95 protein-coding genes and 1 riboswitch (2 of these 96 cut by a window edge) are annotated in these 115343 nt (G+C 46.3%); of the genes, 79 read left to right on the plus strand and 16 right to left on the minus strand.

What is annotated here, in order from left to right; all coding sequences use genetic code 11:
• The 5 genes from OB236_RS20460 to OB236_RS20480 all read left to right on the plus strand — a co-directional run.
• Nucleotides 1–23, plus strand: partial view of a peptidylprolyl isomerase gene (locus tag OB236_RS20460; RefSeq protein ID WP_262685661.1) — the 3' end only. The gene continues 871 nt to the left of window position 1, outside the view; 23 of the gene's 894 nt are visible here — the last part of the coding sequence; the start codon falls outside the window, past its left edge; its stop codon occupies nt 21–23.
• A gap of 254 nt (nt 24–277) precedes the next feature.
• Nucleotides 278–481 (plus strand): hypothetical protein, encoded by a 204-nt coding sequence (locus OB236_RS20465; protein WP_076228970.1) that lies wholly within the window; start codon nt 278–280, stop codon nt 479–481.
• Nucleotides 482–657: 176 nt separating this feature from the next.
• The gene (locus tag OB236_RS39940; protein WP_332843758.1) at nt 658–939 is read left to right on the plus strand and encodes a YkgJ family cysteine cluster protein; all 282 of its coding nucleotides are present in this window, start codon (nt 658–660) and stop codon (nt 937–939) included.
• 50 nt (nt 940–989) lie between these two features.
• On the plus strand, nt 990–2612 hold the full coding sequence (locus tag OB236_RS20475) for an ankyrin repeat domain-containing protein (protein WP_262685663.1): 1623 nt from the start codon (nt 990–992) through the stop codon (nt 2610–2612).
• 26 nt (nt 2613–2638) lie between these two features.
• Nucleotides 2639–3790, plus strand: a complete 1152-nt coding sequence (locus OB236_RS20480) for a serine hydrolase domain-containing protein (protein WP_262685664.1) — start codon at nt 2639–2641, stop codon at nt 3788–3790.
• 15 nt (nt 3791–3805) lie between these two features.
• Here the strand turns inward: OB236_RS20480 and OB236_RS20485 are convergent, their stop codons facing one another.
• On the minus strand, nt 3806–5563 hold the full coding sequence (locus OB236_RS20485; RefSeq protein WP_408638498.1) for a sulfatase-like hydrolase/transferase: 1758 nt from the start codon (nt 5561–5563) through the stop codon (nt 3806–3808).
• Between the two features lie 115 nt (nt 5564–5678).
• Here OB236_RS20485 and OB236_RS20490 point away from each other — a divergent pair, with 115 nt between their 5' ends.
• The 18 genes from OB236_RS20490 (at nt 5679) to OB236_RS20575 (ending at nt 30182) form a co-directional block, all read left to right on the plus strand.
• Nucleotides 5679–7220, plus strand: coding sequence for a response regulator (locus OB236_RS20490; protein WP_262685666.1), 1542 nt, complete (start codon nt 5679–5681; stop codon nt 7218–7220).
• Nucleotides 7217–8935: a sensor histidine kinase gene (locus OB236_RS20495; protein ID WP_262685667.1), complete on the plus strand. Its 1719-nt coding sequence runs from the start codon at nt 7217–7219 to the stop codon at nt 8933–8935. The genes OB236_RS20490 and OB236_RS20495 overlap by 4 nt, the downstream gene beginning before the upstream one ends.
• Before the next feature lie 214 nt (nt 8936–9149).
• Entirely contained in the window at nt 9150–10010 is an 861-nt protein-coding gene (locus OB236_RS20500) for an ABC transporter permease (RefSeq protein WP_083689074.1), read from the plus strand.
• A gap of 30 nt (nt 10011–10040) precedes the next feature.
• The gene (locus tag OB236_RS20505; RefSeq protein ID WP_076228977.1) at nt 10041–10928 is read left to right on the plus strand and encodes a carbohydrate ABC transporter permease; all 888 of its coding nucleotides are present in this window, start codon (nt 10041–10043) and stop codon (nt 10926–10928) included.
• Nucleotides 10929–10967: 39 nt separating this feature from the next.
• Nucleotides 10968–12551: a type 2 periplasmic-binding domain-containing protein gene (locus OB236_RS20510; protein ID WP_262685668.1), complete on the plus strand. Its 1584-nt coding sequence runs from the start codon at nt 10968–10970 to the stop codon at nt 12549–12551.
• A gap of 126 nt (nt 12552–12677) precedes the next feature.
• On the plus strand, nt 12678–13598 hold the full coding sequence (locus OB236_RS20515; protein ID WP_262685669.1) for a Gfo/Idh/MocA family protein: 921 nt from the start codon (nt 12678–12680) through the stop codon (nt 13596–13598).
• A gap of 19 nt (nt 13599–13617) precedes the next feature.
• Nucleotides 13618–15453, plus strand: a complete 1836-nt coding sequence (locus tag OB236_RS20520) for a glycoside hydrolase family 97 protein (protein ID WP_262685670.1) — start codon at nt 13618–13620, stop codon at nt 15451–15453.
• Nucleotides 15454–15520: 67 nt separating this feature from the next.
• Nucleotides 15521–18088, plus strand: a complete 2568-nt coding sequence (locus tag OB236_RS20525; RefSeq protein WP_262685671.1) for a glycosyl hydrolase family 95 catalytic domain-containing protein — start codon at nt 15521–15523, stop codon at nt 18086–18088.
• A gap of 166 nt (nt 18089–18254) precedes the next feature.
• Nucleotides 18255–19250: an ABC transporter substrate-binding protein gene (locus OB236_RS20530; RefSeq protein ID WP_262685672.1), complete on the plus strand. Its 996-nt coding sequence runs from the start codon at nt 18255–18257 to the stop codon at nt 19248–19250.
• Nucleotides 19251–19286: 36 nt separating this feature from the next.
• Entirely contained in the window at nt 19287–20294 is a 1008-nt protein-coding gene (locus tag OB236_RS20535; protein ID WP_262685673.1) for a helix-turn-helix transcriptional regulator, read from the plus strand.
• 207 nt (nt 20295–20501) lie between these two features.
• Complete coding sequence (locus OB236_RS20540) at nt 20502–21488, plus strand: ABC transporter substrate-binding protein (protein ID WP_262685674.1); 987 nt, start codon at nt 20502–20504, stop codon at nt 21486–21488.
• A 34-nt stretch (nt 21489–21522) separates the two neighbouring features.
• On the plus strand, nt 21523–22722 hold the full coding sequence (locus tag OB236_RS20545) for an MFS transporter (protein WP_262685675.1): 1200 nt from the start codon (nt 21523–21525) through the stop codon (nt 22720–22722).
• Between the two features lie 295 nt (nt 22723–23017).
• A complete protein-coding gene (locus OB236_RS20550) occupies nt 23018–23275 on the plus strand; it encodes a hypothetical protein (protein ID WP_262685923.1) in 258 nt (85 codons plus the stop codon).
• A 219-nt stretch (nt 23276–23494) separates the two neighbouring features.
• The gene (locus OB236_RS20555; protein WP_262685676.1) at nt 23495–24457 is read left to right on the plus strand and encodes an ABC transporter permease; all 963 of its coding nucleotides are present in this window, start codon (nt 23495–23497) and stop codon (nt 24455–24457) included.
• Between the two features lie 153 nt (nt 24458–24610).
• The gene (locus OB236_RS20560) at nt 24611–25486 is read left to right on the plus strand and encodes a carbohydrate ABC transporter permease (RefSeq protein WP_076228984.1); all 876 of its coding nucleotides are present in this window, start codon (nt 24611–24613) and stop codon (nt 25484–25486) included.
• A 71-nt stretch (nt 25487–25557) separates the two neighbouring features.
• The gene (locus OB236_RS20565) at nt 25558–27129 is read left to right on the plus strand and encodes an extracellular solute-binding protein (protein ID WP_262685677.1); all 1572 of its coding nucleotides are present in this window, start codon (nt 25558–25560) and stop codon (nt 27127–27129) included.
• 162 nt (nt 27130–27291) lie between these two features.
• Nucleotides 27292–29070 carry a cache domain-containing sensor histidine kinase gene (locus tag OB236_RS20570; RefSeq protein ID WP_262685678.1) on the plus strand — a complete coding sequence of 593 codons (1779 nt, stop codon included), beginning with the start codon at nt 27292–27294 and terminating at the stop codon, nt 29068–29070.
• A 20-nt stretch (nt 29071–29090) separates the two neighbouring features.
• Nucleotides 29091–30182 (plus strand): response regulator, encoded by a 1092-nt coding sequence (locus OB236_RS20575; protein WP_262685679.1) that lies wholly within the window; start codon nt 29091–29093, stop codon nt 30180–30182.
• A gap of 103 nt (nt 30183–30285) precedes the next feature.
• Here OB236_RS20575 and OB236_RS20580 read toward each other — a convergent pair whose 3' ends face one another.
• Both OB236_RS20580 and OB236_RS20585 read right to left on the minus strand, forming a co-directional pair.
• Complete coding sequence (locus OB236_RS20580) at nt 30286–31665, minus strand: ADP-ribosylglycohydrolase family protein (protein ID WP_262685680.1); 1380 nt, start codon at nt 31663–31665, stop codon at nt 30286–30288.
• Between the two features lie 61 nt (nt 31666–31726).
• Nucleotides 31727–32650, minus strand: coding sequence for an AraC family transcriptional regulator (locus OB236_RS20585; protein WP_262685681.1), 924 nt, complete (start codon nt 32648–32650; stop codon nt 31727–31729).
• A gap of 44 nt (nt 32651–32694) precedes the next feature.
• Here OB236_RS20585 and OB236_RS20590 point away from each other — a divergent pair, with 44 nt between their 5' ends.
• Nucleotides 32695–33696, plus strand: coding sequence for an S-layer homology domain-containing protein (locus OB236_RS20590; protein WP_262685682.1), 1002 nt, complete (start codon nt 32695–32697; stop codon nt 33694–33696).
• Between the two features lie 162 nt (nt 33697–33858).
• Here the strand turns inward: OB236_RS20590 and OB236_RS20595 are convergent, their stop codons facing one another.
• Entirely contained in the window at nt 33859–34935 is a 1077-nt protein-coding gene (locus OB236_RS20595) for a DUF418 domain-containing protein (protein WP_262685683.1), read from the minus strand.
• Nucleotides 34935–35519, minus strand: coding sequence for a TetR/AcrR family transcriptional regulator (locus OB236_RS20600; RefSeq protein ID WP_262685684.1), 585 nt, complete (start codon nt 35517–35519; stop codon nt 34935–34937). The genes OB236_RS20595 and OB236_RS20600 overlap by 1 nt, the downstream gene beginning before the upstream one ends.
• A gap of 210 nt (nt 35520–35729) precedes the next feature.
• Here OB236_RS20600 and OB236_RS20605 point away from each other — a divergent pair, with 210 nt between their 5' ends.
• The 7 genes from OB236_RS20605 (at nt 35730) to rbsK (ending at nt 44293) form a co-directional block, all read left to right on the plus strand.
• Nucleotides 35730–37484: a sensor histidine kinase gene (locus OB236_RS20605; RefSeq protein ID WP_262685685.1), complete on the plus strand. Its 1755-nt coding sequence runs from the start codon at nt 35730–35732 to the stop codon at nt 37482–37484.
• A complete protein-coding gene (locus OB236_RS20610) occupies nt 37462–39084 on the plus strand; it encodes a response regulator (protein WP_262685686.1) in 1623 nt (540 codons plus the stop codon). Before OB236_RS20605 ends, OB236_RS20610 begins: the two co-directional genes overlap by 23 nt.
• A gap of 121 nt (nt 39085–39205) precedes the next feature.
• Complete coding sequence (locus tag OB236_RS20615) at nt 39206–40102, plus strand: nucleoside hydrolase (protein WP_262685687.1); 897 nt, start codon at nt 39206–39208, stop codon at nt 40100–40102.
• 166 nt (nt 40103–40268) lie between these two features.
• On the plus strand, nt 40269–41465 hold the full coding sequence (locus OB236_RS20620; RefSeq protein ID WP_262685688.1) for an extracellular solute-binding protein: 1197 nt from the start codon (nt 40269–40271) through the stop codon (nt 41463–41465).
• 75 nt (nt 41466–41540) lie between these two features.
• Nucleotides 41541–42410 (plus strand): carbohydrate ABC transporter permease, encoded by an 870-nt coding sequence (locus tag OB236_RS20625; RefSeq protein ID WP_240418838.1) that lies wholly within the window; start codon nt 41541–41543, stop codon nt 42408–42410.
• A 15-nt stretch (nt 42411–42425) separates the two neighbouring features.
• Nucleotides 42426–43265 carry a carbohydrate ABC transporter permease gene (locus tag OB236_RS20630; RefSeq protein WP_262685689.1) on the plus strand — a complete coding sequence of 280 codons (840 nt, stop codon included), beginning with the start codon at nt 42426–42428 and terminating at the stop codon, nt 43263–43265.
• A gap of 83 nt (nt 43266–43348) precedes the next feature.
• Entirely contained in the window at nt 43349–44293 is a 945-nt protein-coding gene (gene rbsK / locus OB236_RS20635; RefSeq protein ID WP_262685690.1) for a ribokinase, read from the plus strand.
• A 43-nt stretch (nt 44294–44336) separates the two neighbouring features.
• Here the strand turns inward: rbsK and OB236_RS20640 are convergent, their stop codons facing one another.
• A complete protein-coding gene (locus OB236_RS20640) occupies nt 44337–45227 on the minus strand; it encodes a helix-turn-helix transcriptional regulator (protein WP_262685691.1) in 891 nt (296 codons plus the stop codon).
• 136 nt (nt 45228–45363) lie between these two features.
• Between OB236_RS20640 and OB236_RS20645 the strand changes: the two genes are divergently transcribed.
• From OB236_RS20645 to OB236_RS20665, 5 genes are all read left to right on the plus strand, one after another.
• Complete coding sequence (locus OB236_RS20645) at nt 45364–47337, plus strand: glycoside hydrolase family 127 protein (protein WP_262685692.1); 1974 nt, start codon at nt 45364–45366, stop codon at nt 47335–47337.
• A 30-nt stretch (nt 47338–47367) separates the two neighbouring features.
• On the plus strand, nt 47368–50784 hold the full coding sequence (locus OB236_RS20650; RefSeq protein ID WP_262685693.1) for a DUF5695 domain-containing protein: 3417 nt from the start codon (nt 47368–47370) through the stop codon (nt 50782–50784).
• Between the two features lie 34 nt (nt 50785–50818).
• Entirely contained in the window at nt 50819–52219 is a 1401-nt protein-coding gene (locus OB236_RS20655; RefSeq protein WP_262685694.1) for an ABC transporter substrate-binding protein, read from the plus strand.
• Nucleotides 52220–52329: 110 nt separating this feature from the next.
• On the plus strand, nt 52330–53289 hold the full coding sequence (locus tag OB236_RS20660) for a carbohydrate ABC transporter permease (protein WP_083689080.1): 960 nt from the start codon (nt 52330–52332) through the stop codon (nt 53287–53289).
• On the plus strand, nt 53289–54119 hold the full coding sequence (locus OB236_RS20665; protein ID WP_262685695.1) for a carbohydrate ABC transporter permease: 831 nt from the start codon (nt 53289–53291) through the stop codon (nt 54117–54119). Before OB236_RS20660 ends, OB236_RS20665 begins: the two co-directional genes overlap by 1 nt.
• Nucleotides 54120–54232: 113 nt before the next feature.
• Here the strand turns inward: OB236_RS20665 and OB236_RS20670 are convergent, their stop codons facing one another.
• Entirely contained in the window at nt 54233–56083 is a 1851-nt protein-coding gene (locus OB236_RS20670; protein ID WP_262685696.1) for a sensor histidine kinase, read from the minus strand.
• Nucleotides 56080–57690 (minus strand): response regulator, encoded by a 1611-nt coding sequence (locus tag OB236_RS20675; RefSeq protein WP_262685697.1) that lies wholly within the window; start codon nt 57688–57690, stop codon nt 56080–56082. The genes OB236_RS20670 and OB236_RS20675 overlap by 4 nt, the downstream gene beginning before the upstream one ends.
• Nucleotides 57691–57876: 186 nt before the next feature.
• Between OB236_RS20675 and OB236_RS20680 the strand changes: the two genes are divergently transcribed.
• The 13 genes from OB236_RS20680 (at nt 57877) to OB236_RS20740 (ending at nt 72356) form a co-directional block, all read left to right on the plus strand.
• Nucleotides 57877–58866 (plus strand): ABC transporter permease, encoded by a 990-nt coding sequence (locus OB236_RS20680; protein ID WP_262685698.1) that lies wholly within the window; start codon nt 57877–57879, stop codon nt 58864–58866.
• Between the two features lie 13 nt (nt 58867–58879).
• Complete coding sequence (locus tag OB236_RS20685) at nt 58880–59752, plus strand: carbohydrate ABC transporter permease (RefSeq protein WP_262685699.1); 873 nt, start codon at nt 58880–58882, stop codon at nt 59750–59752.
• Between the two features lie 86 nt (nt 59753–59838).
• A complete protein-coding gene (locus OB236_RS20690; protein ID WP_262685700.1) occupies nt 59839–61356 on the plus strand; it encodes an extracellular solute-binding protein in 1518 nt (505 codons plus the stop codon).
• Nucleotides 61357–61399: 43 nt separating this feature from the next.
• A complete protein-coding gene (locus OB236_RS20695; protein ID WP_262685701.1) occupies nt 61400–62905 on the plus strand; it encodes an FAD-dependent oxidoreductase in 1506 nt (501 codons plus the stop codon).
• 71 nt (nt 62906–62976) lie between these two features.
• A complete protein-coding gene (locus tag OB236_RS20700) occupies nt 62977–64536 on the plus strand; it encodes an alpha-L-arabinofuranosidase C-terminal domain-containing protein (protein WP_262685702.1) in 1560 nt (519 codons plus the stop codon).
• Between the two features lie 223 nt (nt 64537–64759).
• The gene (locus tag OB236_RS20705; RefSeq protein ID WP_262685703.1) at nt 64760–65719 is read left to right on the plus strand and encodes a helix-turn-helix transcriptional regulator; all 960 of its coding nucleotides are present in this window, start codon (nt 64760–64762) and stop codon (nt 65717–65719) included.
• Nucleotides 65720–65968: 249 nt separating this feature from the next.
• Entirely contained in the window at nt 65969–66511 is a 543-nt protein-coding gene (locus OB236_RS20710) for an FmdE family protein (protein ID WP_262685706.1), read from the plus strand.
• A 204-nt stretch (nt 66512–66715) separates the two neighbouring features.
• Entirely contained in the window at nt 66716–67402 is a 687-nt protein-coding gene (locus OB236_RS20715) for a FadR/GntR family transcriptional regulator (RefSeq protein WP_262685707.1), read from the plus strand.
• Between the two features lie 90 nt (nt 67403–67492).
• Nucleotides 67493–69679 carry a dihydroxy-acid dehydratase gene (locus OB236_RS20720; RefSeq protein ID WP_262685708.1) on the plus strand — a complete coding sequence of 729 codons (2187 nt, stop codon included), beginning with the start codon at nt 67493–67495 and terminating at the stop codon, nt 69677–69679.
• A 54-nt stretch (nt 69680–69733) separates the two neighbouring features.
• Nucleotides 69734–70672 carry a U32 family peptidase gene (locus OB236_RS20725; RefSeq protein WP_262685709.1) on the plus strand — a complete coding sequence of 313 codons (939 nt, stop codon included), beginning with the start codon at nt 69734–69736 and terminating at the stop codon, nt 70670–70672.
• Between the two features lie 108 nt (nt 70673–70780).
• Nucleotides 70781–71335, plus strand: coding sequence for a DUF1273 domain-containing protein (locus tag OB236_RS20730; protein ID WP_076229012.1), 555 nt, complete (start codon nt 70781–70783; stop codon nt 71333–71335).
• Between the two features lie 116 nt (nt 71336–71451).
• On the plus strand, nt 71452–71874 hold the full coding sequence (locus OB236_RS20735; RefSeq protein ID WP_262685710.1) for an amidoligase family protein: 423 nt from the start codon (nt 71452–71454) through the stop codon (nt 71872–71874).
• The gene (locus tag OB236_RS20740; RefSeq protein ID WP_262685711.1) at nt 71853–72356 is read left to right on the plus strand and encodes a hypothetical protein; all 504 of its coding nucleotides are present in this window, start codon (nt 71853–71855) and stop codon (nt 72354–72356) included. Before OB236_RS20735 ends, OB236_RS20740 begins: the two co-directional genes overlap by 22 nt.
• Nucleotides 72357–72437: 81 nt before the next feature.
• Here OB236_RS20740 and OB236_RS20745 read toward each other — a convergent pair whose 3' ends face one another.
• Both OB236_RS20745 and OB236_RS20750 read right to left on the minus strand, forming a co-directional pair.
• Complete coding sequence (locus tag OB236_RS20745) at nt 72438–73718, minus strand: MFS transporter (protein WP_262685924.1); 1281 nt, start codon at nt 73716–73718, stop codon at nt 72438–72440.
• 21 nt (nt 73719–73739) lie between these two features.
• Nucleotides 73740–74588 (minus strand): polysaccharide deacetylase family protein, encoded by an 849-nt coding sequence (locus OB236_RS20750; protein WP_262685712.1) that lies wholly within the window; start codon nt 74586–74588, stop codon nt 73740–73742.
• 179 nt (nt 74589–74767) lie between these two features.
• Here OB236_RS20750 and OB236_RS20755 point away from each other — a divergent pair, with 179 nt between their 5' ends.
• The 16 genes from OB236_RS20755 (at nt 74768) to OB236_RS20830 (ending at nt 93503) form a co-directional block, all read left to right on the plus strand.
• Entirely contained in the window at nt 74768–75967 is a 1200-nt protein-coding gene (locus OB236_RS20755) for an MFS transporter (protein WP_262685713.1), read from the plus strand.
• A 130-nt stretch (nt 75968–76097) separates the two neighbouring features.
• Entirely contained in the window at nt 76098–77090 is a 993-nt protein-coding gene (locus OB236_RS20760; protein ID WP_262685714.1) for a metallophosphoesterase family protein, read from the plus strand.
• Nucleotides 77091–77304: 214 nt separating this feature from the next.
• Entirely contained in the window at nt 77305–78666 is a 1362-nt protein-coding gene (locus OB236_RS20765; RefSeq protein ID WP_262685715.1) for a sulfatase family protein, read from the plus strand.
• Nucleotides 78667–78792: 126 nt separating this feature from the next.
• Entirely contained in the window at nt 78793–79812 is a 1020-nt protein-coding gene (locus OB236_RS20770; protein WP_262685716.1) for a LacI family DNA-binding transcriptional regulator, read from the plus strand.
• Between the two features lie 103 nt (nt 79813–79915).
• Nucleotides 79916–80797: a protein-tyrosine phosphatase family protein gene (locus OB236_RS20775; RefSeq protein ID WP_262685717.1), complete on the plus strand. Its 882-nt coding sequence runs from the start codon at nt 79916–79918 to the stop codon at nt 80795–80797.
• A 69-nt stretch (nt 80798–80866) separates the two neighbouring features.
• Nucleotides 80867–82093, plus strand: coding sequence for an ABC transporter substrate-binding protein (locus tag OB236_RS20780; RefSeq protein ID WP_262685718.1), 1227 nt, complete (start codon nt 80867–80869; stop codon nt 82091–82093).
• A 34-nt stretch (nt 82094–82127) separates the two neighbouring features.
• Nucleotides 82128–83345, plus strand: a complete 1218-nt coding sequence (locus tag OB236_RS20785; protein WP_262685719.1) for an ABC transporter substrate-binding protein — start codon at nt 82128–82130, stop codon at nt 83343–83345.
• A gap of 37 nt (nt 83346–83382) precedes the next feature.
• Entirely contained in the window at nt 83383–84609 is a 1227-nt protein-coding gene (locus OB236_RS20790) for an ABC transporter substrate-binding protein (protein ID WP_262685720.1), read from the plus strand.
• 36 nt (nt 84610–84645) lie between these two features.
• The gene (locus tag OB236_RS20795; RefSeq protein WP_262685721.1) at nt 84646–85530 is read left to right on the plus strand and encodes a sugar phosphate isomerase/epimerase family protein; all 885 of its coding nucleotides are present in this window, start codon (nt 84646–84648) and stop codon (nt 85528–85530) included.
• 44 nt (nt 85531–85574) lie between these two features.
• The gene (locus OB236_RS20800; RefSeq protein ID WP_218638997.1) at nt 85575–87410 is read left to right on the plus strand and encodes an ABC transporter permease; all 1836 of its coding nucleotides are present in this window, start codon (nt 85575–85577) and stop codon (nt 87408–87410) included.
• 4 nt (nt 87411–87414) lie between these two features.
• Complete coding sequence (locus OB236_RS20805) at nt 87415–88554, plus strand: ABC transporter ATP-binding protein (RefSeq protein WP_262685722.1); 1140 nt, start codon at nt 87415–87417, stop codon at nt 88552–88554.
• A gap of 29 nt (nt 88555–88583) precedes the next feature.
• Nucleotides 88584–89351: an MgtC/SapB family protein gene (locus OB236_RS20810; RefSeq protein ID WP_262685723.1), complete on the plus strand. Its 768-nt coding sequence runs from the start codon at nt 88584–88586 to the stop codon at nt 89349–89351.
• A gap of 27 nt (nt 89352–89378) precedes the next feature.
• Nucleotides 89379–90188 carry an HAD family hydrolase gene (locus OB236_RS20815; protein WP_262685724.1) on the plus strand — a complete coding sequence of 270 codons (810 nt, stop codon included), beginning with the start codon at nt 89379–89381 and terminating at the stop codon, nt 90186–90188.
• Nucleotides 90185–90994 (plus strand): inositol monophosphatase family protein, encoded by an 810-nt coding sequence (locus tag OB236_RS20820; protein WP_262685725.1) that lies wholly within the window; start codon nt 90185–90187, stop codon nt 90992–90994. The genes OB236_RS20815 and OB236_RS20820 overlap by 4 nt, the downstream gene beginning before the upstream one ends.
• A gap of 187 nt (nt 90995–91181) precedes the next feature.
• Nucleotides 91182–92354: an asparaginase gene (locus OB236_RS20825; protein WP_262685726.1), complete on the plus strand. Its 1173-nt coding sequence runs from the start codon at nt 91182–91184 to the stop codon at nt 92352–92354.
• Between the two features lie 243 nt (nt 92355–92597).
• A complete protein-coding gene (locus tag OB236_RS20830) occupies nt 92598–93503 on the plus strand; it encodes an aldo/keto reductase (protein WP_262685727.1) in 906 nt (301 codons plus the stop codon).
• A gap of 76 nt (nt 93504–93579) precedes the next feature.
• Here the strand turns inward: OB236_RS20830 and OB236_RS20835 are convergent, their stop codons facing one another.
• Nucleotides 93580–94323: a DUF3153 domain-containing protein gene (locus OB236_RS20835; protein ID WP_262685728.1), complete on the minus strand. Its 744-nt coding sequence runs from the start codon at nt 94321–94323 to the stop codon at nt 93580–93582.
• A 291-nt stretch (nt 94324–94614) separates the two neighbouring features.
• On the opposite strand from OB236_RS20835, the gene OB236_RS20840 reads away from it, so the two are divergent.
• Nucleotides 94615–96687, plus strand: a complete 2073-nt coding sequence (locus OB236_RS20840) for a discoidin domain-containing protein (protein WP_262685729.1) — start codon at nt 94615–94617, stop codon at nt 96685–96687.
• 125 nt (nt 96688–96812) lie between these two features.
• Here the strand turns inward: OB236_RS20840 and OB236_RS20845 are convergent, their stop codons facing one another.
• Nucleotides 96813–96932 (minus strand): sporulation protein YjcZ, encoded by a 120-nt coding sequence (locus OB236_RS20845; protein ID WP_262685730.1) that lies wholly within the window; start codon nt 96930–96932, stop codon nt 96813–96815.
• 254 nt (nt 96933–97186) lie between these two features.
• Nucleotides 97187–97273: riboswitch (cyclic di-GMP riboswitch) on the plus strand.
• Nucleotides 97274–97308: 35 nt separating this feature from the next.
• Between OB236_RS20845 and OB236_RS20850 the strand changes: the two genes are divergently transcribed.
• A complete protein-coding gene (locus OB236_RS20850) occupies nt 97309–97497 on the plus strand; it encodes a Spo0E family sporulation regulatory protein-aspartic acid phosphatase (RefSeq protein WP_076229029.1) in 189 nt (62 codons plus the stop codon).
• A gap of 83 nt (nt 97498–97580) precedes the next feature.
• Here the strand turns inward: OB236_RS20850 and OB236_RS20855 are convergent, their stop codons facing one another.
• Nucleotides 97581–97994, minus strand: coding sequence for a hypothetical protein (locus tag OB236_RS20855; RefSeq protein WP_262685731.1), 414 nt, complete (start codon nt 97992–97994; stop codon nt 97581–97583).
• A 193-nt stretch (nt 97995–98187) separates the two neighbouring features.
• Here OB236_RS20855 and OB236_RS20860 point away from each other — a divergent pair, with 193 nt between their 5' ends.
• A complete protein-coding gene (locus OB236_RS20860) occupies nt 98188–99504 on the plus strand; it encodes a voltage-gated chloride channel family protein (protein WP_262685732.1) in 1317 nt (438 codons plus the stop codon).
• A 74-nt stretch (nt 99505–99578) separates the two neighbouring features.
• Here the strand turns inward: OB236_RS20860 and OB236_RS20865 are convergent, their stop codons facing one another.
• Complete coding sequence (locus tag OB236_RS20865) at nt 99579–101603, minus strand: methyl-accepting chemotaxis protein (RefSeq protein ID WP_262685733.1); 2025 nt, start codon at nt 101601–101603, stop codon at nt 99579–99581.
• 249 nt (nt 101604–101852) lie between these two features.
• Here OB236_RS20865 and OB236_RS20870 point away from each other — a divergent pair, with 249 nt between their 5' ends.
• The 6 genes from OB236_RS20870 to OB236_RS20895 all read left to right on the plus strand — a co-directional run bounded on the left by OB236_RS20870 (nt 101853) and on the right by OB236_RS20895 (nt 108458).
• Nucleotides 101853–102773, plus strand: coding sequence for a phosphate ABC transporter substrate-binding protein (locus OB236_RS20870; RefSeq protein WP_076229032.1), 921 nt, complete (start codon nt 101853–101855; stop codon nt 102771–102773).
• Between the two features lie 445 nt (nt 102774–103218).
• On the plus strand, nt 103219–104151 hold the full coding sequence (pstC, locus tag OB236_RS20875) for a phosphate ABC transporter permease subunit PstC (protein ID WP_076229033.1): 933 nt from the start codon (nt 103219–103221) through the stop codon (nt 104149–104151).
• A complete protein-coding gene (pstA, locus tag OB236_RS20880; RefSeq protein WP_076229034.1) occupies nt 104148–105005 on the plus strand; it encodes a phosphate ABC transporter permease PstA in 858 nt (285 codons plus the stop codon). Before pstC ends, pstA begins: the two co-directional genes overlap by 4 nt.
• Nucleotides 105006–105007: 2 nt before the next feature.
• Complete coding sequence (gene pstB, locus OB236_RS20885) at nt 105008–105769, plus strand: phosphate ABC transporter ATP-binding protein PstB (protein WP_372237345.1); 762 nt, start codon at nt 105008–105010, stop codon at nt 105767–105769.
• Nucleotides 105770–105787: 18 nt separating this feature from the next.
• Entirely contained in the window at nt 105788–106447 is a 660-nt protein-coding gene (gene phoU / locus OB236_RS20890) for a phosphate signaling complex protein PhoU (RefSeq protein WP_262685734.1), read from the plus strand.
• A 175-nt stretch (nt 106448–106622) separates the two neighbouring features.
• Nucleotides 106623–108458, plus strand: a complete 1836-nt coding sequence (locus tag OB236_RS20895) for a GGDEF domain-containing protein (RefSeq protein ID WP_262685735.1) — start codon at nt 106623–106625, stop codon at nt 108456–108458.
• Here OB236_RS20895 and OB236_RS20900 read toward each other — a convergent pair.
• Nucleotides 108447–109202: an HAD family hydrolase gene (locus OB236_RS20900; RefSeq protein WP_076229038.1), complete on the minus strand. Its 756-nt coding sequence runs from the start codon at nt 109200–109202 to the stop codon at nt 108447–108449. The genes OB236_RS20895 and OB236_RS20900 overlap by 12 nt on opposite strands.
• A 158-nt stretch (nt 109203–109360) precedes the next feature.
• On the opposite strand from OB236_RS20900, the gene polA reads away from it, so the two are divergent.
• From polA to OB236_RS20925, 5 genes are all read left to right on the plus strand, one after another.
• Entirely contained in the window at nt 109361–112027 is a 2667-nt protein-coding gene (polA, locus tag OB236_RS20905; protein WP_262685736.1) for a DNA polymerase I, read from the plus strand.
• A gap of 24 nt (nt 112028–112051) precedes the next feature.
• Complete coding sequence (mutM, locus tag OB236_RS20910) at nt 112052–112912, plus strand: DNA-formamidopyrimidine glycosylase (protein WP_076229040.1); 861 nt, start codon at nt 112052–112054, stop codon at nt 112910–112912.
• A gap of 61 nt (nt 112913–112973) precedes the next feature.
• Nucleotides 112974–113798 carry an MntP/YtaF family protein gene (locus tag OB236_RS20915; protein ID WP_262685737.1) on the plus strand — a complete coding sequence of 275 codons (825 nt, stop codon included), beginning with the start codon at nt 112974–112976 and terminating at the stop codon, nt 113796–113798.
• Nucleotides 113799–113900: 102 nt separating this feature from the next.
• Entirely contained in the window at nt 113901–114497 is a 597-nt protein-coding gene (coaE, locus tag OB236_RS20920; protein ID WP_262685738.1) for a dephospho-CoA kinase, read from the plus strand.
• Entirely contained in the window at nt 114494–115111 is a 618-nt protein-coding gene (locus OB236_RS20925; RefSeq protein WP_262685739.1) for a lytic transglycosylase domain-containing protein, read from the plus strand. Before coaE ends, OB236_RS20925 begins: the two co-directional genes overlap by 4 nt.
• A 41-nt stretch (nt 115112–115152) precedes the next feature.
• Here OB236_RS20925 and OB236_RS20930 read toward each other — a convergent pair whose 3' ends face one another.
• Nucleotides 115153–115343 carry the 3' portion of an alpha/beta-type small acid-soluble spore protein gene (locus tag OB236_RS20930; protein WP_076229044.1) on the minus strand. The gene runs 34 nt beyond the window's last position, so only the last 191 of its 225 coding nucleotides appear in the window; the start codon falls outside the window, past its right edge; the stop codon is at nt 115153–115155.

Raw genomic sequence — 115343 nt, forward strand, 5'->3', positions numbered from 1 at the left:
TCGAGAACTATTTGACCAGTTAACCATCAGTAAAAGTTAGCACGATCAAGTATTCCTTAGGCGGTAACCAGGCTCCTTTTACAAGGAAACCTCGGTTGCCGTCTTTTTGGGTTTGAGTCCAAGCAGCAGGCTTGCTACATTTGAAAGGACAACCCGTGCAGAGCTATAATGTGGAGACATCAAATTTGGATAAAAGGATTAATTACATGAGAGCCCACTTAAACAGACCATTAAAGGAGAACTATATATATGTGGTTCATTTCGAGGAGGAGGACATATGATAACCAACACGAGCACCTTGACAGAGATGAAACTCAACAATGAACAAGAAGCTTTGATGATTCAGACAATGAAAGTAGAACATACGAAGCTATGTAACCAAATGGCTCAACTGGATGAACTGCTGCTGCGACTAGAGAATAAAATTAATAGACTTGACGATTGTATGAATTTCACGCCCAGTATTCAAGCATCAGCATAAAAAGGCCCTCAACTCCATGATCTTTTCGGCATCGAATAACCAGTTTCGAGAGAAGAGAGGATATGGAATGAGGGTCTTTTTGTCTATCATACGGTCTTGTTCAGAAATAATAGTTGGCTTTATCGTGGGGTTCTCTATGGGTTGCGATATGTTATAATAAGTAAAAATGGAAAAGAGTGGGGGCTAGGTTTTTGGAATGCCGATTGGGTTGTGCGGCCTGCTGCATAGTCATTTCAATTTCTTCCTCAATCCCTGGAATGCCTAATGGAAAGCCGGCAGGAGTCCGATGTATACAGCTTTCCGATCAAAATACATGCAAATTATTCGGTTCATCCGAACGCCCGGCTGTGTGCAGCAGTCTACAACCTTCCGTAGATATGTGTGGGTTATCCAACATAGAGGCTTTCCATATTTTATCGGAACTCGAGCAAGCAACTACTCCAGCATCAATAAAATAGACATAGATCAGATATTGCTGGTAGCATACTGTGAATGAGGGGGATTTCTGTTGTTAGGTCAGTCTGTCAAACGGTTTGTGGCAGCCTTCGTATTTGTATTTTTGCTTGCTGCTTGTGAGGCGAAGCCGATTGATAGCAACGAAATTGGTAAGGAGACTCCAAATCTAGTCAATACACAAAGCACAACTGCGGATGTTGGAATCACATCTGCTGCCACATTCAATCCAAGCACAACTGAAGATCCATCTGGTAACCATTACAAAGTCACGCTTGATGGTAAAACATTTGATGCCGTGGCGGTTGTTCATGGAACTGAAGGTTATAAACGTAACTATTCCATAACACTCTCTAACGGTGAGAGGCTTGAAGAAGCTGTTGATGGTATAGATGGTTCATTTGTACAGCTTACGTCACAAGGGAAGCATGCATTGCTTCTGCACAATATAAGTGGCGGCTCTGGAGGGGACTCTTTTCTATCTACGCTTGTTCGAATCGATGGGAAACTGTCAATGAAGCACGTAGATTTTAGCACAATAACCCCCAAATCGCTCACTCATCAAAATGCGCCTTCTGGATTGCTGGTAACTATATCCGATCATAAGTTGGAAGATATTGATTTGAATCCATTCAGCGGAGCAGATATTTCGGGAAGCTCGCTTATTAGGAATTATAAGTCAATTTATCACTCGGGACTTTTTGGAGAGGCACAGTATGAATATAATTTTACTAGCAATACCTTTCAATTTGTAAAAATCATCTCTTACACCTATGAAGATCCATTAGATAGACCAGTCTGTAAAGGTATCCAGTTAACAGATCAAGGCTACAGCATAACGGATCGTAATGTGGCCTACAACATTTTGATGGCTGTTGGAAATGATCGTAAGGATATTGTTAACAAGTTTACCCAATGCGGACAATCGCCCGATTTTGCAGCTACGGCTGGCGATCTTACCCCGCTGATCACGGCAATCCGGTCTGGTAATTTATCCATGGTGAAAGAATTGATACTGATCGGCGCGAACCCTTTGTTACGAAAAAATGAGTATACCCCATACATTGTCGCAGTCTACTTGAATGCTAATGATGATCGTAAACGGTTTACGGATATTGCAAACTTTATGAGAAAATATGCAACCTCTTATGATATGGCTGCTTTACAATTATTTTCTCTGCCTAAAGTCGAGGAAGTGTCTCGGTTAGTTAAAGCAGCTAACGTGAACATAAATTTATCTGCTTTTGATGGTTTTAATGGAACGCCTCTTGGATTTGCATTAGCAAAAGGTACGACAGAACTGGTAAGAGCCTTGCTCGAGAATGGTGCTGATCCCAAACTCAGATTTGGTTCAGAGGCAGGAGGATATACACCGATTGTCTACGCTATACAAAATAAAAAATTTGATGCAGCCCAGTATCTAATCCGCTCCGGTGTTGACATTAATGGTTTATACAGTTACTCGTATGTTACACATAGTTTATTGGGAAAAACACTTATAGAATGCGATGCTGCAGGCACTTCATTTTTAGCTGCCAACGGTGCGAAATTGGTTTCTTATTATGCCTCCATAGATGGGGACAAGCTTCCAGTTACGGATGCTGTCAAGTTGGTGAACAGATGTGAGAATAGTGCGGATTTACTAAAGATTCTGGGAAATAATTACACTACTAATTGAATGCCAATTCGAAAGGGGCTAATGAAATGGAACGTTTACAACGCTTGACGCCTTTGCTGAAGAGCTTTATGGAAAAAGGACCTGCAGGTTGCGCCATTACAGTTGTCAGAAGTGGAGAGGTATTGTATCAGGAAAGCTTTGGCTATGCAGATTTGGACAAGAACAAGAAGCTCGATTCAGATACGATCTATCGAATTTACTCGATGACCAAAGTGCTGACCTGCGCCGCGGCTCTCATGCTTTACGAAAAAGGAATCTATATGTTAAATGATCCACTGGAGGATTACTTGCCGGAATTTAAAAATATCTCGGTGCACCGCTATAATGATTTCGGGATCAGATCGATATCTCCCGCTTCAGGACCGATACGGATCAAGGATTTGTTCACCATGTCCTCGGGGCTTACCTACGGCGGGGATGGTACGGAAACCGAACGGCTAACGCGCGCCATCATGGAACAAGCCATTGCTACGATGGATATGAGAGCGCTGTCCAAAGCGTTAGCGACGGTTCCTCTGGCTTTTGATCCGGGAACCCATTGGAAGTATGGTACAAGCCACGATGTGCTGGCTGCCTTGATTGAAGTATGGTCCGGTGTTTCTTTCGGAGAGTTTCTACAGAAGGAAATTTTCGAGCCGCTGCAGATGAAGGATACTTCATTTCGGATTCCAGATGACAAAAGAGACCGTCTCAGCATGATGTATAACCGGGCAGAAGACGGTACGCTAACCCCTAATACGGAGCGAGACACCCCCTATCAGCAGGGATGTATTCACGAAAGCGGCGGAAGCGGGCTGCTGTCAACGATAGGTGATTACAGCCGATTTGCGCAGGCATTGGCAAGGGGCGGGGAATTGGATGGGGCGCGGATTCTTGGACGGAAAACCGTACAATTGATGGCAACCAATCATTTGGGACCCCAGCAGCTTAAAGATTTCAATTGGCTGCAGATGAAGGGCTTTGGTTATGGTTTGGGGGTTCGAGTCTTGATCGACCCGGCAGAGGGCGGACTTAACGGTTCGATCGGTGAATTTGGCTGGGCAGGTCTTGCTGGTTCTTGGGTGTTAATCGATCCTAAGGAACAATTATCTGTCGTTTACATGCAGCAGATGCTGCCGAGTCTGGAGCCTTACATTCATAATCGTCTGCGGGCCGTCATTTATGGAGCGTTGGAGTAGAGAAATAGTTTGCAATTACGACTTGGTTTGACTCGGTACCAGTCGCTTTTGTTTCCGCTGCTCATTCAGAAGTTGTGTCATAAACTCCTGAATAGATTTCGTTTCCTCTGTCGCAAAAGTGATATGGGCGAGATTGCGAGTTTCGAGAGGGTCCTCGGATAAATTATACATTTCGTATTCATCTGCGACTGGTTCTGTTTTGATAGAGATGCTGTAAGTCTGGTAGCCACCCTCGGGATGCGGATAGACACTCCCAACAGGAATGAAAGACTCATCCCGGATACCGGGATGGCTCCAAAATTGATCGTTGTCAAAGTAACGGGAAAATTTCCACAATTGCTGCTTATCATTTCTTGTGATACAGGCAATCACGGTTTCGATATGGTTGGGCTGGATAACGGAAGTATAGGGGATACCCAGTGGATTTACTTGATGTGGACCGCGCGTCACATCGTCATCGGTCATAAAGTAAATCGGTTCATCTACACGTTCACACTCAACGCCGAACAGGCAGGACGACAGATCACGCCCGACAAAGGGGTGAACTTCGCTGAATTTTTGGCGCAATCTATTTTGAATGCCTTCCAAATCAACGTCGGCCAATCCAAGCATGGTTGGAATGATATCTAGATGACTTGTCAGTTTATCGAAATGTTCTTCTTGGGCAAATAATTGTTTGTTATGAATGATCAAAGGCACGTGAACAAATTCTTCGTAAGCACAATACCATTTCTGATGAAGATAGCCGTGAGAGCCAAGCAAATCTCCGTGATCCGAAGTGAATATCACAATCGTTTCGTCATAAAATGAGGATTTGGTAAGGGATTCGAAAACCTTGAGCATTTGCTGATCGGCATTCTTTTGCAGCTGGTAGTACAGCTTACTGTAATGAGGCTGGTTGAATATGGGCTGCAACGCCCGTGGATATACATCACGATAGCTTGCCTGGCATTGGGGTTTTGTATGTAAAGACTCGTGAATGGTTGGCGGAGGGCCAGGCTGCGGCATCGGTTCCACTGCGAAATTAAACATAGGATTATGGGCTGTCAATGCTCCATACAACACAATATCGTGAGGGTTCACAAAGGAGGCAACAAGCAGCCAAGGCTCTAGATGCCCGTCGTTGCGTTTTTTGTGATCCAGTGCTTCGATAAGCTCAACCACTTCTGCAGCATAGAACTCATCTCTGCCGCTGACTCCAATTCCAGCTGAAGAAGCGGAATTTCGGGGATTTTTCCCGTGCGGCTCCGGTCCAATCCAACTGGAGAATCCGAAGTCATCTAAAGGATCGGCATGAAGATATAAATCTTCTTTTTGCTTATTGGGTATGCCGGTTATGGGATCATAGCTTAATAGGCCATTGTGAGTGCCAGGAATGATAATATCTTCGTAGGAAACATGCCATTTCCCTTTATAATAGGTTTGGTAGCCTGCCTCTCGGAAATAATGGCCCATTGTTGGGACCGTGTTTCTGTTAAGCCAGAACATATCCGGATCGGAGGCTTCCTTGGCGATTCCATTAGTCTGACTGACACCATGAAGGGACGGATAATGTCCAGTAAATAATGTCGCTCGACTAGGACAGCAGGCAGCACTTCCGATATAATGCCGATTGAACTCAAGTCCGTTCATTCTTAGCAGCTCCTGCGTAACGAGATTGTTTGCACGCCATTCTCTGATGTCACGGTTCTCATATACAGGGGGATACCTCTGCTCATCAACGAGTATAACAAGAAAATTAGGCTTCTGAATGTTCCTGATACGTGTCATCATACACCCCGCCATTATGTCATGTCTAAGTAATATGCGGCAGGCTTTTGTCCTATGAAGATAGATGAATGGAACCTGCACAGAACTATAGTACAAACTGGAAGTAGAAGGTGATTCGATGTATAAGGCTTTGATCGTAGATGATGAAAAAATCGAGCGGGAGGGTGTCAAGTTTTTAATCGAAAAACTAGAGCTGACCCTACAAACTGACGAAGCGGAAAACGGTGTCAAAGCGCTGGAATATTTGCAAACGCATGAGGTAGACATATTGTTCACCGATATCCGTATGCCGTTCATGGACGGGTTAGCGTTGGCCACGAAGGCAAAGATGCTTTATCCCAAGCTTAAGGTCATTATTGTAAGCGCATACGGTGATTTTGAATATGCTAAGCAAGCCATCCACATTCAGGTGGTCCACTATTTGTTGAAGCCTGTAGAAGTATCCGAGTTTCTTGAGGTGGTTACGGAGGTTGTCCGTTTATGTGATGAGGATCGTGAGCAGAGGGCAAGATCGCAGCAGTTGCAGCAAGTGTACGAAATCGGGAATCGATATGTGCAGGAGCAAATGCTGTTTGATTTACTTTATGGAACCCAGTCTGCAGACAAGGTTGGAACTGCACTGAATCATCAAGGCTGGCTAAAGGAGGGTACGACATTTCGGCTCCTTCTTTTGGATACACGGAAGAAATTATTCGATACAGTCGGGGAAGGGTTACAATTGCAATTGACAAGTGCACTCCCATGGGATTGTATGTATTTGAACCTGAATGAGTATCAAAGCGTGCTTTTCGTGCGGTTAGAGGGGACTTGGGACAAGACGCAGCTAGAGCCATACGGAAAGAAGCTTCAGGAGTTTCTCATAGCACATTACGAAGCCGATAGTGTGATCGTATTCAGTGGCTTACTGAACGATCTTCAACTGGTTCCTGCCGAATATCAGGAGATGGAGAAGATATTGGAATGCAAATTTTTCTTGCCTGCATCGGCTGTATTGTTTTCGGAGGTTATGTGTACATCCCTACAGGATGTGCCAGCGGACCTCAACAATATGCTTGAGGAAATATCACGGTATATCAGCTACAGTGAGTCTCATTTGATACTGGACGCGATTGAGAGACTGTTTACAGAGCTGCACTTCAACAACCAATTATCTACCATTTATGTAAAATACATATGTGCCGAAGTTGCCAAAAAATATGTCGATAGCTTCAATCGTGACACGAACATGTCATTTCAATGGTTTGCCGAACAAATATTTAAGTCAGGCAGCCTGATGCAGCTCAAGGATTTAATGATCCAACTGGTTGAAGAGAGGTCGAAGCCAGCAGTCGAGCCTTCCAGAAAGGTGATCGGTGAGGTGCTTAAATGGATTCACCGTGATTATCAAAAGGATATCGGCCTGGATTCCCTGGCGGACAAAGCAGGCTTGTCTCCGAGCTACTTAAGCCATCTGTTCAAGAAAGAAACCGGCTCCAGTCTCATCAAGTACATAACCAGCTATCGGTTGGAAAAAGCAGGTGAGCTGCTTCGGACCACCAATATGAAAATTGCCGATATTACCAATGAGGTGGGTTATACGAGCTTCGCTTACTTTTGTTCCATATTCAAAAATTATTACGGCAAAACCCCCGCCAAATACAGGGAAGGGGATTCCGTATGAGTCGTCCACTGCACATGTTCAGAAATATGCGTTTCAAGCAAAAGCTCATTCTATCTTATCTGATCGTAAGCTTAATTCCGATAGCGCTATTGGGGACTTATTCTTATAACCAGTCCAAGCTGTTTCTTCGTAAGCAGGCCGTCCAAGGCTTACAGGATACGGTAGGTACGATGGCAAGAGGCATGAACGAAAAGACGGTGCAATATGAGCGAACGGTCGACTCCGTTGTAATGAATACAGGACTTCAGCGTATTTTTGGTACCCAATATAAAAGTCTCACGCTGCTTTCCGAAGATTTAAGAAAGTATGTGGACCCTTATTTCAGCATGATCAAGAGCTTGAATAAAGACATGCTGCAGCTCACCGTATATATGCCCGATACGATGCCAGAATATGGCGATTCTATCCTTTCCCTGAACAGACTAAAGGGTAATAGTCTATGGTATAACGCTGCCATGCAGCAAAAGCAGACAGGTTGGTATCATAATAATGACGAACTCGTTGTGTATCGACAATTTCCGACAATACTTTATAACAATATGGAAGGTATTTTGTATTTGAAATTGAACAAGGAACTTTTTTTTGAGTCGCTTTCGTCGGTCTCTTCGGTTGATTCGGCTCGTGACGGACTTTTTATTTCCGATGGACAGCACAATGTCGTCTATTCCAATCACCGTGACGCTGCCATATTTCAACAACAAATCATACAGCTGCCAACACAGCCTGAGAATACAGCCGATATCGAGGGCATTCGATATATTGTAATTAATGTTCCTCTTCATCATTCTGATTGGACGCTTCATTATTATATACCGGAGCAGGACATATCGATGGATGCTACCAGCATTGTCAAGGCAACGGTCATACTCCTTATTGCCTGTATCGCCATATTGTTCGCGCTCATTTGGATATTTTCACACACCATGATCAAACGGATTTATCATTTGAACAAACTGATGAAACAAGTTCAGTACGGAAATATGCAATTGGACATACGCAGCGAGAACAGGGACGAAATCGGTGAATTAACGAATCGCTTCGGCAGCATGCTGTTTCGTATTAATGAACTGGTGACAGAAGTATATCAAAACAAAATTATTCAAAAGGAAGCAGAGTTTAAAGCGCTGCAGGCCCAAATTAATCCTCACTTTTTGTACAATACGTTATCTATCATCAACTGGAAGTCGCTGAAGATTGGCGCAACCGATATTAGCCATGTCGTGACCACGCTATCCCGATTTTACAGAACCTCTCTAAACCGGGGAGAAAGCATGACAACCGTCAGGGATGAGCTGCAGAACACCCAGTCGTTTGTGGAAATCCAATCCGTAATGCACGATCATAGCTTTGATGTGAGCTATCATATCGATGATGAGGTTTATCAATACGATACGGTGAATTTATCGATACAGCCGCTTGTTGAAAATGCGATCATGCATGGGATCGATCAGAAACAAAATGGCAAAGGGCAGCTGATAATCACCGTTCGAGCCCATAAGGAATGGATCGAGTTTGTGGTGGAAGACAATGGACCCGGCATCCCAAAGGAAATACAGGACGATATTTTGATTAAACAATCGAAGGGCTATGGGTTAAAAAATGTGAATGAGCGGATCAAGCTCGTGTTCGGTGAAGAGTATGGCATTACGGTATTCAGTGAATATGGACAAGGGACTGCAATGATCATGACCATTCCCAAATATAGAAAGCAATAAAACGATAATTTTCAAAAAAATCTGATAATTAAAATAAAACGGCGCTGTGCTATATTAATAAACAAGAATGAATGCGCATTCATAACTTATATAACTGGAAAGGAGAGAGATTATTATTGCACGAGTTATAGCAGCCAATCAGAAGTCTGAAACCGTCTCCAGGACGAAAAGTGAGTTCAGAAAGAAATTAAAAAATTATCAGGTTCTCTACTTCATGCTGCTGCCGGGTCTGCTGTACTTTATTATTTTTCATTATGTTCCGATGTACGGTGTTGTCCTCGCTTTCAAAAATTTTAAAATTATGCAGGGCATTATGGCTAGTCCTTGGGTCGGACTTGAGCATTTTTACAAAGTATTCGCCGATCCGAATTTTTATCGAGTCTTGAACAATACCCTTATCATCAGCCTTTATAAAATCGTTTTCGCCTTCCCCATTCCAATTGTTTTCGCCCTTCTGCTAAGCGAAATTACAAGTGAGCGGTTTAAAAAGCTGGTCCAGACGATTTCGTATTTGCCGCATTTTATGTCCTGGGTCATTATGGCAGGTATTTTTATCAGCATTTTTTCATTGAATGGTCCTGTCAATGCCATAATCAAGCTGTTTGGCGCTGATCCGGTATTGTTTATGGCAGATGACCGTTATTTCCGTACGATTCTGATCCTCACGGACATTTACCAAGGTTTCGGCTGGGGCTCGATCGTTTATTTTGCCGCCATCGCCGGGATCGACCCGCAGCTTCAGGAAGCAGCTATCATGGACGGAGCCAACCGGTTTAAAAGAATGATCTATATTACGATACCGATGCTGTTACCCGTTATATCCATCATGCTCATTCTACGGATGGCGCACGTACTGGATGCCGGATTCGATCAAATTTTCAACATGTATAATCCTAAAGTATATGGAGTATCGGACATACTGGATACTTTCGTTTATAGAAAAGGATTGGTGGAAACGAACTACAGCTACGCGACGGCGGTTGGCCTTTTTAAATCTGTTGTTGCTCTTGTGCTCATCGTACTCGTCAATAAAGCAGTGCATATGATGGGAGGAAAGGATCATACCATTTGGTAATTCAGCGTATCTGATGGAGGCATGCAGACTATGATAAAAACGAAAAAAACGTCCGCAGAGAAGATAGGCGAATTCTCGTTGTATTTGCTCATGATCGTGATCACAGTCATCACCTTGTATCCTTTTTGGAACCAAGTGATTACGTCGATCAGTGCGGAAAGCACCTTATACACAACTGGTATGCTTCTTCTCCCAAGCAAGCTTTCCTTTGAAAGCTATCATGTGATTTTTCAATATAAAGCCATATGGACCGGCTATGGAAATACGATATTGCGTACGATCCTCGGCGTTGGTCTCAGTCTGTTCTTCACTGCTCTGTTCGCTTATCCCTTATCCAAAAAGGACCTGCCGTACAATCGTACGATCACCTCGTTCGTCTTGTTCACCATGCTGTTCAGCGGAGGTTTGATTCCCAATTATTTGCTCGTTAAGCAGCTGGGTATCTTTAATTCGGTCTGGGCACTCGTGCTGCCAAGTATGATCAGTGCCTTTAATACATTAATAATGAGAAATTTTTTCAGGTCTATACCGGACAGCCTTGAGGAATCTGCACGTGTGGACGGCGCCGGGTACTTCTTTATTTTTCGTAAAATTATCGTACCACTCTCCAAACCGGTGCTGGCTACCGTGGCCTTGTGGATTGCGGTTAACCATTGGAATGCCTGGTTCGATGCTATGATTTATATTACCGATTCGAAAAAGCAGGTACTGCAGGTTGTGCTCAGAAAAATCATCGTGGACAATAATATGGACCAGCTGAACACGATGCTGTATCAGTTCGATCAGAAGGATATGTTTTCCACGCGCCAGCTGCAGGCTACAGTCATCATGTTCTCGGTCCTGCCCATGCTCGTGATCTATCCTTTTGTGCAAAAGTATTTTGTCAAAGGGATCATGATCGGCGCGGTTAAAGGGTGAATAAGATTCCAGAATACGACTAAAGAAAGGGTGGTTTTTATGAAAATAATAATGCCGTTGACGTTGAGTGCAGTCTTAATGGGGGCAGTTCTTGCAGGCTGCAGTTCGGGAACAAGCACAGGCGGGGAAAAAACCGAAGCACCCCAGGCAGACAAAAAATACAAGCTGACCTATCTGAATCAAAATTTTGATAAAACGGTCAAGGATTCATATGCCGTTAAATATGTACAGCAAAAATTCAACGTCGAAGTGGAGCAGCTTCCAAGATCTAAGGATAATTTCAAGGATGAGCTCCTGCTGAAGGTGGCTTCCGGGGAAATTCCGGATGTATGGGTGGACCTGGGCTTTCCCGAATACGAAAAGCTTGTCAATCAGGGCGCAGTAGCGGAGATTCCCCAGGAGCTTATCGAGAAAAACGCCCCGCGTTATTGGGCCTGGCTGAAGAAGCACCTCGGTGATGATCCGTTGAAGTTGTACCGAAGAGACGGCAAAAACTATTCGATGCCGATCATCCAGACGCTGGGTCCCGACCGTACTGTCGTAAGTCTCCGTAAGGACTGGCTTGACAATGTAGGTATTACGAAAAATCCCGAGACATTGGAAGAATTTGAAGATGCCATGCGCAAATTCCGCAACAATGATCCCGACAAGAACGGTAAAAAGGATACGTACGGATGGACAGGTCAAGCTGCAGGGGTTAAAGATATATTCAGTCCTGTATTTGGTGCATTCGGAGTGTTCCCCGGTACGTTCACCGATAAGAACGGTAAGATTATTCGGGGTGAAATTGAGCCAGGTGCCAAGCAGGCTCTTACGCTGCTCAATAAATGGTACAAGGAGGAGCTGATCGATCCCGAATTCGTGTTGAATAAAGGCCCGAATGTGGACGATAAGGTCATTTCCAGCAAAGTCGGAATTGTTACTGGTTCCTGGTATCAGTTTATACAGCGGGCGGCTTTTTTTGATGGCAAGTATTATGAGAAGCTTCGTGCCAATGTGCCGAATGCCAGCTGGCTATTGACAGCGGGGCCTAAGGGACCGGACGGTCAGCAGGGCACCGTGCAGTTAAATCCCATTGCAAGCTCCGGTGGACAATTCGGCAAGCATATGGAAAAAGATAAAGGAAAGATGGCCAAATATTTGCAGGTTGCCGATGCAACTGCCTTCGATGCGGAGACATTTGAAAATATCGTTTACGGAGAAAAAGGAAAAACCTACAAAAAGGGTGATAAAGGCGATTATATTTACCTGCCTCCTTATGATAAAGAAGAGGAGCAGATCAAGTTCGGGATTGGACAGCAGTATACGTTCGTAGGTAAATCATTCAACGATTATGAATTTCAGACTCCGTACATGACCCTTAATGAGATGATGCCTATCCGCAGAGCAAATGAACACATAGGTAAAGGTAAATATGATATTTTACAGCCGATTCAAATACCAGCATATAACGAAAATATCGATACGCTGGATCAAATGACGCTAAAATATTTTATCGATATGATTACCGGACAGCGACCTGTCAGTGATTTTGATAAGTATGTTGAAGAGTGGAAAAAAGCGGGCGGTTCCAAGGTAATGGAAGAGGCCCAGAAGAAGTACGAGGAGAACTTCAAGAAGTAATATGCTGATGGGGGAGGGTGGACGGCTTTGGAACCATTAAAAGTGATTCAAATCGGCGTTGGGGGATTCGGCAGATCCTGGCTGAAAACTGTACTTTAGGAACCGGATGTCGATCTGGTAGCTATCGTGGATGTTGCCGATGAAAATTTGAAATATGCGGGAGAGCTTCTCCAAGACAAGGCCATACCGATGTTCCACGATCATAATGAGGCATTGAGCAGCGTACAGGCGGATGCAGTCATGATCATTACGCCACCGCAGACGCACATGACAATTGCCTTCGATGTGATGAAAGCAGGCCTTCATATATTTCTGGAGAAACCTCTTACTTATTCCTTCGAGGACGCAGTGGAGTTTGTTCGCAAGTATGAGCGTTATGACAAGAAAGTGATGATTAATCAGAACTATCGCTGGACCCCCGAGATTCAGGCGATGAAGCAGGCAATTGCGAATGGCTCCATCGGAGACATCGGATATATCGACTATAACTTCAGAAGACTGCACAATTCGAATGTCGATACTTGGCGCGTACATTCCGGGGAATTTTTGTTCACTGATGTCAGCATTCACCACTTCGATCTGATCCGATATTTACTGGAATGTGAGCCAGAGTATGTCACCGCACAAGGCATTCGTCCATCCTGGAGCTGGTGTGAAGGCATTACAGTGGGCGGTGCCATCTTCGAATTTCCTAAGGGCGTACTGATGAATTACTTTGGAAGCTTGTCCGATTTCGGATCTTCGACTACCTGGAACGGTGAAATCCGCATAACGGGAAGTGAAGGCGCAGTCGAGCTATGTAATGATATTCCGTATTTGTGCGGGAAGGGTGGAGAGAGGCAGGAGCTGCCTTTACCCCAAATGTTGTACAGCAGCCAAGGCTATTCGCTGCACCAGTTCATCTATTCGATACGGCATGATATGAGACCCGATACCGATCTGATGGACAATATTAAGAGCCATCTTATGGTGCATACGGTCATCCAATCCATTCACCGCAATGAACGGGTGGCATATGACGACTACCTTCAAGCGCTGAATCCATAAAAATTGGGAAGGTGTTACCATGAATCAGGCTATAGAAGCTATTTCAAAACAAAGCTGGCAGCTTTCATCCCCGGATAGCCGATTGCAAATCAACGTGCTGCTGGATTCTCAAGGAAGACTGACCTACGATATTACCAAAAATGCAGTTGCCATGCTGCAGGCTTCTCCGCTGGGCATCGTGACAGATCGAATTGCTTGTACAGACGGATTATCCTTTGTGAACACATCCACGGTTGAGATTAATGAAACCTATATGTTGCCGCATGGGAAAACGAAAAACTATATCAATCAAGCCAATGAATTGACCCTTAATTTCAGCAAGGAAGGCCACATGCTGCAGTTGATCTGTAGAGCTTATAACGAGGCCGTTGCGTTCCGCTTCCAATTTCCCGGAGAGGGCCAATTGCAGATAAGCTCAGAGCCAACGGGATTCGCTTTGCCTCAGGATCGGCTTGTTAATGTATGGGCGCAGAAGTTCATGGAGTGTTATGAACGGACTTATGACCACAGCATGCTTGAACTGATGGATGAGGACGATTATGGGTTGCCTATGCTGTTCCAGATTGGGAACGACGGTTGGATGCTGCTCAGTGAAGCGTCCGTGTTCGGAAGCTATTGCGCATCGCATGTGAAAGTGAGCAAGGAGCATTCACATATGCTTGAGCTTGCCTATGCGCCCGATCAATCGGGACCGAATGTAGCGGAAGGCCCTTTCGCTACCCCATGGAGGGTCGCCATTATCGGCGACGAGCTATCAACGATTGTCGAATCAACGGTGGTTTTTCATTTGAACCCGCCGTCCGAAGTGGAGGATACGTCATGGATCCGGCCGGGTCGCTCTGCTTGGTCATGGCATTCGGACAGCGCCTCCAGCAGGGACCATGAGCAGCAGGTTAGATTTGTTGATTTCGCTGCGGATATGGGCTGGGAATATTCCCTTGTCGACGGCGGCTGGGACCGGGAGGAAAGTACGGTTAACGTGCCTGAATTGATCCGACATGCTGAAGCCAAGGGTGTTGGCATCTGGGTATGGACTCATTTCAAAGGGCTTCAAGAGGAAGAGACGTGCCGAAGCAAGATGGCTCTATGGTCGGGCTGGGGTGTGAAGGGAGTCAAGGTCGATTTTTTCGACAGTGATGCCCAGGAGCGAATCCAGGTGTACGACATGATCGCCGAGATAGCTCTGGAGCATAAGCTGATGATTAATTACCACGGCTCCTCCAAGCCGTCTGGTGAACAGCGCCGCTGGCCGCATGTGATGACCCGAGAGGGCATATTTGGAGCGGAATATTGGAAAAACCAGCTGAATGAAGGACCGAATGCGGTGCATAACTGTACCGTGCCGTTTACCCGCAATGTAGTGGGATCAATGGACTATACACCGGTTACCTTGTCAAAGCTGACTCGTACCGGTCACTGCCATCAGCTCGCATTGGCGGTACTGTTCGAATCGGCGGTTCAATGCTTTGCCGACTCTATTGAAGCTTACGAGGAGAGCGCTGGCAAGCCATTCCTTCAGCAGGTACCTGCTGCTTGGGATCAAACGCTTATGCTTGAAGGCTACCCGGGACGGTTCGTTACGATGGCTAGACGTAGTGGAGAGGACTGGTTTGTAGGTGCGATCTGTGCGGCGAGCGGAAGAACGGCTCACGTGAGCCTCGACTTCTTGGAGGAGGGCGTTACATACGTGGCTGATATTTACGAAGAAGTGTTTGGCCCCCTGGATCATTACCGGTTTAAGCACTCAACGGAAATTACGGTTCGACAAGAGACGGTCACGAAGCTAGATGCACTTTATCTGAAGCTGAAAGTAAACGGCGGCAGCGTGATCCGATTAAGGAAGGCTGCAAAGTAACGACACTGGCTAACGCAATCCTGCGTTAGCCTTCACTTTTATTATTAATCGGGAGCGTGAAGCATGAATGGGAAAGGTAGAAAATACTTTATTTAATCCGCATTTGGATTATCGTAAGCTTATATCGCGGGGAGATCTGCATTATGAGCATACGGTGAAACGAAGCGAGGGGGGATTGCCCATTGGTAACGGACGGATGGGCAGTCTGGTATGGACCTCTCCCTCTGCGATCAAGCTCCAAATTAACCGGGTGGATGTATATGCTAATGATAGCTCTAGCCAAAGCTTTAATCAGAGACACGCAGATTATGCTTACGGCTGCGGATTCGTGGATATCGATTTCGTCGATTATGGGCAGGATGTTTTTCATGATGAAGGGATTCGTCAACATCTCAGCCTTTACGATGCGTTGGCAAGCATTGAAGGCGACGGCGTGAATGCACAGCTGTTCGCAAGTGCACACGATGATGTATTTGCTATCAGAGCTGAGGATCATAGAGAGGCACCACAGGTGATTAATATCAAATTGAAAATGCTCAGACCCGCTGAGGTAGTGACCAAACATCATTCGGCAATATCAAGCTTGAGCATTCACCATGATATGATTGTTTTGAAGCAGGAATTTAGTGAAGGTAGCTATTACTGCAGCTCTGCCCTTGTGGTAGGAATATCCGGTCGAGACGCAGCAGCCAGAATGAATGACGAATTCGGTGGCAGGGAGCCTGTGGGTGCATTTCGTGAAACCAAAGTTCTTGGGCAGCCAAATGAAACTGAAATACGTTTATGCGTTAAACCGGAAAGGGGAAGGTTCGAGCTGTTCATCGGTACCGCTGCGTCATTTGACCGGCATACGGACGTCGTCGCTGAAGCTGTAAATCAGGTTGAACGGGCTCGAACAGCGGGGTTTGATAAGATGCTTGCTGAGCATACAGCATGGTGGAACAAGTATTGGAGCCAATCCTATATTCAACTGCGCAGTCCGGACGGGACCGCTGAATTTGTGGAAATGCACTATACGTATTACCTTTATCTGATGGCATCCAACTCAAGAGAAGGTCGATATCCGCCGAATTTCGGAGGGATGCTGCTCAGTCCACGGGGGGATCTGCGGCACTGGGGAGCCATGCATTGGTGGAATAACTTGAACCTGTATTATAATGCCGTTCTTCCATCCGGTCATTATGAGCTGTTTCAGCCTTACTTTACTATGTATACGGCCATGTACGATTCATGTGCGAGGGCTGCAGAACAGCAGTGGGGCAGTACGGGAATATTTATTCCTGAGGTTGTCTCATTTAGCGGATTGGAGGAGCTGCCAGACGATATTGCCGCTGAGATGCGGGACCTTTACCTACTGCGAAAGCCATGGGATCAGATGTCCATCCGCTTTAAGGAATATGCGCATGTCAAGCCTCCGCATGAGAGCAGATGGAACTGGAAGATGGCGGAACGGTTCGTAGACGGCAAGCTGGTATATCCGGACAGAGGCTATGGGCCGTTTGGTTTTACCACGCATATGTTTGCCAGCCAGGTGGGGATTGCTTACCATTACTGGCAGTATTATGAGTACACCTTGGATCAGACATGGCTCCATGACAGAGCTTACCCGCTGATCAAAGGGACCGCGGAGTTTTTCCGTAACTTCCCGAATTTGAAGAAGGAGGCAGATGGGAAATATCATATTTATCACACAATCAGCGACGAGAAGTATATAGACGGTAAAGACAATATGGACTCTATGGCGGCGATGCATGGGATTATGCCCGTACTGCTAAGGGCATCGGAGATTTTGGGAGTTGACGAGGAAATGAGGCCCATATGGAGAGAGTTTTACGACAACCTGGCTCCTCTCCCTACAAGCGATCATCCCGATGCCGTGCTGCGGACAGCAGATAACGAACATGCTGTATGGGCAGGCTCGCTGGGCCCAGTCCTTGATCAGCGGAGCGGGACTGATTTGCGGCCGGGGCGATTCTGCAGTCTATGTACATTGGAGACCGCCGATGATAACCCGGATAGGTTCGAAACAACGATGGCCACTATTAAATACGATGAAGTAAACAAATATGGCGGCGACTGGAGTCGTTCTGCATCGGAGATGTCAGCTGCTGCACGGGTTCTTGCGGGAATGGGCTTGGCAGAGGAATTTAAACAAGCAGTGTTAGGACAACTGAATTGCGTCAATGCTGACAAAGAATACTGCTATTATACAGACACGGGCAAGGTCAAATTTTTCGAGAACCGTTTAACAGTGAGAGAAGGTGTCAACTGCATAAGTGCGCAGCGTTTAGGTAATGCAGCTGCCGCATTGCAGTCTGCGCTGTGTCAAAGCCAGCCTGACGGGCCAGGGAAGGATTCCGTGATCCGTATCTTTCCTGCTTGTCCTGCAGGATGGGAGGGTGAGTTTTCTCTATGGTGCCACGGGGGCTTCCAGGTGACGTCACAGCTTCGCGATGGGGTTATTCCCTTTGTACAAATCAACTCGACCCTTGGTGGGCTCTGCAGAATCCGCAACCCTTGGGGTGATGCACTCGTTTCTTTGCATAAATTCGCACACAAGATAAAGACAATTAATGGAACGCTGCTTGAGTTCGAAACAGAGCCAGGCGATCAGCTTGAATTGTTATCGGAATAACGGAAGCTCTGGGCCCGCTTACTGGCGGGCGTGATCTTCAAAAAATATAATCCGCCAAACCGCTAAACGATCCGTCTACAGGTGGTTTGGATCTTTGTGATGAATTATAATCAACTGTATTACATTGAGAATGGTTATCACTGAGAGAATGGAAAGGGTTGTGAATATGCTAGGCGTTAAGAGAATACCGCTTGCTGGTATCGCTGTGTTGATGGTGTTTTTGTTGTACGGATGTGGCAGTCCGAACCATGACATAGGTGAAGCTTCGTCTGGATCCGTGAATTCCCCATCAGCTTCCAATGGAGCAGCGACGCCGCAGACGCGTACCGTTAAGGACGCAAAGGGAAATGTAGTCATTCCGGCCAACCCTGTGAGAATCGCAGATATTTCCGGTTCCACAGAAGAGCTGCTGCTGCTTGGATTTCAACCTGTGCTGACGGGCAATACCGATATGGGGAACCCCGGAAAGGTTACGCCGCTTCTCTCCAGCAAATTGCAGACAAACGTTAGTATCGCAGGCTGGTTTCAAACTGAAATCAACATAGAGGCTGTCATGGCCGCGAACCCCGATCTGATCCTGGCAGGACCTACACAAGAGAAGATTTATGATCAACTGGTCAAGATTGCTCCAACGGTGAGAGTGCCATATGGTTTTAACGCTTATCGGGAACGATTTGCATTTGTAGCGGAGGTGCTCGATAAAAAGGGTGAGATGGAGGCATGGCTGAAGGCGTATGATCAACGCGCCAAACAATTGCATGATCAAATTACCGATGTCACCAAGCAGGAAACGTTTGCTGTGATCGAATCCACGCAGAAGGAAATTCGGATTTATGCCCGCACAGGATTGGCCGATATCGTTTTTAATGATCTTGGACTGCCCAAAGCGCCGGGGACGCCGGAACCCGATCCGTGGGGTGGGAAGGTGATGAGCCTTGAGGGACTTTCCACGTATGATCCGGATCATTTGATTTTACTCACAGACGGAGAGCAAAATGTGCTGGAACAAAGCAAAATCTGGAGCAGCCTCAAAGCTGTCAAATCCGGACATGTATACCGGATGACAAGCAGACAAAATTATAACGAAGCATTTTTTGCAATGGGGAAGAAGGCAGTCATGGAGCAGATTGCGGGCGATATAACGAAACCAAGCAAAAGGTAAGGCCGATGACATCAAAGCAATAAGAAAGAGGATGATATGACAAAAGCAGGATATAGGAATAGGTCAGACTTTCATCAAAACTTTAACCTTTTTTTCGACGGGTTCGAGCTGCAGAGGAACAATGTAAATCATACGGAACAGATGACGCTCCATTCACAAATGGGGGAAGGGGTTATTCGTCGCTTTGTCCCTCGTACCGATATCGAAGTGGTTATTTCTGACTACACCTTGTATCGCAATCACGCCTTGAAGCTTTTCACCGAAACCGCCATGGTGGAGCTTAATTATTGCTTACAAGGGGCAAGAGAAGTGAGTGTTGCAGGAATACGCCATGAGTTTGTTCCGGGAAATTGTACCCTGCAATTTATGAATCATGCGGATGTACACTTCGAATTCGATGGCAATCAGCCTTTTCTAATGCTCGGTATCGGGATTCCGGTTTCGACCTTTCATCATTTTATGGAGGAAGCTGGCGGGGAGAGATCGGTCGATTTTTCTCAGCTTCTTGGCAATCGGCCCTATCGTATCTTTCAAGAAACGACTCATCCAGCCGCTAGCGTTGTTGTGAAACGAATGATGCAAGCTGCTACAGGGCAACACACCCGAAATTTTGAGATGGAGTGCAGTGTACTGGAACTTCTATCTTTGGCCTTTCGATCTTTTTTGGTTGATTGCAATCCGGAATTCCCTAAGTTGTCCAAGAGTGATATGCACAAAATCCAGAGTGCGAGGGATATTATATTGGACCGTATGGTAGACCCGCCCACGCTGCTCGAATTATCACGGATGATTGGTCTGAATGATTTTAAATTAAAGAGCGGTTTTAAAGAAATGTATGGAACGACCGTATTCGGTTATTTGCGGGAGCAACGGCTGGAAAAGGCCTTTCTTTTGCTGGAGCAGGGTAAGATGAACGTGAGCGAAACGTCATTTGCGGTCGGTTATTCCAATTCCAGTTACTTTTCGGAAGTATTCCGAGAGAAGTATGGGGTCAATCCCGGAGTTTTTGTTCGAAGCTCTTCCGCTTTGCGTGAGTCCTATTAATAGGTGAATAGATTGCACTTGAAACTGCTCCTTCGAGTAGTTTTTTTGTTATGTGTCGGTTCCCATTAACCAGCAAAGTAATCCGGCTGCAGGTAGAAGCTTGCTATACAAGCATAGTATCATTAGCTTATTGATAATGAATCTCATTTACAATATATCAAATTAAAGTTGAAGCCTTCCAGGCTTATAACGGCAAGGAGCAAGCAAATGGAGAACTGGAAAAAGATGTGGGGTCAAAGAACGTATTCGTTTTTACTCATCCTTATTATGATTTGGCTGACAGCAGGTTGTACCGGGACGAACTCGGATTATGCCGACAAGGAAGTGAATAAGCAGTCGGATTCAACAAACAAGGGTGACACGGCTGTCTCTTCGTTTCCAAGAACGATCAGCCATTTGAAGGGGGAGACCATGATCCTGGCAAAACCGGTTAAAATTGCCGCACCCTATATTGCTTTTGTCGATTACCTTGCTGTTTTGGACGAATATCCGATTGCTGCGCAAGGGGTTGAAACGATCAAACGGAATTTTCCGAGTTTGAGCAAACGTGTGGCGGGGAAAAACATCATGGATCTTGGTATGGAGGTCGATCTGGAGAAACTGCTGGTCGCACAGCCGGATTTGATTATTGCCGCAGATGACATGAAGGATCAGTATGAGAAGCTAAGTCAAATTGTACGAACCGTTATACTTCCCCAAGCAGGGGACTGGCGTGAGACACTTCAGCAAATTGCCGAGGTGATCGGCAAAGAGGATAAAGCTACAAGCGTACTCGCCGAATTTGACCGCAAATCTAAAGATTATAAAGAAAAATTGGCATTTCGAAGTGAAGAGTCCATAATGTTCGCAATGTATAGAGGCAAGGAGCAGTTCGTAACCTGGAATGACGGGCGATTCGATCCTTTTTATAAGGGGCTTGGACTGAAGCCGATAGCTGGTGTGCAAACAGACGGACAATTGTCCTTGGAAAGTTTGGCTGCATTAAATCCTGATCATCTCTTCATTATAAACAATTGGCAGAACCCGATTCAGGGAGGTGTCAAGAAAGCGTTGGAAGGCAGTAAGGTATGGGGCAGCTTGAATTCGGTGAAAAACAATCGCGTTTATGAACTGAAAGATCCTTCACTTCCCGGACCGATGGCACTCGCCAAAATCGACGGTATTGAAGAAATCATGGAGGCGCTGGCGAAATAAAGAGCGCAATATAGGGAAGAGGAGTGGATGGGTTGTGAAATACAGATTTATGATTATGTTCCTTATTGTATTGTGTGGAATGATCTCAATCGCCGCCTTCAACCCGATTATCGGTCCGCTTTCCCGTAATTTGGGATTAAGTGAAATCCAATCGGGATGTTTGGTGTCGGTGACAGGACTTTGCTGGCTCCTGGGTGGATATTTTTGGGAAAAAATGGCGTTTATGAGCAGGAAAAAGATGTTGGTGTTGATTATGCTAGTCTATTTGGTGACACTCATCGTGTTTGCCCTGCTTGCCGATTATGCAGAAACTCATTTATTGCACACGTCGGGTCTGTTTTGGATTTTCATAGTGCTGCGAGCCATTGCAGGATTTTTCTTCGGGGGTATTCCTGCGAAAGCACAAGCCTACGTGATGGGATGGACGACACAGGAAACACGTACGCGGGGAATGGCGCTATTCGGCGCTGCCAATGGACTCGGATTCGTATTGGGACCAGCGATGAGTGGGGGGATGGCGGCAGCAGGTCTGACTGCGCCGATGTATGCGGCTGCGATATTACTTTTCGCGATGGCAATCCTGTTTCTGGCGTTCATCCCAAACGAGCCGAACCAGGAAATTCATCGGCAAGCTTCATCGCTATCACCGAATGATGCGCGAATACGCCTCTATTTATGGATCGGGCTTGCGCTATCGTTTGTCCTGAACATTGTTCAGGTGACCATCGGATTTTATGTACAGGATACGCTTGGTTACGATGCCCGGGAAGCGACTCAACTGATCGGACTCGGTTTGGCCATTTCCGGCGTTATGGTCGTCGCCTCGCAAATTGTAATCAGTAAATACTTGAAGTGGCAGCCCAGGAAGGTGCTGCGCGTCGGGTTGTTATTTGTCGCATTGGGGCTGCTGGGACTGTTAACATTCATTCGTTTCGCCTATATAGATTTTGCATTATTGGGAATTGGTATCGGCTTTACGCTGCTTGGATACAGCTCGAGCGCGTCTCTGGCGGTGCAAGACCATGAGCAGAGAGGAGTTGCTTCCTTTATTGCGGCTGTGCAAGGTGGCGGATCATTCCTTGGACCTGTTGTAGGTACGTCATTGTATACCGCTCATATAGTTTTTCCGTATTCGTTCGGTGCGCTTATCATCTGCCTGTCTGGTGTTTTGGTTCTCGGGAAAAGGAGCGTACAGTCAGGTTCTATGGGGGAAGCAGCCAAAATACGCAATTAAGCTGTAACGGCCGCAAGTCAACCCTGTTTCCCGCCCTTCGACTCCTCTGTAAGCGGTGTTGCATCCGCTCCTGGATGCTAACAACAAGAACTATTGACTCGTTGGAAACCGTTAATTACAATATGAATGCTGCAGACAGCCAAATGGCGAACAATTTTAACAGGCAGCGGGAGTCGCGGCACCGATGAGCCTGAAGTAAGGCTCACAATTGGCAGGATAGCTGCAGAAGCGAGCAACTGTTGGGATAGTATGAATAAAGACAAAAACCGGAATTATCTGTGGAGTGATGTGAGTGATGCAAGCGGCACTGCTGCCGTTTCCTCGGAGCTTACAGTACTATAGCAGGCTTCGTCAGATGGCAGTCGCCTTCACCACACCAGGTTCCCCTCACAGAGGCTGCCCTCGACTGGTGCAGGACATCAGGGTTGTCGGTCTTCAATGGATGCTTGCGAATCGGTATAGCCCCGGGCAAGCCGTATATGGGAATTGGTGGCCTTGGGAGATTGGTGCTCCCTTGGCCTTGACTGATACGATGCTTCTAACATTTGGATAGGCACGATCCCTGTCGTTCAATTGACAGTTGGCGCTCTCTGTCTCCACTCCGAGCCAGACTGCGGCTACAGTCTGGCTCGCTTCCTTTCGCTCTCTCCACGTCCCCACATTTCCATAACATTAGACAATAAACCATAATCCTGCCTGATTGTTCATCTCCCTGACAAAGCTTACACTAACTACAGCAAGATATTCATCAAGTCAAAAAGGGGGGATGAACATGACGCAAAACATGACACGTGCCATACAGAACAATCGTCCGGCAGCCAGACCGGCGAAGCCCCATTGGTTCAGGCACATAAGAAACAATCCGGGATTGTATTTGATGGTCGTGCCGGGAATCATCTACTTTGTCGTATTCCGCTATGTGCCTTTGCTCGGGAGCGTCATCGCATTTCAGGATTACAATATTTTCAAAGGTATAACGGACAGCAATTGGGTAGGCTTCAAGTGGTTCGAGCAAATGTATGCGTTTCCAAACTTCAAGCGTCTGCTCGTAAATACATTGATCATCAGCTTTTACCAATTGATCTTTGCCTTTCCGGCTCCGATCATATTGGCTTGCATGATGAATGAGCTTAGCCGTACCCGAATGAAGCAATGGATGCAGACGATCCTGTATTTGCCACATTTCCTGTCGTGGACTATCATCTTCGCTCTCGTCTACTCGCTGCTGTCCTCGCAGTCGGGGCTGCTCAACCATTACTTGACGCAATGGGGAGGAACAGAAATCCATTTTCTGCAGGAGCCGGGATATTTCCGCACAATCGTCATCTCGACAGGCATGTGGAAGGAGATGGGCTGGGGAACCATTATTTATCTGGCGGCGTTGGCTGGAGTTAACCCGTCGCTGTATGAGGCGGCTACTGTAGATGGAGCAGGGCGATGGAAGCAATTCCTTCATATTACGGCTCCCGAGCTTGTACCGGCTACGATGATCCTGCTGCTGCTGAAGATCGGTCATATCCTGGATATCGGCTTTGAGCAAATCTATGTATTTCTCACCCCTGCTACCTACTCGGTTGGCGATGTCATAGACACCTATGCCTATCGGGCCGGACTGCTGAATGGCCAGTACAGCTTCGCAACCGCCATCGGATTGTTCAAATCGATTGTCGGGTTTCTGATGCTTGTGATTGCCAACCGGATAAGCAAAGCTACTACCGGCCAAGGGCTGTATTGAGCGCAGCGGCGTTGACCATACCTGGCTATTAGCAGAAAACTTGTCTTCCGTTATACAATCCTGGGCAAAGTGTAACCATTCACCGAAAGTAACACAGCAGATGATGCTGGGATGGAACACTTACTGCTCTTAGCATATAAGGAGGAACCGGCAATGTATTCAAAATCATTCGGGGAACGCAGCTTTGACACGCTTAACGTTACGCTGCTGATTGGCGCCTGCCTGCTAATCATTATTCCCTTTGCCCATTTACTGGCGGCTTCCTTCAGTTCGAGGGAAGCGCTTATCCACAATCTTGTCACCTTCTTACCAGTTGACTCAACGTTAGATAATTACTTGTTGGTATGGCACAATAAAGTGTTCTGGAATTCATTCCGCATTTCGTTGATCGTTACCATAGTGGGAACCGTAATTAACATGTACTTTACGCTGCTAACGGCTTATCCGTTGTCGAGACCTACGTTTAAAGGGAAGAAGTGGATTCTGCTGGGGATCGTTTTCACCATGATATTCTCCGCTCCGCTTATTCCTATGTACCTTGTAGTGAAAAGCCTGGGCATGATGAACACGCTCTGGGCGATTATGATTCCCAATGCGATCGGCGCCTTTAATCTGATTCTGTGCATCACCTTCTTTCGCGGTTTGCCCGAAGAACTGACCGAAGCAGCCAAGATGGATGGAATGGGTGACAACGGGATATTGTGGCGCATCTTCATGCCGCTCTCGCTGCCGATCGTTATGACACTTACGCTCTTCTATGCCGTTGGCCATTGGAACAATTACATGGGACCGCTGTTCTTCATCACGGACTCTGGAATCAAGCCGCTCCAACTCTATCTATACAGTCTACTTAGCCAGTTCAACACTCAGGATTCCTTCCTGAATATACCGGAATCCATTAGCGAATACTCTCCGCTCGGTATTCAGATGGCCACTGTAGGAGTTGCTACGCTGCCTGTATTGATGATTTATCCATTCATTCAAAAGCACTTCATCCGAGGGGCTCTTCTTGGTTCAGTGAAGGAGTAAGCTGCCGGACAGATTATACCGTAAATTGTCTTTTTAAGCAGATTAACTATCTTATATGGGGGGATACGAAATTGAACAATTATGTTAACAGAAAATGGATGGGGGCACTTTCCATTATTGTATTAGGGTCAACACTCGCGGCCTGCACAGGCGGGATAAGCGGGGAGACGGGCAAAAACCCGGAGCCGGGAAAAGGCGAAGCTCCATCAGCCAGCTCTAAACCGGTTACGTTAAAAGCATTCGAGACGGACATTAATAATCCGATTCCTCCAGGCAATTCCATGAGCATTCCCACGATTGCATATCTCGGCAACAAAACGAACACCATTCTTGATGTAACTTTCCTGTCTCACGGCAAATACAACGAGCAATTGCGCCTGAAAATGGCCGCAGGGGAGTATCCCGACTTCTATTGGACTGGAGGGTTCGCCAATGAGGAGACACTGGCCAACGGAATGGTGCTGCCGCTCAACGAATTGATCGACAAACATGGGCCGAATCTGAAGAAAGTTATACCTCAATCCGCCTGGGATGCCGTTACACTCAAGGGCCAGATTATGGCGATCCCGAGATTCTCAGGCGGGGGGACGGATACGGATCGGCTTATCTATGTGCGGAAGGATTATTTAGATAAGGTAGGAGCAAAAATTCCTTCGACCTCCGATGAATTCCTCGACATGCTGAGACTGTTGAGGGACAAAGATCCAGATGGCAATGGCAAGGATGATACCATTCCATTCAGTGGAAGGCAAAGCTTTGGCTGGATGGAGAATATATTCGGGATGTGGGGCGTCGACCCTTCGGCTAATATACTCTACAATAACGAGATTATACCCGGCTATCTGCACCCTAACATGAAGCCTGCGCTTGAGTTCATCAGGACCATGTACAAGGAAAAGCTGTTGGATCAGGAGTTCCTATCCAATACGGGCAGCATATTTACTCAGAAGCTGAACTCGGGACAGGCAGCCTCTTATAACCACACGGTCGAGCAGATTGCCGACTTCCAGAAGGCGATACAGGATGCCAACAAGAATCACAAGGTGGATGTCGTGGCGATCCCTACCCCGAAGGGTAAAGGGTATACGGGACCGGTTGGCAACCGAAAATATCCGTTCGGAGTCTCAACCATCGTTATGAAAACCACGAAGCATCCTGTCGAGGTGATCAAGCTGTTCGACTGGATTGCTTCCGAGGAAGGGCAAGTGTATGTTGATATCGGCACCGAAGGAGATACATACCGCAAGGAAGGTGACAAATACATTTATGATTCGGCAAACGACAAAAACAAGGCGAACTTGCGCTCCGTCTTCGCGGTGACTCCCCTTTATTTCAACAAACAGACCATTCAGGCGCGGTATTCCCCCGAAGCGATGAAGCGCATTGATCAGGCCTACGAAATCGCCCGCAAGGAAGGGCTGCCCAATCCTACGGTAGCGATGCCCAAGCCTAAGGCACTATCCGAAAACCCGGAGCTAAGCTGGTATTCGAGCAGTATGATCCAGGAGACGATGACGAAGATTGTATATGGAGAATTGCCAGTTGATTACTTTGATACCTTTGTACAGGACATCAGGAAACAAGGCGGAAATCAATTGATCAAGGAAATGACCGAATGGTATAACAATAACAAAACCAAATAGGTTTGCACCTGCCTGCATACAGTCCCGGGAAATTCGGGGCTGTATGTTCCATGTGGGAGGAGCAAGCTGTTGTAAGAGGGATGCCTGGATTTGCCACTGCTGCAGAATAACTGTAGACTTATTTCATAAAAAGACAGCTTTGAGCAGAAAGAAGTGGACACCATGAAGGTGCTGCAATTCATCAGAGAATCGATCAAGAGGAAGATTATCCTTCTTTTTGTAACCGTGATTCTCTTTATCGCTTCTACGGTAGGTATTGTTCAATATGTGCTCACTTCGTCAATGCTTCAGCTGGATCTTGAGAAATATAGCAGACAGATGCTGGAGCAAGCCAATTTGAATATTAATCGTTACTTCAAGGAGTATGAACAAGCGTTCCTGTTCATCGAAGGAAGCGATGAATTTTACCAGTGGACAAGGCAGCAGGACAGGTTCACTTCAACCTACTTGCGGCTGTACAATCTGGTCTACCAAAACTCTGTGCAGCCCTTCGTGATGCAGCACCCCGAGGTGGTTTCCATATCCTTGCTTAATTCTTACGGGAATGAGCTTCGCTATAATCCGGTTCTTCCCTTCAAGCTCGGGTACTCCCTGGCGGAGCGAATGAAGGAGCAGCCTGCGACAGATGCCCGCTCGACCACCTTCATAGTCAAGCGGTCTACCGATTACGAAGGCAAACCGATTGTTGTATTAACACTGTTCAAAAAATTGGACTACTATGGAAATCATTCATACATTCAAATGGATATAAGCGTAAAACCTATACTGAACATTCTGGAACGGATGAACGATGGCAGCCATAACTCGCGCTATATAATGGATTCGGAGGGAACCATTGTGGCGCATCCTGTTGAAGAGGCTATATTCACATCTGTCCCATCCCCCTTGCTCACAAGAATATCAGGCATGGAATCCGGCGCTTTTCTGGACCCTGACTCCAGACAGTTCGTGGTATTCGCCTCCATTCCTGATACTCCCGGCTGGAAATCCGTAATTGAAGTTCCTTACAAGGAAGCCGCACGCACGATCTACCTCGTGCGTGATGTAACGTTGACGGTAACGGGTATCGGTATCGGGGTTACGGTACTGATGCTCTTCATTATGACCTCTTCCATGACCCGGAGAATTGTTTTATTAAAAAAGCAGTTGCTGAACACCAAGATCGGCCATTTTTCCCCGGGCCCCGAAGTGGGCGGAATAGATGAAATCGCCCACCTGGGGTATGCATTCAATGATATGCTGGCTCGCATGGATGCCTCTATCGACGAATTGGCCCATACCCGGGCGCGGGAGCAGATCGCTCTGTTCACCGCAGTACAGTCGCAAATTCATTCACACTTTCTATATAATTCTTTAGAGACGATCAATGCTATGGCAAGCCTGTCCGGCATGAAGCCGATCGAAGATGCCGTTGTGTCGCTATCTTCTATGATTCGTTACTCCTCCCGTATTCGCGATATTACTGTCACGCTCAGAGATGAGATTGAGCACACGAAGCATTACCTCAATATGGCCTGCATCCGGTTCGAATCGATTACGTACAACTATAAGACGGAAGCGGCCGTGCTTTCTGCGCATTGTCCGAAACTGATTCTTCAGCCTGTTCTGGAAAATGCCATCAAGCACAATCTAGAGAAATACGGACGTTCCATCCACATCGACATATCCATGAGAAGCTGGTTTGGCCGGTATGTCCGGATTTGCATTCGCGATAATGGCGCAGGCATCCCACAGGCTGAGTTGTTCGAATTGCGGGAACGCATTTCACGTGGAAGCCTTGATATTCCAGAGGGTGACCAGAGCATAGGATTACCGAATATTGCTTACCGCATTAAGCAGTTCTATAAAGGTTATGGTCTGCAGGCCAAAATAGTTGTCAGCAATTGCCGCTCTGGCAACGGCGTTAAGGTTCACCTTATACTGCCGATTCTACCGGCATAAAAGCGAAGGGAGGGGTAGCAATGTTATTCTGTCTAATCGTGGATGATGAGAAGTGGATACGCAACGGGCTGGTGAATCGGGTGAACGAGCACGCTGACTTTTCCGCTGTCAGTACTGCTCATAATGGACAGGTGGCGCTGGAATGGCTGCAGGGCAACTACGCAGATATTCTCATCACCGATGTGCGAATGCCGAACATGGACGGTCTGGAGCTAGTACGGCGCATCAACGGACAATTTCCCTGGATGAGATCGATTCTTATATCCAGCTACGATGATTTTGAATATGCCAAACGGGGCATCTTGCTCGGCACAATCGACTATATCGTAAAGCCGGTCAAACAATCGGACCTTGAGCAGGCGCTGCAGGCTGCAGCAGGACAACTGCGCTCGATACGAACGAACGAGGCGCGGTCGCTTATGCTGAAGAATTACAATTCAGCCGGGATACTGCTGGCCAGATGGCAGGAATACCCGGGTAATCAGCAAGCCTTGTCACTGCCTCTGCTGGTAATCGATACGTTCCATTTATTAGAATCATGGGTAGGTGAACGAGTGGAACTGCTGCTGGCTCTCGCCGATGAATGGATCGCCGGGGTAGTCGCCGTCCGGAAAACTGAGGGGGTATTCGAGTGGATGGCCGAGGAGCATGACCGCTCTCCCGTCCCTATCTTGGATGACCGGAGATTGTACTTCAGGCTTGTCGGTGTGTACCGGCTAGAACTGGCTATAGCCTGGTTCAACAGCCATGATGGAATGGCAGGCATCAACTCAGGCAGGCGCTCCATCGTAGATGTGAAGCGATATATTGAACGCAATTATCCCCACAAGCTAAGCCTGCAGCAGATCGCGGATGCCGTCAATATCAGCAAACCTTATTTGGCCAACGTATTCCGGCAGGAGACGGGAATGACGATATGGAACTATTTGACTGAGGTGAGAATGCGCGAAGCCAAAGAGCTGCTGCTTACTACTGACAAGAGGCTAAGCGATGTGGCGGAAGCAGTTGGTTATAGTGACAGCGCGCATTTTGCCAAAGTATTCAAGTCTTATTACGGAATGAACTCCACTGAGCTGAAAAATCGCTTCTCCAGATGCGGCGCAGAACCATAATAAAGGCTATATATGGACCGGACATACCCTGGCCGGCCCGTATATAGCCTTCTTTTATTGGCCTGGATGAGCTCTATTCCTGTCAGTCCTCGAGCTTGTCTTGTCAGCCGCGTATTTTGTTGAACACCTCATAGGTCCGTTTCGCGCATTCGGAGATGGAAATTGGATGGAAGCCTGACACTTCGGCATACAGTGTATCGTTCAACGGCTGTGTCCACTTTGTCGGCAGCCTTTCTGCTCCGAGCGACGCGCCCATAATGGAACCGACGGTAGCTCCGTTGCAATCGGTGTCCCAACCGCCCAGCACCGATGTTGCAATCGCCAACTCGAAATCTCCCTTGGCAAAAATGATTGATGCCGCCACAAGCGCAGCATTATTGTTCGTATGAACTGGATGATAGTGCTTGAATGCCTCCCATATGCGATCAACCAGTTGGAGCTGGTCCGTTGCCTCTCGTGCAATAGAAACCGCCAGCTCAATGTCATGCGCAAGCCGGCAATTGCGCGGGATTTCGCTTAGTCCGATCCTAACGATACGCTCGGGGTCGCTTTCGACGAAAGCTGCTGCAATCATCGCTGCACAAAACATTTCTCCATAAATGCCATTCTTCACATGCGAGAACGAGGCATCGCGCCAAGCGAGATCGGCGGCAAGCTCGGGATTGCCAGCCGCTCCATAAGCGAAGCCATCGGCCCGAATTTGAGCTCCGATCCATTCGCGATAAGGATTCAAATACGTGCGGACCCAATCCTTGCGTTCTTCCCAATTATCCGGTCTTTCTGCCTTCTGGTGGGAGGTTGCCTGCGTAAAGTTCAGATAGGCTTGCGTTTCAGCTGTGCATACCTGCCTATAGGTAAGCCGGCTATGCCACAGCTTCCCGATGTCGTAGGAATCGAAATCAATTCCGCGCTCTTCGAGCATAATCAGCCCGAGTACGGTATACCGAATATCATCGTCCGTCTCCATGAAGCGGATATGTTCTCTGGTGCTCTTCAGGCTGGCGGATGCAAGGGACAGGCCGTGTTCCTTCTCCGCGCGGGATTCAAGCGGCGTGTAGCCGCGTATCGGCCAGGCATCGGCACCCTCGAACCAGAGCTGCACGTTGCGCCAGCCAGGATTGCCGCCAGTACCACCCATATAATGCCATGCCTCCAGAGGCTTACCCAGAGCGCAGCCGGCACTCCGACCCAGCCATGCCCCATAGAACTTGTCCTGCCACTGCGCTTCATCGAGCGTATCACTTATCTGGCGAGGTCCCTCCGGACGCAGTAAGCGAATCTCGTTTAACTCCGACGGCTCCTCATAAGGATAATCACTGCGGATCGGCAACGCCATGAGTTCATTGTAGATTGCCATCAGCTTCTCCTGATCTGTGCCTGCTGCCTCTACTCTCTCCGCATACCCTTCGACATCGCAGCCTTCCTCACTTCTCTGCACTACTTCGTTCTGTACCAGTGTATCAAGCAATGTCCAACCCGCCATATGGTTTCCCTCCAAATATAATGATTCGTTACTGCTTCAGTATACCTGCGGCCGGATCGACTCATCTACTCAACGGTTCAGTCGTATTCTCAAAAATTGCGTGAACGGAATATTGCTTGCGATAATCCAGGGGAGCAAGACCAACGGAGCGCACGAACAGACGGTAGAAAGAGGGCACGCTTTGGAACCCGCTTTCGAAGCAGACATCCACTGCGCTGTGATTTGTACTGATGAGCAGCCGCTTCGCTTCGTTGATGCGCAGTTGCAGCAGGTGCTCCTTGAAGCTGCGACCGAGCTCCTGCTGGAACAGGTGGCTGGCTCGCGAGGGGCTGATGCGGAGGACTTTGGCAACATCACCCAGCTCAATAGGCTCCCGGAAGCGTTGGTCGATCAGGACAAGAGCCGGACGTATGCGCCGGAACGAATCTGTGAGCCGATTCCACTCGTTCATCGACAAGCCTGCCGCATAGTGGCGCAGGAAGAGAACGCATAGATCCAGCAAGGCACTCTTGGCCATGCTCCGGTATCCTTCCTGCCTGTCGGTAAGCTCTCTGGATATCTTCTCGATCAGCGCTCCTATCGGCGCAGCCAAAGGGGAAGCTGCAGGTATGCGATTGTCGAAGTGGTCGGAGCGGTAGGCAAACGGCAGCAGCAGCGCTTCCTCCTCATCCAGCAGCAGTATCGGATCGAAATTGATGAAGATGTACGTACTCGGATCGCTCTCATTCGATCTGGCGATATGGAGCTCCAGATTATTCACGATGAATATATCGCCCGGAACGACCTTATAGCTCTTCTCACCGAAGTAAAAAATGCCTCTGCCGGAAACGCAGAGGCCGATCTCTAAACTAGAATGATAATGCAATGGCTTTGCCGTTACGCTCGGTGTCCAACGGAAAGCATTGATCGGGATGCTATGCTCGTAAGTAATTGTCAGCTTCATTAATGAACCAACCTCAAGGAATAGAATGGTATCAGCGAACAACAGTTTGACCGCTGCATTCTCATTCTATCACGTGGCCAGGAACAGTGCTAGGATGTGTTGTCAAACTGCAAAAAATTGCTCGGCACCGACTTGGCACCATCAACCTAAGTGTAGGCAGTAACCCGATCACCGTAATAGTGACGGCTGAGAACGGTACAACCAAAACCTACACCGTTGCTGTAAACCGCGCGTCTAGAAATAGTAACGGTGAAGGCGGAGGAAGCAGTAACCATTCTACACCTCCAACGGCCCCAAGCGACGGCACGGTGATTTCCACAGAAGATAAATTAACACTGCACGCAGGTAAAACAGGCAAAGTTAGTTTGGGAGAGGAAGTCACGGTTTCTGTTCCGCCCGATGCTACGGATAAAGAATTAATAGTAACAATAGAAAAAGTACTGGACACACAAAAGCTCCTAGCGGATAAAGATGGTTTAGCCAGCTCAATCTTTGAGATATTGAAAAACTTCCCGGAGAATTTCAGAAAACCGGTAACGCTGACCCTATCATTCGATCCGACGATCTTGAAGAACAACCAAAGTGCAGCTGTATTCTACTATGACGAAGTGAAAAATGAATGGGTGGAAATCGGCGGCAAGATGAGTGGCCATTATATTACCGTAGAGGTAGATCACTTTACGAAATTTGCGGTCATGCTGATAAATGCGTTGAAGCCCAAAGAAGCGGGAGTGGCACTAGATACAGCAAAGATCGGAGATTGGGCGAAAAAAGCAGTAGCGCAAGCTGTGCAGACAGGCATTATAAAAGGCTATGAGGATGGCAGCTTCCGACCCGATATGGCCGTTACCCGTGCGGTGATGGCAATGATGGCCGCAAATGCCCTCGCTCTTCCGAATGAACCGGATACCGCAACCGGCTTCGCTGATGACACGGACATTCCGTTGTGGGCAAAAGGTGCAGTGGCAGAACTAAGAAAATTTGGTCTTGTAGAAGGCGAAGATACAAACAAATTTGTCCCCCATGCCAGGACAACCAGGGCTGAGACCGTTACTGTTCTGCTGAAAATGTTGAAAGAAATAAAATAGAAAATTATATAAATCACGCCATTCTGACGTTCGAAGACGGCCTGATCGGCCGTCCCCAAAGGTATTGAATGCGGGCATCTCTTGTTCGAAAGGCGCGGTGTAGAGGGAGACCGGTTGTATGCGGTGCGTGATCCTAACGGACTTGGGATTAGTGTGGCAAGCTTAGATTCTTCTCATGATCAGCTCGACTGGGCCTCGTTTCATCCATTTTCTCCACACATACGAAAAGATAATAGCGATGATGAAATAGCTGCACCCATACGCAATTGCAAAAGAAAGACTACCATTATCCAAATGGCCTACTGCCTCAAGAAAACCCAACCCTATGACTACGTGCCCGATATAATGCGTTAACGAAAGCTGGCCAGTATTGATTAATGCCTGAATCAGAAGGGAATTCTGAAATTTGTCGACCACATATAGACTGACCGCAATGATGGCGATGGATGAACATGTCGCGGATAATACATACAGCATCGTGGGCGGCATCGGCTTTGTAGTAAACAAGTAAGTCGCAGCTTCTGTATCAAGTACAGGAGAGCTCCATGAGATCAGAGAATAGGAAATTGCTTCGAAAACAACAGTCCCGGATAACGAATAGAGCAGTAGCTTCGGGCGGGTAGCCAAGTCCAGCCAACGCGTCCTACCGATCCACATGCCAATCAGAAAAAAGCACAACCACGGAAAGATCGGATGGAAGCCGTTTAAAAACAGATTGCGGCTAAATCCTTCAATCGTCCACAAATCCAAATATGCGTGAAAGCTCTTGTCCCATCCTTTGCTGTAATCAAATACGATCAAAAACAACTGTGAGGCTAATAGGATAATTGTGTAAAGGCCCAATAGTATGTTTCTGGACACCGTAATCAAGACCGAGGCTGCCAGCAGGAACACTGCGTAAAAATGTAAAATATCGGCATTCCAGCCCATCAACAGCAATAACATACCGGCTATACTAAGAAATGCAGCTCTTTTGCACAAGCTGTTCCGATTATGACGAATGTGTTCCTTGTCCAACGAACCTCTTGCTTTCATGGTCATCAATGACACACCAATGCCTGCGAGCACGACAAATAGTGCTGATGCTCTTCCCTCGAACAGCCCCGCTATCGCTATCAACCATGTCGATCCGCCGTTCTCAGCCTGCATCGCAAGCTTATAGTTCACGATAATCATTCCGAAGATCGCCAAAGCCCTTGCAAAATCAAGGGCTGTTATACGTGGTGCCGATTGGCTCATTATGTGTCCTCTCCCTTTACAATGGTCAGGACAGCTTTCGTCCATATGTCAGCATAATTATACTCAAACCCGTAGCTGATAAAATTGTCGATGCTGTCAATGATCATATTCAGCATTTGCGCTCGAACAAGCGTATCTTTATCATGGATAGCCCCAATTGAAGCGCCGTGCCGCAGCAGTTCGACAAACCCCGTTGTAAATCCGTTCAATACTTCGAGCAATTTTTGGGAATATTTAGGATTTCTGTAGCCAAGTGCCTGATATTGTTTCATGATGCGCGAATAATTGTCGTCTACTTTCTGTTTGGTAATGACATGAAGGCCATCAGCTATGAGCTTCTCTTCGAAATTATCCTTCGTGTAGTGCTGGATATTAAAAAAGTTGGCAAAATCGATACTTTTGCATATCTCTTCAAAAAGCACATCAATAATGACTTCCTTCGACAAAAAATGATAGTACAACGCAGGTTTTGATATGTTCACTTCCTTGGCGATCATGGTCATACTTGTTTTTTCAAAGCCGTGTTCAGCGAATAGGCGGTAACCCGTATTCAAAATATCAGCATAGGTTGAAGTTCTCTTCATGTTTAACGTCCTCCCGAAATAACTTACTTACCGTACGGTAAGTTAAATTTACAGGAAATTGCTATTTTTTGCAATATGTTTTTTGGAATGACGATTTAACTAATAATTTATAATGGTAGGATGATCTATAAATATATTATAATTGCCACGTGTTGCGAGAACAGAACAGCTCGAGGATGGAAGGACAGCAACTATGCAAAGGGGATTCCAATGATAATCAAAAAAAATATTTTTTCGAAAATCAATGCCGTCATCTTCATATTTCTCATACCGATCTTACTTCTTTACGGATTATCGAATCAGGTTAGCGTTCAGGTGGTGGAGGGACTGCTGCAAAAGGAAAAAAGCAATCAGCTGGAGTTTTTCCGCAAACAATTAGATTCGATAGCCCTAAGCTTAGCTATGAATGCGATCACACTTACGAGAGATACAACGGTCCTGGGCATGGAAAGAATTATGTTGGCTGGTGAACAACAGCCTTTCAATCAGATTGAATCGACCGTTCAGGAGAAGCTGACGCTTCAAAGCTCCGCCAACAGCTGGTACAACGATATTACACTGTATTTTCCATCCGTTCACAAAACGCTGTCTACCACGTTGCGTCAAGTTCCTTATGACGAGCAGAAACTGGATGAAAATGTAAGAAATTCCGGTTGGAGCTACAGGTCAGATCCCTTCCGTCCGGATATGTCATCCTTCATATACTATGCTGGCGGACCGATAAATGAAAATGGAACACTGGATCAAAGTGTGGTTATTGTGGAAGTGGCGTTTTATGAGCAAAATATGACTTCTCTGCTGGATCAGTTGAAGGCGGGCAGCAAGGGCGATCCGTTCATGGTTGACAGGCAAAATCATATCAGCTACAACCGAACCTCGGATAAACAAACTACAAATACTGTAGTGGATCACCTTTTTAAAAACCTATTGGAGGATAAGGGAGACTTTGTTACTGAAGTCGGTAAAAAAACCTATCTGGTCAACTACGTCTATTCACAAGCACTTGGGTATTATATTGTCGATTACACACCGCTAGAGCAAATTTTATCTCCCATTACCAAGATTCGAAACTTCTTCTACGGCTTTATTATGCTATTGCTGGCGGTAGGGATACTGGCTTCCTTCCTGTTGTACAAACATGTTCAGGCTCCTCTGCACGCACTTACCGGTGTATTGAAAAAATTCCAAAATGGCGATTTCAGTGTGAGACTGAATCAATGGTTTTATAATGAATTTGATTTTGTGGTTGTTCGATTTAATGATATGGCTGGGCAAATTCAGCACTTGATTGAAAATGTATATGAAGAAAAGAACCGATCTCGATTGGCTACGTTGAGGCAGCTTCAAGCGCAAATTAATCCTCATTTTCTATATAACTGTCTAAACTTCATCATTAGCTCTGCAAGTCTTGGCCGCAAAGAGTCTGTTATCGCGATGGCTTATAACCTGAGTGATTATTATCGTTATATCACCCGGCTTGACGATCCCGATACATGTCTGCGGGATGAGCTGAAATTAGTGAAAAATTATTTGGAAATTCATTTGCTAAGGCTGCAGCGGATTCAATACGAAATTAACGTTCCTGAAGAAATGATGGACATACGTATGCCAAGACTCCTCATCCAACCTATTGTGGAAAATGCTATTGTTCATGGCCTGGAGCCGAAGCTGGGTGGAGGAACCATTGTTATAAGCGGAGAGAGGGTAGGGGAAAATGTTTTTTTAACGATTGAAGATAACGGTGTTGGTCTTTCTGTGGATAGGCTGCAGCAGCTAACGGAACAGCTTGATCAGCCTATGGATGAAACCATCGGATATGGGCTTTGGAATGTGCATCAACGGTTGAAATATTGGTACGGGGAAGGTTCCGGATTGGACGTGAGAGCTGCATCAAGCTTGACAGGGTTAACTGTAACTATTTATTGGAGAGAGGGTTACCAACATGATTCGATTGCTTCTGGTTGACGATGAACCGGTTATTTTGGAGGATTTGGAAGTTTTTATTACCCAAACCATGAACTTTGAACACGTGTATACGGCTTCATCTGGATCGGAGGCCGTGCAATTTATTGAACAATTTCCCATTGATATTGTGATCACGGATATTCGCATGCCAGGGATGTCAGGACTTGAGCTTTGCCAATATATCAAACAAAAACAAATGGATATCGAGTGTATACTCTTATCGGGTTATGCCGAGTTCGAATATGCACAGCAGGCGCTAAAAACCAATACAGCGGCGTACCTGCTCAAGCCTGTGAAGAAGGACGAGCTGCTGCAAACGATTCTTCAAACGGCTGAGGTTTTACAGCAAAGAAGGAAAGCTACAGTATCAAATCAAAAGGCTCACGAAACACTACGATCTCATTTGGTGCGCTTACAGGCGTCGCTGCTGCTCGATTTACTCAAAGGGAAGAGCTTGGCCCCAGACAAATTGATAGAAGAAATGGAACGGTTAAATATTCCCTTCTTCACAGGGGATCGGGTGGCCGTCATGCTGCTAAGAATTGAAAATCGTTTTCTGGAATATGACGAGCGCAGCATTTCTTTGTTTGAATATGCCGTCGTTAATATTACTGAGGAAGTACTGCAAGAGCATTTTGAAGTCTGGGCATGCAAGGATGACAGTCATTACCTGGCTTTCTTGATCAAAATGAAAAACAGTGATGTGTCGGACGTTCCCGGAAAAAAGGCTATCGAGCAGTTAATCCCGCAATTGCAGCATTATATAACGATATATTTGCAAGGGAAAATCTCGGTAGTTGTCAGCGACTTCGAAGCTTTCCCTGTATGTCCCGCGGAGTTATATCAAAAATCTCTGCAGCTGTTCAGAAGGCTGCCCGGCAGCGAGCAGGAGCTCTTTCTTCGCTTATGGGATCAACCCCCACAAACACCATTGCGCCCTCTACAGCGCTTGCATGAGCCTCCAACGTTTTTACAGTTGATTGAAACGGCTCGGTGGGAGGATGCGCAGGTGAGATTAAATTATATTATCGAAGAGTTAAGCAGCAATGGTATGGACACCGCGGAGTATGTAGCGGAAGTATATTTTGCTTTAACGAACGCTTACACCTATGTGATTCATATGAACGGACTGCAAATAGCGGATGTGATAGAGGAGCAGTATATGACAGGGAATCACGTCACCACATTTCGTACGGTGAAGCAGCTTCATGGGTGGGCTATGTTGGTTCTCGAACGAATTCATGAACGCGTTACCGCCGGCAGTAAGGTAACGAGGGGCTCCTATGTTTTGCAAATTCATCAATATATTGAACGTTATTTATCCGAGGATGTAACCCTGCAGGCGATTAGCGAGCATGTGCATCTGCATCCAGCCTACTTGTCGGTTACGTACAAGCAAGAAACGGGTGAGAACCTGAGTGAATATATATACCGGTACCGCATGGAGAGGGCTGCCTACTTGTTAAGAAATACAAAGGCCAAAATCTATGAAATTTCCGCCCAGCTCGGTTATCAATATACCCCCTATTTCACAAAATTGTTTAAAAGCTATTATGAAGTATCGCCACAGGAGTATCGTGCCATGTCTGGCCGGGAATAACATTATCTTTAGATTGTCATCTATGATCTTAAAATATCATCCGTATTCGTCTCCTCCTATTCCATCTATACTTTAGTTATGAATCGCTAATAACTTACACAATAATTAGGGGGACACAGCAATGAATCGCATGATACTTGACACAGATATTGGAACAGACTCAGATGATGCCGTCGCATTGTCGCTTGCACTAAGATCACCGGAAATTCAGCTTGAAGGCGTGACAACGGTATACGGTAACGTACATGTCCGTGCGAAGATTGCCAAGAAAATTATGGCGTTGTGCGGCGACATCGAGGTCGACGTTTATCCTGGAATTGTACAAACCCTACTGCACAACCGTGAAGTGTTCTGGGCAGGGATTGAGGGCGAAGGCCTGGATATTGAAGATCAGAGCATGAAGGATGGCAAGCACGCTGTTGATTATATCATCGAAACGGTTATGAATAATCCGGGAGAGATTAATTTAGTGACCATCGGGCCTCTGACGAATATTGCTGCAGCCATTATACGTGAGCCACGCCTTGTCAAGAATGTCAAGGAAATCATCATGATGGGCGGGGTCGTACGATTGGGCAGCAGCGCTATTGAGCTCCCTGCAATTGAACATAATGTAAAATGTGATCCCGAAGCGGCATCGCTGGTATTTTCGAGCGGAGCTCCGATCCTTATGGTAGGGCTTGATGTTACGAGACAGGTGTCCATAACGAGACAGGACAAAGACGATTTGGCAGCCTCGGGAACCCCGCTGGCGATTACGTTGACCAAACAAATCGAAGGCTATATGGATTATCGGAAAAGAGATTTTACCTTTATGCATGATCCCTTGGCTGTTGCGATGCTGGTAAACCGCCAATTGGTAACAACCAGAAGGATGAGCATTCAGGTTGATTACGATCATAGACATCCGACGGGAATTACGGTTGGGGAGCCGAATGAAGAGGGAAATGTTGAGGTTTGCCTTGAAGTGGACCGTGACTCCTTTCTGAAGCTGTTAAAAGAAAGAGTGTTTTGCTGACACACATTCATTTAGATAAGGGGGATTTACTCTGAAAAAAATACAAACCAGTATCTTGTGCTCTCTTGCTCTGCTGCTAGCTGCAGGATGCTCCAATGCTCCTGACAAAGGTTCTCAACCCGCCAAACAAGCAGATAATTCTTCAGGAACGACTGAAATATCGTACTTGGCTAACTCGATCTGGGAAAAGCCTATCAAAAAGGTTATCGAAGAGTTTGAAAAGGAAAATCCTAATATCAAAGTTAATCTACAGCTCAGTCCTTCGACCAAACTGACCGAAACGATTGAAATCAAGCTTGCTTCCAAAGCTCAGGATCTGGATGTGATCTCTGTCGATGTCCCGCTGACAATGGGCTATTCGTTAAAAGGATACTTGGAGCCGCTTGATGCTCTGCTTGGCGCTGATGCTAAGCAAAAATGGATACCCTCGGCAACAGATGCAGGGTCTTATCAGGGACAATTAATGGCAGCGCCGATGAACACCTCCAGTGTCGTCCTGTTTTACAACAAAGAGTTATTCCAGAAAGCAGGCGTTTCGTTTCCATCCGATCAATTGACATACAGAATGACTTGGGAGAACGTACTGGAAATCGGCAGGAAACTATCCAAGGATACGAACGGCGATAATCAAAATGATCAGTTTGGCTTCAGCTTCGACCAGGTTGGCAAAGCTTATCAGCTTATATCTCTTGGACAAAGTAAAAATGCGAAGGTGCTGAGTGACAACGGTCTGATAGCCAAGGATTACACGAATTCGCCGGAAATGGTGAGCGCTTTTCAGTTCTACTCGGACCTGTTCAATAAAGAGAAGATTAGTCCGAAAATCAAACGTGAGGAAGCATTGGATTACTTTATTTCCGGTAAAGTGGCGATGTTCTTGGCTTCAACCCAAAATATGCCCCGGATTAAAGATGCAGGTATGGATTTTGGGATAGCTCCTCATCCGTATTTTGCAGGAGGTAAAGTTGCGACTCCTACCGGCAGCTGGCATGTGGGTATTTCCAAATATTCAACTAAAAAAGAAGCAGCAGCCAAGTTTATCAAGTATTTGACGTTAGGAAAAGGCTCACAAATCTGGTTCAATGAAAATGGTGCGCTGCCAGCCAGCCTGGAGCTGCTGGATCAAGTCGATAAAGATCCCAAATATAAGGACTTTCCGAATAGCATCATGAAATTAGCTGCAGGCGAAGCACGCGAAACAGCAGCTGTGCGCCCGAAAACGCCAGGTTACCTGGAGTGGGAAAACAACGTGAACAAGGCATTTGAGGATATCAAAAATGGAACGGATCCGAAGAAAGCATTGGATGATGCCGCAACTTTAATAGACAGTCAATTAAAGAAATATCAATCCGTGGTGAAGTAAACTACCGCGCTGGGATGGGGAGCCCATTTCCTCATCCCTTTCTTTTTGGGCTGTTAGAAATCTGGAGGATTGAAGGTGATTGGTATTAACGCAGGGAGAATAACCCCGTATATATTTTTATTTCCAGCCATTGTCGGCTTGTTGATGTTCAAGCTGTATCCGGTATTCAAGGGCTTGGAGGACAGCTTTTATGCACCGTCTTTTTTAAACGCAGGCAAAGCGTTCATCGGCTTGCAAAACTACAGCTTTCTTTTTACAGATCCGGTTTTTTGGAGTTCTCTGAAAATTACGCTGCTCTTCAATGTATTCGTTAATCCGATTCAGGTCATTCTTGCTTTTATGCTGGCCCTGCTGCTTAATGCCAAACTCAAGCATATCGCGCTGTTTAGAGGGATTCATTTTGTTCCTGTTGCCGTTTCGGTTTCGACCGCTTGTATCCTGTGGAACATCATGCTGAGTCCTGAACAAGGAGTTGTCAATTCCATGCTGGTTGGTCTGGGAATGGAGCAGCAGCCTTTTCTAACTGGCGCTAAGCAAGCTCTTGCTTCCATTATCGGCATAGCGACCTGGAAAGGTATCGGGTATTGGGCTATCTTTTTTTTGGCCGGTTTGCAGGAGGTTCCCGTGTCGTTATACGAGGCGTCATCCATGGATGGAGCATCCCGCTGGCAGCAGTTTAAACAGGTCACTTTTCCGATGATGAAACGTTCCATCACCTTTGTTGCGGTATCCGTAACGGTATCCAATTTCTTGTTATTTTCCCCGATGTACATTCTTACCCAGGGAGGACCGGAGCACAGCACGAATGTCCTGATGCTGGAGAGCTATAACAGTGCTTTTCTTTACTCCGATTCAGGCAGGGCTTCTGCGATTGTTATTATTTTGCTGTTATTAACTTTGAGTATTGTTGCCTTGCAATTCAAATTTCTGAAGGCAAAGCACTAGAGAGGAGGAGATTCCATGAAAAGTAATCAAGGCTCGGTTCCTTTACTGTATCTCGCTCACATCCTTCTGGGATTAATCATTCTGCTTCCTTTGGCGTTTGCACTTGTATCTTCGCTGCGACCTCTGGATGAGATTTTTCGCTATATGTCTCCTGTTTCCTGGAGAACGTTTGTCCCGACTCAGATTACTTTTGATGCTTATACCTCCTTATTTGTAGAAAGAGGCTTCGGCCGTATTTTCTTTAACACGTTTTATGTCTCCATTGTTAATGTTGTGGTGGGGCTGGTCATCGCTTCTATGGCTGCTTTTGCTTTTGTATATTTCGAATTTAAGGGCAGAGCTTTATTGTTCTTCCTCGTTATTCTCACTTTTATGATACCTTTTGAGGTTATCGCGATTCCTCTTTATGGTTTGGTTGATAGCTTGGGGTGGATTGATACTTACTCCGGTATCATTGTTCCGGGCCTAGCTAATGGTTTAGTCATTTTCCTTTACAGGCAATTTTTTCTTGATCTGCCCAAGGCTCTTATCGAATCGGCTCGAATTGACGGGGCATCGTGGTTCAAAATATATGCGGGCATCATCCTTCCGCTGTGTAAGCCTGTTACGGTAAGTGCGGGATTGTTAATCTTTATCCATCAGTGGGAGTCTTTCATGTGGCCGTTGATCGCAACCCGCTCGAAGGAGTATAAAGTCATACAGGTTGCTTTAAGCGACTTTGTTACCGAGTTTGCAACCTATTGGAACGAAATGTTCGCCGGGATCATCATAGCTGTAATCGTACCTGTCCTTGTTTTACTGCCGCTTCAGCGTTATTTTGTCAATGGTATCGCAAATACGGGATCGAAGGAATAGTGCCTCGAAGCGGCTGATTGCATTTAGTTAGACATGGTGAGACAAATATGCATTTTGGCCAGGACAAAAAGGAGGTCGTTTTAATGGGAGGTATAGTGGTTGTAGGCAGTATTCATATGGATTTTATCTGTTATATTCGCAAGCTTCCGCTGCCAGGAGAAACGCTTCAAAGCTATAAGACAGAGATAAAACCCGGCGGTAAAGGAGCCAATCAGGCTGTTGCTGCGGCGCTTTCGGGCGGTAAGGTAACGTTAGTCGGGGCGGTTGGAAACGATTTGTACAGCCGTGATATCGTGTCTGGTATCAAAAATCACCAAGTCAATATAGATCGAATACTGCGGAAAGATAACGACACTGGCATGGCTTTTATTGCAGTGGATGAGTCAGGTCAGAACAGCATTGTCCTTAGCGAAGGGGCAAATGGGTGCTTGACTGTAGAAGATTTAAAAGGGTTGCCAGAGCTGTTTGAGCCATCATCGGTTTTACTTGTACAGAACGAAATACCGTGGGCCTGCACGCGCTTCGCTCTCCAAGCAGCAAAGCAACGAGGAATAGTGACTTATGTAAATCCAACTCCAGCCTTAGTGATTGATGAGGATGTATTTCCTTTAATCGATGTCATGATATTAAACGAATCCGAGGCGGATTGCTTGACTAAAGTGCCTGTGCGGCTAGATAAAGATTTAATTAACATTCAGCAAGCGGCTAGTCAGATTATTGCATTAGGGGTCAAAGAGGTCATTATTACATTGGGTGAAAAAGGCTCTTACTATATGAATAATCAGGAAGAAGCTATCTTTACACCTGCTTATTCTGTACATGCCGTGGATACAACCGCTGCAGGTGATACGTTTATCGGTTCATTTATTGTCGCTAGACAGCAAGGACTGGGAGTCGGGGATGCTTTGCAACAAGCCAGCGCTGCTTCCGCCATTGCAGTGTCACGTACGGGAGCTCAAGAATCTATCCCAAGTGCCGACGAAATTGCCGATTTCTTGAGCGAATATAACAAGCAGAAGCCCGTATGAGTTCATCGGGCTTCTGTTTGCTGTTATTTATTTAATCATAAGCCTATGCATGTCTGATAAACTTCTTGCGGTAGTTCAGCGGTGAAATTCCCTCCTTCTGTGAGAAGCACGAAGAAAAATAAGAACCGTGATGGAATCCGACCTCATCGGCAATACGGGTTACCGACCACTCGGTTTGTATTAGAAGCTTTTTGGCTTGCTCGATCCGATACAGTTGTAAATAATGGATCGGCGTTGTGCCGTAAACTTTAAGCATGCATTTTGCCAAATAATTAGGGTGGTAGTTCATTTCCTTGTGAAGCAGGGCATTGGTTATCGTGAGCGTATAATTTTGCCGTATAAATAATTCGACTCTTTCCGCTACATGAATGGCTGCCGCATCGGTCGTAGCCGCCATTTGTCGATCCAAATGCTGCATGAAAAGCTGAAAGGAATTTTGTCTTTTCCAATTTCGCAATGATCGCGGCTCCAAATCCAGCAGAAAAAATTGCTGTAAAATCTCCATAGCTTTCGGAGTCAGCTTCATATATTTGGGAATAAAGATCGAACACACTTCACTATGGTTCAGATAGGCGGTTTGTTTGTGTTTGTGGATTAGGCTGGATTGATTTTCAAGGCAATCACTCATGCTGTTGCATTCATCCCAGGCACCGAAGGTGTGAAAGTGTATCCAGATAATATCGGTTTCCTCCTTGCAAGGCTCAGTCCCATAATGACTGGCATCCGGTCTTAAAATACAAGCCTCCCCCTTGTCAACCCTCCACTGATCATTTCCTTCCCCGAGAAATAAGGTCCCCCTCGTAACCACGATCAGATCGAATACACCAATTTGCTTTCTACTGATATGACGTTCGCCAATCCGATAAAAGTCCTTACCGCAATCAATAAAATAAGGGACAGGGGGAGAAATAAAATGAAGAATAGGTGAGTTCAATGGGCATCCCTCCAAAAGGTTGATATTTTTAAAAAACAGGTTGGTATTTATTGTATTAATTCCATAATATAACATGTATGATAATCAATAAAGCGCTTACTTGAAATATTCAAAACAAACAAAGGAGCTGCGCATCATGAACCATTTAATAAGCTCCAAACCCATTCCACTCAGCCATTTGCGCATTCAGGATAACTTCTGGTCCGAGTATGTCCGGCTCGTTCGGCATGTTGTCGTACCTTACCAATGGGAAGCGCTGAATGATCGGGTAGAAGGAGCGGAACCAAGCCATGCTATACAAAATTTTAAAATCGCGGCTGGTCTGAAGCAGGGAGAATTTTATGGCATGGTGTTTCAGGATAGCGATGTGGCCAAATGGCTTGAGGCAGTCAGCTATTTGCTGGAAACCGGTCCAGACCCCGAATTGGAGGCTGTGGCCGACGGGGTGATTCAGATTATTGCCAAAGCACAGCAGGCAGATGGATATTTGAACACCTACTTTACATTAAAAGAGCCAGGTAACAAGTGGACTAATTTAGCGGAATGCCATGAATTGTACTGCGCTGGCCATATGATCGAAGCCGCTGTTGCCTACTATCAGGCGACCGGTAAAAAGTTGATCCTGGATGTGGCCTGTCGCTTGGCGGATTGTATCGATTCGGTCTTTGGCACCGAGGAGGGCAAGCAAAAAGGCTATGACGGTCATCAGGAGATCGAGCTTGCGCTCGTCAAGCTGTACCATACGACATCACAAAAGAAATATTTGCGCTTAAGTCAGTTTTTTCTCGACGAACGGGGACAGAAGCCTGATTTTTATGAAATGGAATTTGCGCGCCGTGGACACAAGGTCCATTTTCCCGCGCTGGATATGGTGCATGACAAGGCATACAGCCAAGCTCATTTACCAGTGCGGCAGCAAAAGTCTGCAGAGGGTCATGCCGTACGTGTCGTTTATATGTGCTCGGGTATGGTGGATGTAGCACTTGAAACAGGAGACCAGGAGCTGCTTGAAGCCTGCAAAAGCTTATGGCGCAATATTGTGACTAAACGCATGTATATTACCGGAGGGATCGGGTCGTCAGCGTATGGGGAAGCCTTCACGATGGATTATGATCTGCCCGGCGATACGGCTTATGCCGAGACCTGTGCGTCGATTGGACTGATCTTTTTCGCCCAAAGAATGCTTCAAATCGAAGCGGACAGCGAGTATGCCGATGTGATGGAGCAGGCTTTGTACAATACGGTGATCAGCGGGATGTCGAGAGACGGACGACGTTTCTTTTATGTGAATCCGCTTGAGGTATGGCCGGATGCCTGCGATAGGAATGCCAATGTTCACCATGTCAAGTCGGAGCGTCAAGGCTGGTTCGGATGCGCTTGCTGCCCACCCAATATTGCCAGATTGCTTGCTTCGCTTGGCCGTTATATGTATTCGCTTCAGAATAGAATCATTTACACGCATTTGTATATAGGAAGTGATGTGTCCATGAGCTGGGAAGGAGGGGATGAGGTTAGATTAGTGCAGGACTCACGGTTTCCATGGGAGGGTGCTGTACGTTTTGAGATCACAACAAGAAAGGAGACCGAGTTTACATTGGCGCTGCGGATTCCCAAGTGGTGCAGAGCAGAGGCAGGTCTTATGTTGAGCATCAACGGAGAAGAGGCTGCTTATGAGGGTCTGATGATTAAGGGATATGTACATATTCATCGGAGGTGGCAGTCGGGAGATGTGGTTGAGTTGCTGCTTCCTATGCAGATAAGCCGGGTACGGGGACATCCGTTAGTCCGTGAGACAATTGGCAAGGTGGCGCTTCAGCGAGGACCTATCGTCTACTGTCTGGAAGAAGTGGATAACGGAGCGAATCTACATCAAATCATTCTGGATAAACAAGCGGTGGAGGAGGTTCAGTTTGAATCGGAGCTTCTGGGTGGAGTTCCTGTCATTACGGTACCGGCTCAAAGGGTTCAAGCAACTGACTGGGAAGGACAGCTGTATCAAGCCGATTCGGAAGTTCAAACCATACCTGTGACGGCGCGGTTCATTCCTTACTTTGCTTGGGCTAACCGGGGACGCAATGAAATGTCAGTTTGGGTTAAAGAAGAATCGTAACAGCCTTTTAAGGAAAATGGAGGTAAGCGAATGTTCGGAAAATCAAAGCAAGGCCTGATCATTACGGCATTTATCGGTTTGGCAGCCTTAGGACTTACACTTTTCACGTCGGAGACAGCACGGGCATTTCCGTTGTCCAACAGCAATTTCAATATTCAGACAGGAAGCAATGGTGAAATATCCTCACTTCAGTTAACGGGAGATGCATTTCCTACCAACTATGTGATGAATGCCGTCAATGCGCCTAATCAAAATACAGCCGACCATGCGTGGCTCGGAGAGCTGATGTTCACCTACAAGCTGGGCAACGGGGCTTGGACGAAAGCTTCCACTAATAGATCAGCGGATGTCAGAACACAGTCGCAAAACGGAAATGCTGTAACCGTTACGTACCAGAACTCCACTAACGCTGAGGGCATCAAAAACTTCAAGGTGGAGGAAACGTACTCGCTGGTCAGTGATTACCTATACTGGCAAATCAATGTAACGAACACCAGCACGCAAAATATTGAAATTGGCGATTTGGGCTTGCCGCTGCCGTTCAATCAATTCTGGTCAGGAGGCGATGAAATCTATGAAACCCGAGTTGTACCGCATTCCTTCATTGGCAATAACAGCTCATACATTACAGCGTCCAGGCCAAGTGGTATCGGTGCCTCCCTGCTGATGACGCCGGATACAGCGACAGGTGCGGGATTTGAATATCAGGATCATTGGAGAGTCGAAGAGCATCCGGGCAGCACATGGGCACAGGATCAAGGTGGTTGGGCCAACGGGTTGAACGTATACTACATTCACTCCAATGTGATCAAGAGCACGAACAGAGGGTATTTACCAAACACAAGCCTCATCCTTACACCTAATCAAAGTAAAACCTATGCGTTTAAATTTTTCAAAGTAGCGGATCAAAGTGCCGTACAGGATAAATTGTACAGTGAGGGCTTGGTGGATGTAACAGCGATACCAGGGATGATGTTCTCTACGGATATGACCGCCAAGGTTGATCTGCATACATCCAAAACGATTACTTCGGTTACTGCGCAGTATCCTTCCGAAACGACGATTACGTACTTGAATACCGTAGGCACCGATCATAAAATTTATCAGTTAAATCTGAACCATCTCGGACCCAATAATATTACGGTCAACTATGGATCAGGTGAAAAAACCGTCCTGCAGTTTTATGCCATAGAGCCAATTGCTAATGCGCTCCAAAGGCATGCGACCTTTATGGTGGAGAAGACACAATGGAATGACCCAACCAAAATTTATAACAAAGTATTTGATGATTGGATGATGAACACGAAGGCAAAGAGAGGCTCATTCTCCGGTTATTGGGGATGGGGAGATGATTGGGGCTTGACGCATGGTCAGTTTTTGGCTGAAAAGAATGTCATCACTCCGGTTGCCAGCGAAATAACGGCCGTGGATGAATATCTGGAGACGGCAATCTGGAATCAACTGATGGCAAACAATCATACCGACTATAAAATATATGATTTCCTGATGCCTGCACCAAACACGACACCAAATGGTCGGGGTTATGCTTATCCGCATATTTACAATACGTACTTCAGTATGTATAAAATAGCGAAGCTGTACCCTTCCATCATTACGTACAAAAACCCAAAAAATACGTATCTGCTTCGTGCGTACAACATTTTCAAGGCTTTGTATGGTGCAGGGGTTTCCTACAACTACAATACGGGGTTGATGGGCGAGTTGACCACACCGGACATTATTAAAGCCCTGCAGGATGAAGGTTTGACGACTGAGGCCAATGATATCATCGCCAAGATGGCGACCAAGTATAACAATTTCAAAAACACGACCTATCCATACGGTTCCGAATACAATTATGACAATACCGGCGAAGAAGCAGTTTATACGCTGGCGAAGATGAACAACAATACGAGCATCATGGGCAAAATCAATACAAAAACCAGAGCCGTACGCGGATCCCAGCCTGTTTGGTATTATTATGCCGACCCGGTAACAATTTGTGGGGAAAACTGGTGGAATTTCCAGTATACTGTTTCTTTAGCGGGATATGCGATGGATGATTGGCTGAGAAATCATTCAACTACACCTGAAAAAGACGAGCGGATGTCCTATGCGGCCAAAATTGCCAATGTAGGCAGTATTAACTCGGGACAGATCAGCTCAGACCCGGCGAATATTGGAACCGTATCCTGGACGTACCAAGCGGAAAAAGGCAACCTGGGCGGACAGGGAGTAGGCAACGGCACGCTGCAGAACGGCTGGAGAGATATGGCTGGTGAAGCTGATTTGGGCTTGTTCGGTGCCTTGAAAATTCTGAGCGCCGACATAGCTGTAGACCCGATATTCGGTTTGTTCGGATATGGCAGCGATGTTACTCAAAGCGGCTTCAATTACGTGATTACACCAAAGGATGGCTTGTTCCAGAAGCTGAATCTGATCACGCAAAAGCTCTCAATGGAAATGGAAAGGGATCAGTATACGTCCGCTACAGTGGCAATTGCAAAAAACAATGTGAACCTTTCGCTGAAAAATGTGACTCCTGGTACGGCGCATACGACCAAGATTACGTTCACAGGGCTGGCAGCAGGCTCCTATAACATCCTGATCAATAATACAGCGGCTGGAACCGTTAATGCAGTAAATGGAGCCAAAACCGTTGTCAGCCTCGCAATCGGAACAGCTGCAACCTATGATGTCAAATTGCAGCTGGGAGCAGCAGCTCCGAATACCGCACCCGTTGTGAACGCTGGCACTAACAGCACTTTCACACTGCCTGCGAATGTAGTTTTAGCAGGTACGGTGAGTGACGACGGACTTCCAGGCGGAGCAGTTGCGACAGTTTGGAGCTTACAGAGCGGACCGGGAACGGCTGTCTTTGCCAATGCTGCAGCATTGAATACGACGGCAGTGGTATCAGCGGCAGGAACTTATGTATTTAAACTGACCGCCAATGATGGTGCTTTATCGTCGACAAGTACAGTTACGATGACCGTTAATCCTGTCGGCACCGTAAGCAACATAGCTCCTCAGGGTACGGCCACAACCTCGTTCGTTTCATCCTGGGAAAGCATAACAGGATTGAACGATGGTTACAGTCCAACGAGCTCCAATGATCGAGGGCATCCGGTGTATGGAAACTGGGATAACCCTGGAGCGGTGGAATGGGTTCAGTATGACTTTAGCCGCAGCTACACCATTTCGAGCACGAATGTGTATTGGTTTGATGATGATCAGGGTATCGACCTGCCGGCATCGTATTCGATTCAATACTGGAATGGTACAGCTTGGGTGAATGTGGCAAGTCCTTTAGGTCTTGGAGTTGTAGGCAATCAATTCAATACGACAACCTTTACACCTGTCTCTACCACAAAAATCCGTCTTAACATTACAGCCAAGACGGGACTTTCTACAGGAATCGAGCAGTGGAAGGTAAACGGCTATTAAATAACGAACACCGATATTATTTGGAGGGATTTATATGGGAACGATTGGGCAGCTTTTGAAAATGGGAACCATTTCGGCATTGGCACTAGCTTTGGCAGCGGGATGCACCTCGGCAGGTACGCCGGCAGCAGGAACAACGACGACTGATGCCAAGCAAGCAGGCAGTGAGCAGGTCACGATCAAGTACATCGATTGGGGCGAAAAGGAAGAGCATGCGGCCAATGCTATTGGGATAGCGAATTTTGAAAAGGCGCACCCGAATATCAAAGTGGATTATCAAAGTATTCCCTATGATCAGTACAACACGAAGCTAAGCGCCATGGCTGCATCCAAGACATTGCCGGATTTAGGGAATCTGCTGGAAGCCCAAGCTTTAAAATGGGCTGAATCCGGCGTCCTGCTTGATCTAACACCCTACTACAAGGACGGCTCGGTGAAGCCTAAGCTGGAAAGCAATAAATTTACGACACCTGACGGCAAGGTCGTAGGCTATAGTGTGGCGAACGAAGTCGTTCTGCTGCATTACAATAAGGATTTATTCGATGAAGCCAAGGTGCCTTACCCGCCAGCCGAAACGGAAAAGGCTTGGACATGGGATCAGATGGTGGATGCCGCCAAAAAGCTGACGAAGGATAAAAACGGCAAACACCCGGGAGAGAGCGGATTTGACCCGAAAAACATTGTGCAATACGGGATACAAATGAGTACTGGCGCAGATTTCTTCTGGACCCCGTTTGCAATCAGCAATGGCGGCGGAGAGGTCAGCCAGGATGGTAAGCAGCTGCTGCTGGACAAACCGGAAACGATAGAAGCCATTCAAAAAGTCGCAGATTTGGCACTGGTCGAGTATGTCTCTCCAAATCCCGCGCAAGCTAAATCACTGCCCGGTGATGTAGGGACAAAGCTATTCACCAAGAAGGTAGCGATGGTCGAGTCCGGTCAGTGGGAGCTATCCAATATTGGACCCCAGGTTAGTAAAGGCTTGAGGAACGGTATAGGTGTACTTCCGATCTTCAAGAAGCCGGCAACGACCAATACAGGAACACCGCTTGTTATTTTTAACACATCCAAGCATGTCAAAGAAACCGTAGAGCTTTATAAATTTTTGATGGACCCAAACAATAACTTGGCTTTGATTGATAATGGAACCTGGATGCCTGCCGAGACGCAGTGGTATACCGATCCTGAATTGATCAAAAGATGGACGCAAAACCCTGTACATCCTCCTGAGTACAAGACTGCTGTTATTGATTATGCACTGAAAGCCACTTACCCGACCCCATGGTTTTTTCTCCCAACATATGGTAGAATTTCGGATGTGCTGAACCCTGGACTGGATCCGGTATGGTTAGGAACGAAGACAGCCAAGGAAGCTATCCTTAATGATATTATGCCTAAGGTCAAACCGATTTTTGAGAGCGGCAAAGCGAATTAATTATACTTTGCTGCCACTGAATCGCAAGTGTGCTGAGACCTCTGTGCCTGCGAGTCTCAGCATGCTTCGGTTTGGAACATTCATTTCCAACAACTTTGAGGAGGATCTCCATGTCTGTGTCAAAGCCAGCTGCAATCCAGACCGCGGCAAGCAAGACTTTTACTGCAAAGCCAGCCAGCTACAAAAGTTTTTACAGGCAGCGGGTATGGGTGGGCTACATTTGTATACTCCCTGCCATACTTGGGATCTTCCTGTTTACCATAGGTCCGATGCTGTACAGTTTGTATTTGAGCTTTACGGATTGGAACATATTAACCGATGCCAAGTGGATCGGGCTGGCCAATTATACGAACATTTTTACACAGGATTTGTTTTTCTATAACTCCCTGAAAGCTACAGCTATCTATTCCGTAGGCGCTGTCGCGGCTTCGATGATCTATGCGTTTATTATTGCGTTGTTTTTGAATCAGAATATTAAGGGAAGATCATTGTTTCGGGCCATCTTCTTTATACCCTCGATCATTCCTGTTCTGGCGAGCAGTATACTTTGGACGTGGCTGTATGACGTGGATTTTGGTGTGATCAATCATATTCTGGGCTGGTTTGGAATCGAGAAGCAATTGTGGATAGGCAGCCCGCAAACCTCGGTAATGTCGCTGATTATTCTTGCTGTGTGGGGCTCGGGTAATGTGATTGTTATATTTCTCGCAGGCCTGCAGGATGTTCCCCAGCATTTGCATGAGGCAGTTGAAATAGACGGTGGGAATTGGTGGCACAAGCTAAGAGCGGTTACGATTCCACTGATGACGCCAATTATTTTTTATAATGTGATTCTGGGTTTGGTTAACTCCTTCACGACATTTACCCAAGCTTATACGATGACCAAGGGCGGGCCTGAGGATTCGACGCTGTTCTACGCATTTTTTATACATCGCGAAGCCTTTGAGCATCAGAGTATGGGGTATGCGTGTGCGCTGGCTTGGATTCTGTTTGTAATCATTTCACTACTAACCTATCTGCTGTTTAAATCATCTTCAGGCTGGGTTCATTACGAAGGAGGCAAATCCTGATGAACTCTCGAACATTAGGCGCTATTTGCACGTATGTATTTCTCATATTGATGTCCGTTTTAGTGTTTTTGCCGATCTATTGGCTGCTTCGCAGTTCTCTTATGGATACCATGGAAATTTATGCATTTCCACCGATCTGGTTTCCACACGTCTTTAGATTTGAAAATTATACAGAGGCCATGACCCGTGTTCCGTTCCTGCTTTATTTTAAAAATACACTGATTATTATCATCCCCGTCCTGATAGGTGTAACCTTAACCAGCGGTTTAGCTGCCTTTGCCTTCGCGAGACTGGAATTCCCGTTAAAAAACCTTTGGTTTACCATTGTCATCATGACCATCCTGCTGCCAAGCATCGTCACGCTGATCCCCACTTACATCGGTTGGTCCCGAATAGGCCTCGTTAATACATTTTGGCCATTGATTGTTCCTGCTTTTTTTGGCGGGGGAGCCTTTAATATATTTTTGCTCAGACAGTTTCTGCTTACGATCCCGAAGGAGCTGGATGAATCAGCGGTTATTGACGGTGCTAATTATTTTGTTGTTTATTTAAAAATCATTCTTCCATTGATCAAGCCTGCGATGGTGGTTGTGCTGCTGTTTACATTTGTTGGCGTCTGGAATGATTTCCTCGGTCAATTGGTTTACCTCGGTGATCAACAAATGTTTACGGTCGCACTCGGCCTGTTTCAATTCAGAGGCAATTTAACTACGGCATGGAGTCTGCTGATGGCTGCGGCCGCGGTACTGATAGCACCTGCTGTTGTGGTATTCCTGATCGGGCAAAGATACTTTATCGAAGGACTGACGATGACGGGAATCAAAGGATAAGGTTATACCTTCACAATCGTATGCATGCCATATAATCCAGCTTTCCTGTTTAAGGGATTGCTGGATTATTGTTTAATTTACAGCTGCAAGCAATCACAAACCGATAACTGCTGTTAATCATTATGGGGATCCGAGCTTCCTTCTGTCAGCTCTGCTGCTTCATCACCGGAAGGTCGGGTTATTTTAATAACAATGTCCACACATGTCCAGCGTCCCCATTCGGAAGTAATTACCATACCGCTTGATGGTTCATTTTGTGAATATAATCGGATACGTTCGTGAACATTGTAAAGTCCGAAGCTCTGGATGGTGGCTGGTTCCGCAGGTGGTTCAAGCAGCGTTTCAAGATGCTCTGGCGGGATGCCTACACCATCATCGAGCACCGTAATTGCCAGCAGCGAATTTTTTATGGAGGCCGTAATCGTGATCGTACCATGCTTGGGACGCTTCTGATTGATACCATGGAGAACGGCATTTTCAACCAATGGTTGAATAATCATTTTGGGCAGGTCGCAATAACGTGCAACGTCTTCAATAAGGTAGACCATCTGGATTCCATCATCATTGCGTTTGTTTTGAATATGCATGTAAGACCGTATCAGCTGCAGCTCTTCTTCAAGCGTTACGATATAACGGCCCTTGCTGAGGCTTTGCCTGAAATAAGCAGATAAGGATTCGATCATATCACTGATATCATCAGCTTTCCTTCTGACAGCCATCCAGTGAATACTATCGAGCGTATTATAAAGAAAATGCGGGTTGATTTGGGATTGCAGCACTTTGAGCTGAGAGTCCCGCTCCAGTAGCTTGGCCTGATACGATTCAGCGGTGAGGTCATGAACGGTTTGCACCATACGAGCTACACCCTGCTCGAGCTTCCTGAGGTCGCCGCTATTCTGAGAATCCAGCCGGTCGATGCCTTCCGTCTTCAGAACCAGGATCAGCTCCCGGAGCCTGCGGTTTAACCTTTCAGCTGCATAGGCAAAGGCGAGTACCAAAATAAAAATGAAAACGATAGAGAAAGCTGCGAGAATAATGACAGCCGAAATTTTGGTCAAGGCAATACTTTCTCCGGAAACCTCAACCGATGGGAGCTTGGCTACGATAGTCCAATCGGAGAGAGGAATATGACGATACAATATCGTGAAGTCCGAAGAATCGCCAGTTTGGAAATAACCGGCCTCCTGCTCCCATATGGTGTTCATATGCTCTGCTGACAGCTCGGAATGACTCCCGATTCTGGATTCGTCAAGGAAGGAAACAATAGTTCCCTCCTTATCGATGATAAATACTTCCTGTGAGGGAGCAAGCTCAATGCGATCAAGAATTTGTCTTAATAATTGCTCCTTCACATCAACGACCAATGCACCAATTATCCGGTCGTAATTCTTCGGATCATGTAAGATGCGCGCTGCAGAAGCGACATGAACGGGTTCGCTTCCAATATAGGACTGCAGATGGGTGCTTCCCCAATAAATCGCACCATTCCTCGAACGAGCCTTACCCAGCCAACTAGAATCCTGAATATCCTTAAGCGAAAAGAAATGTATGTCTTCATTCGCATAGATCAGCTCAGGCTGGACGAATACCCGGATCTGCCGAATATCGCGGTTTCTTTCACCGCTGCTCACCAGCTTTTCCAATACTTGAAAGTCATCGTATTGCAGGTAGGACGGCTTGTCGAGACTGGACAAAAAGCCAAACACATCCGGATTGGCTATGAATCCATCAGAGATGTTTTCGATGAGATCAAGTCGTCCTGAAATGTTATATTCAGCTTGCTTGAGTGTCTGGAGCATGGAGGTGCTCATGTCACGTTCGAGAATGGCAGATGTTTTACGGTAGTAGCCATACATAAGCAAGCAGCTGGGCAGCAGGATGAGAACCAAATAAATCAGCAGGGATTTCTTGATAATGCTGGATTTGGAAATGCCGGACAGAAGGAAGGCCAGACGGGTTCTCATAAGGGTATCTCCCGGAATTCACTGGGAGTGAGGCCTGTATGCTTCTTGAACAGCTTACTGAAATAGCTGGGGTCCTTATAGCCGACCGCATAACAAATATCGTAGGTCTTATGCTGAGGATCGGCCAGCATTCGCTTCGCCTCCCGCAAACGCACTTCAATAACGTAATCGTTGATCGTCATACCCGTTTCCTGCTTGAACAACAAGCAGATGTACGTCGTTGTCAGGTAAACCGTAGCGGCGATTTCAGCTATCGTCAGATCCTTGGCGTAATGCTCCTCAATATAGCCTTTAATCAACGTGACCACATTACGTGTCTTATGCTCCCGCTTGTCGGCAACCGCATCATAGGTCAAGCGGACATGCTCCAGCAGCGCAGACATGAGCTCGGAAACGGTTTCAAATCCGGCCAGCTTGTTCATCAGACGCTGTTCACTCTCCTGGATTGCGGTGACGGAAGCTTCCAGCTCAAGCAGCAACTCGGAGCACGCAATAATCATATACATACTAATAATGCGTCCGTACTGAACCGGTGCGGCTCCTTTGCCTTTTCCAAAGGCCTCATTGAGGAAGCGTGTAACGGTTTCCCAGTTGGGTGCTTTGAGTACGGATATGCAGGAGCGTACATCCAACTGCAGGGTATGATGGTGTGGTTCGGGGACGCTGGCCAGACTGTCCATTGTAATGATTTGATTTTTCCCGAGGAACCATCGATGCTCTGCTGCATCTGCGGCAATTCGATAGGATTCGGGGAGGGAGCTCCAATCCCGGACCGTGCAGCCGACGCCAATCGTTACATTCCGCTTGAGCAGGCGATTGATTTGGTTTCTGCATTCCTGAAGGGTCGTAAATAGCTGCTCTTCATCGTCATCGGTATGGAAGTGAACAATTCCGGCATATTCACCAGGCTTGGTCTCAAAGGTATGACCGCAGTAGTCCTGCTTCACAATATCCTCGCTAATATTCAGCAGTGCAAACGAAAGCAGTTGCTTTTCCCGCTCTGACATCTCGCTCAGAGCGGTTGAATAATCATCGATACGGATGACAAAAACACCCAATCGCGCCGCTTTTACAGGTAGATCAATATTAAGCAGCTGAAATTTCTCCTGAAGGGTTTCGGTTGAGTGAGTTCCATCCACCACCAGTGTAGTTAAATATCTTTCGCGCAATAAAGGAATGCTTTGATTGAGCTTGATCTGCTGAGCCAGCCAACTCTGCCTGGTCTGATCCTCTTCCTGCAGAAGACGGACCACACGCGCAAGCACCTCATGAAGCTCCTGAAGCCGAATAGGCTTCAGTATATAATCTACGGCTTCCAATTTAATGGCCGATTTTAAGTAGTCGACATCCCCAAAGCCGCTGATCATGACAACCTTGACGGCTGGATGCATGTTCCTCAGCTTCTGTGCCAAAGCAATTCCGTCCATATGGGGCATTCTGACATCCGTCAGCACGATATGGATGGAGCTTGACGCTACCAAGGAAAGCGCGATTTCTCCATCCTCCGCCTCGCCGGCAAGCTCCAGACCGAGTGCTGCCCAATCCACACAATCCCGCAGACCGGAACGCACAGATGCTTCATCATCCACAATGAGTACACGATACATACCAAATTCCTCCTTGGATCCAACTTCACGAATGTGTATAAAGCAACACCAGAAATCGTAATCCGCTCCTCTGTATTCAATAACAGGATCCCTATACAATACATACAGAAGCTTCTTCTACCCAAATCTATTGTAAGAGTAAAGAGAATGCGGTGTAAACCCTTTTTCGGAAAGGAATGATGTTGGATGAGTAAAACGACCGCGTTACCCGGACAGCCTTCAGTCGGGGAGAAGACTCGCAAGACAGGAGCAAGCCAATCAGGCTTCTGGGGCTATGCTCGAAAAAATATCGATTTATATCTCATGTCCATTCCCGGCATATTGTTCCTGGTGGTATACAAGTTTATTCCGCTATATGGACTTACGCTGGCCTTCAAGGATTTTAATCTATTTATCGGAGACAACATCGTGGATTCTGTGATGAAAAGCCCCTGGGTGGGTTTAAAGCACTTTGAGCGGATTTTTCATGAGCCGGCTTTTCTGCAAGTCATTGCCAACACGCTGATGATCAGCTTGTACAAGCTGCTGTTCTTGTTCCCGGTTCCGATCCTTATTGCCCTGCTGCTTAATGAGCTGCGTCTGCAGTGGATGAAGCGTTGGATACAGACGATCGTGTATATGCCGCATTTCCTGTCATGGGTCATTATTTTCGGATTATTTTATTCGATGATGGGCTCGTATGGAATGGTGAATCAGCTCTTGGGGGCACTTGGCTTTGAGAGTATCAGCTTCTTCTCCGACACCAATTGGTTTCGAACGCTGCTCGTCTTTACGGATGGCTGGAAGGACACAGGCTGGAACACGATATTGTTTCTTGCAGCAATGACGTCGATTGATCCGCAGCTATATGAAGCGGCCATCGTGGATGGCGCCGGACGATTCAAAAGAATGTGGCATATTACTGTACCCAGTATTGGCCCGGTCATCTTGCTGGTGTTTGTACTTCGATTGGGGCAAGTGCTCAATGCCGGTTTCGAGCAGGTGCTTGTGATGTACAATCCCGCCGTATACGATGTAGCGGATATTATCCAGACGTACGTGTATCGAATTGGACTTGGGAAGCTCGATTTCAGCATGTCTACGGCGCTTGGACTGTTTGAGTCGGTGGTTGCCTTCATTCTGATTATGTCCAGCAATGCGATCAGTCGCCGTTATCTGGGAAGAAGTATATGGTAGGAGGGGTTAAAGCATGAAGAGTAGAAGCTTGGGGAGTCGCTGGTTCGATGCACTGAATGTTGCTTTTCTTGCCATGGTCGGAATCGTGTGTATACTGCCTTTCCTCCATGTGCTTGCCAAATCGTTAAGCGATCAGGCCTCAGTGATGGCCAATAAGGTTTCCTTTTATCCGATTGGCATGAACCTGAGTGCATTTGAATTTGTCATTACCAAATCGCGTTACATGGAAGCTTTGGAGGTGACCCTGTTCGTCACCATCGTAGGCACGATTCTGAGCATGACCATTACGATCATGGCCGCCTATCCGTTGTCCAAGCCGGAGTTTCGGGGACGTAAGCTTATTGTACTCCTGTATGTGTTCAGTATGCTGTTCTATGGTGGGATTATTCCGGGTTATATCCTTATGAAGGGTCTGGGTCTGTTGGATACGGTTTGGGCGATGATCATTCCATTGCTGGTCGTCCCGTTCAATCTGTTTGTTTGCAAAACCTTCTTTGAAGGCCTGCCAGAAAGTATAGAGGAATCGGCCAAGATGGATGGCGCCTCCAATCTTCGGATACTGGTTTCGATCCTTCTGCCTATTTCCCTTCCTGTTGTGGCAACACTGGGTATCTTTTATGCGGTGGGCTACTGGAACAATTATTTTCACCCTTTGATTTATATTAACGCTGTGGATTTAAAGCCGCTTCAAATCTATTTATATGATACGATTTCCAACACGGAGGATGTGTTGACCCAGCAGCCTGAGGATGTCCGGTTACGTTTATCTTCTGAAGGACTCAGGGCGGCTACCGTGATTGCGACGATTCTTCCTATATTGCTGGTGTATCCATTTCTGCAAAAATATTTTGTGCATGGTTTAACGGTTGGCTCGGTCAAGGGGTAACAAATCCAGCTCCAGTAATTATAGATGATAATTTTTGAGGCAATGCCTTAAAATAGATTACAAGATGATAAGGGAGGCTACACGGCATGAATGGAACTAAACGAACGATGAGCACGTTGATATCAACTGTTTTAACGTTATCCTTACTTGCAGGCTGTTCAGCAGGAGGAAATCCGGAAACCAAGGGGTCTGATCCCAAGTCTGGAGCAAGCAGTACCTCAACAGATGCCAACAAACCCAAACCGGCGCTTAAGGTGCTGGGATTCAATGTGGCCTTCGATCCGAACACTGATCCCGTGGCCAAGGATGTGGAAGAACGCACGGGGTACAAAGTGAATTATTCCGTGCTGCCCAAAGATAAACCTGAGGAGAAGCTGAATATTGAAATCGCTTCAGGTACGGAATATGACATTCTGGATTTGACGCCTTCCCAGTTCTATACATTGGTCGCTCAGGGGGCACTGCAGCCTATAGACGAGCTTGTCAACAAGAACGGCACGAATATGAAGCAGGCGATCTCGGCGTCCTCCTGGGAGCTTGGCAAATACAACGGGAAGCTGTACGGAGTGCCGCAAAAAAATGAAAGGGCCAATATTGAGAAAACGATGATTCTTCGGCAGGACATCCTGACTGAGCTTGGTCTTAAGATCCCGGAGACACTCGATGAATTATATCGGACGCTCAAGACAGTCAAAGAGAAAAAGCCGGACATGATTCCATTAACCGGCAACAATATGGACGTGTTTATGATCTATAGCGGATTCAATCTATATACAGACTGGTCTGAAGTGAATGGACAGCTTCTTCCAAGAATTAAACAGCCTGCCATGAAGGACTATATGGCTTTTATGCGTAAGCTGTATACCGAGGGATTGCTGGATAAGGATTGGGCTGTGAACAAGACGGCGCAGGCACAGGAGAAATTCGTCAGCGGGAAATCATTTATGATCCCGGGTTCATGGAATGATGCTTCCAACATGAATGCGGCCTTTACGAAAAATGTACCGACTGGGAAAATGGGCTATATGCTTCCTCTCAAGGGTGCTGATGGAAAAGCAGGCGTACAAATGGAAGATAAGCTGCTGTATGTACATGCCATTCCCAAATCCTCCAAGCATGCCGAGGATGCGATCAAGTTCATGGACGCGAAGCTGCAGATGGATACCTTCACCTTCCTGACACTTGGTGAAAAGGGTACCACCTTCAATGAAGAGAATGGTGTATACAGCCCCATCATGCCTATTTTCACTGAAAAACGGGGGAATGCTTATTGGTTCCTGGATGGAATTCAGGAGGTCAAGTACGCGGATATGTGGTTAGCCAGATTGCGCCGTACTCCAACGCTGTTCGAGGCTTTCAATGCGATTAACAAGGATTTTGACAAGTATGCCAAAAAGAATCCGATTGCTTTCATGCCTCCGATTGAGGTTGTTGGTAAGAACCAGGCAAGCCTGACACAAAAAGAAACCGACTATTTTATCAAGCTTCTGCTGGGCGGAGAATCAATCGAAAATTTTGATAAGTTCATTAAGGATTGGGATAACTCTGGGGGCAACGATGTAGTGAAAGCGGTCAATGAATGGTATAAAACTACCAAGAAGTAAGGCAAGGGTCCAGCTAATCTTATTATATAGGAGTGGAGATACAATGAATGTTTACAATGAACCGGCTATGCAGGTGCCTGTGGTGGCTGAGCCTGACGTACTTGTTATCGGTGGTGGACCAGCGGGGATCGGTGCTGCGGTTGCGGCGGCTCGTAATGGAGCCAAGGTATTATTGGTGGAACGATATGGATTCGTAGGGGGCAACTTAACTGTTGCCATGGTCAATCCCATGTTTACCTTTCATGACGTAAACGGCAAGCAGGTGATCAGAGGAATTGCCGGAGAGCTTGTAGATCGGTTGGTAGCGAAGACCGTATCGCCAGGACATGTAACGGATTTGACGTTTGACAATGCTTCCATGTCCCCGTTTGACCCGGAGGGGATGAAGCTGGTGCTGTTTGAACTGCTTCAGGAGGCCGGAGTGGAGCTGCTGCTCCATTCTACATTCGCAAATGCATACTCGGACGGAAACGGTAAGGTCACGACGGTTATTGTGGAGAATAAATCCGGGCGACAAGCGATCTGCCCCAAATTAGTCATTGACTGCTCTGCGGATGCAGATGTTGTCGCCAGGGTTGGTGCACCCTTTGTGAAAGGACGTGAATCCGACGGTGCGATGCAGCCGGTTACACTTTTCTACAGAGTGGCCGGAGTCAACATGTCCAATTTGAAAGCCTGGATGAAGGCAAACCGTCACCTGCTTAAGGATTCCCCTACAGACGAAGAGATTGATGCTCAGAGTGCTCTGGCATTTCTCGGTATGAAGGAAATTATTAAGGAAGCGATGGAGCGTGGTGAATATCCGAAGGACGCAGCTCCGCGAATATTGATGTATGAGCTTCCACAAGATGGACAATTTGCTATTAACTGCACGAGGCTGCAGGGTATCGATGGAACGAATGTATTCGATCTGACACGGGCTGAGGTGGAGACACGCTATCAGGCCTGGGCTGTGACCGAGTTTATGAAGCGTACTATTGGAGGCTTTGAGCATGCTTATATTCTTGATACGGGTGTTCAGGTAGGCATACGTGAAACGAGACATATTGTTGGCGATTACGCAATGACAGAACAGGATGTATTGAATAGCCGATCGTTCGCGGATGGAATTGCCTGCGGAACGTTTGCTATTGATATTCATCCCCCGGAAGGGGAGCAGCAGGTGTTCACAGGTTCTGGCAAAGCCGTGTATGAGGTTCCTTATCGCTGCTTGCTGCCCCAGGGATTCGATAATTTGCTAGTTGCAGGTCGCTGCATTTCCGCATCGCATACCGCTTTTGGATCGGTTCGTGTGATGGCTACGGCTATGGGGATCGGACAGGGAGCAGGTACGGCAGCAGCCATGGCTGCTGCGAATAGTCTGACCACACGTCAGGTCGACGTGGAGCTGCTGAGAAGTCTGCTTATGGAGCAAGGCCAATATTTAATTACGGAGGAAGCTGAAGAGCTGGTAGACCCTGGCTTGCGTTTATCGAAAGAGAACGGTTCAGGGGGAACGGCAAGTCATCACAACCCGTTTGCTGATCAAGTGAGTGGCAGCAAATCATAAAGCTTGATCGTGGAGCGAGGGACCGGAAAGTCCCTCGCTAATTAAAGAAGGAACAGGAGCTGGAGAAATCGATGAAGGCATACTTGAAGGTGTATTCGGAAGAACGTCTGGGTGAGGTGAATCCGTATATTTACGGCCAATATTTTGAGCATTTGGGGAACTGCATCTATCCTTCTGTCTGGGATGATCAATCCCCGCATGCAGACGAAAGCGGCGTTCGGCTTGATGTGATTGAAACGGTCAGGGAGCTTGGTGTTCCCGTGATCCGTTGGCCTGGCGGTTGTTATGTGGATTTGTATAACTGGCGTGATGGTATAGGCCCCAAAGAAGCAAGGCCGACGCGCGTTAACTGGCATTGGGGCGGACTGGAGTCCAATCATTTCGGAACCGATGAGTTTCTGCAGTGGTGCGAGAAGGCAGGCACGGAGCCTTATGTCAATGTTAATTTGGGTACGGGGACGCTGGTCGAGTCACTGCGGTGGATGGACTATTGCAATGGAGCCGGAGAAACCGCCGATGCCCAGTGGCGCAAGTCGAACGGACATGCCGAGCCTTACAATGTCAAGCTATGGGGTATCGGCAATGAAACCTGGGGTTTCTGGGAGGCCGGTCAGCTGAGTGCGCGGGAATATGCACACAAGCTTGCCAATTGGGCGCAGTTTTATAAGAAATACGACGCTTCGCTTCAGCTGCTTGGGGTAGGCTCCCATTACGGCAATGACCCCGAATGGGATAGTCAGGTTGTCGTTCAGGCCGGTAAGTATTTGGACTATTTAACCTTCCATTTGTATGGAAGTTCGGTGGATAGGGAGAGCGGAAATGAATATTATCCGGTTGTTTTTACACCTGTCTTCTTCGAGAAGCAGCTGCGCAGGATGATCGACACGATCAGGACCACCATAGTGAATCATAAGCTTCAGCTCCCTCAGCAGATCCGTATTTCTATGGACGAGTGGAACATCCGTCATTATGAACCCGATCCAGAGAACATTGGGCATTATCGCTTAAACCGCAATAGTCCCCGCAATCTGCAGGACGCGTTATTCGTAGCCGGGGTATTCAACGCGATGATCCGGTTAAGTCCTTCGGTCGGAATGGCCAACTATGTATTTCTGATCAACGGCAATGGGGTCATTTCGGTTACAGAGGATGTAGTCATCAAGACGACTTTGTTTTATGTATTCAAGCAATATGCAGAATGGATGACCGGGCAGTCGGTCCGGGTGAATGTGAGCTCGCCTTCAATACGCATACCCGCACCACAAATCAACGGTCCGGATATGAATGAGAAGATTCAAGCGATACACGAACCAAGCGACGAAGCCTATGTGGATGCTGTTGCCGTCCTTCGTGAGGATGGCGACCTGAATATTGCTGTTGTGAATCGTCATCAGGAAGAGAAGGCAGATGTAGAGCTTGAGCTGCCTGAAGGCTACCGTCTCGCGACCGTCTGGACCTTGACTCATGAAGATATTTATGCGGCTAATACGGTAGACGTGATTGGGAATGTAGTGCCCGTTCTGACAGCTGTGGACGATCAGGAGCTGCGGACATGGAAGGTTCCGGCACATACTGTAGTGCTATTGCAATGTAGGAAAACGTCAATTGAGGCCGAGGCCTTTCAAGGATGAGCGACCGCGATTTCAGCTGAATGTGCACACCTGCTGCATGATGTAAAATATAAGACCATCATTTGCTCAAAGCAAAGCTTCCTATACCGCTCAAAAGTGGAATAGAAGACTTTGCTTTTTCGTCGTTTGGATCTCAGAAAATTGTTCAGGACAGTTAAAAGGCAGCATCCGTATTTTGTGCTACAATACTAAGAAATAACGAAACGCTGCAAGGAGGATTTAAATGTCCGAAATGTCTTACACAGTCGAGGAAATCGCCAGGCTTTTGAGGATTTCCAAGGTCACCGTCTATGATTTGATTAAGAAAGGTGATCTGGTTTCGTATCGAGTGGGCAAACAAATGCGGGTAGATGCTGCTGACCTTGACGCTTACAAGAAACGTGAGAAAGGCTTATCACCGAACCTTCAAGAGGAATTTACGGATCGTCCTGCGGATCGCTCTCCCTCCTATCGAGCGGTGGCTGCTGCCAACGGTATGCGTACCATCGTCATCACAGGCCAGGATATCAGTATTGACATATTAGCCAGGCATATTGAGAAAAATGTTACGGGAATGCGACCGCTACGCGCTTATGTGGGTAGCTTGGACAGCCTGATCTCTTTGTACCGAGGCGAATGCGATGTTGTCAGTACGCATTTGCTGGATGGGGAGACAGGTGAGTATAATCTGCCTTACATTCGCAGAATATTTATCGGATCATCTTATCTTGTTGTCAATCTGCTTTCCAGACCGTGCGGATTTCTGGTTGCCAAAGGAAATCCCCTTGATCTCCATGGCTGGAAAGATCTCAAGCGTCCTGGCCTGCGACTGGTGAATCGTGAGAAAGGAGTCGGGGCCCGTGTGCTGCTGGATGCGCAGCTGAGCCTTCATGGTATACGGTCGGAGCGGCTTATCGGGTATGATCAAGAGGAGTCGAACCCTATCGGGGTAGCAGCCAAAGTTGCCTCAGGTGAAGCGGACATCGGGATTGGACATGAGAAAACGGCTGCGATGATGGATAATGTGGATTTTGTCAAATTGATCGAAGAGCGGGTAGATCTCGTGATGTTAAAAAAACCTCACAATCGCGAGTGGATCCAGGCGCTCCTGCAAATTTTAAATTCCGAGGCCTTTTTGAATGAATTACGTGTTATACCTGGAACCGATACATCGCAAACCGGCAAGGTTATGCTGGAGACCTAGGAAGCCAGCCCACAAGTTCCATAGGAGACACTTTACAAGCAACAGCTTGGTTAAGGTGTCTTTTTTAGCTTGTTCATGGAAGCGAAAATAATTAATAACATTAATAAAAATCTAATATATTTGTTAATTTAATATCATTTGATATCATTTAAATAAAATTAGAGTTGTTTATAAATCTAAAATATGCTAAATTCATAATTGATTATCATTATCAATAGAATCCATATCTATTACTTAGGAGGAACTGCAATGTTGGAGATTCATATTCGGGACGGACGAACAGGTGAGCATCATAAAAAAATCAGGTTTGAGGATATTGAGAAGTATCATTGCGGTCAATATTTAATGGCTATTGCTGTCGCATTTCGAATGCTGCAGGCAGGGATTCAAGAATTATGCGGCGATCAGGCGCCTCTAAGAAAAGATATCACCATCATGTCGGGCCATGGAGGACCAGGATTTCGTGATGCGATCGAATATGTGACAAGAGCGACGACGCATGAAGCTTTGTCTGTTGATGTTAATTACCCAGTAGCCCAGTACGATCCTCACCGTGCCCAATCCTACACGTTTGTTATTACTATATCGGGCGGCGATTCCGTGGAAGTATCGTTGAACGACGGATTCTTGCCTCTGGAGTTTTATGATTTGTTGGAAAAAGGCCGGGCCGGCACGAGGACGGAAAATGATGAATTGCGTCTTGACCAGCTGAAAAAGGAGCTATGTGAACGCGCATTGGCTATGTCTACAGAGGAATTGCTCACAATAAAACGTCTTAGCTCGGTAATCTGATTGTATGTTGGGGTCATCTGTGTTTTGCTTCATCAATAAGCTTCGAGCCATTATTTGTCTAATAAGGTGTCTTTCCCGTGGAGTCAGCATAGGGAAAGACACCTTTAATTTTTAAAATAGGTTGAACTTAAATTGGATATTGTGAACTTGAAATTCAAGTGTTATTATAACTTTATATACATATCATATGAGTTGGTGACTACGTTGAAAGAGCTTGCGAGCACGAAAATATTGAATGAATTGTTACAACGCATCGATCAGGAGGTGTGGAAAGCGGGCGAGAAGCTGCCGTCTTTGGCGGCATTGGCCAAGGAGTTACAGGTCGGAGTTTCAACCGTTAGGGAAGCGCTGCGTATATTGGAAAATAAGGGTTATTTGCTGATTGAGCATGGTCGGGGAATGTTTGTGCGGAGCCGGAATCATTGGAGGCAGGACAGTTCGCTCGATCTGACCTCGCTTCCTGTCGGGGACCTCTTCTCCCTGCTGGAATTTCGTTGTGTACTGGAGCCTGAGATGGCTGCGCTTGCTGCAGAAAGAGGCTCACCCGGGCAAATTCGCAATATTAAAGACGCCGCGGCCCAAATGATCGCAGACTTGGCCTCAGGTGAGGATTATTTTGCGTCCGACATTGCTTTTCATGATCATATAGCGGAGGCTTGCTCCAATGTGGTGATGGCCAGTGTGATGAAAGGAATCTCGGAACTGCTATTGGAAAGCCGAAGAAAGACTACGCGTATCAAAGGCAGTGCAGAGAGAGCTGCGCACTTTCATATGCTGATTGCCTTGGCGATTGAGCAGAGAAATGTTCAGCTGGCGAAGGACATGATGAGGTCGCACCTGCAGGATGTGAAGCAGGACAGTATGAAGCTTAAGGAAAGCTTGGAAGGTTAGCATAAAGCTTAAAAAAGCTTGGAAGTTTAGGCTTTCTGCATGTATGCGTCAGGGTTCTGTTTGTAGATGATTCGGAAACGGGGAAGCGATATGAAAATAACAATTCAGAACAAGGCTAATTCCTATCAGGGCAATGTGCAGGGAAAGGCCAATGAACCGATAACCGTTGCAGGACTGCTGGATCGCGCCAGGCGGGGGCTTGATGGTTATTATGGGGGCGGTGAGCCTGATTGGACGCTGGAACATATATACGATCGTCTGGAGCATAATGCACCGAGAATCGCCATCATTGGCGGGTCATCTGACCATCCGGCGCACATTTTGGATCACGAGACCGTATTCAAGGCTGCTTTAAAAATTTGGCAGGAGGGCGGTGTGCCTTTTTATTTCAGCACCCCGGTTCTTTGTGACGGAACGGCCCAGAACAATATCGGCATGTCGTATTCGCTGCAAAGCCGCAACGCAATAGCTGAGATCGTTGTCAATCAAATGGAAGCGCATTCTTATCATGGTGCCTTTGTGATACAGGGTTGCGATAAACAGCCACTCGGTATTTTAAGCGGGCTTGCGCATTTGGATCGGGTTCGCCGTTACCGTGGGGAGCATCATGTATTTGCAACCTTTAGTCCTTCCCATGTGTTGAAGGGTGGTACGATTCCCGACGATTTGAAGCGGGATCTGGCGGATCTGGCATCGCAGGCCGACACCGCAGGTTTTGACGATATAGGTGCCGATATCCGCGAAGCCGTCAGCTATATTTTGCAATGCTCCTCCAATACATCCTTTCAGGGCGTGTTTCAACGTGCCGTGGAGCGCGGGCTTATGACGGTAGAGCAGCACCTTGATTTTGAAAAAAGACTGGCCGTTAATACCTGTGATTCCGCAGGCGGGATTTGCGCGTTTCATGGTACGGGCAACAGCTCGCGGGATATTACCGCAGGTTTCGGTATCGTAAGCCCTGTTCTGGAGCTGCTGATTGAGCCGCCTACCCAGGTACAGGTCGACAAAGCGATTGAGCAATTATTTTCCATTATCCAGCGGCCGGAATGCAGTGTGAGTGAATTGGTACGGGCGAATATTGGCAATACGATCAAGCTGCACAGCGCCGGAGGCGGCTCGACGAACCTGATGATGCATATCGTTGGTGCGATGATTTATGCTGGATACGATTTTTGCTTGAGTGATCTGGAGGCAATTGTGAATTCACATCCCATTCCCGATTTGTTCGATTACAGCCTGACGGAGGGCAGGGACATCTATACCTTGGCGCAGCAGTGCTGCTCAGGGCAAATCCGAGGCATGGAGACTTTGATTTATGAGCTGTCACGCAATGGAGTCCCCATGGATTTAGATGCACCTACAGTAACGGGCCAAACATGGAGGCAGCGGCTGTCAGACACAACGAATCTAAGTGCGGATGGCGTCAAGGGAAATCAGATTATTTTGAGTACACCAAGAAGAAGCTTTAGCGGTGTCGATGTGCTGAGCAGCAACTTTTTTAACAATGCAGTCGTGAAGATTAGCGGAATGCCGACCAAGCAGCTGGATTTATTTGATCAAAGAATTGCATTCGTGCTTTATTACGAAAATGAAGAGGAGGCTAATCATCATCTGCTGGATGTGAACCTGCTGGATGGATTGAAAATGAGCAGGTTATTCCGTCTGGAGCATATGCGGCAAATGGCCTGTCTTAACGCAGCGGTTCCCCTGGATCAGCTGAAGGACATGGATTATGATGAGCTGTTTGATCATATGATTCAGCAGGAATGGCTGAGGTTGGCTGTCATTATATCCGGACAAGGGCCTGAGGCATTTGGTATGCCGGAAATGATGACGCCGATGCAGCATATTAATGCAGACCGCAAGCTAAGACGCCTGACTACTTTAATCAGCGACGGACGGTATTCGGGGGTAACCTTTGGAGCGGCGGTTGGGCATGTGACTCCGGAGGCTTATCATGAGGGGGGCCTGCTCTATATGCAGGAGGGAGATCTACTCCATCTGCAGTTCCGCAGCAAAAGAATTGATTTGCTTGATTCTGAAGCCTTCATTACTGGAGAAGTAGCGCTTTTTCAAGGAGAGCTTCATGTGCAGCGTAAGGAATTGGGTATGGCAAGACTGGATCGATTACGTCATCGACAGCGGATGGTAGCGGCATCTAACCGTCTGCGAGACTGTACGGATGCTTCACGAGGGGTTGTTCCGATGGGGGTGGCACTGGATGCGGACATGAAGTGGCCGCACAGCAGTATGCCGCAAGAGGCGCAATATCCGTAAGTTGCGGCCAGGCAAGTAAATGAATAAATCAGCAAGGGAAGGGAATGTGATCACATGGATAAATCGAGAGCGTTATTAAAATCATTAGGTTTTCTGGAGCGGGAGGCTTATGACCTGCCGGATTCGCTTAAGCGATTTCCCGATGGTGCGCAGTATCGGGTGGAAATTCCAAGTGTTGAAGGACCGGAGGCGTTAAAGGCCGTTTTTGAGGAAGCGGACCGTTACGGGATTGTGATTCATCGCGTATCTCAAGGGAGTGGCATTATGCTGCTTACCGACGCGGAAATTTCTGAAATGGTCGAGCTCTGTGCAGCACGCGGCGTTGAACTCAGCTTATTCGTCGGACCGCGTGGAACATGGGATATTAGCGCGCTGCCACTAACACCTGCGGGTAAGGTCGTAGCGTTGCGCCATGAGGGTATAGATCAGCTGGTTTATGCTATGGAGGATTTACAGCGGGCTAACCGTTTGGGAGTACGTGGTGCGTTGGTCGCAGATGAGGGCTTGCTGCTGCTGACCAAAGAAATGAAAAGGCAGGGATTAATCGCAGCGGATTTTGTCGTCAAAGTATCGGTGCAAATGATGGCAGCGAATCCGGTTTCGATCAAGCTGATGGAGGATATTGGTGCAGATACGTACAATTTACCTACCGCATTGACACTGCCCAAGCTGGCCTCAATCCGTCCGGCTGTCGATATCCCGCTGGATCTCTACGTGGAAGCACCGGACGGCTTGGGTGGGTTTATTCGTCATTATGAGATACCGGAATTCATTCGTGTATTATCACCGGTATATATCAAGTTTGGTCTGCGTAATCATCCGGATGTATACCCGAGCGGGCAGCATCTGGAGCAGATTAACATTAATTTATGCCGGGAGCGTGTTCGCAGGGCTTATATGGGCCTGGAGTTGCTCAAGCAGTATGCACCGGATTTGATAACTTCCGAGCTCGGCGCAGCAGATTTGGGAATTCCGATCCCCCCCAGGCCGTAGAGTCTTTTCATTGTTACCTTCTTTATGCTAAGGTGTTATTAGGAGTCTGACCGGCAAGTGTGGTTTACGTTTGTGGAGAAGACTCTTAGATAAGGAAGTGTGGAAGCCATGAAAAGGGTGCTCATAACAGGGTACAAGGCAACGGAGCTGGGTATCTTTTCGCAGAAGCATCCGGGAATTGCCATTATCAAGAAAGCGATTGCCAAACAAGTGACGGCTTTAATGGACGAAGGTCTGGAGTGGGTCATCGTTAGTGGTCAATGGGGCGTAGAGGTGTGGGCCGCTGAAGCGGTGATTGAGCTCAAGCAGCAGCATCCCAATCTGCAGCTGGCGGTTATAACCCCATTTTTGGAGCAAGAGGAAAAGTGGAGCGATGACAAAAAAGAAATTTATAATCATGTGCTGCAGCACGCCGATTATGTCAATAGTGTAACGAAAACCAAGTACGAGGGACCGTGGCAGTTTAAAGAAAAAAACAGGTTTTTGCTGCGTAATTCCGATGGTATGATACTGCTTTATGATGAAGAAACCGAAGGCTCACCCAAGTATATGAGGGAACAGGCATTAAATCAGGCGGCAAAAACCAATGCGTATACACTTTATACAATTACAGCATTTGACTTGCAAAGTATCGCAGAGGATGAACAGAATCGATATGATTAATAAGTCAGGAGGAATGGCGATGCTTAGAGAAAAAATTCCCCGTTAATCTCGTGGTCCACCTCTTCTTTTATATATTATTGTAACCTGTTCAATAAGATAAGGAGAGGATGACAGCGATGTGGCCTAAATCTGTGGATTGGAAAGCCCTGAAATTTGGCATTGAGATTGAGTTTGTAGGTGGTAATCCAGAAGGCTTGGAGCTTTTACCTGATTGGATTATATCCTTGGATGAACTTCAGATAGACGAGACAGGATCTGAGTCAGGCAGTGAACTTAAACCACCACCGATCCTGTGGGCGGATAGAGACCAAATACGAGTCATGCTGAACCGGCTGCAGGAGCAAGGTGCTACAGTAAATTGGAGCTGTGGTTTTCATGTTCATATTGGTTTGGAGCCATGGGGACAAGACATTGTGCTGCCGCTAATCGACGCAGCGCTGCTGTATCAACAAGCTATTCAAGAAATAGTGAGTACCAGCGAGCATCGGCTGCTGTTTGCCCTCCGCTTACTTCTGAGATGCGAAGTGAGTTTGTTGTAAATCCGGGTCCGAGGGCAGTCCGCTATCGGGGACGTCCACAATCTCATCGCTGCGGAATCAATACAGCAGCTTGGTTTGATGTCGGCACGGTGGAAATTCGTTATGCTAACGGTACGATGAATTATGTGGAGATCCTCAATACGGTTGAGCTTTATTTAAGGTTCGTGGCTGCGATAGGTGCTGACCGTAAGCTTTCACGCGATCCCTATAGCTTGGCAATTGAACTTGAGGCTCCTGTTAAGGGTTATCCGGCACCTATTCCGCTTCCAAGATGGTATCAAGAAAGAACATGGCTTGACGAAGCGATGATTCCGGCATTAACTACTCTTGCCAACGAGCTTGTACCGGATGGCGAAATCCATCATGTGCTTCCTGTAGCTGATGGGATTCTATTGGCGATAGAAAACAATGAGGGCAAGCTGTCAAAATATGTTGTTCAACCACCTGCGGAGGGGTGGAAGCTTATCCGTAAAACCTTATAATGTAAATAAATGGTAAAAGATAAACCCATTCGTCATATAAAGACGGATGGGTCCTTTTTTTAGATACCTATAGCGGATCGCTTATTCCACACTTTTTGCTCTGCCGGCACCTGCCCAGCGCATAAGTCTTGGTGTGACGATCAGTAGAAAGCATAAGGAGCCAAGCACACGGAAGGTGCCTATTAAGATCATACTCGCGTCATAATTAATCACAGTAAACAGCTTCATACCAACAATAGGAGCAAATATAGCTGAAATCTGCGATAACGTCGTATAAATCGCGATGCCTCTTTGTCGGCCCTGCTCGGGGACAATTTCCAACAGCCGATTAAAGACCGATTGCTGAAAGCCGGCTGTTGCAATCCCGCCTATAAAATCATACAGATAGACCCAATTCATATTGGGAGCGTGCAGCCAAAAGTAGGGGGTAAGTCCAAGCACCAAAGCTGAGACAAATACGGTCCAGGCAGTACCTCTTCGATCGGCATAACGGGCAAATAAGCGATAGCCAAGCAGGGCGCCAAGTGCCCCTGCAATGACGTCGATGCTGATCATTGTATTGGTGGCGAGCAGCGTATCCGCTTTGATTTTGGCGTAAATCGGCCAAGCGGCCTGCCAGGCAAATATATAAACAATCGCGCTTCCACAGAACAAATAGTAGGTTCTTCCCTGATTCAGCTTATACCGTTCGATCCAGCTATTGGACTGAAGACTCTGTTTATCCGGGACGATCTGTTCAATAATTTGATTGTGGGGAATGATTTCTTCACTGGGTATTCTAAGTCTCATGAAATACCACGTTTCAACGAAGGCAAATACGAAGCCAACGGAGAAGGCTACCTGATAGCCAAAAGGATAAGTAAGACTATCGATGCCCCAGCCTGCAATAAAAGCAACCAGGCATCCGCACAATCCCGTCCACATGTTACGCTGTGCAAATACCTTGTTGCGGTAACTGGCGGGAATAATCTCGCCCATCATCGATTGCCATGCTACGGCAATAACCGAATTGGTGGCATTGTAGAGGCTAACCAATAAAATCAATGCCGTTATGGAGGACACACCCATGTAGGGGACGAATATTAACAAAAAATAAAACAAACGGCAGATCATGATTATACTGGCAATGATCCGCTTTTGCTTATGAAAGCGCCCGATAATAATGGAAGCTGGTATAACAAGCAAAATGGTAAACAAGGCAGGAATGGAAGAAAGCAGGGCATAATCATTATTTGTGGCGCCTAAACGGGCAGCAAGCACGGCAATGAATGGAGTCACACAGTTGAATCCGATTGACCAGGCAATTCCGTTCCACAGATTATTATGAATATTATTCCGCAGAACCTTGTATTCAGCTTTCATCAAGTCACCTGGATTCCTTTGTTATTGGGTAGGCACGTTCTGTGAAATCAGGTTAGAGACCGTCACGAATTGATAGCCGTGTTCTTTTAGATAAGCAATGATTTGCGGCAGCGCCTGGACCGTGTTGGACAGATTGCCATTTTTACCACCAGCCGAATGCTGTAATATAATCGCGCCGGGCTTCACTTCTTTTTTTATATTTTGCAATATCCGTTCCGTGGAAATACCCTCCCAATCTCTGGAATCCACCGACCAGTTAACAATTTTGTGCGATTTTTCCGCGTATTCGACCACCTGCTGCGTTAAAGCTCCATAAGGAGGGCGGAGTAATGTTGTTGGCTGATTCGTTAAGCTTTGGATGATTTCATCGGTTTTGTCAATTTCCGCCTCCAATTGCTGCTCATCGAGCTTGGTCAGGTCTGAATGACTCCATGAATGATTGCCAATCTCATGTCCAGCGCTAATGATTCGCTTCATGACGTCTTTGTGAGCAGCAGCATGCTCTCCTATGACGAAGAAGGTTGCTGTTATATTTTGTTTTTTTAATAGATTGAGAATTTGATCCGTATACTTCGTATCAGGTCCATCGTCAAAAGTAAGGGCTACTACCTTCTTTTGGTTGCTGCGGGCACCAGAATATGTCACGTGCTCCTTAATGTTGTAGGCCTGGCTAACGGATAGTGCTGGGCCAATGACAACAGGCGCTTGCGTGGGTGTCGGTGCTGATGCGGAGACAGGTGTTGGCCCTTCAATAGGCTGATTTTCCGCGATGGGTGCCGAAACCGTAGCAGTTGGAGCAGGTTCAACAGGGTGTCCACAGCTGGTAAGTACGAGCATGAGCATAATTATGGCAATAATCTTAGGTTGCATGAAATCATCTTCTTTCTTAAGCCTTATATTACCATTATAATAGATTTGGAGAAAAATGTCGTTTACTAAAATAAAAACTCAGATAATAGTTGTTCATTGCTAGAAAGATTGCTAGCATATGGATAATAGATGGTTCTACCATTCTGGAACAGGCTTTGGGAAAGGAATGGAATCCGCGTATGACATTGTTTCAAATATGGGCGATTGCACCACGAGAGATTAAGATGCTGTATGTGACGATTTTTATGATGAACATGGGCTTTTATGCACTAATTCCCTATTTGACGCTTTACCTGACAGGCAGTTTGATGTGGTCGATGGCATTAACGGGTGTTATGCTCGGCGTGCGTCAGTTTTCCCAGCAGGGCATGACCTTTATGGGAGGTCTGATGGCTGATCGGTGGGGCTGCAAGCAAACGATGGTTCTGGGTCTGGCTGTTCGATCCATTGGATTTATGGCTTTTGCGGTTAGTCTGTACCCGTGGCACTTTTTTGCTGCCGCTATAGTCGCCGGCTTGGGTGGAGCCCTCTTTGAGCCTGCGATCCAGGCTGCCTTTGCCAGATTAGCGCCTGAGGCTCATCGTAAGCAGCTTTTTTCGTTAAAAAATATGATTGTTAATATCGGCATTATCGCCTCTACGTTAATGGGCAGCATGCTGCTTTCAGTTGATTTTCATTATCTGGGGATTTTTGCGGGTTCGGTATTTTTGTTTCTAGCTATATATATCTATATGGTGCTGCCCGCTTTGGACATTGAAATCACAAAAAGTCATTTTCGTAAGGATATCGGGACTATTCTCAGAGATGCGCCGTTTGTTGGCTATACCCTTATTTTGATCGGCTATTTTTATTTATATATGCAGCTATTCCTCACCATTCCGAGGCTTGCGGTATCCGTTACTGGAGATCCTTCCAGTGTCGCTTATGTCTATGGTACGGTTTCAGGAGCCGTTATATGCTTTCAATTGGCTGTCACCCGTTATTTTGAGCGCTATCCAAACCGATTTATTTTGATTGGCTTGGGCGCTCTGCTGATGGGAATCGGGCTCATGTTGTTTGGCTTATCGAAGGGACTGCTGATGCTCTGTATAGCCTCTGTGTTATTTGCGCTCGGCACGATGATCTCTGCTCCCCTGATGCTGGATGTGGTGCAAATGTTTGCTCCACCCCGGCTCATTGCCTCCTATTATGGATTTAACGGGTATTCGATGGCACTTGGCGGTGCACTCAGTACGAGTCTTGGCGGCTGGTTCTATGATATAGGGCAAGCCAGAGGAATACCGCTGCTGCCTTGGAGCCTATGTCTCGCAGTTTCAGTTCTGGTGATGGGTGGCATGTGCTTTTTCAAGGAAAGGAGTGGGGCTCAGCTTACGAAATAATCTGAAAATCTGGAGACAACAGCAATCGGAGGAACACCTTGACCACGTAGCGGAGACTTATTCACCGGACTTGGATCTGGAAGCTTACGAAGTCAGTTTTGCTACTCAAAACTTTTAGGAGGAAACAATCATGTCTACACAGCTGCAATTTCGTCAGGATGGAAGCTTTACAATCGTTCAGTTCACCGATATTCACTGGAAGGATGGAAGCGCTAACGATTGGCGCACGGATGCCTTAATACGTGAGGTTATTACTGCAGAAAGGCCGGACCTTATCGTCATAACCGGTGATGTTATTCACAAGAAAGAAACCCCTCAGCCTTTGAGCGCGTTCAGACAGGCGTTATCAGCGATAACTGATAGCGGGATACCTTGGGCATTTGTATTTGGCAATCACGAATTGGAGGCTGAGGTGGAGCCAGATCAACTGGTTGTTATTTTACAGCAGCTTCCTAACAGCTTGTTCGAGACCGGACCCTCACATATTCAGGGCTTATCCAATTATGTGCTGCCTATCCGTGGAAGTCGGTCTGAGGCCATGTGCGCGCTGCTGTATTTGCTCGATACAGGTGCCAAGACGAAGATGCCTTTTGGAGGTGCGACATGGGTCCACCGAAATCAGATTGATTGGTACCTGCAACAATCAGCGGCAATGACCGAGAGGAATGGCGGTAGTCCGCTGCCTGCGTTGGCTTTTTTTCATATTCCACTTCCCGAATACAACGAAATATGGGATTTTCGGATTTGCTACGGAAGCCAGAACAAAGGCATAGACAGTCCACGAATCAATTCAGGCTTGTTTGCGGCCATGGTAGAAATGGGCGATGTGATGGGTACCTTTGTCGGGCATGACCATCTCAATGATTTTTATGGAGATTTGCATGGCATTCGGCTTTGTTATTCACGACTGAGCGGGTTCAGCGGCAAAGCTCCTGAGGATTTCCCAAGGGGAGCTCGGGTAATCAGGCTTCACGAAGGAGAACGCAGCTTTGAAACTTGGCAGCGTCTGGATGACGGCAGTGTGCTGAGCGAAGTGCCTGTGCATCTTCCTGAAGGCATAGACCGTTTCGGTAAGCGTTCATTGGGAGCAGCGGTTGAAAAAAGTGAAAAAGGTGAGGAGTAACTATTAGCAAATCATAAAACGCATGGGCAAAATAACGAATAAAAGTAAATTGACAAAAAAGGGAATTTGGTTTACGATTTTGGTAACGTTTCCGGTAACGTTACCAATTATATATTTCTACATATTTCAATCCAGTTAAGTACTGGGATATTGCTTCCGAGATGAGTGTGTAAAGCTGCACTTCGCTCAGATGAAAGGTGGTTGCAGAGTCACCATGAATATATTGCTTATAACAGTTGATCAACTGCGCTGGGATGCGATATCCTGCTCCGGCAATCATGAAATTGAAACTCCGCATATCGATCGGCTCAGCAGCCAAGGAGCTCGTTTCACTTATGCCTTTACGAATGCGCCAGCCTGTATGCCTGCCCGATCATCGCTGCTGACAGGAAGATTCCCTCATGCGCATGGTGTCCGGGGAGGCGGTGTGCGACTATCTGAGCAGGAAGTGACCTTTCCCCAAATATTAAGTCAGCGTGGCTATCATACTGCGCATATTGGCAAGCTGCATGTGCAGAATCATACTTATCGCGATCATACTTCCCCGCATCCCAGCTACGGCTATCGCACGCTTCAGGTAACCGATGAGCGAGGGACCTATCGCGATCCCTATACTCAATGGGTGGAAAGGCACTATCCTGAATATGCCAAGGCTGTTCGAATTGAGCCTGGTGCTTCGAGAGTAAGAAATGGAACGGATCATATGTCCTCAGAAGGCAGCTTTCCGGCTAAAGCCTCACACAGCAGATGGGTTAGTGACACCTCAATCGAGTTTTTACGGGAGCATGGCGGTACGCCTTTTATGCTGTGGGCGAGCTTTTTTGATCCCCATTCACCTTTTATCGTACCTTCGGATTGGGCCAATAAATATGATCCTAACAGCCTGTCTTTACCCAGAAATTGTGAGATTACTCCAGAGAACGAGTACGCTATACGCAGCAAAAAAGCCGCTTATTATGCTTTGGTATCCCATGTTGATGATTGTATCGGTAGACTGCTTCATTATTTGGACGAATCCGGACTCGCTGAGCATACAACAGTAATGTTATCCAGCGATCACGGAGAATTTCTCGGTGATTGGGGCCGTTGGGGCAAGGGCAGATCGGAGGATGAAAGCATACGAATTCCAATGGTAATTCGAACTCCGGATATGAAAGGGAAACCTCGCGTTATTGAAGATGTTGTCCAACTGTTCGATCTGGCTCCAACCATCTGCGACTTAACGAACAGCATGAAGCCGCAGTCTATGCAAGCCCGATCCTTGCTGCCCTTGCTGAAGGGAGAGCTGGATGAAGAGCGTACACCCTTCGCCTTGGTGGAAATCAATATGGAGGTTTCACGCATAAATACGACCGAAGTTTTTGAAAAAACATATCGCAGCAAGGAGTACCGTTTAACTCTGTGGAGCAGCCAGCAGGAGGGCGTATTGTATGATCTGAATAAAGATCCGCTGCAATTGAACAATGTATGGGGCGAGCCCGATTATAAGGATATTCAGGCCGAGCTGATCTGGCAGCTGCTGCAGAGGCTTATGGAAACAGAGAATACACTGCCGGCCCGAACCCATCCATTTTGAGAGGAATTATAAGTCCATACAGCTTATGTGTAAATGCAAACCAAGTTTTAATTGACAAATACGGGGTTCTGTTTTACAATTTCGGTAACGTTACCGGAAACGTTACCGAAAAGGAAGTGAATGATGATGCCGACGATAAAAGACATAGCAAAAGAGCTGGGGATTTCCGTCTCTACCGTATCCAGAGCATTAAATAATCACCCTGATATACGTCAGGAGACGAAGCAGGAAGTGCTTGACGCGATGAAGCGCTTCAACTATACACCTAACGCTGTAGCTAGAAGCTTAATCCAGCGAAAATCGAATACGATCGGATTAATGATCCCCGACATCACGGACCCTTTCTTTTCGGCAATGGCGCATGATGTAGAAGAAGTATTGTCAGATAGTGGCTATCAAGTGGTCTACGTGAATACGTCCAGACGTCCTGAGAAGGAGAAAAGATTTCTGATCAGCGTATTGGAGCGAAAGATGGATGGTATCATTGTAACCCCGGATTTTCTTGATGAAGAGGCTATTGAACTGCTGCATCGCTTGAAGATACCTGTTGTGTTTCTTCGCAGAAGACCTCCGCAGGGCTTGAATGTGCCTTTTGTCGATGTCGACCATTACAAAGGTGCCTGCAATGCAATGGACTACTTGTTTTCACTGGGCCATAATCAAATCGGGTTTATAGGGATGCCGAAATATTCCTTCACAGGTAAAGAAAGATATCGTGGTTACATGGACAGCTTGAACAGGCTCGGACTTGAAGCTGATCCGAGAGGTGTGACCTTCGATGGAAGGACCATGCAGTGCGGCTACCGTGCAATGGACAGTTTAATGGACAAATACCCATCAATGACAGCCGTGTTCGCAGCTAACGATTTGCTTGGAATCGGCGCATTGGAGTGGCTGGCTGAGCATAACATTTCCGTTCCCGGACAGATCAGTGTTATTGGCTTCGATAATCTTGAGGTAGCGAACCTGCATTGGATTAAGCTCAGCACGGTTGCCCAGCCTCGTAAGGAAATGGGAAGGAAAGCGGCAGAGCTGCTTATGGAGATGTTGCTATCCAACGAATTGACAGCGGAATCCATTTTATTGGATACAAATCTGGTTATCCGGCAAACCTGCTCGGAAGCTCAAATCGTCCGCACAAGATAAGAAGGTGCCAATAGGCACCCAATCATTTTCTTAAAATGAGAACGCTTACTTGCAGCTGGGTTGATGGATTCAGAAGAAATACATTCATGAGAGGAGAATGCTCGTGCCTGAACATACTAATGTGCAAGCAGAAGAAACTGGCGTTTATTTAGTTGTAGAAAGGGATAATGATAAGGACGATTTGCCCAAAAGATTTCGGATGTGTACATCAGAGATCAGCGGAGAAGATAGCGTGCTTCCTGACCTGCAAGGTTTTACTGAATTGAAAGCGTCCGCAAGTGGTCAATATTCCCAACGACAGCTGCAAACGATGAAAAAGAGCATTGGCGACGTTCCAATTATACTTGTTGACTTGCGTCAGGAAAATCATGGATTTGTTAATGGTATGGCTGTTAACTGGTTTGGCCTGCATAATGGAGCTAACAAAGGGATGAGTAATGAGGAAGTGCTCTCCAAGGAGCAGCAGTTGCTGGACGATTTGAGGGTGCAGCCTTCCATAACCTTTGATCAGGTAAAAGGGAAATCAGTGGATATCGGAGGACCTGTCCACGAGCCCAAGCTGATTATGAGTGAAGCGCAGCTGGCAGAGCAAGAGGGTGTAGGCTACAAGCGATTTTTCGTTACGGATCATCACCGTCCTTCCGATGCGGAAGTTGACCGTTATGTAGAGTGGGTGAAGACACTGCCCAAGGATGTATGGCTGCATTTTCATTGCAGAGGCGGGGTTGGGAGAGCCAGTTCCTTCTTCTGTATGTACGATATGCTGAGGAATGCCGATACGGTAGACTTCGAGACCATAACACAGCGCCAAGTTCTGATCGGTGGCAGGGATTTTCAAAGGATGGATCCGAGTGAAACCTATAAGTATGGCGCAGCATTGGAACGCTTGGCATTCATGAATTCATTTTATACGTATTGTTCAGAGCATATCGGTAATCAATTTGATAAATCGTGGTCACAGTGGCTTGAGGATACGAATTCCTGATAGAGCCTATTATATGGAATTATAAATACATTTAGATTAAGCGCTTAACCCCAAAAGGAGGGTAGTACAATGAATTTGAAAAAGAGATTCACAGTCAAATCGGCTGTAGTTGTGATGCTGTGCAGTACGGTATTGATGGTAAGTGCATGTGGCTCCAATACAGCGAATCCAGCAGCAAGCGGCTCTGACAAAGGTGCAGCGGGAGGCCAGGCAGGCACATCGTCCGCATGGGCGGAAAAAGTTGGGCTTAACAAAACAGAAACGGCAGATGAACTGTACGCCAAGGCCAAGGAAGAAGGCTCGGTAGTCATCTACTCCATGTCAAGCCGGATCAGCGATACGAAGGATTCGTTTGAGGCCAAATATCCCGGCGTTAAGGTGGAAGCGTACAATGTCAGCTCCGTCGATATGCTGGAGAAGCTGATCAGGGAGCACGGCGCAGGCATTTACAATGCTGACGTAGTTTTTACGAAGGATACGGGCGGGACGTTCACGTTGGAGCTGTTGAAGAAAGGGATCGTGCATAAATATATGCCGAGCGATCTGGTTTCCAAGATGCCGGAGCCTTACAAGAGTCAAGTCGAAGGCTTGGTGCCTTACGTCGAAGTCAGAGGGATTTTCTATAACACGGATGTATACAAGACACCGCCTGTAACGAATTGGTGGGACCTGACAACACCGGAATGGAAAAGCAGAGTCATGCTGAGCGACCCGATGAAATCAGCGGATACGATGGACCTGTTCCTGGCGATGATTCAAAATGCCGATGACATGAAGCAGGCTTACAAAGAGAAATTCGGCAAGGAAATTGAATTAAACGGCTCCCCTAATGCCGGCTATGAATTTATTAAACGATTGTCCAAAAATGATCTGATTTTGACCAACTCCGGTGGAGATATTGTAAAAGCAGTCGGTAAGACAGGTCAGGCCAAGCCACCTATCGGTTTAGCGGTTTCCACCAAGCTTAGGGAAGGACAAAGCCAGGGACTCAAGCTCGGTGTTTCGTATGACGTCAAACCCAAGGTATCGCAGGTTGAGCAGGCGCTTTTGTATATCGGCGACCAATCGAAGCATCCTAACGCAGCCAAGCTGTTAATACGTTGGATGGCCGGGGAAGCGGATGGCAAGTCAGCAGGCTTGAAGCCGTTTAATCTATCAGGATCGTGGCCGACAAGGTCCGATGTTACACCTGTTGAGGAATTGCCGTTGGCAAAGCTCAATGTGTGGAAGTACGATCCCGTATTTTTTTATGAGAATTCTCCAAAATTACGTGATTTTTGGTTGAAGCAGCAGTAAATCGGTTCGTTAATCAATCGGAGGTAAGGTATACATGAAAAAGCGAAAGTCTTATGGCTCATGCTTGATTGCTTTATCCTTAATGATAGCGCTTACTGCTTGTAACCCCAAGTCTACAGACACCAAAGCAGCAGATACAGCCAATAAATCTTCAGCAAAAACCGATGTCAGCGCAGCAGTTACGTGGGCTGAGACCAACGGTTTGAACAAGACGGAAACGGTCGATGAGCTGTACAGCAAAGCAAAGCAGGAAGGCAAGGTCGTTGTTTACTCTCAATCCAGCCGAATTAAGGATGTAAAGGCGACATTCGAAGCCAAGTATCCAGGCATCAAAGTGGAAGCGTTTAATATGTCAACGAATGATATCGTGGAAAAAGTCATTCGCGAGCAGACAGCTGGTATTTATAACGCGGATGTGATATTCGTCAAGGATGCCAGCGGAGCGGTAACGACCGAGCTGACAACGAAAAAGCTGGTGCATAAATACATTCCCAAGGATCTGTCCGAGAAAATGGTTGAGCCTTATAAAAGCAACAGCAGTGGCTTGGTGCCTTACTTTAGCTTGCGGGCGATCTTCTACAATACGGATGTATATAAAACATCGCCAGTTACAAACTGGTGGGACCTGACAATGCCGGAGTGGAAGGGCAAGGTGCTGATGAATGATCCGATAGACTCTGCGGATATGATGGACTTGTTTTTGGCCATGATCCAGCATTCGGATGAAATGAAGCAGGCCTATAAGGAGAAATTCGGCAAAGATATTGTGCTGGAGGGAACGGAAAACGCCTCGTATGAATTTATTAAACGTTTTCTCAAAAATGATCCTGTCTTGATGAAATCCAGCGATGAGGTTGTGGAAGCCGTTGGTGTCTCGACGCAGGGAAAGCCACCAATCGGGATCGGGGCATCCAGTAAATTAAGAGATGTCATTGAAAAAAAACTCAGTATTGCGGCTACGTATGATGTATTGCCGAAAATTTCGGTTGTTGGTCCTTCGTACCTGTATGTTGCTGATAAAGCGCCGAACGTGAATGCAGCCAAACTAATGATTCGTTATATGGCAGGCGAGGCGGATGGCAAATCCGATGGCTTCAAGCCCTTTAATGTCATGGGCTCCTGGTCAACCCGGACGGATAATGGCCGGACTGATCAACCGTCAATCGACAAGCTGAAGGTATGGAATTATGACTCAGATTATTTTTATAAAAATTTTGTGAAGTTTCGTGAGTTTTGGCTGAAGATGCAGTGAGGGTTAAGGATGAAAAATGGAAAGCAGGGATAATTTCATGAAGATAACAAGAAATGCTCTTCCCATATTAATGACTTTCACCATCGCGCTAGCCGCCTGCAGCAATACAGCTCCCGTAGTCAACAATGAAAAAACGACCGGAGGCGCAGCAGCCTCTGCAGCCCCCACAGCTCCTGCAGCAGCTCCCAAATCGGCATGGGCAGAAAGCGCCGGCTTGTACAAAACAGAAACCGTCGATGAATTGTATGAAAAGGCGAAGAAGGAAGGGAAAGTGTCGGTATACTCCACCTCAGGCAGAATCAACGACGTTAAAAAAACTTTTGAAAAGAAATATCCAGGCATTGATGTCGAGACGTTCGATTTGAAATCCAATGTCATTATGGATAAGGTCATTCGCGAGCAGGCAGCCGGAATTTTTAATGCCGATCTCGTTTTAACGAAAGAAGTAGGCGGGGCGATTGAAGAGGAGCTGGTGAAGAAGGGCATGCTGTTCAAGTATTTGCCAAGTGACATCGCAGCCAAAATTCTTGAGCCTTATAAAAGCGAAGGGATCGCCTTCGTGCCCTACTTCGAATTCCGTACGTTGTTCTATAACACCGAGCAAAATAAAACACCTCCTGTCAGCAACTGGTGGGACCTGACCACACCGGAATGGAAAAACAGAGTGTTGATGGTTGATCCGCTCCAGTCGCCTGCCCAGATGGATATGTTCGTTGCCTTTGTGGTCAACTCGGAGGATATGGCCAAGGCGTACAAAGAAAAGTTCGGCAAGGATATCGTGCTGAATGGCACCAAAAACGCAGGCTATGAATTTTTGCAGCAGTTCTATAAGAACGTGATTTTGGTCAAAAGCAGCGGGGACGGCCAGGATGCAGTGGGTAAAGCGGCACCTAACAAACCGGCTCCTGTATTCATCGGGGTATCCGGCGATATTCGGAAAATGTCGGAAAAAGGCTTGAAGGCAGACATTATATGGGATTTGAAGCCAAAGCTGTCGGTCGTGGATGAAGGCCTGCTTTTTGTAGGCAACAAGGCACCGCATCCTAATGCTGCGAAGCTGCTGATCCGCTGGATGGCTGGTGAGGCCGATGGCAAAGGTGAAGGAACGGTACCGTTTAATGAGGTGGGCTCCTGGATGACACGCACTGATGTTCAGCATAAGAATAGCAAAAATATTAATGAGCTGAACGTATGGCAGTACGATAGTGAGAAATTTTACAAGGTATATCAGAATGTTGTGAACTTTTGGATCAAGAATCAATAAGAAGATCAAAAACCAAGAGAGATGGGATGAAGGAATATGCTGGGATTTTCAATTCAGGCCCCCGTATTTTTGGGCAAGGCAAGCAAGGACAGCACGAATGACCTGATTGCGCATTATGACAACGTAGAGAAGCTGCTGGATGCTTTAAAGACCGCAGGTGTGGGTTCGATTGAGGTTCGCATCCTTCCTCGCGGTGCCGTTGAATCGGCTTATCGGGAAGTGATCCAGTTAATCTGGAATGCTGGCTTGCAACTGTCGATTCATGGGCATGTGGCGGGAGATTTCGCGGGCAGTCGTTTTGCTGAGATTTATCCGTCGATGAGCTACGTATTATCCAATTACCATAAATACCAAACAGGCTTGACCATGGCACTTCATGCTTTTGACGCCAAAACTGGTGTCGAAGAGGAACTGCATCAGCAAACCGTCAAGCTGCTGCATGAATGGGTGGCGATAATCGATGCCGAGCAGCTTCCTCTACGAATTGCTGTGGAAAATAACCGCAAGAAGTCAAGCAAGGTAGACCCGGGTGATTCGATAGACGGTGTGCTGCGGATTGTTGAAGAAGTGAATAGTCCACATGTAGGCATTACGTGGGATATGGGGCATTTTTATTCCAATTTAATGGATACGCATGGTCTGAAGCATCCGCCGGAAACCTATCTGGAGCAGCTTCCGCCGGATGCTTTTCTGGAAAAGGTTATCCACACGCATATTCATGGACTTGGAGCAACGGGAACTCACAATCCTTTGACAGACCGCAGGAGCTTGCCTTTGGAGCTGTACGTGAATGCCCTTCAGCGGGTCGGTTACTCAGGCTTGTACAATCTGGAGCTGACCATGAACAAATTTGATCAGGATCAATCTCTCGGTGAGTATGTGCTGGCATCTGTCCACAGATTGAAAGAGGCCACATCATGAGACGACATAGGATCAGCCCATGGCTGAGAAGGGGTGCATAGCCAGTGAGCAAACTAGAATATTCGAGACCTGCCTCCAGGTTTACGATGACTCGAGCTGTTAATATTCTCAAAAGTATTTTTACAAATCCACTGCATTTGATTAGCATTTTTGCGATTTTATTTCTCGGCTATACGATCGTTATTCCGATGTGGGAGATCGTGTCCCATACCATGACCTGGCATCCTGAGGACATCCGGGCCAATCCGCAAGCCGTACCTGGTAATCTTACGCTTAATCATTGGCTTCATGTGCTGTACAGCGATATCAGTCAATCGATTTTTTACAAGCCGCTATTGAACTCGTTTAATATTGCTGTGTTCGTTTCATTTTTCTCCATGGTCATCGGGGGAGGGCTGGCCTGGCTTGTAACCCGGACAGATCTGCCGTTCAAAAAAACGTTTGCGTTTCTGGCCATTATTCCTTACATGCTTCCTTCGTGGATCAAGTCGTTTGCCTGGCTGATCGTTTTCAAAAACGACCGGGTTGGCGGCACACAGGGGATGCTGCAGTATGTATTCGGTATTAATCCACCGGATTGGATCTCTTACGGGTTTTTACCGATTTCGATCGTGCTGGTAGGCCATTATTATACGTTCTTTTACCTGCTGATTGCGGTTTCCCTTAGCTCTATCAACAGCAGTCTGGAGGAAACAGCCGATATTCTCGGAGCGAGCCGATTTACGATTTTGCGCAAAATTACATTTCCACTCGTGCTTCCGGCCATTTTATCGGCATTGATACTAACGTTCTCCAAAAGTATGGGTACCTTCGGTGCTGCCGCATTTCTCGGACTTCCGGTCAAATATTATACGATTGCCACGATGCTGTACGGCAGTATGAAAAACCGGATGATCTCCGACGCTTATGTTTTAAGCTTGATTCTGATCATCATTTCCGCATTGACGATTTACTTTAATCAGCGTGCAATTGGCAAAAGAAAGAGCTATGCCACGATAAGCGGCAAGGATTCACGGAAAAATCTGAATCCGCTTGGCATATGGAAAATTCCTTCAGTAATGCTGGTCTTTCTGTTCATGTTCCTTGCCGGCATATTCCCACTCTTGCTGCTGTTCTGGCAAACGTTCATGCTGCAGGACGGCAACTACAGTCTGAGCAACCTGACCACGCACTACTGGTTTGGAGATTCGGATTTCTCGATTGCCTCCGGCGAGGTAGGTATTCTGAAGAGCGATTCGATTCTGTTGGGCTTAAAAAATTCACTGCTTATCGCACTTGCTGCTGCGTCTGTTGCCTCGGTAATGGGACTCATATTCGGCTATGTGATTTCGAAGGGAAGAAAGGCGCTCTCCTCTCGACTTGTTGAGCAATTATCGTTCATGCCTTACCTGATTCCGGGTATTTCCTTCGCAGCGATCTATCTGTCCATGTTTGCTCAGCCTCACTTTCTGCTGCCGGCCTTATATGGAACCCTATCGATCGTAATTCTGATCACGATTGTTAAGGAGCTGCCATTCGCCACGCGATCAGGAACCAGCACGATGCTGCAAATCAGCGGAGAGCTCGAGGAAGCAGCCAAGCTGCACGGCGCATCGTTCATGCTGCGGTTTTTCAGGATTATGCTGCCGCTCAGCCGCAAGGGTTTGATCAGTGCGTTCTTGCTCTTGTTTATAAGTGCGATGAAGGAACTGGATTTGATCATCCTGCTCGTCACGCCGAAGACCAGCACCTTAACGACACTTACGTTCCGCTACGCAGAGAAGGGCTATCAGCAATATGCGGACGCTATCGTCATTATTATTATCGCATTAATCATGATTACGCATTTTGTGGCAACGAAGTGGGGAAAAGCAGATCTTTCAAAAGGCATAGGAGGCTAAACATATGAGTGGAATCAGACTGTCAAAGATTAATAAATATTTTGATAAAAACCATATTTTGAAGGATGTCGATTTGACGATTGAGGAAGGAGACTTCATGACGCTTCTGGGTCCCTCCGGCTGCGGCAAAACGACAACGCTGCGGGTGATCACCGGTTTGGAAAACCCAGAGGAAGGCATCATGACGATCAACGGCAAGGAGATGATCAACGGCGCCAAAAACCACTATACACCACCATCCAAACGCGGCTTGAATCTCGTCTTTCAGAGCTATGCTTTATGGCCGCACATGACCGTGTTTGACAATGTTGCTTTTGGGCTTGCCATTAACAAAATGCCCAAATCGGAAATTCGCTCCAAGGTGGAGAGCGCGCTGGAAAAAATGCGAATTTCCAAATATAAGGATCGCTACCCTTCTGAATTATCCGGCGGCCAGCAGCAGCGGGTAGCGATAGCACGCGCTATTGTGACCGAGCCGAAGATTTTGTTGCTGGATGAGCCTCTATCCAATCTGGATGCCAAGCTGCGTCTGGAAATGAGAGCGGAGCTCAAAAGGCTGCACCGTGAATTGAAAACAACGATTATTTATGTCACTCATGATCAGGTCGAAGCGTTGACACTGTCAACCAAAATCGCGATCTTTTTCGAGGGAAATCTCGTTCAGGTTGACACACCGAGAAATATATACCGTCATCCCGCTGATCTGAGGGTTGCCGATTTTATTGGAAATCCAAAGATCAATTTCGTGGATGCTGACTGCACCTATCACAATGGGATGCTGATGACAGAATCAGAGCTGGGCAAGCTTGCGATTCCTTGCACGCAGCCTCCTTCCGGTAAGGTTGTTCTGTCTATTTATCCCGAAGACATTCGTATTTCCGCGGAAAAGGTGGAGAACGGCATTCCGCTGAGAATTTATTCGGTCATGCCAGCGGGCTCGGAAACGTTAATCCAAACGACGAGCAATGGCGAAAACCTGATTCTGGTTAAGGTAATCGGGGAACTGGACTATGATATTGGCAAGATGGTATGGGTCACATTCCCGCTGGATAAAGTCAATGTGTATGATAAGCAAACCGGGATTCTGGTTAACCGGGAACCGATCGACACCTCTACAATTGCTCCTAAACAAATATACGCATGATGGATCCAACAGATTGGGGGTGGGCCGGGTTGTCATTCGCAACGGCAAGTGTTTGGGAAATCACACATCTGGAGCTGGCGCTTCGTATGATATTGGCGGTAGTGCTTGGCGGTTTGATTGGGATTGAAAGGGAATGGAGTAATCATGCGGCTGGCTTTCGTACCCATATTCTCGTCTGTCTCGGCTCGGCTACGATCATGCTTCTGTCAAGCTACGGATTCTCGCAATTTGTTAATGAGGGTAGTGTACGGATGGACCCCGCACGTCTCGCGGCGCAAGTGATCAGCGGCATCGGATTTTTGGGTGCAGGAGCAATTCTGCGCAATGGCAATATGATCAAGGGGTTAACGACCGCTGCTTCAGTATGGGTGGTGGCGGCCATTGGATTAAGTGTCGGAGCGGGCTTCTATATGGGAGCCATGCTCTGCACCTTTCTCGTACTGATCAGCTTGTATCTGCTCAATAAATGGGAAAAGAGCTTAATGGGAAACCGCAGATACCAGGAAGTGGACATTCAGATTATTGATAATCCCGGCTCCCTGGGCAGGATCGCCACGATATTCGGGGAGTATGATCTGCAAATCGTTAACTTAAAAATGATTCCTCATGAAGAAGGGGCAGGTGATGATGCATCAGCACTTTCCATGCATATGCAGTTCAGTCTGAAAATCCAAAAGCAGGAGAAGCTGGCCACTGCATTGGAACGAATCGCCGCCATGGACGTGGTACTTTCGTTGGAGTCGCATCATATTTCTATAAGGAATCACGCATCAAAAGAGCATTCATTATCCACATAATTTAAGTAGGCTGGGTGGTTGGAGAACTTGAACAAAATACTGCTGGTTACCGATCTGGATGGAACCTTACTGGATAGACAACAACAAATCAGTATAGAGAATGAAACGGCAATCCGACGATTCAAGGAGCAAGGAGGTTTGTTCACTCTGGCGACGGGAAGAATGGAGGCAGCAGTTCTGCCCATTATTCATAAGCTCGGAATTGACCTGCCGGTGATTCTGTACAATGGGGCCAAAATCTATTGTCCGGTCACCGATACCGTGCTGTATGAGAAGCAGCTGACGATCCCGCCTGCACTATGGAGTGTCTTGATGGAGAGTTTATCGGATGAAATAACCCTGCTTGTCTATCAGAATGGTCAGGTATATGCACCTCTACGAAATGCATTGCTGGAGAAGCACGAACGCAAGGATGGTGTACAATGCTTACCCTTTGAAGACAGAATCTTATCAGAGCCTGTGACTAAGGTAATGATCATTAATTCGAATTTAGACAAAGCCAAAAAACTGGAGCAAGCCGTTCTGGACGATGGGGTTCCGTGCGAAATAGTATATTCGGAGTCCAACTATCTAGAAATTTTACCTCAGTATGCTACGAAAGGAACTGCCTTGAAGGAACTGATCAACATCCTGCAGGTAGATGAATTGTATACTGTAGCTGTAGGCGATAATTTAAATGATTTGACCATGATCATCGAGGCAGATCGCGGATATGCGGTTGAAAATGCCAATTCGCAGCTGACCCAGGTTGCCGATGCTGTAACCGTTCACCACGAGAGTCATGCGATTGCGGCTATCATTGCCGAATTTTCGGAAAAGAGGAGGGAATTGGCATGAGTGTTATAGAAACTGCGAAAGCAATAGCGAGAGAAGCGGGTGCGATGATTAAGTCGCATATGGGTACCGGATTTATTACGGAGACAAAAAGCTCGAGCTTCGATGTCGTTACTGAAATTGACAAAGCTTCGGAGCAGCTTATTCGGCAGCGTCTGGCGGAAGTGTATCCTGACCATGCTTTTTTGGGTGAAGAAGAGTCGTTTGCTCATTCAGGAGAACTTCAGGAAAGGCTGGAGCTGGCCAAATCAGAGCCATTTGTATGGATTGTCGATCCGATTGACGGTACCAACAACTATGTGCAGGGGATTCCGGGTTTTACGGTCTCCATTGCACTGGCATGTCACGGGGAGCTCATTGCGGGGGTCATCTATGATCCTTGCCGTGACGATATTTTCTGGGCTGAAAAAGGCAAAGGCGCTTTTCAGAATGGAGAGCCGATTCATGTGTCTCCAGCAGATTCATTAGGACAAAGCGTTGTATCCACAGGTTTTCCTTCTAACACGAAGATGCGTCAAGCCGTTATTGATAGCCTGGAAGGCATCGCTCCTCAATGTCGTTCGATCCGTTCGCTTGGTTCTGCTGCGCTGCATTTGGCTTATGTCGCATCGGGAAGATTGGGAGCATTCTGGGAATATGGCCTCAATGCCTGGGATATTGCAGCAGGTGTGCTTATTATTGAGGAAGCCGGTGGCAAGGTCAGTGATACGCTGGGAAGTCCATATTCACTAACAGTTAAACATGTGATTGGATCTAATGGAAGGATTCATAACACGTTGTTGGAAACTTTGAAACCGATAGGAATTTGAAATATGGAGTTATTCAGCGAAAAATTAAGGTTTTAACGATAAAACAGGCCAATAAAGCGTTTTATTGGTCTGTTTATATATTTGTATAAAACCTAACATGCATCTATAATCCTCTTAGTGGTCATCTTTTATGTTATGTTTCATAACATTAAAAAATGAAAATACATACAACTAGGAGGTTTGCATTATGATACTTACACCATCTTCATGGATTAAAACGACTTTTGTAGCAGGGCTTGCGTTAACTATGTTATTTCCATCAGTTTCGGTACTTCCGATTTCCAGCGCTTATGCGGCTGAAGCAGTAGCAGAGCAAACCTTGCCTGCCCCATCCGTACCCGCTTTGCCTAAGGTTCAGGTTATTGCTACGGGAGGAACGATTGCAGGCAAATCTGTTGACGAAACCAGCTTCCAGAACTACAAGGCTGGAACTTTATTGATGGAGGATATGGTTAAGGCACTACCGAACAAAGATCAAATCGCGGATGTATCCACCTTTCAATTTGGTAATGCAGGCTCCGGTTCTTATACGATGCAGCAATTATACAATCTCTCTTTAAAAGTAGATGAAGTGCTCGAAACCCAGGACGGTGTAGTCGTCACAACGGGTACAGATACGATGGAAGAGATCGCTTATTTCCTTGATTTGACGGTTCGCAGCCCTAAGCCGGTTATCATCACGGGCTCGATGCGTCCTTGGACAGTAATCGGAAGTGATGCTCAAGCGAATCTGTATAATGCCATTAAACTTGCTGCAAGCGGCAAAACCAAATACTATGGTACCGTATTGATGCTGAATGACGAGTTCCATGCGGCAAGAGATGTAACCAAAACCAATGCGTATCGGACTGATACTTTTGAAACTCCGAAGCTTGGCATGCTTGGATATATCGATGAGAAAAACATTCGTGTGTATCGCGCCAATGCGAGATCGCTCATGAGTGCGGACAAATGGGCAACACCTTTTGATCTGAAAAAAATTGCTGATACCAGCATGGCGAAGGTAGAAATTGCTTATGCTTATCAGGATGCAGGCGCAGGCGCTATCACAGGCTTTGTGATGGACGGTGCCAAAGGTATTGTTACCTCCGGTACAGGTGCAGGCGGAGTGTCCAAGGCTATGGGTGATGCTCGTACGAAGGCATTCAAGGAGCAAGGCGTAATCTTTGTGGCCACGACTCGCACAGGTTCGGGCAGCAATTATACAACAGGTGATGGTATTATTGCGGGTGACAGCCTGAACGCGGCCCATGCAAGAATCCTGTTAATGCTCAGCCTTTCATTCAGCAGTGATTTTGACACGATTAAAGGCTGGTTTAATACGTATGGCTCCGGTCAAGTTGAGATTCCAGCTAAATAACATAGTGGATTGTAACACCCCTTCTGGCAACAAGGACATTAACTGTTCTTGCAGCTCGAAGGGGTGTTTTTCGTTGATATGCAGTCGTGGCTGCTTGATTTTAGACGAGATTGCTAGCATATTAGCCCTATCAGTTACTTTAGATTCACTAGCGCACCTTTTTTTCCATTCTTGTTGAGGTTTGGAAACTTCCCTATAATGGGTATTGTTACTTAGCATTCAATTCGAAGGAGCTGACGTTACATGAAATACCGCAGACTTGGACAGACGGAGCTACAGGTTTCCGTGGTAGGCGTAGGCACATGGCAGTTTGGTGGAGCCTGGGGGAAGGATTTTACACAGGATGAAGTCGATGCAATTCTGGATAAAGCTGCAGAGCTTGGGATCAATCTGATCGATACGGCAGAATGTTATGGTCATCACCTTTCGGAGAGCTTTATCGGAGATTATATCGCACGTAGAAAAAGCAGGTCAGATTGGGTAATCGCAACCAAATTCGGCCATAACCATGCAGATAGAGAAAGCACAACGATCAATTACTGGTCGCCTGAACAAGTGCTTATTCAATTGGAGAACTCACTGAAATCTTTGAAGACCGACTATGTCGATTTGTACCAGTTTCATTCAGGGTCTGATGAAGTGTTTGATAACGATGCCCTGTGGACGATGCTGGACAAGCAGGTGCAGGCGGGAAAAGTGAGAAATCTCGGTATTTCAATCGGCAGCAACGATAATTTACATCAGACAGATGCGGCGTCGAAAGTGAATGCCAAAGCGATTCAGGTCGTATACAATCGATTGGATCAAACACCTGAAAATCGCGTGTTTCCATCATGCGAACGTCAGGATTTAGGTGTGCTTGCCCGTGTGCCATTGGCAAGCGGGTACTTGAGCGGCAAGTACAAGCCTGGTGCGGAATTTGCCGAGAACGATGTGCGATCCCGACATAACAAGGAGCAGACCTTGATCAAGCTGCAAAAGGTACAGGAGATTCAACAAAATGAACTGCCGGAAGGTGTGAATATGGCAGAGTGGGCCTTGGCCTGGTGCTTGAAGCATCCGGCGGTGACCAGTGTAATCCCAGGCTGCAAAAGTCCGGAGCAGGTGGAATCCAATGCAAGAGCAGCAGATTTTGATTTTGTTAAATAAGAGGGATACTGTCTCCAAGAGATTCAATAAAGAAGCCTCCAATCCACATTTTCTAATGTGTGCTTGGAGGCTTCAATTATTCGATAGGGGTTTCTATAGCAAGGGGCTCAACGGGTTGTGCGCGTTTTTTTCTTCTTAATAACAAGAAAATGATGGCGGCAATCAGGATTACAACAACTGCTACCAGGATCGATATATTCACCATGTTCGGGGTTTTAAGGTCCAGCTTGACTTCATTATTGGCTCCTGCCAGCAGATCCCATTGATAGGTCTTGCCATCGTCCAATACTCTGGAAGCGTTTTGCTGCTCTGCCTTTTCCGGTAGCGTCAATGTAAATTTTAAATCAATCTGACTGATCATCATTTTTTGCAAGCCCATCGTATCTTTGGCATCGGCTTTCATGCTGCTTAAATCAAAATTACCTATCACATGATTGGTATTAAAGATGAAGCCTTTATCAACCGTCATGTCAATCTTGTTTTCGGCATTGATATTGCCTTGATTGACACCGACATTTTTAATTTCCTTAACATCCTTAACATGCTTTTTGGCTTGTACACCTTGGTAATCTCCATCTTTATACTGTGAGACCTGGTATCCATCCGTTTCAAAATTCTTTTTTAATTCACCTAACATATCCGTCTTATTTGCACTATTCATACTCATTAATCCGATTAGCTGAGAGCTTAAGGCCAATTTGTAATCCAGCTCAGCAGACTGATCCCGGTTCACCGTTACATGAAAATCCCCTTTAACACAGCCACTTAACAAAATGATAACAGAACTCAATATCACGAATAAAAGCCGTTTTTTGTTCATATGTACCCCACATATTCTTTTATTTAGAAACATTAACCATTATAGTATACAGATCTATATTAATCTATCGTTTTCGAATCCGTACTGATTACTACAAGAACAAATTCAATTCAGTTTTAAAATCATACTCCTCATGGTCAAGTCTTCTATTTTTTTACCTATAAGAATTATGATAATACGATCCTTTATTTACAATATATGGTTATATATGTTTGGACATCTGATGTAAATTATTGTAATCTACTATTTGTCTTATACATAATATATTGGTAAATAAGGGAGAGATTTGTTTTGAGAAAGAAATTGATAGCTTTAATTGGATTTGTGTTAATTTTAATGTCTATTTTTGGAGTCGTGGTTTATGCAGAAGATGAATACTCAAATGATTTAACAGATGGGTTGCCAACTACTGCTTTTACTGCTAGTTCTATCTATAGCTTAAGTTACGCAGCGCCAAAAGCATTTGACAATGTTTGGGACGGGGGCAATTCTACAAGTTCATTTTTCTCTGGCAGTGGAGTTAATTCGTGGATAAAGGTGGATTTTAATGATTCTAGAGCAATTGCAAAATTAAAATATCAAGCCGATGCTGTAATGGGTTATGGTGCAGGTATGAAAAACTTTAAAGTTCAAGGTTCCTCGAATAATATAGATTGGGTAGATCAGTTTACTGGAGTAGCACTTCAAAATGGAAGCAAACAAGATTTTTTTTGGACTCCAACAAATAGCTTTAGATATTGGAGAGTATTCTGGATTGATACACATACGATACCGGGCTATGTGGCGATTGCAGAAATGGAAATGTCGGATCGACTAACTTACCCAACTAATCTAGTGGCGGTTACAGGTGATGCTTTAACTAATTTGTCTTGGAAAGTTTTAGCTACAGCTGTAGGTTACAATGTGTACCGATCAGAAACAATAAATGGAAACTATACAAAAATAGCCTCTAACGTAGCAGTAGCCTCCTATACTGATAATACAGTTCTAAATGGAGTTGAATATTATTACAAAGTTACTGCAATAAATCCGGATGGAGAAAGTCGACAATCAGATAGTGCTTTCTCATTTCCGCAAGCTAGTGCCATTCTCTATACAAACAATATCATTCCGATTATGACTTCCAATACATCTGCAGGTGGAATTGTGACGGCGAGTGATGAATACACAGGACGGGACGGTACTTTACCTGCCTGGAAAGCTTTTGATGGAATAAAGAAATATTCTTCTTCAACTAGTAATTATAATGCTTGGGGAACAAATGCAACGCAAGGGTGGTTGGCCTATGAATTTCCTTTGCGTAAGATCGTAGTTAGGTATGTACTCGATTTTGGCGGTTATTCAAATGTTCCCTATGCTAACGATGCACCTAAAAAGTGGACGTTTGAAGGAACTAACGATAATGTGAATTGGACAATACTCGATTCAAGGGATAATATAACCCACTGGGTAGACGGTGATTCGAAGGCTTTTACATTTGATAATAATACTGCTTTTAAAAAATATAGAATTAATATAAGTGCCAATAATGGATCAACTACCTACAATGTGAATCTTGATATTCACGAATTGGAAATGATGGAGAGGGCGGTTCCCTCCATACCGGCAATAACAAATTTGGTAGCTGCAGCAGGAGATGCCCAGGTTATTCTGACTTGGTCTTCCGTAACTGGAGCTACCGGCTACAACATCAAACGTTCCACAACTACAAGTGGCCCATATACCACGGTTGCCAGCAACGTTTACGGTTCGCCTTATACAGACACCACAGTCATAAACGGAACTAAGTATTATTATGTAATTACAGCTTTAAGTGCAGGTGGAGAAAGCGCCAACTCCAACGAAGCCTCAGCTACACCTATGGGTACAAGTAGAGTCATCCTTACTACAACCATGACGAATGGAGATACGTTTGAATACAATATTTCCAAAACGGAATTAACTGCTTTCCTCAATTGGTACGATACCAAAGCAGCAGGTACAGGTCCGGCCAAATATACTTTCGTTAATCAGCACCTAAAAGGTTCTTTTTCAGTTCGTAAAAACAATCTGATTTTCGACAAGATTTTAAAATTTAATTACGATGAATACAGCATCAGCGGCAGTGGAATACCTGCTGAAGTAGCTGAAATTACCATAGGAACTGCTTTAAGTATTACTTTAACAGACGGCAAGGTAGAAGAGTTTATCCTATCTGCAGCTGACTATAATGCTTTCGTTGCTTGGTATGATGCTAAATCCGCTGGTATAGGTCCATCGCGCTACACATTTGAAAATCCATTGAAAAAAGGTCCGTTCTCAGCGAGACATGAAGTCGTGATATTTGATAAGATTTCTTCCTATGATTCCGAAGATTTTAACTAATGGTTTTGTCTTACACATGATAATTTGAAATTTAATTGAGTGCAGTCCCAGTTCAGTGTCCAGACACCGAAATGGTAGTCAGTAACCACCTCCCGAGTTGATTGGGAGGTGGTTAGATCACTACTTTAAAATGTTCTTAAAATAATAACAAGCAGAATATAGAGAACAAGAATCACGGCTGTAGTAGTTCCAAGACCATAACCTGCACAACTTGCACAGCTTCCGCCAACTCCGAGTGCACCCATGTTTATCCCTCCTCGCGCCTTGTATAGTGCATCTTATGAATGTTAGCGGATACGTGATTGGACAGATGCAAAAATGGGTAATTGTCATTGAAAAGAGCAAGTTCCCCCCCAATATTAAATATCTCCATATAAAGGGGGCAGAATAATAATAAATGACAAAAAATTCAATAAAAACGAAAATAATGTCGAAGATTTAGTGCTTTAATTCTATAAAAAATAGCGATATTTGTAGTATAATAGAATCGCATACGCAATATCGAAAAAGGCAAAGCCATTGAAAAATGGGGACGCAAAACTATTAGGGGCTAAAGTCAATGCGACTATGCCAGCCAGTTACCGAAATACTCTCTTTTTTAAAATCAAAGGAGGAATGTGTATGGAGCTTACTAAAAGTAGACAGCTTCAAAAAGTAAGATTGGTTTTGCTTGTTGCAGAGATTGAAGCCTTAAAAAATTGCATGGTCAATGTGTACGATCAAACGGAAAGTTTACATGACCCTCTCTTGGTCCAACTTAGTGTAATGCTTGATCGAAAATTGAATAAATTTATTAAATATCAAAATTAAATACTTATAAATGTTAGAGCTGTAGACATACAGCTCTTTTTTTGATGCCATTTAACGAGCATATGCTAAGGGCCTATGTGCCTTTATGGAGTTAGTTTTCTGATGATGGTTTGCAAAACAGGTATGATTTTATGGATAGCTTCTTTTTGTAATGCATAGCCGGAGTCATAACGATTTGAGTTCAGTACACCGGTGTTGGTATCAAAGCTATGGATCATTTCTTGAGTTCCGTTAGTTATATCTTGATAGGCCGACATAAGTTGTACGTGCTCGACTAAAAATAGATCAGGCACATTTAATGCTAAAATCTCATGTTGACAATGCACAAATGAAATTAACTCTTCCTTTAAATTCAGGATGCGTTTATCGGGATCCCATTTCTTATCAGGATGCTCATACAGCTCTTTGACAAACTTGCTTGCAGGCTGTATCGAAGCGTTAATCTTTACAATGATTTGAGCATAGTCGATGGGGTTTAGATCAGAAGTGTCATCCATTTTTCTTCCTCCTTTGAATAGTAATATTTTAACATCTACTCATATGGAATAAAAAGGTGATTGAGCACATCCTGCTAAAGTTTGATGGGGATTCGTCATATCAATTATGCCCTAAGTCGGATTAATTTCTTGCGCCTGTATGTCATGAGAGGTATTATTACGTGAAAGAGTGTTCGGGGAGTGGAAGAGGAATATGAACAACTGGCTGAAAAAATGGGGAGATCGGACTTTCTCTGGTAGTCGGAGGTTTCAGCACTTGGCTTTCATCAAGTATGTACTGTGGTGGTTGGTGCTGGCGAGTTTAGTAGGCGTCATGACCGGCTCGGCCTCGGCGCTATTTCTGTTAAGTCTGGATTCGGCTACAAGTTTACGATACGAACATCCGTGGCTGTTATATTTACTGCCCCTTGGTGGTGCTTTGGTCAGCTGGATGTATCATGCCTATGGCAGCAGCAGTATAAAAGGCAATAATCTGATTTTGGAGCAAATTCATGATGGACGTGAAACCATACCATTGCGTATGGCTCCTTTTGTGCTGATCGGCACGGTGTTGACGCATTTATTCGGCGGCTCGGCAGGGCGTGAGGGGACGGCGGTTCAAATGGGTGGCAGCTTGTCCGAGTATCTGGGCAAGCTGCTGCGTATTCATCCGGACGATCGTAAAATTCTGCTAATGTGCGGTATCAGCGCAGGCTTCGGATCGGTGTTCGGAACCCCGCTTGCAGGGGCTGTCTTTGGTATGGAGGTGTTAATCATCGGTCTGATCAGCTATGAGGCCTTACTTCCGTGCCTGATTGCAAGTTTGGTTGGACATGCGGTGACGTTAGGATGGGGAGTGATGCACGCTCATTATTCGATGGGGCAAGTGCCGCCGCTCAGTGCGGTCGTTCTGCTGAAGGTTGCGGCCGCGGCGATCCTATTTGGCTTGACAAGCCGGCTGTTCAGTGAGCTAACCCATAAGCTGAAGGCTATATTTACAAGACTATTCAGAAATGCCGCATGGAAATCCTTTGTCGGTGGTTGTATGATCATTGTGCTGACATTGGCGATCGGGTCAAGGGATTATCTCGGATTGGGATTACCGCTGCTCAATGACTCCTTTCAAGAAACAACGGCATCTTTCGCTTTTTTATGGAAGCTGATTTTCACTTCGATTACGCTAGGGTCTGGTTTCCAGGGTGGAGAGGTGACGCCGTTGTTTGTGATAGGTGCAACTTTGGGGAATACGCTGGGTACTCTATTGCAGCTGCATGGTCCATTTTTGGCGGGGATTGGCTTAATTGCCGTGTTTAGCGGAGCAACGAATACTCCGATCGCTTGCTTTTTGTTGGGTATTGAGCTGTTTGGCTCCGAGGCGGCAGTCTACATGTTTGTTGCTGTTGTGATCAGTTATTTAAGCTCTGGACATACGGGCATCTACACGGCTCAGAGGCTGAAAGTTGCGAAGGGGCGCAGACTTCAAGATATAGATGAACATGCAACACTTGGTACTTTAAAGTCCAAGCAATAAAGAGTGACGTTGTGCTGTGCTAATTTCCAAAAAGCCCCGCTCGGAATTGGGTATCCGGTGCGGGGCTTTCTCTGTTAACCGACAGGTATGAGTTTTTTTTCTTTGTCCTCTTCTTTAGTTTCATTTTCGATAGAATCTACATTCATAGTATCTACAGTTTTCGAAGCCCCTTGCTCAGCAGCAGGTTTCACTATTTTCTCTGTTGAATCCTGGCTGCTTTCATCAATGGCTGCTGTCTGTGGAAGCTGCTCTGGATGAATGGCTTCAAACTCACTCGAATCATAAAGGTTCGCGACAACCTCCTCCTCACTTAAGGCGTCATTAGCTCGACCTGCTCCAAGTTCTTCGATTTCTCCGAGATCTCCAATCTGAAATCGGTTCACTTCTTTAAATAATTTTTGCGATAGCAGCATCATGTCATCGGCTTGTGATGCAATTTGCTGAATGGCTGCATTTTGCTGAATAGATGAGGAGGTAACCTCTTCGACACCTGCTGCTGTTTCCTGAGCGATGGCTGCAACGATTTGTACAGAATCAATCAGGCTTTCATTTTTTTTCTGGGCAAGGCCAATTTGGGTCTGGATCTGATTAATATCCTGTGAGAGTGCATCCATGGAGCTGCGGATTTCCTGAAAAGCTTCGACACTTTCATTCATTTTACCATTTTGCTGAAGGAAGGATTTACGTGCTTCTTCTATATATAGTTCCAAATCTTTCGTTTGTGCCAGCAGCGAATGTATGATCGAGGCAATCGATTTGGACGAATCATTTGTCTGCAGTGACAGCTGCCTTACTTCCTCGGCAATAACCGAGAAACCTCGTCCGTGAACTCCAGCCCTCGCCGCTTCTATCGCAGCATTCAGAGAAAGCACATTGGTTTGTTGAGAGATATCGGTAATTGTATTAACAATTTTGTTGATTTGTACCGAGCTGGCAGATAGCGATGTCATGGTTTGATGTACTTTATCAAGTATGCTTTCAGATATTTGGGAAGCAGAACGGAGAGCCTCCATTGAGCTGGAGCCAGTGTGTGTATTGAAGGCAGCTTCGTTGCTTCTTTCATGAACAGCTTTGGACAATCCGGAGATCAGCTCGATTTCCTGGCCTAGCTCGGCAATGATATGAGTGCTTTGTTCGGAATGAGAGGCTTGCTGCTCGGCGCCTGTCGATATTTCCTGAATGGCTCGAACGATATCCGCATTTACATTAGCTGTCGAGCCAGAGAAACCTTGAGACATCTTGGAATGCTCGGATAACGAGAGCGCAATGACTTGGGTATGGGCTAGCATACTGCGGACCTGATCGGTCATGTGATCAAAGCTATTGCTCAAAGCTCCCAGCTCATCCTTCGAGGTGCTGTTGATTTTATTACGCAAATCACCATTAGCCATAGCATGTACCGCATTCTGCAGCTTTTTGATCGGCTTAACAAATGAACTGATCAGTAAGAATGCAATGGCAATACTGGAGATAATGACAATTATGGAGCAGATGAGCATCATTGTTACTGTATTGTTAAGCAAATGCTGGGTATTGGCGACTGCGTTCTCGGCGTCCTGTGAATAAGCAACGTAGAATTGATCCACATTGACGAAGATGTCGCCCATGAGCGTTTGAGATTCATTGTATAGATATTCCATATTTTTGTTAAGATCGTCCGCTGTCAGCTTATTTTCCTGAACCAGCTTGGCCGCGACGTCAAATGTATTTGTATAATCGACTGTCAGCGAGATCAGCTTGCTGCGCCATTTGGCTTGTTCAGGTGTAGTAGCAGTGTCACCCACACGTTTGATCATTTTGTCGAAAATGGCTCTTTTTTCATTATACTTCGGTATGTAATCGGCTTTCTTAGAAATTTCGAGTCCGGATGCGATAATATTCAGCTCCTGAACCATCTCTTTAAGCTCTAGTGCCATCAGCTTGAGCTCTACCTTATCATTCTGCTGGCTAAGTTGAATTTTGATGTCGTTAACCTGCTGCAAATTATAAAGCGCCATTCCCAGGAACAATACCAGCATCCCGGCAAAACCAAGCATGAGCTTTAATTTTAGGGACAACGCAGGAAGTGAAATTGTCTTCTTACTTATTAGAATGCTCATTTAATCCCTCCATTATTAAAATCAATAGTCCAAACGTTACAATTGGGTAGTCGTGATTTGTTTCCTATTATGCGAGTTGATTATTAAATACAAGTCCATAGTTTGTAAAAAAATCATTAAATTTAGCTAAAACTCGACATTAAAAACTTTTACATTCCGTTAACGTTTCGAGGGTTTAGACTTTACACTCGCTTGTTAAGATGTTCAAGTAAACAAAATACTAGAGGATAAAAGGGAGGACATGCAAAGATGTTGAAGCATTTCTCAAGAAAAGGCAGTCTTGCAATGATGACGGTATTATTAATGGGGGTACTCGCAGCGTGTGGTACTCAAACGGCAGCTCCAACTACGGATACAAAAGCACCAGCTACTAATGCAGCAGCACCAGCGGCTCCTGCTAAAGCAGAAACACCTAAAGAATTAACAGGTACAGTAACAGCCTCAGGATCAAGCGCACTGCTTCCATTAGTTAAACAAGCTGCTACTGAGTTTATGGAGAAAAATCCTAAAGTAACCGTTAACGTAACTGCCGGTGGATCTGGCACAGGCTTGAAAAACGTTGCAGACGGCACTTCCGATATCGGTAACTCCGACGTTGCTGCTGGCGACGAGTACAAAGACAAAAACCTGGTTGACCACGTAGCGGCAATTGCTCCTTTCGCATTGATCGTTAACAAAAATGTTCCTGTAGACAATCTTAGCAAACAACAAGCTGCTGACATTTTCATGGGTAAAATCACGAACTGGAAAGACATCGACGGCAAAACAGATGCTAAAATCGTTGTTGTTCACCGTCCAGACAGCTCTGGTTCCAGAACACTTGTTAAGCAAATCGTGCTTGACAACAAAGACTTCACTAAAGATGGCGTTACTCAAGAGTCAAGCGGTGCAGTTGCAACAACTGTAGGTTCTACTCAAAACTCTATCGGTTATGTGGACACGCCTTACCTGAACGACACCATCAAAGCTTTGAAATTTAATGATGTAGCTTTCAGCAAAGATACAATTAAAGACGGTAAATACCCGCTTTACGGTGTTGAACATATGTATACTAAAGGTGAAGCCAAAGATGCTGTTAAAGCATTCCTGGATTACATTACAGGTCCTGAATTCCAAGGCAAAAGAGTGGAAGAATTGAAATTCTTACAAGCCAACCTTTTGAAAAAATAAGTACTTCTCAATCAAGTAGGATGCGGAGTGATCTCCGTATCCTTTTTGTGTTGTGCGCTTACTCTTGCTTTGCCCTTGCCATCAGGGAAGCGAGCAACGCAATGCTTCCTCCGTTCTCTACTACAACCCGGAAGTGCGGTGAATAAGGAGCGGAGGAGACGAAAGTGTTCTGGAGAAGCGGAGCGTTCGCCTTTGTTCAAGGATTTCCACCTCTAAATCACTTACATAATGAAGAAATCCTTGAACAACAGCGATCGTAGGAATACTTCGTCCCTGCAGCGCCACTTATTCACCGAACTTCCTACATTTTTTACATTCCCTTAACAATTGAATTGTATGGCATTAACAATTGTCCTCTATGATGATTAAAGAACATTCAGGCCGAGCTCACTGTACGTTATTCTTGAAGGCTCGTATGCTAATTTATTTGAGGGGGAACCATCCTGTGAATTCTTTCGCTGATCAACTCACTGAAAGAGCAGCTTTAAAACACAAACAAGTAAGCCAATGGACCAAACGGCAAAATCGGACCGATCAGATGATGAAACTAATTTTTGTCGGAAGCGCCATTATTGTATCGGCCATTATTTTTTCCGTCATCGCATTCGTCGGAATCCAGGGCGTCAAGACGTTTAATGACGTAACACCATGGACCTTCTTCTTTTCTCCAGATTGGACACCGACCAAAGGGGAATTCGGAATCTTCGCCTTTTTGTACAGCACACTGCTGTTGACGTTGATCTCGATAGTCCTATCGGTTCCATTAGCACTATCAGGAGCTGTATTCCTTGCCAAAATCGCACCTCGATGGGTTCGTGAAATTATGCGTCCGGCAACGGACCTGTTTGTCGGAATTCCATCCGTTGTATATGGTCTGATCGGTTTGACTGTAGTGGTACCTGGCCTTGCCAAGCTTACTGGAACCATTGGATACGGAATATTACCAGCGGCTATCATCCTGGCCATTATGATCCTGCCAACGATTCTCTCCATCTCTGAAGATGCGCTGCGTGCGCTGCCAAGTCGACTTGAAGAGGCTTCATTGGCGCTGGGAGCAACACGCTGGCAGACGATATGGAGAGTGCTTGTACCAGCGGCGCGCCCCGGTATTATTACGGGTATTATTCTTGGCATGGGAAGAGCAATCGGGGAAACAATGGCCGTGTTCATGGTCATCGGTAACTCACCGCAAATCCCGGGTTCTTTATTAGAATCAACAACGGTGCTGACGACAGCTATCGTCAAAGATATGGGTAACACGAATTACGGCACAGTATGGAACAATGCCTTGTACATGATGGCCCTCGTGCTGCTGTTGATTTCCTTGTTCATGATTATCGCCATCCGGATCGTTGCCAAAAGGAGTGAAGTGAAATGACGAGCAAAACAACGGACCGCGCGGCCACTCTGTTTTTCTGGGCTTCCGGTGTTGTCATTATGCTGCTGCTGGCCTGGTTCCTGGTTCGTATTTTAGGGGATGGACTTCCTCAGCTCTCCTGGAACTTCATCACGGGGAAACCTTCAGAGGTGATGGCAGGCGGCGGGGTTGGCCCGATGCTGTTCAACTCCTTCTATATTCTGTTTTTATCCTTACTGTTTTCCGTGCCGATCGGGATAGGTGCAGGTGTATACTTATCGATCTATGCCAAGCAAAATCGGTTTACAGATTTCATTCGGATATCTGTTGAGGCTTTGTCATCAGTGCCATCGATTGTTTTCGGATTGTTCGGTTTCTTGTTATTCGTTAATCTGCTTGGCTTGAAATTCTCGATTATCGGCGGTGCCGCTACACTTTCCTTGCTGAATCTGCCTGTATTGGTCCGGGTTACGGAAGAATCGCTTCGTTCCGTACCTGAATCGTATTGGGAAGCTTCGCTCGCGCTCGGCTCTACACGTTGGCAGGCCATTCGCAAGGTGCTTTTACCAGCCGCTATGCCGATCCTGATTACCGGTATTACACTAGTTGCCGGACGAGCTCTGGGCGAATCGGCCATTCTGATCTATACAGCCGGCTTATCGGTTTCCCGCCATTTTCCAGACTTTAGTCCTCTGGCAATGGGTGAGACGCTGGCTACGCATCTATGGTACGTGCAGTCTGAGGCCATTGTTCCTGATGCCAAGAAGATTGCCCAAGGAAGCGCAGCGCTTCTGCTTATCGTAGTTTTGATTTTCAACTTGTGTATTGCCATTCCAAGCAAAATGATTCAAAAAAGACTGACCGGGGGGAAATAATCGTGGCTGAGAAACATAAAATCAAAGTAGAAAAACTAAACCTGTTTTATGGAGATAACCAAGCACTGCACAATGTGGAATTGGATATTAAAAGCAATAATATCGTAGCGTTAATCGGACCTTCCGGCTGCGGGAAATCGACATTCCTCAGAACGCTGAACCGTATGAACGACCTTATCGATATTGTAAGAATTAACGGAAGCATCTATGTGGATGGCCAGGACATTTATGGTTCAGACACGGATGTCGTATCGCTTCGGAAAAAAGTAGGCATGGTATTTCAACGCCCTAATCCGTTTCCAATGAGTATTTACGATAATATTGCTTACGGCCCGAGAATTCATGGAACGAAGAAAAAATCGGTTCTCGATGAGATTGTAGAAAAGAGCCTGCAACAAGCGGCATTGTGGGATGAAGTCAAGGATCGATTGAACAAGTCAGCGCTCGGATTGTCCGGCGGTCAGCAGCAACGTTTATGTATTGCCCGCTTGTTGGCAGTTGAGCCCGACGTTCTTTTGATGGATGAGCCTACCTCAGCGTTGGACCCGATCTCCACCTTGAAGGTTGAGGAATTGACGCAGACCTTGAAAGAAAAATATACGATCATCATCGTAACGCACAACATGCAGCAGGCAGCACGAATTTCGGACTACACCTCATTTTTCCTGAATGGATTGCTGATTGAAACGGATCAAACGGATAAAATTTTTACAACTCCGTCGGATCAAAGAACTGAAGACTATATTACAGGCCGTTTCGGCTAGAGGGGACAAGAACCAACCATGGATACACGCCATAACTTTCATCATTCGGTGGAGGAGCTGCAAAAGGTTTTACTCAAGATGGGGACATTAGTCGAGGATTCGATATCGAAGGCTATCGAGTCGTTAGCGACGCTGGATGAGAAGCTGGCCGTTACTACTGTCAATCAGGATGATATCATCGACGATTTGATGCTGGAGGTAGAAGAGCGTTGTTTGAGGCTTATCGCCTTACAGCAGCCTATGGCAAGCGATCTGAGAATCATAGGGATGGCTTTGAAGATTGCCACGGATTTGGAGCGGATTAGCGATCACGCAGTCGATATTGCCAAGATCTCGATTCGATTGTCCGGGGAAGAGCTTATCAAACCGCTTGAGGATATTCCTCGAATGGCCATGATGGTTCGAAATATGCTGCAGGAAAGCCTGCTCTCCTACATGGAGCTTGATATTCACCGTGCTTCAGCGCTTGCCGAAAAAGATGACGAAATCGATAAGCTGTACAGTGCCTTGATGAATGAAATCATTACCTTGATGAGCAGTGATTTCCAACGTAATCGCCAGCTTTCCCATCTGATGTTTGTAGCTCATTATCTGGAGCGGGTTGCCGACCATGCGACTAATATTGGTGAAGGCGTGATTTATATGGTTACCGGCAAGCGAAAAGATTTGAACGTGTAATAGAAGCAAACTGGCATCGTGAGCAAAGAGCCTTACTTATGGCTCTTTTTTTGTATATTCGCTGAACGAAGGTTTTACACAAATTTAACAAAACCCTGGTCATTTTTGACATAGGGATGAAGGTTGTCTGTTATAGTTATGGGTATATAGCAACTTACTCAAAGTAGGGATCGATATGGATACTCACCAGCTTGCGAGTGCGAATGCGCATTCGGAAAATGATTTCCTCAAGGAGCAGTTTCGTAATATTTTGGAAGCCAAGCTCATTCATTCCGTTTATCAGCCTATTATTTCATTGAAGGATGGCACCGTTTTCGGCTACGAGGCGTTGACACGCGGTCCGGAGAACAGTCCATTCCATTCCCCAATGAAATTGTTTCCTTTTGCCGAGGAAGAAGGATTCTTATACACGTTGGAAAAATTGGCCAGGGAAATGGCGATCAAAGGAGCCTTTTTCTCACGCAACAATGAAATGCTGTTTATTAATATTTCTGCAGCTATTTTACAGGACCCGCATTTTGCTCCTGGTAAAACCCTAGAGCTGCTTCAGGCACGCGGCCTGCAACCCGGCAACATCGTATTCGAAATTACGGAACGCAGCTCCATTGAGGATTTTACCACGACCAAACGTATACTTGACCATTATCGGAACCAAGGCTATCGTATTGCCATTGATGATGCGGGAGCCGGCTATTCCTCCTTACAGGCAATTGCAGAGCTGCAGCCGGATTTTATTAAAATCGATCGGTCTCTGGTACACCATATCCATCTTCATAAAAATAAAGAGTACATCGTGGAAACATTCGTTTCGTTCGCTGACAAGCTGAATATCAGTTTGATCGCTGAAGGCATTGAATCGCAGGAAGAGCTGCAGCTGCTGACGCGTATGGGAATCCATTATGTTCAAGGGTTTTTGTTGGGCAAACCTGCGACGGAGATTGCGGTAATTGATCCGAAGTGGGTTGAATTGATTGTTCAGCACCGCAAAATCCGCGAAACGGGCGGCGGGACATTGACTATTGGTGATGTAATTTCTCCGATTCAAATCTTCGACAGCAAAGCGCTTATATCCGAGGTTGCTAATTTTTTTAAAAGCAATGTCAAAGCGCAGGGAGCTGTTATCGTATCTAATGACGAGCCTGTTGGTTTGATGATGCGGGAGCGTCTGTTTCAGAAGCTGGCGGGCCAGTATGGCTTCTCGTTGTTCTGGAATCGTTCCATCGATCAAATGATGGATCCGAAGCCATTGATCGTCGACAAGGATACGCCGATTGAAACCGTTTCCCAGCTGGCAACCTCGCGAGATACGAATCTGTATGATTTTGTCATTATCACGAACCAGGGTAAGATGGCAGGCGCCTCATCCATCCGGGCGATCCTGGAATGCATCACGAATACCCGAATGGAAAATGCCAAGGTAGCAAGCCCGCTGACAGGGCTGCCGGGAAATATCCAGATTCAGCGTGAGCTAACCAGAAGGCTGATGGAGAAGAAGCCTTTCGCGGTTTTGTATGCAGACCTTGATTATTTTAAATGGTTTAATGACCGATATGGATTTCAAAAGGGTGACCAGTTGATTCAGTTCACGGCAGATGTGCTTCAGCATGCCATCGTGCTGTGCGGCAAGCCATTGGATTTTGTTGGTCATATCGGAGGCGACGATTTTATCATGATTACATCTACGGATGAGCCAGATCGGATGTGCAAGGAAATCATCCGCCGATTCGACCAAAGCGTACCGTTATTTTATGAAGGCGATGACTGGACCTATGTGGAGGATCGGAAAGGAAATCGGATTGAAACGAGCGGTGTGACGATCTCCTTGTCTTTAATAGTATGTGAAACCGAGACACCGATCACCCTTGAAGAGATTTCTCAATCCGCTGCAACCTTGAAAAAACTGTCCAAAGCAAGTATCGGAAGCGTGTATTGTAGTACGTACCTTGGTTTGGCTGATTTGACAGAAGTGGAACCAGGTAAAGCAGATATGGAGTCCTATTTACTGGAATAGCTCGAGCAGTTGATTAATTTCCTGAATACAATAAATATTGCGTTTCCCGAGCTTTTGTCGGGAAATTTTTTTTGTGTTTCCCTGACTAGTCTGGAGCCAGATCACATCAAGCCCCGCCTTAACCGCACCGCAAACATCGTGTTTCCAAGAGTTGCCGACCATAACAGCCTGCCGCGGGGTTAGCTCCAGCGTCTGCAGAGCTGTTTTGAACAGAGAGCTTCCCGGTTTTTTCTCAGATAGCTTTTGGGCGGTGAATATTCGTTCTGACGGAAAAAAAGCGTGAAGCTGAAATCGCTCGAGCAAATGCATGACCTCGTTATGGGGACTGTTGCTGATAATCGCCAGCTTGAAATGTCGTGAAAGCTCGCGAAGTGTGTTTTCTACACCATGTACCAGAGCTTTGCCCTCCATGCGTCTCTGTCGCACAAGCCGAAAAAAATCCTTCGCGAATCCTTGATGAACCGGAATCTGCTGCTCCTGGATCGCTTGCTGGAGGCACTGCTCCTGAAGCTGATCAAACGATACAGACGGTCCCCTCGTTTTTTTGTTGAGCTGCCAGTTGGCTTGGTATCGATCCCATAGGCTATCCACCTCACCTTGATCCTGCTGTAAGCCGCGAGCGGCGTACTCGCTGCAGACGGAGCGAAAGGCCTGCTCAAAGTGAATGCCTTGGTGAATTAACGTCTCATTCAGATCAAAACAAATCGCTTTTTTTCCTGGGATCTTGTAAACTTTCCCTGTCAATGGTATCTCCTCCGTTCAAGCTTACTGCACGCCCTGATATCCTATGTTTATGCTCGAATGTCTGGCGTCACACCTATGTACAGGAATGTGGGATTAAGCTTTTTATATTGCGTTGTCCTATGCTATCATGGAGGTAGTATGGAAAATGAGGTGCTATAATGTCCAAATTGATCGTCATTGATGGCAACAGTATTGCGTACCGTGCTTTTTTTGCACTTCCACCGCTAAGTAATTCAAGTGGTTTGCACACGAATGCTGTTTTTGGCTTTACTACGATACTTTTGAAGCTAATGGAAGAACACAAGCCTACCCACTTCCTCGTTGCGTTTGATGCGGGCAAGGTGACGTTTCGACATTCGAACTATAAGGATTACAAAGGCGGCAGAGCCAAGACTCCTCCCGAGCTGTCCGAGCAATTTCCGGTACTCAAGGATTTGATCCGGGCATTCGGCGTTTCTCAGTTTGAGCTGGAGGGCTATGAAGCGGATGATATTATCGGAACCTTGACGCGTATGGCAGATGAGCTTGGCAATATCGAGGTCATCGTCGTTAGCGGTGATAAGGATATGCTGCAGCTGGCTTCCGAGCATGTGAAGATTGCTTTGACACGAAAAGGGGTTAGTGATGTAGAGCTGTATGATCCACCTTATATTATGGAAAAATATGGACTTACCCCGAATCAGATCATTGATCTGAAGGGACTAATGGGGGATACGAGCGATAATATCCCAGGTATTCCGGGGGTTGGGGAGAAGACGGCATTAAAGCTGCTGCACGAATACGGTTCAGTTGAAGGTGTGCTCGCCAATACGGATCAGTTGAAGGGTAAGATGAAGGAAAAGGTCGTTGAGCACGCAGATGATGCGAGAATGAGTAAGGAGCTTGCAACCATCTTTCGCGAGGTCCCTATCGGTACGCCTTGGGACGAGCTAGCTTATAACGGGTATGAGAAGCAGGCCTTGGCAGAGATGTTTTACAAGCTGGAGTTCAAGTCGTTAATGGAAAAAATGGATCTGACCGGCGGAGATGTGAAGCTGGCGGATCAGCAGCCGCAGGCAGAGCTAGTGGCGATAGCTATCCAAAAGCTGGAGCAGCTTGCAGAGCTGACAGATGTACTGAGCAAGGTCGAATCGATGCATGTCGAGGTCATTGGTGACAATCCTCACGCCGGGTATGTGCTGGGACTTTCGTTTCATACGGATCAGGCCTGTTATTATGTGCCTTTCGAGTTGTTGAAAGAGAACAGCTCTGAGGTGGATACGCTGAAAGCGTGGTTGGAATCACCAGATAAGTCTGTTGCCGTGTATGATCAGCATCGTGCCGAGATTGCATTGTCGTGGCAAGGTATTGCTCTGCGGGGGACTACATTCGATGTACTGCTGGCAGCTTATTTACTCGACCCTACAGAATCAGCGCTTACCCTGCATGGACTGTTAGTCAAATACAGCCTTCCTTCGCTCAAAGCGGATGAGGACGTATTCGGTAAGGGGGCAAAGTTCAAGGTTCCGGCGATTGAAATCGTTACGGACCACCTGTGCCGTAAGGCTAACGCGATTCACACCCTTCTGATCCTCATGAAGCAGGATCTGCAGCAAAAAGATATGGATCAGCTGTTTTACGATCTGGAGCTGCCGCTTGCGAATGTTCTTGCTGCTATGGAGCAAAAGGGCATCCAGGTTGATGTTGAAGGGCTTAAGCAGTACGGTGTGGAGCTTGCTGCACAATTGGACAAGATTATGAAATCGATCTATGAAGCAGCCGGCGGCGAGTTCAACATTAATTCGACCAAGCAGCTTGGGGAGATTTTATTCGAAAAGCTGAATCTGCCTGCTTACAAAAAAACAAAAACCGGCTATTCGACGGATGCCGAGGTGCTGGAAAGACTGGAGCCTTATCATCCGGTCATCAGCCATATTCTGAACTATAGGTCGCTTGCCAAGTTGCAATCCACCTATGTCGAAGGTTTGTTAAAGGAAATACGTCCGGAAACCGGTAAAGTGCATACGTATTACAGACAGACGATCGCCGCAACTGGCCGTCTAAGCTCACAATTTCCGAATTTGCAAAATATCCCGATCCGTTTGGAGGAGGGACGCAAAATCCGTAAGGTATTCGTCCCATCACAGCCTGGCTGGTCGATTCTGACCGCTGACTACTCGCAGATCGAGCTGCGTGTACTTGCTCATATTTCACAGGATAAGAATCTGATGGAAGCTTTCCTGAACGATATGGATATTCATACGAAAACCGCGATGGATGTATTCGGTGTCCCTGAATCGGCTGTCGATTCCAATATGCGCAGACAAGCCAAGGCGGTTAATTTTGGGATCGTGTACGGAATCAGCGATTACGGCTTGTCGCAAAATTTGAATATTTCCCGTAAGGATGCCGCTTCGTTCATTGAGCAATATTTTGTCGTATTCCAAGGGGTACGCCGTTTTATGGATGATATCGTACTAAAGGCCCGTAAGGATGGCTATGTGACCACCCTGCTGCAGCGCCGCCGGTATTTGCCGGAAATCTCTGCTTCCAACTTTAATTTGCGATCCTTTGCTGAACGTACTGCGATGAATACTCCTATTCAGGGTACCGCGGCTGATGTCATCAAGCTGGCAATGGTCCAGATGGACGAGCGTATGAAGCGTGATGGGCTGGCTAGTCGTATGCTGCTGCAGGTACACGATGAATTGGTATTCGAGGTGCCTGAGAACGAGATCGAAGTGATGCGCACAACCGTAAAGGAAGTTATGGAGGGCGCGCTCAAGCTGGATGTTCCGCTCAAAGTGGATGTGGATACAGGCTCCAACTGGTACGAAGCGAAATAACCATATAGGACAGGTGAGGACATCATGCCGGAATTGCCGGAGGTTGAAACCGTCAGACGAACATTAAACGAATTGGTCATCGGTAAACAGATCGATCATGTTAGTGTTCATTTGAATCGAATTATTATCAAGCCTGAAGAAGTCGGCGAGTTCTGCATACAGTTGGCTGGGCAAACGATTCTTAGCGTGGAACGAAGAGGCAAGTTTTTGCGTTTTCTTCTGGATGATTACGCACTCGTATCGCATCTTCGTATGGAAGGCAGATACGGATTGTATGATAGCAGCGACCCATTAGAGCTGCATACGCATGTTGTATTTCATTTTACGGACGGCAGTGAGCTGCGCTACAAGGACGTGCGTCAATTTGGGACCATGCATCTGTTTCCCAAGGGAAGGGAGCTTGAGGAGCAGCCGCTCAAAAAGCTCGGTCTGGAGCCGTTGGAAGAGGCGTTCGATCTCGCTGCGTTTCGGGCAAGGATTGCCCATCGTTCCACGAAAATAAAGCCGCTGCTGCTCAATCAGGAATACATCGTCGGGATCGGGAATATATATGTGGATGAATCGCTGCATCTGGCTCGAATTCATCCTGAGCGTGAAGCCAATTCATTGACATCCAAGGAGCTTGCCGCTCTGCACGAAGCCATTGTGAAGACATTGAGTGAAGCTGTCGCCGCGGGTGGCTCATCGATCAAATCGTTTGTGAATGGACAAGGTGAGATCGGTATGTTCCAGCATCAATTCAAGATGTATGGGCGCAAGGGGGAAGCTTGCTATTCCTGCGGACATCCCATTGAAAAAAGCGTTGTTGCTGGACGGGGTACCCATTATTGTCCCCAATGTCAGCCTTTGAAGCCTGCCAGAGGCAAGAAGATAAAGCCTATATAAAAGCTGCACCCTCCATCCCTATCCGCCATATAGTAGGGTAAAATGGTCGGGAGGGAATGCCATGCTTCCTTTTATCTCCTTAATGCTGCTGGCTTTAGCGGTTAGCTTGGATGGTTTTGGCGTAGGTGTGACGTACGGCCTGCGCAAGATTCGGATGCCCTTGGTATCGATTGCTATCATTTCAGGTTGCTCCGGTATTATTATTTATACATCGATGCAGATTGGTGTCTGGATTAGCTCGTATGTCGATCCGGTTTTTGCAAAAAGCATCGGTGGCATCATCCTGATCGGTATAGGCATGTGGGCGTTATATCAGGTGTTGGGAAGTAAACAGGAATCCACAGAAGCAGTACCGGCAGCAATGCCTGAAACGGCTCAAGCCGCTGCAGTTGCAGCAGAACGCGATGAGGTTGTGTCGTTGGATGCGAGTTATGGAGAACGTGCTGCTGTCGTAGATGAGACAGGTCATAAGACGTCTGTGGTGCAAGACATGGAAACCTCCGCTGGAGTGGTGAACGATCCTCCAGACGTGCAGCCAAGCGCCAAGGAAGTATTGTACATCGAGCTTAAACGCTTTGGTTTGGTCATTCAAATTCTACGAACACCTTCTATGGCGGATATGGATCGATCTGGAAATATCTCTCCTTATGAAGCTTTTCTTCTCGGTATCGCCTTATCATTGGATGCTTTTGGAGCCGGGATTGGCGCGGCCTTGATCGGCTTTACGCCATGGCTGACCTCAATGGTTATCGCTATGGCAAGTGGGGTGTTTTTGGCGGCAGGCTTGCGTGTTGGTTATAAATATGCAGATTTATCATGGATGCGAAGCTTATCTGTCTTTCCTGGCTTTGTATTGATTGTGATGGGAATTATGAAGCTGTTATAATAAGCAGATACTTACGAAGTCAGTTTTGCTAAAGCAAAACTTAAAAGAGAATGCTTACGAAGAAAGTTTTGCTAAAGCAAAACTTTAAGGAGACTAGCCACCATGAACATAGGGTTAACCGGAGGCATCGCCTGCGGCAAAAGCACCGTTAGTAATATGCTGGTGCAGCGCGGCGCGATGCTGGTTGATGCTGATCGGATCGCGAGAGAAGTTGTAGAACCTGGAATGCCTGCTCTTGATACCATAGTGGATCGGTTTGGTAAGGAAATATTATTTCCTGACGGTACATTAAACCGGAAGAAGCTGGGCGAAACGGTGTTCGGCAATACGGAAGCATTGAAGGATCTTCAGAATCTACTGCATCCTTCGATCAGGGCATTAATGCGTGAGCGGATGGAGCAATATGAGAACTTATATCCGGACAAGCTTGTCGTTGCCGACATTCCATTATTGTATGAATCGGGACTGGAAGCTGAATATGATGCTATTATGGTGGTATACGTTCCCAGAGCCGTTCAGCTTGAACGCTTGATGCTGCGCGACGGAATGACCCTGCAGGCAGCGGAGCAAAGACTGCAGGCACAGATGGATATCGAATTGAAAAAGGCAAAGGCTGACATTGTTATCGATAATCAGGGTGACTTGATCCTAACGGAAGGTCAGGTGGACAGGTTCCTCAGGGAAAGGGGGCTGTTATGAGCGTCAGCTTTTGGCGAAAAAAACGGGTATTCGCCCTGCTTTTTTTTACCTTTGTATGTTTTCTTTTTTTGACCAGCAGCTCAGTTAGCAAAATGTTGTATCCGATTCAATATCAAAATGAAATTCAAAAAAATGCAGCAGTGTACCAACTGGACCCGTTTCTGATTGCAGCCATCATTCGGGTAGAATCCAATTATCAGACGCATATTGAATCCAAAAAAGGGGCTTACGGCCTGATGCAGCTTATGCCGGACACATCGGATTGGATAGTCGATACTGCTCGCTTTTCACCTTCATATAAGAATGATCTACATAATCCTGCTGTAAGTATCCAAATGGGCTCCTGGTACTTAAACTGGCTGCATAAGCAGTTCAAGGGAAATGCAGTGCTTGCGATAGCTGGCTATAATGCCGGACAAGGGAATGTCAGTCACTGGCTGAATGACGAGCAGTGGGACGGAACTCTGGAAAATGTTTCCTCCATACCCTACGGTGAAACAAGACATTACATTCAGCGGGTTTTGTATTATTATAATAAGTATCATAAGCTGTATGCAGAGGACTGGGGCATTCCGGCTGAAAAACAAAGAAGTATAGGACAAGCCACTAAGTAAAAGTGGCCTCCCATACTTCTTGTTCATCATCAAATCATTTGTTATTTAAATTGACCAGCAAGCTGTTGTTCTGCGATTTGTACTAATCGGCGTGTAATGTGTCCACCGATTGCACCAGTGTCACGAGTAGCCATGTTACCGTAGTAACCGTCTTGAGGAATGGAGATACCCAATTCCTGAGCTACTTCGTATTTCAGTTGATCCAATGCTTGACCTGCTTGAGGTACTACAA

The sequence above is a fragment of the Paenibacillus baimaensis genome (assembly GCF_025567575.1).

Coding starts and splice junctions, on each gene's coding strand:
- OB236_RS20860 (WP_262685732.1), top strand. CDS start 98,188: ATGAACAACTGGCTGAAAAAATGGGGAGATCGGACTTTCTCTGGTAGT.
- OB236_RS20500 (WP_083689074.1), top strand. CDS start 9,150: ATGCTGCTGCCGGGTCTGCTGTACTTTATTATTTTTCATTATGTTCCG.
- OB236_RS20850 (WP_076229029.1), top strand. CDS start 97,309: ATGGAGCTTACTAAAAGTAGACAGCTTCAAAAAGTAAGATTGGTTTTG.
- OB236_RS20865 (WP_262685733.1), bottom strand. CDS start 101,603: ATGAGCATTCTAATAAGTAAGAAGACAATTTCACTTCCTGCGTTGTCC.
- OB236_RS20720 (WP_262685708.1), top strand. CDS start 67,493: ATGAAAATAACAATTCAGAACAAGGCTAATTCCTATCAGGGCAATGTG.
- OB236_RS20525 (WP_262685671.1), top strand. CDS start 15,521: ATGGGAAAGGTAGAAAATACTTTATTTAATCCGCATTTGGATTATCGT.
- OB236_RS20630 (WP_262685689.1), top strand. CDS start 42,426: ATGAAAAGTAATCAAGGCTCGGTTCCTTTACTGTATCTCGCTCACATC.
- OB236_RS20925 (WP_262685739.1), top strand. CDS start 114,494: ATGAGCGTCAGCTTTTGGCGAAAAAAACGGGTATTCGCCCTGCTTTTT.
- OB236_RS20645 (WP_262685692.1), top strand. CDS start 45,364: ATGAACCATTTAATAAGCTCCAAACCCATTCCACTCAGCCATTTGCGC.
- OB236_RS20795 (WP_262685721.1), top strand. CDS start 84,646: ATGCTGGGATTTTCAATTCAGGCCCCCGTATTTTTGGGCAAGGCAAGC.
- OB236_RS20695 (WP_262685701.1), top strand. CDS start 61,400: ATGAATGTTTACAATGAACCGGCTATGCAGGTGCCTGTGGTGGCTGAG.
- OB236_RS20835 (WP_262685728.1), bottom strand. CDS start 94,323: ATGAACAAAAAACGGCTTTTATTCGTGATATTGAGTTCTGTTATCATT.
- coaE (WP_262685738.1), top strand. CDS start 113,901: ATGAACATAGGGTTAACCGGAGGCATCGCCTGCGGCAAAAGCACCGTT.
- OB236_RS20725 (WP_262685709.1), top strand. CDS start 69,734: ATGGATAAATCGAGAGCGTTATTAAAATCATTAGGTTTTCTGGAGCGG.
- OB236_RS20855 (WP_262685731.1), bottom strand. CDS start 97,994: ATGGATGACACTTCTGATCTAAACCCCATCGACTATGCTCAAATCATT.
- OB236_RS20530 (WP_262685672.1), top strand. CDS start 18,255: ATGCTAGGCGTTAAGAGAATACCGCTTGCTGGTATCGCTGTGTTGATG.
- rbsK (WP_262685690.1), top strand. CDS start 43,349: ATGGGAGGTATAGTGGTTGTAGGCAGTATTCATATGGATTTTATCTGT.
- OB236_RS20550 (WP_262685923.1), top strand. CDS start 23,018: ATGCAAGCGGCACTGCTGCCGTTTCCTCGGAGCTTACAGTACTATAGC.
- OB236_RS20665 (WP_262685695.1), top strand. CDS start 53,289: ATGAACTCTCGAACATTAGGCGCTATTTGCACGTATGTATTTCTCATA.
- OB236_RS20790 (WP_262685720.1), top strand. CDS start 83,383: ATGAAGATAACAAGAAATGCTCTTCCCATATTAATGACTTTCACCATC.
- polA (WP_262685736.1), top strand. CDS start 109,361: ATGTCCAAATTGATCGTCATTGATGGCAACAGTATTGCGTACCGTGCT.
- OB236_RS20785 (WP_262685719.1), top strand. CDS start 82,128: ATGAAAAAGCGAAAGTCTTATGGCTCATGCTTGATTGCTTTATCCTTA.
- OB236_RS20845 (WP_262685730.1), bottom strand. CDS start 96,932: ATGGGTGCACTCGGAGTTGGCGGAAGCTGTGCAAGTTGTGCAGGTTAT.
- OB236_RS20580 (WP_262685680.1), bottom strand. CDS start 31,665: ATGGCGGGTTGGACATTGCTTGATACACTGGTACAGAACGAAGTAGTG.
- OB236_RS20615 (WP_262685687.1), top strand. CDS start 39,206: ATGAATCGCATGATACTTGACACAGATATTGGAACAGACTCAGATGAT.
- pstA (WP_076229034.1), top strand. CDS start 104,148: ATGACGAGCAAAACAACGGACCGCGCGGCCACTCTGTTTTTCTGGGCT.
- OB236_RS20575 (WP_262685679.1), top strand. CDS start 29,091: ATGTTATTCTGTCTAATCGTGGATGATGAGAAGTGGATACGCAACGGG.
- OB236_RS20675 (WP_262685697.1), bottom strand. CDS start 57,690: ATGTATCGTGTACTCATTGTGGATGATGAAGCATCTGTGCGTTCCGGT.
- OB236_RS20465 (WP_076228970.1), top strand. CDS start 278: ATGATAACCAACACGAGCACCTTGACAGAGATGAAACTCAACAATGAA.
- OB236_RS20570 (WP_262685678.1), top strand. CDS start 27,292: ATGAAGGTGCTGCAATTCATCAGAGAATCGATCAAGAGGAAGATTATC.
- OB236_RS20505 (WP_076228977.1), top strand. CDS start 10,041: ATGATAAAAACGAAAAAAACGTCCGCAGAGAAGATAGGCGAATTCTCG.
- OB236_RS20705 (WP_262685703.1), top strand. CDS start 64,760: ATGTCCGAAATGTCTTACACAGTCGAGGAAATCGCCAGGCTTTTGAGG.
- OB236_RS20805 (WP_262685722.1), top strand. CDS start 87,415: ATGAGTGGAATCAGACTGTCAAAGATTAATAAATATTTTGATAAAAAC.
- OB236_RS20555 (WP_262685676.1), top strand. CDS start 23,495: ATGACGCAAAACATGACACGTGCCATACAGAACAATCGTCCGGCAGCC.
- OB236_RS20605 (WP_262685685.1), top strand. CDS start 35,730: ATGATAATCAAAAAAAATATTTTTTCGAAAATCAATGCCGTCATCTTC.
- OB236_RS20755 (WP_262685713.1), top strand. CDS start 74,768: ATGACATTGTTTCAAATATGGGCGATTGCACCACGAGAGATTAAGATG.
- OB236_RS20825 (WP_262685726.1), top strand. CDS start 91,182: ATGATACTTACACCATCTTCATGGATTAAAACGACTTTTGTAGCAGGG.
- phoU (WP_262685734.1), top strand. CDS start 105,788: ATGGATACACGCCATAACTTTCATCATTCGGTGGAGGAGCTGCAAAAG.
- OB236_RS20660 (WP_083689080.1), top strand. CDS start 52,330: ATGTCTGTGTCAAAGCCAGCTGCAATCCAGACCGCGGCAAGCAAGACT.
- OB236_RS20480 (WP_262685664.1), top strand. CDS start 2,639: ATGGAACGTTTACAACGCTTGACGCCTTTGCTGAAGAGCTTTATGGAA.
- OB236_RS20510 (WP_262685668.1), top strand. CDS start 10,968: ATGAAAATAATAATGCCGTTGACGTTGAGTGCAGTCTTAATGGGGGCA.
- OB236_RS20655 (WP_262685694.1), top strand. CDS start 50,819: ATGGGAACGATTGGGCAGCTTTTGAAAATGGGAACCATTTCGGCATTG.
- OB236_RS20690 (WP_262685700.1), top strand. CDS start 59,839: ATGAATGGAACTAAACGAACGATGAGCACGTTGATATCAACTGTTTTA.
- OB236_RS20540 (WP_262685674.1), top strand. CDS start 20,502: ATGGAGAACTGGAAAAAGATGTGGGGTCAAAGAACGTATTCGTTTTTA.
- OB236_RS20760 (WP_262685714.1), top strand. CDS start 76,098: ATGTCTACACAGCTGCAATTTCGTCAGGATGGAAGCTTTACAATCGTT.
- OB236_RS20770 (WP_262685716.1), top strand. CDS start 78,793: ATGCCGACGATAAAAGACATAGCAAAAGAGCTGGGGATTTCCGTCTCT.
- OB236_RS20915 (WP_262685737.1), top strand. CDS start 112,974: ATGCTTCCTTTTATCTCCTTAATGCTGCTGGCTTTAGCGGTTAGCTTG.
- OB236_RS20700 (WP_262685702.1), top strand. CDS start 62,977: ATGAAGGCATACTTGAAGGTGTATTCGGAAGAACGTCTGGGTGAGGTG.
- OB236_RS20595 (WP_262685683.1), bottom strand. CDS start 34,935: ATGAGCCAATCGGCACCACGTATAACAGCCCTTGATTTTGCAAGGGCT.
- OB236_RS20830 (WP_262685727.1), top strand. CDS start 92,598: ATGAAATACCGCAGACTTGGACAGACGGAGCTACAGGTTTCCGTGGTA.
- OB236_RS20740 (WP_262685711.1), top strand. CDS start 71,853: ATGCGAAGTGAGTTTGTTGTAAATCCGGGTCCGAGGGCAGTCCGCTAT.
- mutM (WP_076229040.1), top strand. CDS start 112,052: ATGCCGGAATTGCCGGAGGTTGAAACCGTCAGACGAACATTAAACGAA.
- OB236_RS20750 (WP_262685712.1), bottom strand. CDS start 74,588: ATGCAACCTAAGATTATTGCCATAATTATGCTCATGCTCGTACTTACC.
- OB236_RS20780 (WP_262685718.1), top strand. CDS start 80,867: ATGAATTTGAAAAAGAGATTCACAGTCAAATCGGCTGTAGTTGTGATG.
- OB236_RS20765 (WP_262685715.1), top strand. CDS start 77,305: ATGAATATATTGCTTATAACAGTTGATCAACTGCGCTGGGATGCGATA.
- OB236_RS20820 (WP_262685725.1), top strand. CDS start 90,185: ATGAGTGTTATAGAAACTGCGAAAGCAATAGCGAGAGAAGCGGGTGCG.
- OB236_RS20870 (WP_076229032.1), top strand. CDS start 101,853: ATGTTGAAGCATTTCTCAAGAAAAGGCAGTCTTGCAATGATGACGGTA.
- OB236_RS20685 (WP_262685699.1), top strand. CDS start 58,880: ATGAAGAGTAGAAGCTTGGGGAGTCGCTGGTTCGATGCACTGAATGTT.
- OB236_RS20650 (WP_262685693.1), top strand. CDS start 47,368: ATGTTCGGAAAATCAAAGCAAGGCCTGATCATTACGGCATTTATCGGT.
- OB236_RS20495 (WP_262685667.1), top strand. CDS start 7,217: ATGAGTCGTCCACTGCACATGTTCAGAAATATGCGTTTCAAGCAAAAG.
- OB236_RS20730 (WP_076229012.1), top strand. CDS start 70,781: ATGAAAAGGGTGCTCATAACAGGGTACAAGGCAACGGAGCTGGGTATC.
- OB236_RS20710 (WP_262685706.1), top strand. CDS start 65,969: ATGTTGGAGATTCATATTCGGGACGGACGAACAGGTGAGCATCATAAA.
- OB236_RS20520 (WP_262685670.1), top strand. CDS start 13,618: ATGAATCAGGCTATAGAAGCTATTTCAAAACAAAGCTGGCAGCTTTCA.
- OB236_RS20560 (WP_076228984.1), top strand. CDS start 24,611: ATGTATTCAAAATCATTCGGGGAACGCAGCTTTGACACGCTTAACGTT.
- OB236_RS20670 (WP_262685696.1), bottom strand. CDS start 56,083: ATGAGAACCCGTCTGGCCTTCCTTCTGTCCGGCATTTCCAAATCCAGC.
- OB236_RS20535 (WP_262685673.1), top strand. CDS start 19,287: ATGACAAAAGCAGGATATAGGAATAGGTCAGACTTTCATCAAAACTTT.
- OB236_RS20680 (WP_262685698.1), top strand. CDS start 57,877: ATGAGTAAAACGACCGCGTTACCCGGACAGCCTTCAGTCGGGGAGAAG.
- OB236_RS20600 (WP_262685684.1), bottom strand. CDS start 35,519: ATGAAGAGAACTTCAACCTATGCTGATATTTTGAATACGGGTTACCGC.
- OB236_RS20895 (WP_262685735.1), top strand. CDS start 106,623: ATGGATACTCACCAGCTTGCGAGTGCGAATGCGCATTCGGAAAATGAT.
- OB236_RS20735 (WP_262685710.1), top strand. CDS start 71,452: ATGTGGCCTAAATCTGTGGATTGGAAAGCCCTGAAATTTGGCATTGAG.
- OB236_RS20490 (WP_262685666.1), top strand. CDS start 5,679: ATGTATAAGGCTTTGATCGTAGATGATGAAAAAATCGAGCGGGAGGGT.
- OB236_RS20745 (WP_262685924.1), bottom strand. CDS start 73,718: ATGAAAGCTGAATACAAGGTTCTGCGGAATAATATTCATAATAATCTG.
- OB236_RS20610 (WP_262685686.1), top strand. CDS start 37,462: ATGATTCGATTGCTTCTGGTTGACGATGAACCGGTTATTTTGGAGGAT.
- OB236_RS20485 (WP_408638498.1), bottom strand. CDS start 5,563: ATGATGACACGTATCAGGAACATTCAGAAGCCTAATTTTCTTGTTATA.